Origin of the sequence: Paenibacillus plantarum (genome assembly GCF_013141695.1) — a bacterium.
Lineage (GTDB): Bacteria > Bacillota > Bacilli > Paenibacillales > NBRC-103111 > Paenibacillus_E > Paenibacillus_E plantarum.
Window position 1 is genome coordinate 57,672 of sequence record NZ_WHNY01000090.1, and the last position, 94,151, is coordinate 151,822.

83 protein-coding genes and 1 riboswitch (1 of these 84 only partly in view) are annotated in these 94,151 nt (G+C 47.6%); of the genes, 9 read left to right on the forward strand and 74 right to left on the reverse strand.

Annotated elements, in window-relative coordinates; genetic code table 11:
- The 6 genes from GC096_RS35460 to GC096_RS35485 all read right to left on the reverse strand — a co-directional run.
- Positions 1-2,890: the beginning of an S-layer homology domain-containing protein gene (locus tag GC096_RS35460; RefSeq protein ID WP_171637484.1), read on the reverse strand. The gene continues 2,972 nt to the left of window position 1, outside the view; only the first 2,890 of its 5,862 coding nucleotides appear in the window; its start codon is at positions 2,888-2,890; its stop codon lies beyond the left edge, outside the window.
- A 124-nt stretch (positions 2,891-3,014) separates the two neighbouring features.
- Positions 3,015-4,145 (reverse strand): response regulator, encoded by a 1,131-nt coding sequence (locus GC096_RS35465; RefSeq protein WP_171637485.1) that lies wholly within the window; start codon positions 4,143-4,145, stop codon positions 3,015-3,017.
- The gene (locus tag GC096_RS35470; protein WP_171637487.1) at positions 4,142-7,261 is read right to left on the reverse strand and encodes a hybrid sensor histidine kinase/response regulator; all 3,120 of its coding nucleotides are present in this window, start codon (positions 7,259-7,261) and stop codon (positions 4,142-4,144) included. The genes GC096_RS35465 and GC096_RS35470 overlap by 4 nt, the downstream gene beginning before the upstream one ends.
- A 208-nt stretch (positions 7,262-7,469) precedes the next feature.
- Entirely contained in the window at positions 7,470-8,450 is a 981-nt protein-coding gene (locus tag GC096_RS35475) for a restriction endonuclease (protein ID WP_246303213.1), read from the reverse strand.
- A gap of 228 nt (positions 8,451-8,678) precedes the next feature.
- Entirely contained in the window at positions 8,679-8,963 is a 285-nt protein-coding gene (locus GC096_RS35480) for a hypothetical protein (protein ID WP_171637488.1), read from the reverse strand.
- A 174-nt stretch (positions 8,964-9,137) separates the two neighbouring features.
- A complete protein-coding gene (locus GC096_RS35485) occupies positions 9,138-9,395 on the reverse strand; it encodes a hypothetical protein (protein ID WP_171637489.1) in 258 nt (85 codons plus the stop codon).
- A 273-nt stretch (positions 9,396-9,668) separates the two neighbouring features.
- Between GC096_RS35485 and GC096_RS35490 the strand changes: the two genes are divergently transcribed.
- On the forward strand, positions 9,669-10,016 hold the full coding sequence (locus GC096_RS35490; protein ID WP_171637490.1) for a helix-turn-helix domain-containing protein: 348 nt from the start codon (positions 9,669-9,671) through the stop codon (positions 10,014-10,016).
- A gap of 130 nt (positions 10,017-10,146) precedes the next feature.
- A complete protein-coding gene (locus GC096_RS35495) occupies positions 10,147-10,530 on the forward strand; it encodes a (deoxy)nucleoside triphosphate pyrophosphohydrolase (protein WP_171637492.1) in 384 nt (127 codons plus the stop codon).
- A gap of 7 nt (positions 10,531-10,537) precedes the next feature.
- Here the strand turns inward: GC096_RS35495 and GC096_RS35500 are convergent, their stop codons facing one another.
- The 11 genes from GC096_RS35500 to GC096_RS35550 all read right to left on the reverse strand — a co-directional run bounded on the left by GC096_RS35500 (position 10,538) and on the right by GC096_RS35550 (position 24,438).
- Positions 10,538-13,732, reverse strand: coding sequence for a DUF3427 domain-containing protein (locus tag GC096_RS35500; protein WP_171637494.1), 3,195 nt, complete (start codon positions 13,730-13,732; stop codon positions 10,538-10,540).
- Positions 13,733-14,117: 385 nt separating this feature from the next.
- Positions 14,118-15,032 carry a hypothetical protein gene (locus GC096_RS35505; RefSeq protein WP_171637496.1) on the reverse strand — a complete coding sequence of 305 codons (915 nt, stop codon included), beginning with the start codon at positions 15,030-15,032 and terminating at the stop codon, positions 14,118-14,120.
- Positions 15,033-15,305: 273 nt separating this feature from the next.
- Positions 15,306-15,806: a hypothetical protein gene (locus tag GC096_RS35510; RefSeq protein WP_171637498.1), complete on the reverse strand. Its 501-nt coding sequence runs from the start codon at positions 15,804-15,806 to the stop codon at positions 15,306-15,308.
- A gap of 423 nt (positions 15,807-16,229) precedes the next feature.
- Entirely contained in the window at positions 16,230-17,660 is a 1,431-nt protein-coding gene (rlmD, locus tag GC096_RS35515) for a 23S rRNA (uracil(1939)-C(5))-methyltransferase RlmD (protein ID WP_246303215.1), read from the reverse strand.
- Positions 17,661-17,861: 201 nt separating this feature from the next.
- Entirely contained in the window at positions 17,862-18,791 is a 930-nt protein-coding gene (locus GC096_RS35520; protein WP_246303223.1) for a diacylglycerol kinase, read from the reverse strand.
- Positions 18,792-18,843: 52 nt separating this feature from the next.
- A complete protein-coding gene (locus GC096_RS35525; RefSeq protein ID WP_171637504.1) occupies positions 18,844-19,626 on the reverse strand; it encodes a sirohydrochlorin chelatase in 783 nt (260 codons plus the stop codon).
- Between the two features lie 145 nt (positions 19,627-19,771).
- The gene (locus GC096_RS35530; protein ID WP_171637506.1) at positions 19,772-20,878 is read right to left on the reverse strand and encodes a GerAB/ArcD/ProY family transporter; all 1,107 of its coding nucleotides are present in this window, start codon (positions 20,876-20,878) and stop codon (positions 19,772-19,774) included.
- 62 nt (positions 20,879-20,940) lie between these two features.
- Positions 20,941-21,207: a hypothetical protein gene (locus GC096_RS35535; protein ID WP_171637509.1), complete on the reverse strand. Its 267-nt coding sequence runs from the start codon at positions 21,205-21,207 to the stop codon at positions 20,941-20,943.
- The gene (locus GC096_RS35540; RefSeq protein ID WP_312886417.1) at positions 21,188-22,375 is read right to left on the reverse strand and encodes a Ger(x)C family spore germination protein; all 1,188 of its coding nucleotides are present in this window, start codon (positions 22,373-22,375) and stop codon (positions 21,188-21,190) included. Before GC096_RS35540 ends, GC096_RS35535 begins: the two co-directional genes overlap by 20 nt.
- Positions 22,376-22,384: 9 nt before the next feature.
- Complete coding sequence (locus GC096_RS35545) at positions 22,385-23,935, reverse strand: spore germination protein (RefSeq protein ID WP_171637512.1); 1,551 nt, start codon at positions 23,933-23,935, stop codon at positions 22,385-22,387.
- Positions 23,936-24,147: 212 nt separating this feature from the next.
- The gene (locus GC096_RS35550) at positions 24,148-24,438 is read right to left on the reverse strand and encodes a YerC/YecD family TrpR-related protein (protein ID WP_056612830.1); all 291 of its coding nucleotides are present in this window, start codon (positions 24,436-24,438) and stop codon (positions 24,148-24,150) included.
- A gap of 238 nt (positions 24,439-24,676) precedes the next feature.
- Here GC096_RS35550 and GC096_RS38520 point away from each other — a divergent pair, with 238 nt between their 5' ends.
- Positions 24,677-25,309: an aminotransferase gene (locus GC096_RS38520; RefSeq protein ID WP_216626363.1), complete on the forward strand. Its 633-nt coding sequence runs from the start codon at positions 24,677-24,679 to the stop codon at positions 25,307-25,309.
- Between the two features lie 359 nt (positions 25,310-25,668).
- Here GC096_RS38520 and GC096_RS35565 read toward each other — a convergent pair whose 3' ends face one another.
- The 8 genes from GC096_RS35565 to GC096_RS35605 form a co-directional block, all read right to left on the reverse strand.
- Entirely contained in the window at positions 25,669-26,622 is a 954-nt protein-coding gene (locus GC096_RS35565) for a DUF3048 domain-containing protein (protein WP_171637516.1), read from the reverse strand.
- Between the two features lie 294 nt (positions 26,623-26,916).
- Positions 26,917-32,319, reverse strand: a complete 5,403-nt coding sequence (locus tag GC096_RS35570; RefSeq protein WP_246303217.1) for a fibronectin type III domain-containing protein — start codon at positions 32,317-32,319, stop codon at positions 26,917-26,919.
- A gap of 217 nt (positions 32,320-32,536) precedes the next feature.
- Positions 32,537-33,319, reverse strand: a complete 783-nt coding sequence (locus GC096_RS35580; RefSeq protein ID WP_171637517.1) for a sulfite exporter TauE/SafE family protein — start codon at positions 33,317-33,319, stop codon at positions 32,537-32,539.
- Between the two features lie 26 nt (positions 33,320-33,345).
- Positions 33,346-33,828 (reverse strand): DsrE/DsrF/DrsH-like family protein, encoded by a 483-nt coding sequence (locus tag GC096_RS35585; RefSeq protein ID WP_171637518.1) that lies wholly within the window; start codon positions 33,826-33,828, stop codon positions 33,346-33,348.
- Positions 33,829-33,893: 65 nt separating this feature from the next.
- A complete protein-coding gene (locus tag GC096_RS35590; protein WP_171637520.1) occupies positions 33,894-34,118 on the reverse strand; it encodes a sulfurtransferase TusA family protein in 225 nt (74 codons plus the stop codon).
- A 43-nt stretch (positions 34,119-34,161) separates the two neighbouring features.
- Positions 34,162-34,734: a sulfurtransferase TusA family protein gene (locus tag GC096_RS35595; RefSeq protein ID WP_171637522.1), complete on the reverse strand. Its 573-nt coding sequence runs from the start codon at positions 34,732-34,734 to the stop codon at positions 34,162-34,164.
- Positions 34,735-34,761: 27 nt separating this feature from the next.
- Positions 34,762-35,070, reverse strand: coding sequence for a rhodanese-like domain-containing protein (locus GC096_RS35600; RefSeq protein WP_171637524.1), 309 nt, complete (start codon positions 35,068-35,070; stop codon positions 34,762-34,764).
- A 31-nt stretch (positions 35,071-35,101) separates the two neighbouring features.
- The gene (locus GC096_RS35605) at positions 35,102-36,250 is read right to left on the reverse strand and encodes an MBL fold metallo-hydrolase (RefSeq protein WP_171637527.1); all 1,149 of its coding nucleotides are present in this window, start codon (positions 36,248-36,250) and stop codon (positions 35,102-35,104) included.
- 277 nt (positions 36,251-36,527) lie between these two features.
- On the opposite strand from GC096_RS35605, the gene GC096_RS35610 reads away from it, so the two are divergent.
- On the forward strand, positions 36,528-36,992 hold the full coding sequence (locus GC096_RS35610) for a ferritin family protein (RefSeq protein WP_171637529.1): 465 nt from the start codon (positions 36,528-36,530) through the stop codon (positions 36,990-36,992).
- A gap of 75 nt (positions 36,993-37,067) precedes the next feature.
- Positions 37,068-37,439 carry a DUF2512 family protein gene (locus GC096_RS35615; RefSeq protein ID WP_171637531.1) on the forward strand — a complete coding sequence of 124 codons (372 nt, stop codon included), beginning with the start codon at positions 37,068-37,070 and terminating at the stop codon, positions 37,437-37,439.
- Positions 37,440-37,491: 52 nt separating this feature from the next.
- On the opposite strand, the gene GC096_RS35620 is transcribed toward GC096_RS35615, so the two are convergent.
- Complete coding sequence (locus GC096_RS35620; RefSeq protein WP_171637534.1) at positions 37,492-37,881, reverse strand: rhodanese-like domain-containing protein; 390 nt, start codon at positions 37,879-37,881, stop codon at positions 37,492-37,494.
- Between the two features lie 24 nt (positions 37,882-37,905).
- Positions 37,906-38,166: a metal-sensitive transcriptional regulator gene (locus tag GC096_RS35625; RefSeq protein WP_056612786.1), complete on the reverse strand. Its 261-nt coding sequence runs from the start codon at positions 38,164-38,166 to the stop codon at positions 37,906-37,908.
- A gap of 160 nt (positions 38,167-38,326) precedes the next feature.
- On the opposite strand from GC096_RS35625, the gene GC096_RS35630 reads away from it, so the two are divergent.
- On the forward strand, positions 38,327-38,740 hold the full coding sequence (locus GC096_RS35630; RefSeq protein WP_171637536.1) for a thiol-disulfide oxidoreductase DCC family protein: 414 nt from the start codon (positions 38,327-38,329) through the stop codon (positions 38,738-38,740).
- 72 nt (positions 38,741-38,812) lie between these two features.
- Here the strand turns inward: GC096_RS35630 and GC096_RS35635 are convergent, their stop codons facing one another.
- Positions 38,813-39,610 carry a DODA-type extradiol aromatic ring-opening family dioxygenase gene (locus GC096_RS35635; protein ID WP_171637538.1) on the reverse strand — a complete coding sequence of 266 codons (798 nt, stop codon included), beginning with the start codon at positions 39,608-39,610 and terminating at the stop codon, positions 38,813-38,815.
- A gap of 94 nt (positions 39,611-39,704) precedes the next feature.
- Positions 39,705-40,628, reverse strand: coding sequence for an N-acetylmuramoyl-L-alanine amidase family protein (locus GC096_RS35640; RefSeq protein WP_171637539.1), 924 nt, complete (start codon positions 40,626-40,628; stop codon positions 39,705-39,707).
- A gap of 95 nt (positions 40,629-40,723) precedes the next feature.
- On the opposite strand from GC096_RS35640, the gene GC096_RS39230 reads away from it, so the two are divergent.
- Positions 40,724-40,852, forward strand: coding sequence for a hypothetical protein (locus GC096_RS39230; protein WP_281366867.1), 129 nt, complete (start codon positions 40,724-40,726; stop codon positions 40,850-40,852).
- Between the two features lie 99 nt (positions 40,853-40,951).
- Here GC096_RS39230 and GC096_RS35645 read toward each other — a convergent pair whose 3' ends face one another.
- The 14 genes from GC096_RS35645 to purE all read right to left on the reverse strand — a co-directional run bounded on the left by GC096_RS35645 (position 40,952) and on the right by purE (position 55,644).
- Entirely contained in the window at positions 40,952-41,509 is a 558-nt protein-coding gene (locus tag GC096_RS35645; protein ID WP_171637541.1) for an ATPase, read from the reverse strand.
- 13 nt (positions 41,510-41,522) lie between these two features.
- Positions 41,523-41,711 carry a hypothetical protein gene (locus GC096_RS35650; RefSeq protein WP_171637543.1) on the reverse strand — a complete coding sequence of 63 codons (189 nt, stop codon included), beginning with the start codon at positions 41,709-41,711 and terminating at the stop codon, positions 41,523-41,525.
- A gap of 144 nt (positions 41,712-41,855) precedes the next feature.
- Positions 41,856-43,121: a phosphoribosylamine--glycine ligase gene (gene purD, locus GC096_RS35655; protein ID WP_171637545.1), complete on the reverse strand. Its 1,266-nt coding sequence runs from the start codon at positions 43,119-43,121 to the stop codon at positions 41,856-41,858.
- A gap of 67 nt (positions 43,122-43,188) precedes the next feature.
- Positions 43,189-44,736, reverse strand: a complete 1,548-nt coding sequence (gene purH / locus GC096_RS35660) for a bifunctional phosphoribosylaminoimidazolecarboxamide formyltransferase/IMP cyclohydrolase (RefSeq protein ID WP_171637547.1) — start codon at positions 44,734-44,736, stop codon at positions 43,189-43,191.
- Positions 44,737-45,221: 485 nt separating this feature from the next.
- Positions 45,222-45,833 (reverse strand): phosphoribosylglycinamide formyltransferase, encoded by a 612-nt coding sequence (gene purN, locus GC096_RS35665; RefSeq protein WP_171637549.1) that lies wholly within the window; start codon positions 45,831-45,833, stop codon positions 45,222-45,224.
- On the reverse strand, positions 45,833-46,873 hold the full coding sequence (gene purM, locus GC096_RS35670; RefSeq protein WP_056612773.1) for a phosphoribosylformylglycinamidine cyclo-ligase: 1,041 nt from the start codon (positions 46,871-46,873) through the stop codon (positions 45,833-45,835). The genes purN and purM overlap by 1 nt, the downstream gene beginning before the upstream one ends.
- Before the next feature lie 110 nt (positions 46,874-46,983).
- A complete protein-coding gene (gene purF, locus GC096_RS35675; RefSeq protein WP_171637550.1) occupies positions 46,984-48,516 on the reverse strand; it encodes an amidophosphoribosyltransferase in 1,533 nt (510 codons plus the stop codon).
- Complete coding sequence (gene purL, locus GC096_RS35680; RefSeq protein ID WP_171637552.1) at positions 48,501-50,744, reverse strand: phosphoribosylformylglycinamidine synthase subunit PurL; 2,244 nt, start codon at positions 50,742-50,744, stop codon at positions 48,501-48,503. Before purL ends, purF begins: the two co-directional genes overlap by 16 nt.
- Positions 50,722-51,417 carry a phosphoribosylformylglycinamidine synthase subunit PurQ gene (gene purQ / locus GC096_RS35685; RefSeq protein WP_171637554.1) on the reverse strand — a complete coding sequence of 232 codons (696 nt, stop codon included), beginning with the start codon at positions 51,415-51,417 and terminating at the stop codon, positions 50,722-50,724. The genes purL and purQ overlap by 23 nt, the downstream gene beginning before the upstream one ends.
- A 32-nt stretch (positions 51,418-51,449) precedes the next feature.
- On the reverse strand, positions 51,450-51,689 hold the full coding sequence (gene purS, locus GC096_RS35690; RefSeq protein ID WP_065850552.1) for a phosphoribosylformylglycinamidine synthase subunit PurS: 240 nt from the start codon (positions 51,687-51,689) through the stop codon (positions 51,450-51,452).
- A 25-nt stretch (positions 51,690-51,714) separates the two neighbouring features.
- On the reverse strand, positions 51,715-52,596 hold the full coding sequence (locus tag GC096_RS35695) for a phosphoribosylaminoimidazolesuccinocarboxamide synthase (protein ID WP_171637629.1): 882 nt from the start codon (positions 52,594-52,596) through the stop codon (positions 51,715-51,717).
- A 69-nt stretch (positions 52,597-52,665) separates the two neighbouring features.
- Positions 52,666-53,961 carry an adenylosuccinate lyase gene (gene purB / locus GC096_RS35700; RefSeq protein ID WP_171637556.1) on the reverse strand — a complete coding sequence of 432 codons (1,296 nt, stop codon included), beginning with the start codon at positions 53,959-53,961 and terminating at the stop codon, positions 52,666-52,668.
- A gap of 25 nt (positions 53,962-53,986) precedes the next feature.
- Entirely contained in the window at positions 53,987-55,159 is a 1,173-nt protein-coding gene (gene purK / locus GC096_RS35705) for a 5-(carboxyamino)imidazole ribonucleotide synthase (RefSeq protein WP_171637558.1), read from the reverse strand.
- Positions 55,156-55,644, reverse strand: a complete 489-nt coding sequence (gene purE, locus GC096_RS35710; protein WP_171637560.1) for a 5-(carboxyamino)imidazole ribonucleotide mutase — start codon at positions 55,642-55,644, stop codon at positions 55,156-55,158. The genes purK and purE overlap by 4 nt, the downstream gene beginning before the upstream one ends.
- 114 nt (positions 55,645-55,758) lie before the next feature.
- Positions 55,759-55,860: riboswitch (purine riboswitch) on the reverse strand.
- 325 nt (positions 55,861-56,185) lie between these two features.
- On the opposite strand from purE, the gene GC096_RS35715 reads away from it, so the two are divergent.
- Complete coding sequence (locus GC096_RS35715) at positions 56,186-56,746, forward strand: YdeI/OmpD-associated family protein (protein ID WP_171637562.1); 561 nt, start codon at positions 56,186-56,188, stop codon at positions 56,744-56,746.
- 16 nt (positions 56,747-56,762) lie between these two features.
- Here GC096_RS35715 and GC096_RS35720 read toward each other — a convergent pair whose 3' ends face one another.
- From GC096_RS35720 to GC096_RS35770, 11 genes are all read right to left on the reverse strand, one after another.
- On the reverse strand, positions 56,763-57,035 hold the full coding sequence (locus GC096_RS35720) for a Fur family transcriptional regulator (protein WP_171637564.1): 273 nt from the start codon (positions 57,033-57,035) through the stop codon (positions 56,763-56,765).
- 310 nt (positions 57,036-57,345) lie between these two features.
- A complete protein-coding gene (locus GC096_RS35725; protein ID WP_171637566.1) occupies positions 57,346-58,317 on the reverse strand; it encodes a pectinesterase family protein in 972 nt (323 codons plus the stop codon).
- Positions 58,314-59,852: an ABC transporter substrate-binding protein gene (locus GC096_RS35730; protein ID WP_171637568.1), complete on the reverse strand. Its 1,539-nt coding sequence runs from the start codon at positions 59,850-59,852 to the stop codon at positions 58,314-58,316. The genes GC096_RS35725 and GC096_RS35730 overlap by 4 nt, the downstream gene beginning before the upstream one ends.
- A 97-nt stretch (positions 59,853-59,949) precedes the next feature.
- Positions 59,950-61,578 (reverse strand): extracellular solute-binding protein, encoded by a 1,629-nt coding sequence (locus GC096_RS35735; RefSeq protein ID WP_171637577.1) that lies wholly within the window; start codon positions 61,576-61,578, stop codon positions 59,950-59,952.
- Between the two features lie 55 nt (positions 61,579-61,633).
- On the reverse strand, positions 61,634-62,515 hold the full coding sequence (locus tag GC096_RS35740) for a carbohydrate ABC transporter permease (protein ID WP_171637579.1): 882 nt from the start codon (positions 62,513-62,515) through the stop codon (positions 61,634-61,636).
- A 25-nt stretch (positions 62,516-62,540) separates the two neighbouring features.
- On the reverse strand, positions 62,541-63,458 hold the full coding sequence (locus tag GC096_RS35745) for an ABC transporter permease (RefSeq protein ID WP_246303219.1): 918 nt from the start codon (positions 63,456-63,458) through the stop codon (positions 62,541-62,543).
- 157 nt (positions 63,459-63,615) lie between these two features.
- Positions 63,616-65,367: a sensor histidine kinase gene (locus tag GC096_RS35750; RefSeq protein ID WP_171637581.1), complete on the reverse strand. Its 1,752-nt coding sequence runs from the start codon at positions 65,365-65,367 to the stop codon at positions 63,616-63,618.
- A gap of 1 nt (position 65,368) precedes the next feature.
- Positions 65,369-66,865, reverse strand: a complete 1,497-nt coding sequence (locus GC096_RS35755) for a response regulator transcription factor (RefSeq protein WP_171637582.1) — start codon at positions 66,863-66,865, stop codon at positions 65,369-65,371.
- A gap of 424 nt (positions 66,866-67,289) precedes the next feature.
- Entirely contained in the window at positions 67,290-68,228 is a 939-nt protein-coding gene (locus GC096_RS35760; protein WP_171637584.1) for a polyprenyl synthetase family protein, read from the reverse strand.
- Positions 68,229-68,243: 15 nt separating this feature from the next.
- Positions 68,244-68,876 (reverse strand): response regulator transcription factor, encoded by a 633-nt coding sequence (locus tag GC096_RS35765; RefSeq protein ID WP_171637586.1) that lies wholly within the window; start codon positions 68,874-68,876, stop codon positions 68,244-68,246.
- Complete coding sequence (locus tag GC096_RS35770) at positions 68,873-71,179, reverse strand: ATP-binding protein (protein WP_171637588.1); 2,307 nt, start codon at positions 71,177-71,179, stop codon at positions 68,873-68,875. Before GC096_RS35770 ends, GC096_RS35765 begins: the two co-directional genes overlap by 4 nt.
- A 77-nt stretch (positions 71,180-71,256) precedes the next feature.
- Here GC096_RS35770 and GC096_RS35775 point away from each other — a divergent pair, with 77 nt between their 5' ends.
- Positions 71,257-71,457, forward strand: coding sequence for a hypothetical protein (locus tag GC096_RS35775; protein ID WP_056612737.1), 201 nt, complete (start codon positions 71,257-71,259; stop codon positions 71,455-71,457).
- A gap of 126 nt (positions 71,458-71,583) precedes the next feature.
- Here the strand turns inward: GC096_RS35775 and GC096_RS35780 are convergent, their stop codons facing one another.
- The 20 genes from GC096_RS35780 to chrB form a co-directional block, all read right to left on the reverse strand.
- Positions 71,584-72,561, reverse strand: a complete 978-nt coding sequence (locus GC096_RS35780) for a Rieske 2Fe-2S domain-containing protein (protein ID WP_171637591.1) — start codon at positions 72,559-72,561, stop codon at positions 71,584-71,586.
- 22 nt (positions 72,562-72,583) lie between these two features.
- Entirely contained in the window at positions 72,584-73,711 is a 1,128-nt protein-coding gene (locus GC096_RS35785) for a BMP family ABC transporter substrate-binding protein (RefSeq protein ID WP_171637593.1), read from the reverse strand.
- Positions 73,712-73,718: 7 nt separating this feature from the next.
- Positions 73,719-74,204, reverse strand: coding sequence for a (2Fe-2S)-binding protein (locus tag GC096_RS35790; RefSeq protein WP_312886415.1), 486 nt, complete (start codon positions 74,202-74,204; stop codon positions 73,719-73,721).
- Complete coding sequence (gene pucD, locus GC096_RS35795; RefSeq protein ID WP_171637595.1) at positions 74,197-76,485, reverse strand: xanthine dehydrogenase subunit D; 2,289 nt, start codon at positions 76,483-76,485, stop codon at positions 74,197-74,199. The genes GC096_RS35790 and pucD overlap by 8 nt, the downstream gene beginning before the upstream one ends.
- Positions 76,475-77,464 carry an FAD binding domain-containing protein gene (locus GC096_RS35800; RefSeq protein WP_171637597.1) on the reverse strand — a complete coding sequence of 330 codons (990 nt, stop codon included), beginning with the start codon at positions 77,462-77,464 and terminating at the stop codon, positions 76,475-76,477. The genes pucD and GC096_RS35800 overlap by 11 nt, the downstream gene beginning before the upstream one ends.
- A gap of 131 nt (positions 77,465-77,595) precedes the next feature.
- On the reverse strand, positions 77,596-77,721 hold the full coding sequence (locus GC096_RS39235) for a hypothetical protein (protein ID WP_281366869.1): 126 nt from the start codon (positions 77,719-77,721) through the stop codon (positions 77,596-77,598).
- A 173-nt stretch (positions 77,722-77,894) separates the two neighbouring features.
- Positions 77,895-78,584: a nucleotidyltransferase family protein gene (locus GC096_RS35805; RefSeq protein ID WP_171637599.1), complete on the reverse strand. Its 690-nt coding sequence runs from the start codon at positions 78,582-78,584 to the stop codon at positions 77,895-77,897.
- Between the two features lie 23 nt (positions 78,585-78,607).
- On the reverse strand, positions 78,608-79,624 hold the full coding sequence (locus GC096_RS35810) for an XdhC family protein (RefSeq protein WP_171637601.1): 1,017 nt from the start codon (positions 79,622-79,624) through the stop codon (positions 78,608-78,610).
- A 136-nt stretch (positions 79,625-79,760) separates the two neighbouring features.
- Positions 79,761-81,356, reverse strand: coding sequence for a gamma-glutamyltransferase (ggt, locus tag GC096_RS35815; RefSeq protein WP_171637603.1), 1,596 nt, complete (start codon positions 81,354-81,356; stop codon positions 79,761-79,763).
- A gap of 2 nt (positions 81,357-81,358) precedes the next feature.
- On the reverse strand, positions 81,359-82,594 hold the full coding sequence (locus GC096_RS35820) for a (S)-ureidoglycine--glyoxylate transaminase (RefSeq protein ID WP_171637605.1): 1,236 nt from the start codon (positions 82,592-82,594) through the stop codon (positions 81,359-81,361).
- Positions 82,581-83,873, reverse strand: a complete 1,293-nt coding sequence (locus tag GC096_RS35825; RefSeq protein ID WP_246303220.1) for a Zn-dependent hydrolase — start codon at positions 83,871-83,873, stop codon at positions 82,581-82,583. The genes GC096_RS35820 and GC096_RS35825 overlap by 14 nt, the downstream gene beginning before the upstream one ends.
- Positions 83,866-85,257 carry an allantoinase gene (locus tag GC096_RS35830; RefSeq protein ID WP_171637606.1) on the reverse strand — a complete coding sequence of 464 codons (1,392 nt, stop codon included), beginning with the start codon at positions 85,255-85,257 and terminating at the stop codon, positions 83,866-83,868. The genes GC096_RS35825 and GC096_RS35830 overlap by 8 nt, the downstream gene beginning before the upstream one ends.
- Positions 85,258-85,313: 56 nt before the next feature.
- Positions 85,314-85,670, reverse strand: coding sequence for a hydroxyisourate hydrolase (gene uraH / locus GC096_RS35835; RefSeq protein ID WP_171637615.1), 357 nt, complete (start codon positions 85,668-85,670; stop codon positions 85,314-85,316).
- Positions 85,667-87,136: a factor-independent urate hydroxylase gene (pucL, locus tag GC096_RS35840; protein ID WP_171637617.1), complete on the reverse strand. Its 1,470-nt coding sequence runs from the start codon at positions 87,134-87,136 to the stop codon at positions 85,667-85,669. The genes uraH and pucL overlap by 4 nt, the downstream gene beginning before the upstream one ends.
- A gap of 835 nt (positions 87,137-87,971) precedes the next feature.
- On the reverse strand, positions 87,972-88,457 hold the full coding sequence (locus GC096_RS35845) for a nucleoside deaminase (protein WP_171637619.1): 486 nt from the start codon (positions 88,455-88,457) through the stop codon (positions 87,972-87,974).
- A 91-nt stretch (positions 88,458-88,548) separates the two neighbouring features.
- Entirely contained in the window at positions 88,549-89,478 is a 930-nt protein-coding gene (locus GC096_RS35850) for an ABC transporter permease (RefSeq protein ID WP_171637621.1), read from the reverse strand.
- 105 nt (positions 89,479-89,583) lie between these two features.
- The gene (locus GC096_RS35855) at positions 89,584-90,705 is read right to left on the reverse strand and encodes an ABC transporter permease (protein ID WP_171637623.1); all 1,122 of its coding nucleotides are present in this window, start codon (positions 90,703-90,705) and stop codon (positions 89,584-89,586) included.
- Positions 90,702-92,207 carry an ABC transporter ATP-binding protein gene (locus GC096_RS35860; RefSeq protein ID WP_171637636.1) on the reverse strand — a complete coding sequence of 502 codons (1,506 nt, stop codon included), beginning with the start codon at positions 92,205-92,207 and terminating at the stop codon, positions 90,702-90,704. The genes GC096_RS35855 and GC096_RS35860 overlap by 4 nt, the downstream gene beginning before the upstream one ends.
- Before the next feature lie 264 nt (positions 92,208-92,471).
- On the reverse strand, positions 92,472-93,008 hold the full coding sequence (gene chrA / locus GC096_RS35865; RefSeq protein WP_281366870.1) for a chromate efflux transporter ChrA: 537 nt from the start codon (positions 93,006-93,008) through the stop codon (positions 92,472-92,474).
- Positions 93,005-93,598 (reverse strand): chromate efflux transporter ChrB, encoded by a 594-nt coding sequence (gene chrB / locus GC096_RS35870; RefSeq protein WP_376769551.1) that lies wholly within the window; start codon positions 93,596-93,598, stop codon positions 93,005-93,007. The genes chrA and chrB overlap by 4 nt, the downstream gene beginning before the upstream one ends.
- Between the last annotated feature and the right edge of the window lie 553 nt (positions 93,599-94,151).

Below are 94,151 nucleotides of genomic sequence, written 5' to 3' on the forward strand. Positions count from 1 at the left end.
TTCCTGCGGTCGGCGTCGCCGGGCGGGAAGGCAGGCTCAACGTCTGCGCCGCGCTGTCGGTCGTCGTCGTGCCGTTGCCTTTCTTCACCACGTTCACCGTTAAGCCCAGCCAGCTGCTGTTGATCGCGGCCTTGCCGCTGCCGTCGGTCGTTACCGCTGTTCCGTTAATGGTGTAGGTGCCGTTCGGCACCAGCCCCGTCAGTTGTTCCGCTGCGTAGTCGATCGCCGCCGCGGGCGTTGGTTCCGACGATGCGGTGAACGCCGCAATCGTTACCGTCTGCGCAACAGATGCGAAGGCTGAAGACGTTGCTTTGACCCGCACGGCGTACGTATCCGGCGCCAGCCCCGTGACGGTCGTGCCGCTTATACTTGTCCAGTTGCCGCTTCCCTTTTGGTACTCCATCGCCGATGTCACGTTCGTTAGCGTACCGTTGTTGCCGTTGATGGACGTCTCGTCCGTCTTTCCTGCGGTCGGCGTCGCCGGGCGGGAAGGCAGGCTCAACGTCTGCGCCGCGCTGTCGGTCGTGGTTGTGCCGTTGCCTTTCTTCACGACGTTCACCGTTAAGCCCAGCCAGCTACTGGTGATCGCCGCCTTGCTATTGCCGTCGGCCGTCACCGCCGTGCCGTCAATAGTGTAGGCGCCGTTCGGCACCAGCCCCGTCAGCTGTTCCGCTGCGTAGTCGATCGCCGCCGCGGGCGTTGGTTCCGACGATGCGGTGAACGCCGCGATCGTTACCGTCTGTGCATCAGATACGAAAGCCGAAGACGTTGCTTTGACGCGCACGGAGTACGTATCCGGCGCCAGACCCGTTACGGTCGTGCCGCTTATGCTTGTCCAGTTGCCGCTTCCCTTTTTGTACTCCATCGCCGATGTCACGTTCGTCAGCGTACCGTTGTTGCCGTTGATGGACGTCTCGTCCGTCTTTCCTGCGGTCGGCATCGCCGGGCGGGCCGGCAGGCTCAACGTCTGCGACGCGCTGTCGGTCGTGGTTGTGCTGTTGCCCTTCTTCACCACGTTCACAGCTAACCCCAGCCAGCTGCTGTTGATCGCGGCCTTACCGTTGCCGTCGGCCGTCACCGCCGTTCCGTTAATGGTGTAGGCGCCGTTAAGCACCAGCCCCGTCAACTGTTCCGCTGCGTAGTCGATCTCCGCCGCCGGCGTTGGTTCTGACGATGCGGTGAACGCCGCGATCGTTACCGTCTGTGCAACAGATGCGAAAGCCGAAGACGTTGCTTTGACGCGCACGGCGTACGTATCCGGCGCCAGCCCCGTTACGGTCGTGCCGCTTATGTTTGTCCAGTTGCCACTTCCCTTTTTGTACTCCATCGCCGTCGTCACGTTCGTCAGCGTACCGTTGTTTCCGTTGATGGACGTCTCGTCCGTCTTTCCTGCGGTCGGCGTCGCCGGGCGGGAAGGCAAGCTGACTGTCTGCGACGCGCTGTCGGTCGTGGTTGTGCTGTTGCCCTTCTTCACCACGTTCACAGTTAAGCCCAGCCAGCTGCTGTTGATCGCCGCCTTACCGTTGCCGTCGGCCGTCACCGCCGTTCCGTTAATAGTGTAGGCGCCGTTCGGCACCAGCCCCGTCAACTGTTCCGCTGCGTAGTCGATCGCCGCCGCGGGCGTTGGTTCCGACGATGCGGTGAACGCCGCGATCGTTACCGTCTGCGCAACAGATGTGAAGGCTGAAGATGTTGCTTTGACGCGCACGGCGTACGTATCCGGCGCCAGACCCGTTACGGTCGTGCCGCTTATGCTTGTCCAGTTGCCGCTTCCCTTTTGGTACTCCATCGCCATCGTCACGTTCGTCAGCGTACCGTTGTTGCCGTTGATGGACGTCTCGTCCGTCTTTCCTGCGGTCGGCGTCGCCGGGCGGGAAGGCAAGCTGACTGTCTGCGCCGCGCTGTCGGTCGTCGTCGTGCCGTTGCCTTTCTTCACCACGTTCACAGTTAAGCCCAGCCAGCTGCTGTTGATCGCGGCCTTGCCGCTGCCGTCGGTCGTTACCGCTGTTCCGTTAATGGTGTAGGCGCCGTTCGGCACCAGCCCCGTCAGTTGTTCCGCTGCGTAGTTAATCCCCGCCGTCGGCGTCCCTTCAGGCGACGTCGCTGCGGTGACCGTAACAGAATTGGAAGCTGTGGAACTAGAGCCCGTTATCGAAATATTCATCGCTTTAACCGTGAACGTATAGTCTCCTGCTGGTAAACTTGTGACCGTAATCGGACTGGAAGTGCCCGATGCGGTAATGTTGCCCGGCGAGGAAGTGACGGTGTATCTCGTAATCGCGGCACCGCCGTTACTTGTCGGAGGATCAAAGGATATCCTCGCTTGGTTAACGCCACCTAAAGCGCTAACGTTCAACGGGGCGCTAGGTGCTGTTATGTTGTAGAGGTTGAATTCATATATTCGAAAATATGTATCGTAATTAGATTTAATAACAAGTCTGACATATCTTGCAGAAACTGGGGATGATAAATACTTCACGCCCGAGTCATAGTACTGGGTTGGAGTCATCGTAGCCGAAGCATTAGGATCGTTGATCGGAGAGAAGTTTACCCCATTCGAGCTGATTTGCAATTCGATACCCATAATGTACCAACCACGATAAATTTCCCATGAATTAAAGGTCGTCTGTGTGCCTAAATCGACCGTTAAATAGCCCCCTGTGGTTGTGTTGCTTTGAGACCAGAAAGTACTGTTAATGCCATCTACTGCATTACTTCCCACGTAGCTACTAAAAGTTCCGCTTACCGTCACCGGCTTGTTCAGCGCCAGGTTCGTCGCAGCCGCCGCATGCGCCTTTTGCCAATTCAAAAAGGATAGTACGTTAAAAATCAGTAAAAACGCCAAAGTTGTTGAGATGAATCTTTTGAGCTTAGGATTATCCCGGTTCATTCAAGTGCCTCCCTAGTTGTTTTGATATACGCTATGTGCCATTATAACGGGAGCGATGTTGCAAAAATGTTGCAAAACAAAAAGGAACCCGCTTCGGTTAGCAGGTTCCTTCATCTAATAAGGTTCAATCCGTTAAGGCGCTAAGCAACGCGGTAAGCGTCTCTCCCGGCAAAGTACCCAGCTCGGTGCGGATCATCTCGGCATATGCTTCATAGTAGGCAGCCGCGCGTTGCGGACCGCCGATGCGATGGTGCAGCTTTGACGCCGTTTCCCGCAACGATTCGTCGTATGAATCGTGTTCGACGAGCAGCTCGGCCAGCCGCAGCGCCTTGAGCGGCTCAACCTCGGCTTTTTCGTAATACAAGAGGAGGTTCTTCCCCAGGTGCAGGAAATACTGACGATACTGACTTCGGTATGGCTCGCACCAGACGCTGTCGAATTCTTGCAGGAACGGTCGGCTGCAACGGAGAACGAGTAGCTCCACATAGGCCAGATTATCCGCGATCGGCTCGACGGCATCCAGCACGAACAGTTCTAATTCCGCCGCGTCCACTGACAGCGCTTCATCGGACAAAACCAGCCTGTAGCCGTTTCTGACGGAAGCCAGCGCCATTCCCGAGCGGCAATCTCGTAACGTCTTGTTAATTCTGCTAACCGTGCTTCGAAGGTTGATGCCTGCCTTCTCCTCATTCTGGTTCGGCCAGAGCACCTCGAACAACTCCCACTTGCTGACCTCCTTTTCACAAGGCTGCAGCAGCATATACGCGAACAACTCCGCGCACTTGGCCGTTACCCAGCGAACCGGCTCGTGGGCATCATCCATATGCAGCGCGAACTTGCCGAATAGCGTGGCAACAGCCGTCCGTTGTCCGCTGCCTATGGCTCCTCCGCGATGCTGTCTTCTTTTCGAAATGCGTTCAAGCGTACGCTCCAAATCTTCCTCCATCACCGGCTTTAGCAAATAGTCGAGCGCATTCACCCGAAAAGCGTCGAGCGCATATTGATTGTAGGCGGTAATGAACACAACTTCCATGTCGAGCTTGTCCGCATATACCTGCTCCGCGATTTCCAATCCGCTCAGCTCCGGCATTTCGATATCCAGAAACAGTACATCAGGCTGTAATGCTTTGGCCATTCCAAACGCCTCGTGAGGATTCACGCAGCGACCCAACACCTTTGCGCCGGCATGAACCAACATTCTGTCAACTTGCTCGGCAACGAGCTGTTCATCATCTACGACAATCGCTCTTATCATCCTGCATCGTCCCTCTCTCTGTCAGGTCCGGCCGTTTCCACGCTGGATGGAATCAGGAAAGCGACTGTCGTGCCCTTGCCCTGAACGCTCTCCACCAGCAAGCCTTGCCCGAACTCGTTCATTAGCCGCTTATGTACGTTAATTACACCGATGCTTCCTTCCAACCGCTCCGGCCTTACGATTCGATCCAACTGCTCTTCGGTCATGCCAACCCCATCGTCCAGTACGGCTATACGCAAGCCTTGCGGCTCTAGCTTCGCCCGAATGACCACCGTGCCTCCCGACAGTCGCTTCATGATGCCGTGACGAATCGCATTTTCGACCAATGGCTGCAGGATTAACGCCGGAATCAACGTCGCTGTTCGGACATCAACATCCCATTCCACATTCAGACGTGCACCGAAACGAGCCATCTCCAGCTCGACATAGGATTTGGTCAGAGACAGCTCCCGCTTCAGACTGACCTTGGCATGTCGGGGGTCCAAATCGAAGCTGAGCCGCAAATAGTTGCTGAATTGGCCCAGCAGCTTGCCTGCCCGCTCTCCGTCGCTGTAGCATAACGAGATAATGCCGCTCAAGGCGTTGTATATAAAATGCGGCTTGATCTGCGATTGCAGAAACAGCGTCTCCATGTGAATGGCCTGCTCGACGGCTTCCTTCAATTGAAGCATCGTCTGTACTCGGGCCAGCAGCTCCTTGCCGTTGAATGGCTTCACCAGAAAATCGTTGGCCCCCGCCTCGAAGCCCATCGCGATATCAGCCGGCGAGCTGCGTACCGTCAGCAGCAAAACGGGCAGCTTGTATAGCGGGGTCTCCTCCCGAATTCGCCTGCACACTTCATATCCGGAAAGCTCGGGCATCATCACATCGAGCAGGACAAGCGACACATCGCCACGATGCTTCTGGATCAGCTTGAGCGCATCCGCTCCGTTATACGCTACGAGAATGTGATAGCGACTGGGCGCTAATAACTCCTGCAGCACCTTGATATTGGAGGCATCATCATCCACCAGCAAAATCTTCACCTTGGGAGATCGTTCCATCGCTTGCGGAGACGTCTCTTCAGCCGTCAACGAGCTTGCCTCGGACAGCAGCGGCGGTTCCTCGCCGACAGCGACTTCTGCCCAGGCGGCCTCCGGTTCCCTCTGCATTGCCGACGCCTCCGGCAGCCGCAGCTCAAACACGGAACCTCTTCCCGGCTCCGACCACTCCAGTTCCAGATCGCCGCCCATTTGCATCGCAAGAGCCTTCGATATTTTCAGACCCAGACCGGAAGATTGAAACATCGAGACCGCCGGCTCTCCGTCGCCTTCGTACAGATCGGCTTTGAATAGCCCCTGCCGCCGCTCCCCGTTCATCCCGGCGCCGGTGTCCGCGAACGTCAGGCTCAGCCAACCTTCTCGCGACTCAGCGGCTACCGCCACGCTTCCCCGTTCCGTAAACTTCAACGCATTACCTACCAGATTCACGAGAATTTGCTTCAGTCGGTTCTCGTCGGTGAACAAATAGTAGGTTCCCGGAATCACCTGATTGATCAGTTGTACCTGATCGTTCCTGCGCAGGTATTTCAGCGCTTCGAGCGTAGCCTGCACCGTGCCGCTGACATCGAAGAACCGATTGTGAAACATCAGGCTGCCTTGCTGCAAGCTTTGAAAATCGATAATGTCATTCACCAGCGTAGACAGGCGGTTCGCCTGGGCAATGATGAAGTTCAGATTGTCGCGATGCCGATGCGCCATCTCTTCACCGCTCTGGTCAATGACCACCTGCGCCAGATTAATAATGCCGTGCAGCGGCGTCTTGAATTCGTGGGACGTGTGGATGAGAAACTCGTCTTTTTGGCGATCGTACGCAATGAGCTGTTCGGCCAATCGCTCGTTCCGCTCGAACGCGTCGCGCATCCGGTCCGACATGAGAAACGACTGCGATAGAACGAGTAGCAGCGGCGTGACGATCATATAATATGGGTTGTCGAGCGCCAGCTGATAGCGCGTCTGGGCATACACCCAGCTAATAATAAGGAAAAATAGACCGAGTAAAATATAGTAAACCTGAACCCCGCCATTTCGATTACGAAAAATCCAGCGAATCATAAACGCGAAGGTGATCAATTGCAGGATAATTCCGATCCAAAGAATATCGACCAAGTAGTCGTTCGGCAGAGCAACCAATACGATCAAATAGACATAAGAGACCCGTCTCAGCCACTTATATTCCGTACTCCCCTTAAGGTCCAGGTACAGATAGACGTAGAGCGTATACGAGAAGAGGGATACGTAGGGCAGGATGAACAGCATTTTCTGCAACAACAGGAAGGGTATCTCTGGGAGCAGGGTGACCATGACGATTTCGTTGTCGATGCTGAAGAATAACCCTAATGACAAGCAGAACAAACTGAAACAGACGAGATACGGATCTTTCTTCCATTGCTTGAACGTACCTGCGAAATAAACCCCGAATACCAGCAGCGCGGTTATGACAATCATATCCGCCAGACGGGCATTATCGCGCCTGGCCATTACATCATCAGTTAACCCGAATTCCGGCGCTTGCACCAATCCGCCTTCCAGATAGCGGTAGCTAGCTATCTGAATGATAATGTCAATGGTGTCGGTATCCGCTTTGATTGTACCGAAGAACGGAAGATTGCTAGGTACGAATCTGTCTGCTGACAAATCCGGTTTTCCGGTACCGCCTAGGTCCGATCCGTCCATATAGATACGGCTGGACATACGAATTTTTTTGCCTCTAAGGCTATAAAAGTCAGAATCGCCAACCTCAATTCGCAGACGGTACGTACCCGCACCATACCCGCTGCCCGAGGAAACGACACCCTTCCACCCTCCGGGAACGCGAACGATTCGGCGCTCCGCTTCCAGTGTCTTATTACTTGTGTGGAAATCTTGCGGAGTCAGCAGCTTGTTCTCGTAAAACTCCCACTCTCCCCGCAACGGTACAATTCCTTGCTTCGCAAAATCCCATTGTCTGGCGTCCAGCACCCCATTTCGCGCTTCCGGGTACTGAAACGTAGGATTCAGCCATTCATAAATGAATAGCGATGTAACGACGGTGAATACAACAATCATACCGATTAGTACCGTCAACTGTTTTCTCATTGAGTCCATTTCCCTTTTTCGCCAAATCTTCCTAAGAACTTTGACCTAAATATACTATATCTATGTTGATTTTTCACTTTATTATCGCTATACGGGAAATTATTGATCTTGTCGAGGATGATCAAGAAGATGGGTAGTACAGCGTACACAAAATAAGCCTACTTGAGTCATTGACTGAACTCGAGTAGGCTTTCTTATTTTTATATCATTAAACTGATCTCGTCTGCCTACACTTAGGAAATGTGGAACAGCCCAAGAACGCCTTCCCCTCTCTCCCTTTTCTCGAAACCATAGGAGCGCCACATGTGCATATTGTTTCTGTCGCAGCTGAGACTTGAGCTTGGGATTTCTGTACTTCATTTCGAACTGTATCTTTTACTGGTTGTACCTTTATCTTCTTGTTCGTTGGTTGCCATTTTCCCCATGATTTCAATTTCTGCTCTACAACCGCCCCATGCCAATAATCAACTTTGAACTGCTCAGCTTCTTTTTTTGCAGGTTCCGTTAAATCCGAAGTAGTGATCAGTAACGATAAGATACAATCATGATTCCTTTTAGCTCCTACCAGTTCCCGTACAATTTGTACACCAACAGTGTTATGGTTTGCGTAGCATTTGGCTTGTACAGCAGTCTTCTCACCGCGTTGGTCAATAATGACCAAATCCACGCCCCCATCCTTACCGCCTATACCAACTTCTTTAACCTCATAGCCTTTATCCCGAAAATAAAGCGCAAGCAATCGTTCGAACTCCGCGCCCGATAAGCTTTCCAGCGAGCTACTTAGAATTTCTTGATCCGATCTATTTTGTGTAGAAGAGTGTGGTCGTTGAGCTTTGCTTCTATTAGCTTTTATTTTAGTTTTCTTGACCCTACCTTTTTTCTTACTAGGAAGTAGAGCAACTATAACACCCAGAGCGACAGCGGAGATTAACATTCCTATAATCATACCTGTAACAGTCCAGTCTTTAACAAAAACCTTTATTGCATCATATCTCTCAGCACTTGTAAATAAAATAAAGACGGCTCCAATGAACCAGACTAGTGTCGCAAGCTTTTCGTGTAACCATTTACTTAGGAAACGGTAATAAAGTAATGCTCCTATAAAAGAAAATCCAGCAATGCACATGGCAATAAAATAAAATGGGGCAACAAAACTTTGGGTCGCCAATTGAGATAATTCGCTATTCATAGCTATAAATTCCTTTCCATTCTTATGTAGGGGAGTTGATTTCTGGATAAATTCGACATTATGCTACATAAATCCTTCCATTTTGTAATATAAAAAAAACACCCTGTAGTCGGGTGCTTCCTAGCTCCTGGATAGTCTCATCCAAGAACATATCCCATATAGGCCACTTCGCCAAAAACCTTATTAAATACAAAAAGCGCTGGCACTTCCCTGGCCAACGCTTCATGCTTATTTTCTCCTGTAGAACTTCTCCCAATTTCTAAGCATTCTTTCTTTTGATAATCTTGATTGAAGTCTTGCATTCATTTCCCACTCGAGAATGGCCTTTTCTTTTGTCTGATAAAACCGATAATCACAAATATTCCAGGAACAAAATAACTTTCTGTAAGATCTGCCATTTTCAATAATTCCGTCATGTCGTCTAACAGCTTTAGCTGCTTGACGTTTGGACCATCTGCTTCTTGGAGAAGTGAGATCGGTACATACTGGGGATTTTTTGTAACTTCTGCTCATTGGTCTAACCTCCTTGGGGGAAGTTAGAGGCCGTCCAATTTCTTCATTTACTCACCACTTTCATCTTCTTGTTTTAACTATTTATATATACTGAGATACTGTGAATTATGTTTCTGTATAGATCCCAATAAATTAGGAAAAGCCTCCACCGCTTGTGCGGGGGAGGCTATCATCTTAATCCATTAACCCTTTGAGCTTATTATCCAAAATCCCCTTCTCCATTCTCAAATGGAGCAATTCCGTATCCAGATCTTGACCTATTGTATGAACCGAAGTAATAATGTCCTCTACTGTAAGCATGTGAATAGAATCTGCCTTCTCGGAGATATATCTTAAGATAATATCTATTAGTTCTTTGCACACACTGATTCTATGAATGAGTATCTGCTCCTCATTAATGGCTTCATTATATTTGTCATGGATATCGTTCATTTAGCTCACCTCCAATGATAGGCAATGTTTATCCAGCTTCTTTTCTGTTAATGCTGAGTTTAGTAGTACAACACAATAGCTTTCGCGCAAACTCCTACAATAATGAGGAAATGATCTACCTTTCTGTATCATCCTTTCTAAATTCAGTAAATGAGTACTCTTCGCATAACCACATCATATAGTAACTTATAAGTGTAATTATAAATAATATACACTATTAAAGGTCTGTTTGCTATATTATTTAAAACCTACTCTATTACTGAGGTGGTTATTATGGGTAACTTACGTAAATTAGCTGGCGAACGGATCCGTATGATACGAAAACAAAGAGGGCTTTCCCAAGAAAAACTCGGTGAACTAGCTCAATTGAAGAATTCATATATTGGTGATGTTGAAAGAGGTGCGCGGAATATCTCTCTCGACTCTCTAGATAAAATTATTACTGCTCTTGATACGGATCTTGGAACTTTCTTTAACTTGAATGAAATTGATGTTACATCTACTGATTTTGATAAAACCGCAGTACTTGAGATTCACAAACAATTTCTTGAAGATAGAAGTGTTGATGAAATTAAACTGATACATAAAATATCTAAGGATATTCTTCTTACAAAAAAATAAAATCAAAGAGCGACCTCGAATTGGTATTCGAGGTCGCTCTTTGACTCTTAAATGTATTCTGTTATTTGAACCTCATTAAATTAAAGCTATAATATAAGTACAACTAAATTAGAGTAGGAGATTACAAATCATGAAAAAAGTCGATGTTGTCGGTGCTGTTATTTATAACGAAAAGAACGAAGTGCTATGTGCACTCCGCTCTCAACAGATGTCATTACCTGGCTATTGGGAGTTTCCTGGAGGGAAAATAGAAGCTAATGAGACTCCTCAGGAAAGTCTCGCTCGTGAGATTAAAGAAGAACTAAACTGCACAATTGAAGTAGGCGAACTTGTTGCCGATGCTGCCCACGAGTATCCCAATGTTATCGTAAGGTTAATTACTTATAAAGCTAAAATTATTGATGGCGATGCAGTTGCCAGTGAACACGAAGAATTAGTTTGGTTGCCTTTAGATAAACTCAAAGAACTGGAGTGGGCACCCGCTGACCTACCTACCCTCGCAGTCATTTGCTAATCAACGATTAACGAATAAAATCTATATACATGGCTTCCGGAACAGGATCATGTAATTTCCAATTGATATTCATCGGTTTATCACCATGGCTATTCACATAATCAATTTCCCCTAAGTAAGTAAAGGGTAAGACTTCATTATGCATCTTTTCAAATTTTCTAACGAATAAGTGTATATGAATCTCCTTACTGGTGTGATGAATAAACTCTTGTCCGCGTTGAGACTCATGAGAAGTCGCATTTTGACTTTGCCAATGGAAGTGTTGCTGGTCTACAAAATAGTCATGGTACTGTAAGTGATCAGCGACCTTCTCCCCTTTATTCAAATTAATAAAGAGTAAGTAATGATTCCCTACTCGACTTACCCCTTCTCGCCAAGTACCTTCTTTCGCAGGTGACTCAAACAAGTATATGAGATCATTTCTTGTGTAGTTTTGATACCTCACAACATTCTTCTGACTTTCAAAAAACACATCAGGTCTATAGAACCTTCTAAATTCAGCCAGGCCATATTCTAAGCGATCTTTAATATAATTAAATAATTCCTTATTTGCTTTAATCTGCTGTAATATAGTTGAGCCAGCGAAACTACCGTTATCGTAACTTCCAAATGACCACATATGTTTAGCCAACTTGGTTGCTAGCTTTTCCATGGCTTTATCAATCTTGTTACCTTGTATTTCCTCTGAAACACGTATTCCGAATCTATAGGCTAAATCATCTAATACGTCGCCTCTTATAATACTCCCCTTTTCAAAAGCTATAGAAATAACTGCAAACTCATAGGGCCATTTAAGTGGCAACATATCTTCTAGCCTCTGAACTACCTCCAGCATTGCCTTATCTTCCAATAAATCGATATCGAAAGCATTAACATCCTTCATTTTCTTCTTTGTTTCGACCCACGAACCATACTTGGCAATAAAAAAGTGTAAGCTAGGAGCCCCGTCATAGTATAAAAAGTCATTTAGTTCGGGTGAATAACCTAACTCTCTCTTAAATTGATTATAAAGCTCCATAAGCAACAGATCTCGATCCATACGAATATTCTCAATTTTCTTGAGAATTTCTTTCCTTGAAACCTCTTCTAGATCTACGAAGCAGCCATCTGGTAAATCGGCGAACTCCGTTTCTATAGCGATTCGCAAAGAATCCCGGTCAAACGCTTTATGGTTATGTTGATCAGATAAGGCTAGCGGCACAATAAATGATTTTTGATAATTTCCAATAAAATCAAGTATAGTTACATATTCTTTCCCTGCGATTTTCCGCAATCCTCGACCAAGTTGTTGTATAAAGATAGTTGCCGATTCCGTAGGTCGCAAAAACAAAATTAAATTCACTTTAGGAATATCCACACCTTCATTAAAAATATTTACTGTAAATATGATTTGAAGGGGATCACTATCATTTTCCAGCCTACTAATGATATCTTGCCTTACTTTCGGAAGATCATCACCTATTAGACAAGCTGCCTTGTAACCTCGACTTGTAAATTCATCCGTCATATAACGGGCATGTTCAATTGAAGCGCAGAAACCCAAAGCCGTCATAACATTACCATCATGCCCGAACTTATTAATCATATTAATTACATAATCAACACGTTCATGCGTATTCAGAGCACGCACTAGCTCTTTTTCAACAAATTGACCGTTACTTAGAACTTCAATCTGTGCATAATCAATCGTAGGGTCACTCAAACCAAAATACCTAAAGGGTGTTAAAAGCCCTTCCTTAAGCGCATCTCTTAAGCGTATCTCATATACGACATTATTATCACAAATTGCTAGAACATCCCTGCCGTCCATGCGATCTGGGGTTGCCGTAAGCCCTAATAAAAATTTAGGTTTAAAATAATCAATTACCCTTCTATAGGTAGATGCTTCAGCATGATGAAATTCATCAACGATAATATAATCAAAATAGTCAGGCTCAAATTTCTCTAACACACCATCTCTAGAAAGAGTTTGAACAGTGCTAAATAAATACGGTTTGTCCCAATCCTTCTCAATCCCAGTAAGTTTGCCGCATATATTATTGGCATCATCAAATATCTTTGCAAATGTTTTTCTAGAACTCTCTAATATTTCATCTCTATGCGCAAGAAATAATACCCTATCCGCCCCGAAATTCTTCACGTCAAAAGCAGAAAGATATGTTTTACCAGTTCCAGTCGCAGCTATGACAACGCCCTTATTGTGACCATTTAACCTAGTCTGTTCTAGCGCCTGAAGAGCTACCTCTTGCATTTTGTTTGGTAAAATCTCCTTCTTTGTAGAGCTACTGTCGTCATTCATAACATTAACCAAATCAACATGCTGCGCGGCTAGGTATGGATTGACTAACATAATCTTTTTATTGTTGTATTCTTTTTCGTAAGCTGAAATCAAATCTATACTAAGCTGGATCGCCCTCTGATCATCCCAATACATTTGGAACGTTTTTCTGGCATTCTCATAAATCGAATAGTACGCATCTCCTGGTAACTTCACATTCCACTCATGGCCTGTCTGTAGCGCAGAGTAGGTCAAATTAGAAGATCCAATTATCACCGTATTTAAACTAGATTTGCGCTCGAACATATATGCCTTAGTATGAAAAGATACTCGACCAGAATCAAATACTCTTGTCTCCACATTCGGCAACTCTAACAAGCGGCGAAGTGCTTTAGGCTCTGTAATCTTGAGATAAGTCGATGTTAATATCTTAACTTTCTTCGATGGATCTTCTCTTCTAAGATCATCTAATACCCTGATTAGCAGTTGCAAGCCTGACCACCGCACAAAACTAACCATAAAAAACGCATTATCCGCGGTTAACAATTCATATTTAAGGGCTTTAAATAAATGGATAGGGTCCGTAGCTGAATTTGTTAGTAGAAGTGGATGAGATAGGAATAATTCAGGATATATCGGCAGCGAACTATCATCATTCCTGTAATGAATTGCTTTAAGCGGCATATCCAAGTCATACGATGCTAAATCTGGAATGATTGCTCTCAATTGATTCGTTAATTCTAGTATTTTGGCGTATTCGTTTTGATCTGCTAGATATCTGAAAGATTTACTGATATCTTTCATCACTTGTTGAATTAAGGCATTATTATGATTCTGTGGTAACAGGTTATATGTAATTTGATTAGAGGGATATTCTTTGTTTTTATGTAATATCTCTTCGAAAACTCCCTGATGCTCTCTCACGTTGTTCCTCCTAAAATTGTTAGTTCGTCTTTTGTTAATTATACTGGATAATTTCTTTTAAAAAATTAAAAAAAGCGAAACCTATCAAGGCTCGCTTCTCCTTTCCATTTATGCTACACATCAAACAACATATACCGTATCCGGGAAAATCCGCGAAACGTTCATTTATGCTCTTTTTGTTAGTCTAGGCGGATTTCTCACAAATTTCACACGAGCTCTATCGGCATTTCATCCCTAACTTTTCACCATATATTCTATAGAATATATGCACCTAATTGAATATACTAATAGGCTCAGGTTAAATAGTGAAATTCACATACCATTTAGAAATAAATAGGGTTCATGTACTGAACCAGAAGCTTAACTATCATGAAATAAGTAATATTCAGTATTCAGGTTTAACCTTTTCTTTAATATTATTAAATTGTACATGGAATTCCTTTACGAAATTGACCATCCCAATATCAACTTCTTTAAGCTTACCATGAAATATTAAATTTCTGATTTTATTAATTTCTAACAATTCTTCATACAATCCACCATTAATAAAACCAGAATAAAATAGCCCATCCACCATTTCCTTGAAACTAAAGTTCTCCCTATTGTTATATCTACTTTTAATCACAACATTTTTATTAGAAAGCACATACTCTCTCATGTCAGATTCAAGATCTACAAAAGCATCAAAGAAGTCTGATCTGCTTACTTTTTTTTCATGGTATTTTTCCTGAGTCTCTTCTATTAAAGACTCTAAAGCTTTTTCGTAAGTTTTTGGATTTATTATATAAATCACTAGTAATATAGCAGCAAAAATGGTAACTATATTTGCTACAGCAGTAAATGCCATAAGTTCAAATTTATATGAACTACTGAACAAATTAAGAAGTTTGAAATGAATTGGATACGTGTCGTCAAAATCATTAGCTACTAGTACTGATAAATCCAATACTATCGAAATAAAAGTACTAATGGAAAGATCTCTTAAGCCTATGTAATAATTTAATTTTAATCTTTTATGGATATCTACTAAAGAGTCATCCTTATCTTGTCGTGCATCCAAAAATTGATGTATAAATACATATCCGGCTAATATAAACGCAACAAAAGCACCAATCACTTGTGCAGAAGTACTGTAATAATAATAAATATTGTTTAAGTCTGGTGCTATTTCCGTCTTCCCGAATGTAAAGATGTGAAGAAAACAAAATAATATTAGTGCTCCTAAAATTATAAAAATATGAATTCTTTTTCGCTTCAAACTCTCTAATATTTTCTTGATATTAAAAATAGATATTTTCATGTTAAACTCCTGTAATTATTCTATAGCCCTCAGCGACAATTTCTATTAGTATCTTTTATTAGTTTTTTATAAATTTCTTTGTTGGTCGAGCACGTAATATTCGATCGTAACATAATCACCTTTTACATAAGTTACGAATCAACAACCATTTGGTATTAAACATGTTGATTACAGTAAGCGAAAAAATAAACTTTATAACTTCTTTCTAAAGGAAACTTTAAATATTAACTATTCCAAAGATTTACTTAATCAATATAGCAGTATATAACATTGTTAATGATTCTTTTTCCATATTAAATCTCCAACTGAATTATATATTCCTTCAAAATGACTGATAGGAATTGGACCTTTATGTTTACATTGACCAGAAGATATCGATTTGTATAGCTCTAAATCAAGATCTTTTGTGGCGTTATTTAGGAGCATTACTGCCTCATCTGGATATAAGTTTGCCTTACAAACTTTAACTACTATTAATATCCCTTCCCCAGCAAATTTATTAACAGCCCTTTTAAAATAATATCTGTCTATTATTGTACTTAAATATACGCTTTCTTTATCTGAAGCAACTCCATCATCATACTCTCTTTCTTTCTTTTCGTCTGGGAGTAAACCATACATTAAGATTGAATCTAATAATGTAGAAGATGTGCAATGCCCCAGTATGAATAAATCAGAATTCAAATATTCATCATAAGTTTGTGGACATTTACTCCCTCTACTAAAATAATCTTTAATTAAATCTTCAGGATCTATGCATTTAAAAATTTTCATGGAAGTATCACCTCTAAAAAGAATATTGTTTTCTTAACTTGACCTAATCATTCATGAAACTGTGTAATTACGATGCAGAAACTAATTAGTAATGGGGTCCATAAGTGATCCATAAATGCTCCAGTACCTGTTATTAACGGTGTCTAAGAGCATGTGTCCATATCAAAACTTAGAAAATGTTAATAGTTCCTGTAATATATATTCCACATTAAATTATAACCCCTCCAAAAACAATAAGAATCTCCTGAGAAAATTTCAGGAGATTCTTATTCAATAACTATGTAATAGATCTATCTCGGTTGTTTTTTGATTTTGTGGGCTTTTAGTTTGAAAAATAAGTGGGTGATTTCTGTTGGTTACTCATGCACTCACCCATACAATAAAAGCAAGTTTTATATGTTATAGCAAAAGCTTATTTGCTAATTACACCTTACTTTCAAGCAGTACTACCGATTCAACATGCACCGTCCACGGAAACATATCCACTGGCGTCACCTCCGCGACGCCGTACCCGCCATCAACCAGCACGCGCAGGTCGCGCGCCAGTGTCGATGCGGAGCACGACACATACACCACGCGCCGCGGCCGCAGCTCGAGGATGGTCGCCAGCAGCGCCGGGTCGCAGCCCTTGCGCGGCGGGTCGACCACGATCACGTCAGGCCGAACGCCCTGACGTGTCCACTCCGGCAGGACGACCTCGGCGGGTCCTGCCTCGAAGTGCACGTTCGTCATGCCGTTTAACTCGGCATTCTTACGTGCATCCGAGATCGCCTCTTCGACGATCTCGACGCCGTACACCTGTCCCGCGCGCTGCGCCAGGAACAGGGAGATGGTGCCGATGCCGCAATAGGCATCGACGACCGTTTCGCCGCCTGTCAAAGCGGCGTACTCCAGTGCCTTCCCGTACAAGACTTCCGTCTGGACGGGGTTCACTTGAAAGAAGGATCGCGCGGAAATGGCAAATTTCACTTCGCCGATATAGTCATAGATGACCTCGCTGCCCCACAGGACGCGCGTCTCATCCCCAAAGATAACATTGGTCTGTCTCACATTAATGTTATGACAAATGCTCTTCACCGCAGGCAGAGCCTCGCGAATGCCAGCCACCCATTCCTCGACACGAGGAATCACAACACCATTAGTCACAAGCACAACCATAACCTCGCCCGTGCGGAAGCCGACTTTGACGACGACATGGCGTAGCAGCCCAGATCCCGTCTCTTCACTATAAGCGCGAATCCCTAAGCGCGAGCCGATCTCTTTCACCCGCGCAACGACTTCATCGTTCGCCTCATGCTGGATCAGACAAGCCTCCATATCGATGATGCGATGGCTACCCTGCGCATAGAATCCGCCGATGAGGCCGCCCCGCTCTTCCCCAAAAGGAACCTGAGCCTTGTTCCGATATCTCCACGGGTCGGTCATCCCAAGCGTAGGATGAACAACAATCCCTTGACCTTGCTCTTCGTCTCCATTTTCACCAGTTCGGCCATTCGTCGGCTCACCCGCCACCGCCAACTTCCCAATCCGCACCAAATTATCCACAACCTGCTGCCGCTTCACGCGCAGCTGAGCCTCATAACTCAAATGCTGCAGCTGACAGCCGCCGCACTCATCATAAATCACACAGTCGGGAGACACGCGATCCGGACTCACTGCAAGCAGCTCCACCAAACCAGCATACCCATACTGTTTCTTTAAATGTTCCACGCGTACAAGTGCTCGCTCACCTGGCAGCGCCCCCGCAACAAAAAGGGTAAAGCCGTTCACACGGCCCACCCCTTCGCCATCATGGCTGATCCCAATGATCTCAGCCTCGTATTGCTGTCCGATTTGCACAGGCAAGCCTGCCATCCAAGCTGGCACTTCTTTCTTCCCTTTGCTGTTACTATTCCCTCTGTTTCCTTCGGACCTGCCACTACCTCTATGTTTACCTGGCGCAGAGCCAGATGTACCTTTTGTTTTCATAATAACCTCACTTCATCTTTTAACCTTCCAAGTGGGAGGGTTGGGTACTTTGCACTTTGCACTTGCACTTAGCACTCGCCTTGTCCCCTACTCATGCTCATCATGCCCATTTCCATGCCCCTTCAAATGAAAAGGCGTGGTCAAAGCATCAAGAAACTTCTTTTTATAAATCGACTGGCCCGACTCATCCACAATCACCCGCAAATGGCTCTGCAAATTGGTCATCACGCAAGGCAAGGTCCCGCCAAACTCACCATCAAGGTTCAACTGAACATAATCCGGTGAGTTAATCTCAATATGATTCGTCTGAAAATAGATCAGATTCGGGTCACTCAAATGCTCGCCGCGCAGCGCCAATGAGACGATACGGATGAATTCTGCCAGATTGCATTTTTTCAAAATAATAACGTCGAACATACCATCATTAATGTTGGCTTCCGGTGCTAACTTCTCGAAGCCCCCAACGGAGTTGGTGTTGCCCACGAGGAAGAGCATGACTTCTTCATGCATCTCGCGATCGCCGGCTTTGATATAGAGCTCGATTGGCTTCAGCCTAGGCAGTTTCTCGAGTCCCTTCATATAATAGGCCAACTGGCCGATCATGGTTTTGAGCTTGCTCGGGACTTCATACGTCAGCTCGGTCATCGAGCCGCCCCCAGCGATATTGATGAAGTAGCGGTTGTTGATTTTGCCTACATCGATCGAGGTTGAATACTGCTGAATGATGAGGTCGCAGGCATACTCCAAGTTCTTGGGGATACCGAGCGCACGCGCAAAATCATTCGTCGTCCCGAGCGGCAAAATGCCCAGCGGCGGTCTGCCTTCTCTCTCGGCCATACCGTTGACGACTTCGCAAATCGTCCCATCACCGCCTGCTGCGATGATTAAATCGAACCCGCGACTCACGGCCTCGGCCGCTGCGAGTGTGGCATCTCCTTCACCGATGGTCGCGTGAGCGGAGGTCTCGAACCCGCCGCGCTCTAAGCGCTGGAGGATTTCGGGCAATCGTTTCTTCATTTCTTCCCGGCCTGAAGTCGGATTATAGATCAATCGTGCTCGTTTGACCACTCTATGTCATCCCCTGTTCATCGTATGGGAATACGGAGGCAATCTGCCCCTCAATCCATTTGGAAATTTGCGGACTAGGCAACAAGGCCCGTCCATGATACTTATATGCGAACCCTTCCAATCGGGAAGGAATCACTCCATGTGTAAAATACCCTTCACTTAGAAAAAGCGGTGCAACAATCACCTTATACGCTGGCTTCTCACGCGCCCACCATGCCAGCCTCGAAGCTAGTTGATCCGGCAAAAGCATAGCAATATCCGCCTCGGCGAAGCCGCCTAGCGTTCTAACCCGCTCCGCGAGCTGCGTAAGTCCTTGGCGCCACTTCTGGTGGAAGCCATCTTCTTTACTCCCATGCCCCACCAATAGCAGGATCTCTTCCTGGGGCGACTCGGAAAGCTCTGCGATTTTGCCATAAAGAATAGCTGCAATATCGGGATGATCATCAATCGGCGACGTGAAGTGAATTCGCGCGCGTATATCTAAGAGCTCCATGTCGGTTTCGAGCACTGGCTCGGCAATAACCCCTAATGCGTAGCTGATCTCATCTATATGTGTACTCCCAGAGGACACGAATAGTGGGACAACGATGATGTCGGTCACGCCTTGCGCCTCTAGACTATAAATCCCATCTTGTATCAATTTACCCTCGACGAGCTCCAAATATGACGCATATATGGGCATAGCATCAGGCATTTGAACCGCATTCACGGCATCTTCCACCAGCTGAACCCAACCCTCATCACGGGATCCATGACTAATGACCAGCACACCATACAACCTCATTCCAACTTCCCCCACCCGTACGAACTAAGCCTATCTTCCTATGCTACAGAATGTGTTCTGCGATGTCAATTCACCCTTACACAAATAAAGAAAAACCGTAGGAAAGTTCCTCCTGACGGTCCTTTTTAAGTTCCTTGTGGTGTATTTATTTGGCATTATAGTTCATTCTAGCCTTATGAAGAAATCCTAAAAGTAAAATTAGAAGAGGATACACAAGTCCGATAAGAATGGCATAAGGAGGCCACGTATGTTCATCCCATTGTTGCTGATAGTTCATATTCGGATACACAATGAACGACAAGACAGTGATGATGATGCCAACAGGAAAAATCAGAATTTTGTAGTTAGGCATTTTGAAAATAAAGGAAATACCTTGAATGGTCACATAGAAAAACATAGACATCTTGAAAAAAATAGAAATTAACCAAAGGAAAGCGATAATGACTTCGATCCGCTGAAGAAATTTGCCGATTTCAATTCGTTGCGCTAATTCGTAACTGGGGAATATTTGTTTGGCTGTATTGTCCGGACCCAGCACCAGAATACTCGTAACGATTAACAGCAGCAGCATAACTCCTGCGATCGTCGTTCCAATATAGTAAGCTTTATATGCTTTCTGTATGGGGGAAACTTTATGAACTAACATGCTGAATACCGTAAAAGTTTGTAGGGCGGAATAGGTACAAATGTTGAAACCACTACGAAATAACGGCAAGAACGTTGCTTCGCCAATTGGCAAAATTTTATTCAACTGCATTTGAGGGATGATTAATACCATAAATACTAGAAATAGAAGTACTACCCATGGAAAAAAAATTTCAGACGTTCGTGCAAGCACGACAATACCTAGCTTAGCCCCCATCATGATATAAATAATTAATAGAATATGAATAGCTTCTATTGGTGTTGTCGGCATCATTTGCGTGATGATAAAACTGCCAAAATAATATAGGACTTGCGAGCAAAATAGAAGGACGGAAAATACGATTAGGAGAGTGACAACCTTGCCAATCCATGTACCAAAAACCCTTTCATTAATTTGAAAGAGCGAGCATCCCGGATGTTGCTTGGCTATTTGTTTGTAAAGCCAAACTAACAGAAATCCCATGACGATATTAAGTACCCCTGAGATCCAGGCATCCTGTTTAGCTTCTGAAGCAACTATGGCAGGGACGACCAATAGTCCGGTCCCAACGGAAAAGAGGGTCACGAGTGTCATGAATTGTCGCGGGGTAAGCTGGTCCTTTTCCATCCCATACACATCCCTTCTTTATTTTCCACCTAGTTACCCTAACAACAAGAAGCAAGATAAGCTCACGGTTTCATATAACCAATGTGCATGAGTAATTTGGTTAAAGGCATCAACACGAAAGCAGCCCACTCTCCTGGATTAGGCAGCGGTTTATTCAGTCCTTTTAAAGTTACCATGGCATTGCCAAGCAGCATTAGTGAGCCATAAATCCATACCTCCTTTCTAGAGCCTTGACGCCATAATGGAGGGATTTCTACATAGGCGACTACAACGGAGATGACAAGCACACATAGTCCTACTAGCACCAAATTACCCCTTCTCTTCGCCAACTACGGATTTTCCTATCGTACCGGTATTTCTAATTTGAAATTCAATGTTCAAATGGGGCTCCAGCTGTTTGAACTGACTTTCCCACTTGCCCTTAACTCTACTCCAATAATTCGGGTCCGCACGATGCACCGCTTCTCCGAATCCAAATATATCTGAGCCGAGGCTTTGAGCCTTTCGGATGGATTGCTCCATTGCACCATTTTCAAAGTTAAGAGCCTGTTTAATTACATAGTTAATCGTGTCAAGTTTCGTTAAATCAATCACGCACTCCACGTCAGAGACTTGTCCCACAAACCTCGATTCAATGAATATTTCCGGCTTGTCATTTTTAACTTTGGCATATACCTTCGTATTACCGCGTTCGATATCAAGGCCAATATTACCACCTTCAGGACAACCAACATGCATGGAAGACCGTTTGGAATGATCGGTTATGACCGAATAGGCCCGTGATTCATTTTCATTCAGCCAGCCAACAAGACGATCATTTTTGAATACGCCATTTCCAAAGTAACGCAACCTAACCGGTGGGGTAACATAGTTAACATTACTTTTATTGGTGCCTGTTCCGGAAACGGTGTTACCTACAATTTGTATGCCTGAAAGAACAGCGTTTTTGCCTTCAGCTACGATATCGTCAGACAGTTGATCCAATTTAACGGAAACGGTTGGAGACCACTCTTTACTAGATACCTCGATCGAGTTGAAAATGTAATTGGAAGGTACTTTTTCCAAAGGGGTCATGACACTCAACACTTCTTTGGCCGTGCTGCCTTTGGCGATAACTACATTGAAATCCGATCTGAATTCATTGCTTCTTTGTAGGTAGTCCATTGACTTTGAAACGCCTCTTTGAGCCAATTCCTCCGATAGGACAAGGATGCGAATGTGTGAGAAATAGACTTTTCTCGATATGGATGAAGCCAACCTTTTAACCGCTTCATTCAACGTAACCCCTTTGGCCGCATATACGATGATAGGTAGAGCTTGCTCGCCTTTTGTTTTGGACATACTGTCAGGGTTTACTATCTGTACCGAGAATTCAAATTGATCACCTGAGATATCAATACCGACTCCCTCAGCAATGGCAATATCATTAAGCTCGTTGCGGCTCCAACAACCACTTAGAAGTAGGACACACATCAATAAGGAAAACGTTAATCGCACACGCAAATGTCAACTCCTGACGTTTTTTTTCTTTTTATTGACCACATTGCTTGCATGTACGACACGAGATCTTGAAAATAACATGTGAAAAGGGAACCGAAACAGGGTATCATTCTGCTTGTCTAGCTCTAGTGGGGCAAAAGGACTTAAATACGGTACACCAAACGATTGCAAACTGTTCATATGCATAGCGAGTCCAAGCAAACCCGTAAGAATTCCCAATAATCCAAAAGAAGCAGCCAGCGCCATAAAAGGGAAACGCAGAATGCGAATAGCGTTGGATAAATCGTAGGAAGGAAACACAAAACTGCAAATGGCAGTTATCGAAACCACAATAACCATAGCCGCTGAAACAATCCCCGCCTCAACCGCAGCTTGTCCGATGACAAGTGTACCAACGAACGATAGCGCCGAACCAATACTGCGTGGCATTCGAAGTGCGGCCTCGCGCAAAATCTCGAACGTAAGCTCCATGATTAAGGCTTCTATGAAAGCCGGGAATGGAACCCCTTCTCTTTGGTTGGCAAGGCTTATGAGCAGTTGCGTCGGCAGCATTTCCTGGTGAAACGTCGTAATCGCTACATATAATGAGGGAGCTAACAAGGCAATAAAGAAGCCAGCATACCTAAGCATTCTAACAAGTGTGCTAATGTCAACCCGATGATAATAATCTTCCGACGTTTTCAAAAAAGACTCAAAAAGGGCCGGAGCAATAAGAACGAAGGGGGTCCCATCTACAAGAATGGCAACTTTTCCTTGAATTAACTCTATCGCGATCACATCGGGACGTTCCGAGTTATAAACGGTTGGAAATGGCGTTAATGTCTCATCCTGTATAAGTTCTTCAATATTGTTGCTCTCAAAAATGCCATCAATTTGAATGCGGTTCAATCGGCTGCGTACTTCATCGATTAATGATTCTTTCGCGATTCCTTTCACATACATCATAGCAACATCAGTTTGGGTAACACTCCCCACTAACAAGGATTCGACCCATAAGTTCGGATCTTTGATCTTTCTCCTAATTAAGGCCGTATTCGTTCGGATCGATTCTGTGAAAGCCTCTCGCGGTCCTCTGACGACGGTCTCCACTGACGTCTCTGTAACCCCGCGGTCTTTCCAACCTTTCGTACTTGCAGCTATTCCTAACAGACATCCACCAATTAGAATAACGGAATCACCAGACAAGATATGGTGGAGCATCGTCTTCAAATCGTTTACTTGATTGATTTCACCGATGGTAAGCGCATGAGTTCGCAGCAAATGATAAGGATCTTGCTCAGCATCATCTACCGTAGATCCGGTCATTAACGATCTCATAATGAAATCATTAATGACATTCGGATCAACTAGACCATCTGTATATAGGACGGCAATGGGTTCCACAATCGCATTGGAATTGAATTCTCGTACAATGAGATCGGCACTAAATCCAAGGCATTGCTGCGTGTAAAGGATATTTTCTTGTAATGTAGCAAATAACGGCATAGATGTGGCTGCAGGCTGATTGGTTTCAGGTGGTGGCATGTACGTCTTCGAGCGAAGCCAATTAGCAAACATAAGGGTACACTCCGGGTTTAAGGTAGTAGTCGATACCCCCTTATCATTTCCTGTAATTTCCTCTCGTATGCAAATCGATGTCTGATTGCCAACAAAGTTACAAATACAAATAAGGGGTAAGCTTCGCTCACCCCCTAACCCAAAACATATACATTGTGGTAAAAGAAAACCTGCATTACACGAGGTAATACAGGATTCTGCAAAGCCATTATTTAACGATTTAAACGATCCAACGTCAGTACATAACCGTCGTTCCCGTAGTTCAGGCACCTCTTGACCCGCGAAATGGTTGCTGTAGAAGCTCCTGTTTCCGCTTCGATCTGGTTATACGTACACCCTTTGCGCAGCATACGAGCCACTTCAAGGCGCTGGGACAGCGACTGAATCTCATTCACCGTACACAAGTCATCAAAAAAGACGTAACACTCTTCAATATCCTTCAACGTTAGTACAGCTTCGAAAAGCTGGTCTATGGCTTTATCATTTAATTTTTTTAATTGCATCTGCTGTCAACTCCCGGTCAAAAAGCATGTTGGCTTCATGGTTCTCTAAGCTCCTGTGTATCATTCGACACGTCCTAAGCAATTCCTTCCTTTAGGATTGCAGAACGTTAAAATTTCTATGCGTTAATTGACTAAATAGCAACAAATCCCCAAGACCCGTGACATTCGTCCATACCAAAGGTAGGCAAGTGACATATCCTGTAGGAGACAAATCTGATAAAAAGGATCGTGAATCCTAGTGACCAACCCAAGACAACAAATTATTGGTAATGGCGGAAATCGTCCTGAAGTGGAAACAAGGAGCTTAACCCTTCCAGGTGAAGGCTTCGGTCAATACCCAGGCTTAGGCGGTGGCAATCCCTTCGGTGGTGGCGGCGGCTTTGAAGGCGGAGGTGGCTTCTTCGGCGGCCCTCCAGCAGGTGGTAATGCTGGTGGTGGCTTCTTCGGTGGCGGCGGTGGCGGCAATGCAGGCGGTGGTTTATTCGGCGGTGGCGGCGGCAATACCGGTGGTGGTGGTGGCGGCGGTAACTTCCTGAGCAATCTCCTTGGCGGTGGTGGTGGTGCTGCTGGAGGTTCTTCGAACCCCTTAAGCGGCTTAAATATTAAGCAAATCTCCGGCTTCGTTGAGCGGATGGGTGGTATTGACGGTATCATCGGCACGATGGGCAAGGTTCAGAAGTTCATGTCGACATTTCAGCAAATGGCACCGATGGTGAAAACACTCCTTGGCTCTGTCGGCAAAGGCAAGGTTGCATCTGACGAGGTAACGGAAGTCTTCCGTCCGAAACGCAAACGCCGTAAGAAATCCGGCACGGGTAAAAGACGCAAAGGCGGATCCACATCTGGCACGGCTAAGCGCAAGCGCAGATAGTTGATTGGCGAGGAGCACTCCTGCTTCAGCTCACGCGTACGAATCCCCGCCTCGCAAGGCATAGCAAAACAAATTAGCGGGAAAACCTCCCGCTAATTTAGTCTATTTCCACATGCTGTGCGATATAACTGGAAAATATCCAGCTATTTCGAGGCATTTTCTGCGAAAGGGGCTGAACCGAACATATTAGATGTACATTTTCCATCTAATCGATCCGATCGGCTTAAAAGCCGCAGATTAGCTGCATGATTTCCATTTATTTGTCGTCAAACGCCTAGAGGTAATCAGAGGTTGACTGCCTCAGCCTTCGCTTATGCTCTTCTACACGCCGGCACATGGTTCCTTTGCGCGCCACTCACTTACTCCACCTTCAACTTCGTCCCCTCCGGCACGATCTGCACCCACGTGTTGCCCGGCAGCAGCGGCACTTCCTGGCCATCGTTGGCGTAGGCGCGGAGCATGCCGTTCTTGCGTTCCCACGTGATCGCTTGGGACATGCCCTCTTGGAAGATCATGCCCTTGTTCGGCCCGAATACGTCGACAATTCGGCGCCCCTCTTTGTCAATGATCTGATGCTTGCTCTCTAGGACAAGCAAATTCTTGGTCTGCAGCTGCTTGCCTGTTTCCTTGTCGAGATGCGGCTTCCCTTCCATAGAGCGCTTGTACACGCCGCCCGCAGCATCATAATCATACGAAGCGAAATACCCCATGAGATAGGGAATTTGAATATAATGAACGGCTGCGCCCGTTAGTTTGCCCTGTCCTGCTTTGGCGAACGTGAGCAAAGGCCCATTCCACTCGGTGCGGAACTTACGCGCCTCGGCACCTTTTTTCATTTTATCCACAGAGGTATAGAGATTGTGCGGTGGCTTCCGGTCTGTGGAGCGCCAATAGTAGGCGCCATCGCCATACACTTCATCGAGATGGGCCAGATTGCGGCCTGCCATCATATCCATCGCATCCTGGCTCCAACCAGCATGGACAATAATCGCATCCAACGCATCGCCGATCTCCACAAAATAAGGCCGAATGCTGCGCACAGGACCAATCACGCTAGCTGGCTGGCTCTGGAACACCGAGACGAATCTAGTAATCTCGCCCTCGGCAAGGATTTCATAGACGATGTCCGCCTGATCGAGACCGGTTTGGGGCCGGGCTTGCGGCGCATTTTCGACCATAACCATATAGGGACGGGTCTTCACCTCGTGATCGGCTGGCAAACCAGTTAACGGGAATTTGAATGGGAGCTGCGCTTCAACTGTTGGTGTTGCAGGCTGCTGCGTCGCAGGTGTCGGGCTGACCGTAGTCGTCACGGGGACGGTTTCCGGGGTAGCGCTTGATATAACGGAAGTCTCATCACTACAACCAGCAAGGGTCAGGACAGAGCATCCAAGTATGAGCCATGTGCTCAGAGTTCTTTTATGGATTAACGGCAATGTTATCAAAAGGGCTGCACCTCTTCTTCTCGTGGACTATCGATCTCTCAGAAGTATATGCTAGAAGGTTGGGGAATAGAAGTTAGAAGGGTTACTCGATCGTCTATATGTAAAATTACCCATCCAAACAAAAACTGAACCTACGCCTCAGCGTGGTCCAGTTTTTCATAATCACATTTGGAAACTTACAGCCGGGTTCAACGAGGTGTTCCCTACAATCTCCTTGTACTCACCACCATAGGACATGCCGAACGTATAGACGCCAGGCAGCAATTCTTTATGAATCTCGCCGCCAACCGTACTCCCGAGAGCCCGCCAACTTCCTGCGTAATAACTAACGGCACCGCCATCAAGCGGATTACCTAAACTATCCTTCAACTGCACGTTCACGTTGACCGTCTGGAAGACGACCGTCGGGTCCGTTCCGATATTATGCAGCTTCTCCTTAATCCCTCCCTCATAAGTCATGGAAAAGGTATAAGAGCCCGGCAGCAATTCCTTGTGAATCTCGCCGCCAACCGCATTGCCGAAAGTCCGCCAATTCCCGGCATAATAACTTACGGCACCGCCATTAAGCGGGTTGCCCTGACTATCCTTCAACTGCACATTCACGTTGACCGTCTGGAAGACGACCGTCGGGTCCGTTCCTGTGTTTTGCACTTTCTCCGTATACGTACCTTCGTAGGTCATCGCAAACGTATATGCTTTATCCGGCAAAGACTTGCTTACAGTTCCAGAAGCATTCGTAACGCCGAAATCTTTCCATCCCCCGTCATAGTAGGATACGACGCCACCACTGATGGCATTTCCGCTGCTGTCTTTAAACTGAACGCTTACCTCATCAGCCACTGGGGCCGGATCCTGCAACAAGATTTTACCGTATTGACTTACGTTTTTCGCTCCACCAATACCGCTGGCCCATTCCAAATATCCAAGACGACCGTTGCCATTGTTATTATTAACAAGCAGCGATACAAAGATAGGTTTCGTCGTATCTAGCATATAGGGATATAGTTCTGACCAAGCAAGATGAATCTTGTATATTTTCTTTCCGCTTTGTGAGCTGTCGACGAGCATGCTTCCGTTCGGAACGAATTGGCCAGCAGGTGTCCAGTTGGATGGCAGATCTCCTCCAATATACGGCGCAGTCCCCTTGTAGAGTACAGGACCGTTAGCGGTCAATGCGGCTTGGAATTCCACTTGTGCCCCGACCATACCGACGCCTGATGTATCAAGGCCAAATTGAATACTATCACCGATATAATAATTACCTTTGGAATCGTTTGGTACGAAGCTGGCATCCGATACCTCGATGACGAGATCGAATCCATCCGTCGCCGCCCCCACGGCAGCTCTAGCCGCAAACCCTGCAGGCTGCTCAGAGGTCAAACTTACGAACTCCCAATTGTCGGTTATCCAATGGATATCCGTGCTCAAAGCTCCTGTCGTACGGTCAAACAAGTTGCTCTTACTCCCTGCAGCGATAGGAATATTCGTATTTTGTACGGCTTTCTCATAGTCGGACAATAGGACATCCTGAGTGGAAGTCAGTCCAGCTAGATAAGCGGCATTCACGTTGCTGATGTAATACATTTTGTTCGGTTTCACTTGCAGCGTAGGCGTTGCTGCCTCTGTACCGCCGGTCCAATCCCGAACTACGGTGTTAGTTGTAAAAGCACTGGCAAGTGCTGGAGCAACTGTACCCACATTCGCATCCTCGGACCATACGACTAGAATCGGTGATCCGTCACTTTCGAAATAGACAGCTTTCTGATTTCCGCTTAGCGCATACTCACCTTTGTAGACAATATCATTCCCCAGTGTCTCGATAAATCGATGCATGACCACAGAACCGAGTCTTGGTTCAAGCTGCGGTTTCTTACGAAACAATCCAGAGGATTCCGTAAACCAGCCTTCGGCATGGGCGAATGGGATGGCTTCGATTTCCGTATTATTAACCATGTCAAAATAGGCGATTTGTTCGACCCCATTCTTCATCTGGTACATATAGTCGTACAGCATCTTCCTTGCAATCACGGGTTCTGATTGGATAGATGATGTTTCCGAAGCATTGACGAGCCCCGCATGGCTCTCGGAAGATACCCACGGCTTCGAAGGTACATTGTACATTTGATCATAGGCTTGGTACTCTTTGGGATCAGGTAACTTCCCATGAAGCGCCAACTTATCATAATAGTTCGCTCCGCCAAGACGCAGCAGCTCATTATAGAAAGGCAAGTATCGATGGCCGCCCATGCCTCCAATCCAAATTTCTGAATTCGGCTGTACACTTTTAATCGTCTCATACCCGGTTCGAAGCAATTCCACGAACTTCTCTGGTGTATCATTCCAGAAAATGCTTCCGCCTTTCAAATGAGGTTCATTCCATATTTCCCATGTCGTAATTCGATCTCCATACCGGGCCACAAGCGCCCTCAGGAAATTAGCAAAATCATTCATGTCGGTTGGGGCATAGGCCGCATAACCAGGAACGCCGATATAAACGGTTGTATCTTCCGGGTGCGAGGAGGCCCATAGCGGTGTAAATACAATATTTCCGATGATGTCCATGCCAACGCTTTGCAATTTATTGACATGTTCATCAAGTCCTGCCCAATTAAACACACCACGACTCGTTTCAATTGCCATGCTCGTATCGCCGAATTGTCCTCCCCATGGGATCGTATGAATTCTCGCAAAGTCAAAGCCTACCAAATCTGCGAGTTCTATCGCTCTTAAATCACTAAAACCATTACTAAATCCAAACAGCGGATTACGATCCGCTTTGCTTATAGATTGACTTTCTACGACAGCCACGGAAGTTCGATTGCGGACAAATTCTGCCGCTGTTCTCTTCGGACTAGATAAGATCCGGTACGATTGTTGGAGCGGAAGCGTTCCCGTAACCCCTTGTTTCGTATAGTCAAAAGCGATTTCATAGTAACCTTCGTGACTAGGTGTCCAGCTCCAACCCGTTGATAGTAATGTTGCTCGATCTACCGTTACTTGCCCAACAACCTGACTATCCGTATCATAAATCGTCCCCGTCAAAGTCTGAACAGAAACCGGCAGCTGATCTTGGGTAGCCTTGAACACCACGTTTTGGCCGATCTTCCACCAGTTCGCGAAGGCGTCTGCCTTCAGCGGGAAATATTCAACGGACTGCATGCTGGCGTCGTCGTAATAAAGCGTTCCCGAATTCGAAACGTTCGGTGTTTTCGTAGAAGCTACATTCAACTGGATTTGATTCGTTCCTACCGGAAACTGGCTATTATCTATCGTAAATGAAATATCCGTCCACACCGTGCTGCTCAAAGTTGGCGTGTTCGCCGCAGTAGTACCAAGGAAGGTACCATCCTTGAAGTAGCTGATGAATACCCAAGCGCCATTGCCTGCGTAATCCGCTGATTTCTTGGCTTTTACTGACGTCTTAATGGTTTGCATGCTGTTATCGATAGGGATGATTTTGGAAGAAAACCCTGCGGCTCCGGTACTTGTCGAGTTGATATATACCGCGTTCGTGCCACTATTGATCGTCGCTGTCGTAATGCCCATATCAACGCCGCTTGCCCCGCTCCAGAACGAAGAGCTCCAACTGAGAGGAACAAGTTTCATTCCGCTTGTCTTCGTTTCTTCAAAACCAGGATTCGCTACATCATAATAGCTTGAGGTAAGCACATTAACAGGATTGCTCGCAAGCGACAGATTACCCGATCCATCTCTTGCTTTCACAGTAAACGTATATCCGCTGTAGGCTTCAAGACCCGTTACCGTATACGTCACCCCGGTGACTGTTGCTACTAGCTTCGTACCATCGTTAATCTCGTAGCCAGTTACGCCCCCATTGTCGGTTGACGGATCCCAAGTGAGTGTGACGCTTTTCATCTTAATGGCTGATGCAGCTAAGTTAGTTGGTGCTGTTGGAGCCTGTGTGTCGTTAGTTACATAAGCCTGGCTTGCTGGGGATACATTCCCCGCCGCATCGACGGCTCTCACGGTAAACGTATAACTATTCGTTGCGATCAGGCCACTTGCTGTAAAGGTTAATCCTGTCACAGACCCCACCAACACCGTGTCTTTATAAACATTGTATCCGGTCACCCCGATATTATCGGTCGAGGCATTCCATGCCAAATCAACACTTCCTGCCGTCTGACCTATGGCGTGCAGATTCGTTGGCGTACTTGGCGCCGCCGTATCCGGAATCAATTCGATCGCAGCATCATCATAATACAGCGTTCCTTGCTGGCTAGCACTGCCCCCGCGGAGGGTCGCCAAATTCAACTGCAAGTTATTCGTGCCGGCCGGCAGGTTAGCCGTATTCACAGTGACCGAAATCTCTCTCCATTCACTGCTGCTCAGCGCAACACTTGGCGCAACTACAGTGCCGAGAAAGGAACCATTTTTCGCATAACTGAAGAAAACCCACGCGTCATTGCCGACATAATCAGCCGACTTCTTGACCTTCACCGTCGCTTTGATTTGCATGTTATTGTCAATCGTCATCGTCTTAGAAACCCAACCTGCGGCTCCTGCATCCACTGCGCTAATATATAGGGCATTGGTTCCGCTATTGGCCTCCATCGTCGTGACCCCCGTATCCACCGGTGTCGTTCGCGACCATAAGGCAGAATTCCAATTGACCGGAACAAGCTTGCTTCCACTGGATGTCGTGATCTCAAACCCAGGATTGGCGATGCTCCATACATTTGGCGTGGTCAGACTTACAGCATTACTGGCCACAGACAGATTGCCCGCCGTATCCTTCGCTTTTACAGTAAACGTATAACTAGTACCCGCATTGAGAGCGCTTACGGAATACGTTAATCCTGTCGTAGATCCAATCAGCGTTGTACCGTTGTAAACTTCGTACCCTTGAATGCCAACGTTATCCGTTGAGGCGTTCCATGCAAGAGTAACACTCGTCGCCGTTTGGCCCGTAATGGCAAGATTAGTTGGAGTTGTTGGCGCCTCCGTATCCAGCAGTTCCATCGTTACATCGTCATAATAGAGTGTCCCGGCGTTGCTTCCGCTGCCTGCTTTCGATGTCGCTAAGTTTAACCAGAGCATATTCGTTCCCACTGGAAACTGACTGCTGTTGACGGTTAACGTAATTTCTGTCCACTCTGTGCTGCTTACGGCAGTCATATTGGATGAACTTATCCCCAGGAAACTACCGCTATTCCCATAGCTGATGAACACCCAAGGATTATTGCCAGCATAATCGGCCGACTTCTTCACTTTCACCGTGGTTTTAATCGTTTGGGGACTCGTATCAACCAGAATCGCTTTGGAAGTCCAACCAGCGGCTCCCGCATCCGTTGCACTAATATAAATTGATTTTGCCCCACTGTTGTACACGGCTGTCGTTACGCTCGTATCCACCGGTGTCGTTCTGCTCCATAAGGATGTCGTCCAATTCGTCGGTATCAGTTTCGTTTGACTCACCGTTGTTTCTTCGAACCCAGGATTAACCACATTAAGTAAACTTGCTGCCTGAACACGCGGTGACATCGTTGGTAACATGGCAAGCATCATGGTGCAAAGCAACAGCCATATGACGGTTTTCCTCATAACATAGATTCCCTCCTTGAATTCATTTTGCCTCTCGAATCTCGAATCTCGAATGCGCTTCCCGTTACTCACTTCCCTTTATGGATGGATTACATGGATAAATATAGGACGAATCCGGTGGTCAAAGATAGGAGACGATTTATACATCGTTATCCGATTTTATCTATTTTGACAAAAAAATAGCCGACAACGAGATGATCGCTGCCAGCATGATCCCCTACTTATTCAAAATATCCATCCATATTTTAACCGTTGTTGCCACAATGAGTGCAGCCAGAATCCATTGAAGCAGCTTGGCGTTCAATTTCTTGCTGATTTTAGCCCCAATTGGAGCTGCGATGGTACTTGCAATAACCATAACAATCGACGGGACAAGAAGCATATGTCCTCCCGCTACTTTTCCGGCAGTTGAGCCTATGGAAGAGATAAAAGTAATGGCTAGGGAAGAAGCAATCGCTACACGTGTTGGAATTTTCAGAATGACCAGCATGACAGGTACGGTAATAAACGCTCCAGCCGCTCCAACAATACCCGAAACAACTCCGATAATAGCCGCGAAGATCGCCGCAACCGGTTTATTAAACTTCACCTTGTTAAACTCCATGTCTTCCTGTCCTTTTTTGGGAAGAAACATCATAATCGCTGCGATCAGAGCCAGAACTGCATAGGTGATGTTAATGAAGGAGTCTGATAGAAACTTGGAACCATACCCCCCGATAAAGCTGCCAATAACGATGGTTCCCCCCATGATGAATACAAGGGATTTATTGATATACCCTCCTTTTCGAAAGGCTAACATACCTGAAAGTGTCGCAAAAAAGACTTGAACCGCACTAATTGCCGATACTTCATGTGCCGTAAATGCTGCAAAACCCATGGCTGGCGGAATATACAAGAGCATCGGATACTTGATGATGGAACCTCCAATTCCAACCATACCAGAGATTAGAGATCCAATAAAACCAATACCAAACAATAGAATAATCCACCCATAATCCATAGCTTTCTCCTCCTATCTCCGCGAATTTAAATAAATAAATTCACTTTGGCATCTGCCGCGTCACCTAAATAAGCTGCTACCCCTGCATACTCAATACCATCAAGAAGTTCTTCTTTTTGTAAGCCAAGCAGATCCATTGTCATTGTACAAGCCACTAGCTTAACGCCTTGCTCTTGTGCTAATTCAATGAGCTGCGGCAATGTCAGCGCATTATGCTTTTTCATCACATGCTTAATCATCTTGGGACCTAGCCCTCCGAAATTCATTTTGGATAACCCCAACTTGTTCGCACCACGCGGCATCATTTTACCGAACATGGATTCCAGCCATCCTTTTTTGATGGGAACGGATTCATCCTTACGCAGCGCATTAAGTCCCCAAAAGGTGAAGAACATCGTTACTTCATGGTCATAAGCAGCTGCACCGTTGGCAATAATAAATGCAGCAATAGCCTTGTCCAATTCACCGCTAAAAAGTACAATCGTTGATTTTTCTTTATTATCTATCATTTAAATCATCCCCTTTTCATCCCCATATACCCGTACGGGTATTTAATAAGACAAAAAAAATTTACTTATCCCTTTTTAACAGTAAAGGTAAATATGCCATTGTCTTCTTTGGATTCAAGAAGTTCATGCTTCGTTTGGTTTACCCAAGCTTGAAAGTCCTTCATAGAACCTTTATCGGTTGTTTGAAGCTCCATAATCTGACCAGATTCCAGAGAATCAATCCCTTTTTTCGCCTTAACAATCGGCATCGGACAAGCAAGTCCTTTTGCATCTACAACTAAGTTTGCCATTATCATCATCTCTCCTTATTTATTTAAAATGTAAAACGTATGATTAGTCTTGTTCTTGATCATAGATCCATTCCCTCATGCCAGGCGTTACATTCTTAACATGATGAAACCCCTTGTCGGATAGGATTTGGCAAGCCATGTCACTTCGAGTTCCAGTACGGCATACTATATAATAGGCTTGGCTAGGATCAAGCTCCGTTATTTTTTCTTCCAATTGACCTAGAGGGATTGAGATGGCACCCGGAATGCGCCCAAATGCATATTCAGCGGGTTCTCGAACATCGATAATATGGGCCGCTTCCCCTGAAGAAATCTTGGTTTGAACTTCTTCATTTGTAACGATGTGCGGGTATTTTTTTTCTATTTTCGTATCCGATGACTCGGCTTTGCGAATAAAGTGATGAAACACGCCGTTTTCTTCTTTTAAACCTAGGTACTGATGTCCTGTACGGCCGGACCAACTCTTCAGGTCGGCTACCGAGCCTTTATCTGTTGCACGTATCTCCAATACTTCACCTGCATTCATTTCATCCATCGCCTTTTTGGTGCGAACGACTGGCAGCGGACACGCAAGACCTTCACATTCGATTACTCGATTCACTTGCAGTGTTGACATGAACATTACCTCCAATATCTACAAATTTTATTTACCGTAAGTTATTTGCCCAGTCCATTTCGACATGCCGCCTGGCATATTAAGCACGTTATAACCCATTGAGGAGAGGAAATCACATGCCTGTCCGCTTCGATTACCGCTGCGACAAACAACGATTGTTTCTTGCTGTTGATCCATTTCATTGAGCGCTCTTGCGATTTGCCCTAGCGGAATATGCCTGGCACCTGGAATGTGGCCGGACTCCCACTCATCCTGTTCCCTCACATCAAGAATAACTACATTTTCCTTCCTATTGATCCGACCCAAAACTTCTTCTGGCATTTGCTCCTTATACATCGTCGTTCCCTCCTATCTATGGTGTAGTGGTTTAAGCATCATGAACTGCACAACGATTAGGTCCAATTTCCATCTCTCGTTGTTCCTCGACCGTTGGCGTAATCTTTCCCATATTCGTCTGACGTATTTCTTGGTAAGCATTCGGCTGCGGTGGTAAATTCTCAGTAACAGTACGACGGAAGGCTGTTTCCTCTCCAATATTCAATCCTGGATTTTCCATATATAAATCTCCAAGGCGGGCAGAGACTTGACCTCCTTCTCCCAGCTCCGTAAACTTGCCAAAATGGGCAGGAAGCACGATTAAGTCATGAGGCAATTGCTTATAACGCTCATACAATGTTGTTCTAAGGTCAGTTACCCAATCCTCTGCTTTACCCGCGAGATCAGGACGACCAATTGATTTAACGAATAAAATGTCCCCCGAAAGCAAGAATTGATTGTCAACGATTAACGAGGTGCTTCCGATCGTATGTCCAGGCGAATAAATAGGTTGTATCTGAATTTCGGTATCGCCAACCACAATACGGTTTCGTTCCTCAAGCTTCGCGTAGTTAAACACGACTTCTTCTGCATCTTTTGGCGGCAGCCAATACGTGCCTCCTATTTTTTCAGCTAATTGCCGTCCACCGGAGATGTGATCAGCGTGAAGATGCGTATCAATCGTATGTTTAATGGTTACGTTTCTATCTTGGGCAAAGTTCTCAAAAACTTCTGTCATTCGGACGCCATCAATGATGGCCGCTTCACCGTTCGAGATCACCATGTAGGACAAGCAGCCTTTACCTATGCGGATAAATTGAAATATTTCTCCACCATCTTGCAAATCACCAACTTTTACGGGCTCTAGATGCTCACTCCAAGATTTCATGCCTCCTACCAAGTAAGAAACATGTTGTTTCCCTTGTTCGATCAATTGTTCCCCAACAAATTTCGATGAGCCTTCTTTGGCACATACGACCAAAATTTCCTTATCATCTGGAAGTTGATCTACAACAGTTTCCACCCCATCGATCAAATCAAAATAGGGTTTGTTTAGAATATGAACATGATGACCTTCGATTTTCCAATCCTTAAAGTCGCTTTCGTTACGTACGTCTAAGATGAAAATCGGTTCGTTATTTAATACCTTTTTCGCTAATACAGCGGCGCTCATTCCTTGCAATTGAACTCCATTTACCATTGTTTATTTCCTCCCTAGAATGAGATTGAAATCCAAGCTCACCTTCATATACCCCATGGGGTATTATTTTAAGCAAAAAAAATGACTATTACTCATGTATTAGAATTACTTCATGATACTCACCTAAGATATATACATATACCCGTTGGGGTATGTGTATACTATAATAGAACTTTTCCTTTTCGTCAACCCTTCTATACTAATCCCCAAACTATTGAACCCCTTTAGGCTTTCACACATATGCTGAGCTAAAAGCCTAGTCAATGGAGGAACCTATATGTATTGGACATATCCGTATGATTATCGCAACACCTTTCAACCAGTGTGGAACGTAGGATATCAACAAGCCTTAGAATTAATCAAAGCCGCGGTGCAAGATGAGCGGAACGATGAATTATTCTATGATCAACTGATCAAGCTCGCACCTACACCTGAACAAGCCGCAATCATTACATCCATACGTGATGATGAACGCAGTCATAACGCCATGTTTCGCAGCATGTATCGAGAGATGACCGGTCATGATGTCTATGGGGTTAGCGATGAGCAGTACCAGCCTGTACGCACGTATTCAGAAGGCATTCAAAAGGCCCTTCAAGGCGAATTATCTGCGGTCGAGAAATATCGCAAAATCTGGTTCGGACTCCCATATGGGATCTATAAGGATACAGTCTATGGTATTATCCTCGATGAGCTCAAGCATGCAAGCAAATATAATTATTTGTTTACTTTGAATCGGTAGAACAAGCATAGTTCAAGCATGCAGAAGCCATATTAAGATCAGTACTGCATACCTTGAATGAAAGAAGGCGAGACCATGTTGGCTATGTTAGGGAAGTTGCTCTTAAAACTTTTGATAAATGGCATCATCATAGTTCCCATCTTGATGTACCTTACAGATGCTACATTTATGGGGGCACTTTCTGCTACGTATACGTTTTCCCTCCTTACCTACGTCGTTGTTGATCAACTGTTTTTAAGACTTACGAATAACATGGCTGCTGTATTAGCCGATATGTTATTAACTTATGCCTACTTCTGGCTCGTGGAAAGGCACTTCTACGATTGGTCCTTAACTTTTACGGATATGACGATCGTAGCTGTATTTTATGGTGTAATGGAGTTCTTTCTGCATATTTATTTTCAAAAAGACAAAGGTCGAATCGGGCGGACTAGCTTCCATGATTAGGCTTGACGCACAAAAAAAGTCATTGGCCTTGAGGGCTAATGACTTTTTTTACTTATTGCGTTTGCTTACCATTCCAGGACATGATACCGCCCTTCAAATGAGACAACTCGTTAAAACCATGCTTCCGTAAGAGCTTCGCGGCTTGCTTGCTTCTCATGCCACTTCGGCAGTACAGATAGACTGGTCGATCCTTAGGAATCTCGGCCAATCTTCTCCCCATAGTCGACAAAGGGATATTAACCGCTCCCGGGATATATCCTTGCTTCACTTCACCAGGCTCACGCACATCGATCAGTACATGCTTATGGTTGTCCGTTGTTAAAGCTTCTTGAAATTGTTCAGACGACAGATTGCGCAGCCCTTTGACCCCTGCAAAGCGTGAGTAGAAGAACCAAACAATAAAACCTAACGCCACGAGATTGAAAATCATATTACTATCCATGACCTGCCTCTTTTCTTAAACACATTAACGGCTTTTAACTAACAATTCTACAGCCTGCTTGACCAGCTTACTTGTGTCTCTACCCGCTTCTTTTTCCTCCATAATGCAATTCTCCAAATTAACAGCAACAACGGTAGCAATCGTTTTATCAGCGGCACTGCGAACAGCAGAGATTTGGCTTACGACATCTTTACAATCCTGTTCTTCTTCCATCATCCGTAAAATCCCACGAATCTGACCTTCCATACGCTTTAAACGCTTCTTCACATCATCATCGTATTTCATAGACACCCTTCCTTCCCTATACCTGTATAGGTATATTATTGCCCATGTTACGCATAAAAACAATATGAAATCTTTGAGAAAGAGCCCGTGTTGCTATATAGTGACACCAACGTATAATAGAGATGGTTACATTCAAAATGTGCAGCCAAAAGGAGGCACCATGTCGAATCTCACTCCTCATTCATCTATCATTTTGTTCGACGGGGTTTGCCTGCTCTGCAGCAGCGCGGTGCAATTCATCCTGCGAAACGACCCGAAGGGCGTGTTTCACTTCGCTTCTCTGCAGTCGGAGACGGGGCAACGATTGCTCGCCGAGCACAAGCTGCCGCTAGATCAACTCAGCACGATTGTGCTGATCGAAGGCGGCCACGCTTATACGCGCAGCTCAGCCGCTTTGCGCATTGCACGGCGCTTGCGCGGTGCATGGCCACTCGCTTACGCGGCGATCGTGATCCCAGCTCCGATCCGCAATCTCGGATACAGCTTCATCGCACGCAACCGCTATCGCTGGTTCGGCAAGACCGAGCATTGCATGCTGCCGAAGCCGGAGCATAAGGCGCGGTTTCTGGATTGAGCTGGCCTCATGCCATCAACGATAACGGCAAAAAAACCTGCAGCACTCGCAGGCCTTCGAACAACAACGAACCTATGTCTCCTGCTTACGTATACGTAGACTGCCGAACATCCAACAGCATAGGCTCAGGGTGCCCATCTGGAAGCTATGATGCAACAGCTTCGCGCTCCGCGTAGCATCACCTGCTCCCATCGCGATGAGCAATGGCGCAAAATGCTCCGGCGTCGGCACAGCCTCCCGCGCATGCGGCGCTCGTTCGTCGTAGCGAATCAGCGCCTCCAAATTCCACGTTTCGAGCTGCTCCTCTAGCCACTCATCGAACTCCACGGCCCAAAGCTGCGGCACCGGATTGTTATAATCCAGCTTACGTAGATTGTGAACCGTTCCGCCACTGCCAATAACCAGCACCTGCTCATCCCGCAAAGAGCCTAAGGCGGCGCCAATTCGGTAATGCTCCTCGGGTGTTAATCGCGGGTTAACCGAAAGTGTCACAACAGGAATCTGTGCAAGGGGGTACATAATGGAGAGCGGCGCCCAAGCTCCGTGATCCATGCCTCGCCTGTCATTCAACTCACAGCGTATACCCTCCTGTTGAAATAACTGCTGGATATGGAGGCTTAAAGTCAGATCCCCTTTGGCCGGATAGTTAATGTCATAAAGTTCTTCCGGGAAACCCGAGAAATCGTACATCATCTCCGGCTCGACAGCCGAGCTGATCTTCTGAACCGCGCTTTCCCAATGTGCACTGAACACAACGATGGCTTTCGGCTTAGGAAGCGACATCGCTAGCCTCTGCAGAAACTCTGTATACGCATGCTGCTCAATCGCCAAACTCGGTGAGCCATGCGCAATAAAAAATGCCGGCAGCACAGCAACACCCCCTCCCACAACCAAATCAGTGCCAATTATCTACATTATTCACGAATCTGTGAAAATAAAACCATGTTGCGATCCGTCTCTGCCCTCACTTACCGTTCACAAACTGCTCAATCCCATCCGCAATGCCCGTCGCAAGCTTCTTCTGATACGCCGCATCCGACATGAGCTCGTCCTCTTCCGGATTCGTCATGAACCCGATCTCCACAAGGGCGACGGGTACCTTCGACCAGTTGAAGCCGCTCAGATCGTCTCGCGCCGAAAGGCCACGTCCCTTCTGACCCGTTGCTTGCTGCATGCCAGCTAGGAGAAAAACAGCAGCCTGCTTGCTTTCCGCTGCGATTGGCTTAACAGCTGGTTGCGCAGCTGACGGGTACAGAACCGAAAATCCCTTCGTACTTGCCGAAGCGTCACCATCTGCATGAATCCGTACAACCAGCGCCGCTCCCGCCTCATTCGCCATATCTGCACGCTGCTTGTTGCTAATATCCACGTCATGCGTCTCCCTCGTCATGGCTACTTTGATCCCCCGGCGGGCTAGCTCCGCTTTAAGCAGTACGGATACCTCCAGATTTAGTACGTACTCTGGCTTCTTCGTCTTTACACCTACTGTACCGGAGCTAACTTTGGGCTTCGTTTCCCGCGTATCTGGCCCGACCTGCTCAGGTGCGTTATTACCAACCTTTTGATGTCCAGGGTCGATCATAACAAGCTTATTGCTCTTAGGAACACTAGGCAGCGTGGTTGGAGCAGCCGTCTTCGTTGGAGTTGGCTTCGTTTCTGGCGTTGCGACAGGTGTTGGAGCCGTTGTTGGGACAGGCGTAATGGTAGGTGCTGCCTGTACAACTGGCGGCGCAGCCGTTGTCTGCGCTACTGTGGCCACTGGCGAAGCACTCTGCACAGCCTCCGTCGTAGGCAACGCCACGGGTACTGGCTGCTTATCTCCACAACCAGCCATCACACCAGCAAGCGATATGATCGCGGAGAGTATCAGCATTCTTTTATCAAACATCGGCAATTCCCCTTCTTCTCTATGCTCTGTATAAAAACAGCCGCCATTCGCGAAACTAACCCTACCATGCTTCTCCACATTTGGGAGGTTCCGCTATGCAGTCACTTTGGCATTATTTCACTGATCACTGGCTGTCCATATCATTAATTGTTCTTGCCTTATTGGCGTGTTATTTCGTCTACAAGAACAGAAGTAAATATATTCGCGGCTGGGATAAAAAGTAATCCAAAAAAACTCGCTCCTTCATCGGCTGTTCACCAGTGATGGTACGAGTTTATCACAACGTATGCACTGCACGCCCCCTAGGCCGATGACCGCAAGTTCTACTTGAGGGCATTGAATAACCATGCAGGCCAGTGCTGCGTTTGAGACATAACGATACCATGCTCGAACACTAGTAGCGTCCGCAGGCTCCTGTCGCTATTATCCAATACAACTGCATAATCCGCGAGGGATATTGCCTTTTTGAGATTGGACAGCGAGGTATCATAGCGGCGCAGAATGTCGGAAGTCGCTATGAAATGCCCACCTTCGATAACACGAGTTCGTACCCGGTCGATATGCATTTGAACATCTTGGAGTCCAATGTAATAAAAGATGATCCGATAGCCTTTTTCCCGGGCTTCTTGCATCCGTTTCAGATAGAAATCACTAGATAAGGTTGTTTCAACTGCCAGACTTTTTCGGTTCTCCAGGCAGTCCCGAATGGCTTTCAGGGCTAGTTTGCCAGCAGCGAGATCCGCTTTACGTGGGTTTTCGGGATTGATCACCCTCGCATACAAATCTGGATTGATGAGATTATCGAATGTATCTCCATAATGATCAATTAACGTCGATTTCCCCGCGCCATTGCAACCCGCAAAAACCGTCATTTCAGGCATTCTGGCCACCTCTTTACAGTTTATAATCGGTCAGATTGCCATCAGAGTCTATAACTTGGATATAGCGCTCCCCTGTCGGCTCTTGCCGGATGCGCTTGCCATTTTCAATATAAAAAATAGGAGCACCAGCTTTTCTCGCCTTATCTTGTACGGATTGCTCGATCTTCTTGAAGATTTCATTCAATTCCTTTTCAGTCTTCATGCCGGATCACCACCTAATGATTAATTGCTTTTCTTCCCATTATATCATACTACGTCCTCGCATAATCACGATGGCATGACTAGCGAAAACAAAAAACCACAACCCCTTATTCACATAAAGGGCTGTGGTTTTTACTTTACCAATCTATTTCAACGCCTTCATCGCAATATCCGTACGGTAATGCTTACCTTCGAAATGGATCCGATCCGCATCGGCATAAGCCTTCTGACGAGCTTCAATGATATCTTTGCCAAGGCCTGTGATACCTAGAACACGTCCGCCATTCGTGACGATTTGTCCGTTCTCATCAACTGCTGTACCCGCGTGGAACACGAGGGCATCCTGCACTTGATCTAAGCCAGTGATCGGCAATCCCTTCGGATACGGTCCGGGGTATCCTGGCGAAGCGACGATCACACATACTGCCGCTTGTTCGCTCCACTCGATTGGCTGCTCAGCCAACGTACCGTTGTTGATCGCTAGGAAAATATCCAGCAAATCTGTTTTCAATCGCGGCAAAATCACCTGCGTCTCCGGATCACCGAAGCGCGCGTTGAACTCAATCGTTTTTACACCGTTCGGGGTCAAAATCAGACCCGCATACAGCACGCCTTTGAACGGACGGCCTTCTGCCACCATCGCATCAGCCGTAGGCTGAACGATGTTCACAAGTGCTTCTTGCACGATGGACTCTGGAATATGTGGAAGCGGAGAGTACGTCCCCATTCCACCTGTATTCGGTCCTTTATCGTTATCAAAAACCGGCTTATGATCCTGCGAAGGCACCATCAAACGCACCGTCGAACCATCAACGAAAGCCAGTAAGGACATTTCTTGGCCTGTCAGGAACTCCTCGATCACGACGCTTGCGCCTGCCGATGCTCCAAAAACCTGACCTACCATGATGTCTTTCAACGCAGCTTCCGCTTCTTCCATCGTTTGCGCAACCGTAACGCCTTTACCAGCGGCTAAGCCGTCTGCTTTGATAACGATTGGCGCTGTTTGCGAGCGCAAGTAAGCCAGTGCCGGCTCATACGCGTCGAAAGACTCGTACGCAGCCGTTGGGATGCTGTATTTTTTGAGCAGCTGCTTCATGAACACTTTGCTGCCTTCAATGATCGCTGCGTTGGCACGAGGGCCGAAGGCTGCAATGCCTTTTGACTCCAAATGATCAACCAATCCTGCCGCTAACGGATCATCAGGCGCAACCATAACCAAGTCAATGGCTTGCTCCTTCGCAAATGTGCTGATCTCTTCGAACTGAAGTTCCGTGATCGGCACGCATTCCGCTAATCCGGCAATCCCGCCGTTTCCTGGTGCGCAGAACAGCTTGCTGATTTTTGGGCTTTTGCTTAGTGCCCATACAATGGCATGCTCACGTCCGCCACGTCCAATAACTAATACACGCATCTGTGGAAACCCCTCTCATGGGGAATGCCCACGGTCCACTTACGAATCGTGAGCATTCTCAATTGTTTTAATGTTTAAAGTGACGAACGCCTGTCATCACCATTGCAATGCCGTTTTCGTTAGCAACGCGGATGGACTCTTCGTCTTTGATGGAGCCGCCTGGCTGAATCACCGCAGTGATGCCTGCTTTTGCTGCCATTTCGAGCGTATCGCCCATCGGGAAGAACGCATCGGACGAAAGGACGGAACCTTTGGACTTGTCGCCAGCTTGCTCGATTGCGATTTTCGCTGCGCCAACACGGTTCATTTGACCCGCGCCTACGCCAACTGTCATATCGTCAGCTACAAGTACGATCGCGTTAGATTTAACGTGCTTAACTACTTTCCATGCGAAAAGCAATTGCTTCATCTCTTCCGCTGTCGGTTGACGCTCGGAAACGACTTTCAGGTCGGCTTCTGTCAGTTGGTAAGCGTCGCTAGCTTGTACAAGCATGCCGCCTTCTACTGTTGTAATCACTGGCTGGGACTCACGACCAGCAATAGTATCCAAACCGGCTACTTTCAGTAGGCGGATGTTTTTCTTTTTAGCCAGAATCTCAAGTGCTTCTGGTGTAAAATCTGGCGCGATGACGATCTCCAAGAAGATCTCATGCAGCAATTGCGCTGTCGCTTCGTCGATCGCACGGTTCGCAGCCACGATACCACCGAAGATGGAAGTAGGGTCTGCATTGTACGCTTTCGTGTAAGCTTCAAGTACATTCGTACCGATACCTACGCCGCAAGGGTTCATGTGCTTAACTGCAACTACTGCAGGCTCACTGAACTCTTTTACAATTTGAAGAGCCGTGTTCGCATCATTAATATTGTTGTACGATAATTCTTTACCGTGTAATTGTTCAGCCGTTGTGATGTTGCCAGCAGCCGCATTCGGCGTGCGGTAAAACGCTGCGCTTTGGTGCGGGTTCTCGCCGTAGCGAAGCTCTTGCATTTTTTCATACGTTACTGTGTAACGCTCTGGGTAAGGCTCGCCCTGAAGGCCAGTCAAATAGTCACCAATCAAAGCATCGTAAGCGCCAGTGTGACGGAACACTTTTGCTGCAAGACGTTTGCGCGTCGCCAGCGTTGTATCGCCAGTCTCTTGGACTTCTTCCAACACTTTCGCATAGTCAGTCGTATCTACGATAACGGATACGAAAGCATGGTTTTTCGCTGCGGAACGAAGCATGGTAGGTCCACCGATATCGATGTTCTCGATCGCATCTTCGTAAGTCACGTCAGGCTTTGCAATCGTTTCTGCAAAAGGATACAAATTCACGACAACGAGATCAATATACTCAAGGCCAAGCTCTTTCATGCTTGCTTGGTGCTCTGCGTTGTCACGAACAGCCAAAAGTCCGCCATGCACGTTCGGGTGAAGTGTCTTCACGCGTCCGTCCATGATTTCCGGGAACCCTGTAACCTCGGAAATACCGATAACCGGTACCCCTTTATCCTTTAACAAACTAAGCGTACCACCTGTGGAAATGATCTCAACGCCTAGCTTCGACAGCTCGCTCGCGAATTCTACGATGCCCGTTTTATCGAAAACGGAAATCAGTGCTCTTTTGATTGCCACTATGCTTCCTCCTTAGGGAATGGAATTGTATGTGAATGGGTGAAAGATGTAAAAATGAGTACAAAGTTAAGCACAAAGATTAGTGCAAAAGTTCAATAATGAGTGCGAAAATGAAATCCCTCCGTAAGAGGTTTCAAGTTATTGAGCTACTCCAAGTTCCTCGACGAACAACGTTTATCCTAAGAAGCAACAGTTGCAGGAACGCCCACAAATTAAATCAGTCGGGGATATTCAACATCCCCGAGATCGGTTCAGTCCTTCACGACGCTGTAAGCGTGTTTTTCAACGTTACAGCTCGGTCAACAGCACTGTTCGGCTCGGCACGACGCTGTAAGCGCGTTTTTCACCGTTACAGCTCGAAGAACGGCTCGGTTCAGCTCTTCACGACGCTGTAAGCATGTTTTTCACCGTTACAGCTCGAAGAACAGCTCGATTCAGCCCTTCACGACGCTGTAAGCGTGTTTTTCACCGTTACAGCTCAAAACCTACAGCCGCACGCTAACCCTGCGGCCGTCCAAGCTCACGCGTCCCTCGCGCAGCCACCGCACAACCTGCGGCAGCAGCACGTGCTCAGCCGCGTGGATTCGCTCCGTGAGCGAATCTGCCGTCTCGTGCTCGTGGATTTCCACGGCACGCTGGGCAATGATCGGGCCGGAGTCCAGCCCGCCATCAACAAAATGCACCGTGACGCCTGTCTGCTTCACGCCATACTCAACCGCCTGTTCCACAGCGCGCACGCCGGGGAACGAAGGCAACAAAGATGGATGAATATTAATCATCCGCCCAAAGTAAGGCTCAACCAGCACATTCGTAATAATCCGCATGTACCCTGCCATCACCACCAGATCGACCTGGCGATCCTGCAGCTCTTTCAAGATCAGCGTCTCATACGCCTCACGGCTTTCGTACTCTTTCGGATTAAAAGCAAACACAGGCACTTTCGCTTCCTTGGCGCGCTCAACTACGAATGCTTTTGGGCGGTCACAGACAAGAAGCTCGATGCTAACATCAAGCTTCCCCTTCTGTACCTGATCCACAATAGCCTGGAAGTTCGAACCGCTGCCTGAAGCCATAACCGCGATGCGATAAGGCTGCATTACACGTCAGCTCCTTGGAACGTAACTACACGCTCGCCTTCTGTAACAACACCTAAACGGTAAGCTTTCTCGCCTTGCGCTTCTGCTGCAGCAATCGCTTTCTCTGCATCGTCAGCTGCTACGATGACAACCATCCCGATTCCCATGTTGAACGTACGGAACATATCATTGTTTGTGATGTTACCTACACGCTGCATCAAAGAGAAAATCGGAAGGATCGGCCATGATCCATATTGGATATCCACGTTCACGCCATCAGGCAGAACCCGCGGAATATTTTCGATGAAACCGCCGCCTGTGATATGCGCCATACCTTTGATCGCTACGTCTTCCAACATAGCTAGAACTGGCTTCACATACAGCTTCGTTGGCTCAAGCAACACGTTACCAAGCTTGTCGCCAAGCTCTTCTACATGCCCTTGAAGGGTATATCCGTTATCTTCTAGCAAAAGCTTACGCACAAGCGAGAACCCGTTACTGTGCACACCGCTCGAAGCTAGTCCTAGCACGACATCTCCAGGACGGATCGTTGTTCCGTCGATGATCTTTTTCTTGTCGACGATTCCAACCGTAAAGCCAGCAATGTCATACTCCCCTTGTGCATACATGCCTGGCATTTCCGCCGTTTCACCACCGATTAGTGAGCAACCAGATTGCGCACAACCGTCGGCGATCCCTTTAATAATCGCTTCAATTTTCTCTGGAATGACTTTGTCACAAGCGAGATAGTCTAGGAAGAACAATGGCTCTGCGCCTTGAACGATAATATCATTCACACACATCGCAACTGCGTCGATCCCAATCGTATCATGCTTATCCATGGCAAAAGCGATCTTCAGCTTCGTGCCTACGCCGTCCGTACCCGATACGAGTACAGGCTCCTCATACTTGTCTTTGTTCAAGCTGAACAGCCCGCCGAAGCCACCGAGATCTGTTAACACTTCAGGACGGAATGTCCGTTTAACGTGCTTTTTCATCCGTTCTACTGCTTCGTTCCCCGCCGCGATATCGACGCCAGCCTTTTTATAAGCATCCGACACTGACCAACACTCCTTAGTTTGTCTATATATGGGGGAGGTCGCTAGACCCCCGTTTTCTCTCTTTTACTCTTAGCTGAATCCGTGACGTGAAGCCGTCACAGAATCATCTGTTAGTCACACGCACAGCCAACCTTCGTCACATCAACGATTTCCGTCGGATAGCTGTTATCGAAACAAGCTGTACAATATCCGCTTTCTTTGCCTGCGGAACCTTGACCGATTGAATCCAACAAGCCATCCTTCGTTAGAAAATGAAGTGAATCCGCGTTGATCGCCTTGCGAATCTCTTCGATCGAATTCATCGCCGCGATAAGCTCTTTGCGGTCAGGCGTATCAATCCCGTAGTAACAAGGGTTCATAAAAGGCGGCGAAGAAATCCGCACATGAACCTCCGTTGCTCCTGCTTCACGAAGCAGGTTGACGATGCGTAAGGACGTTGTCCCACGAACGATGGAGTCATCGATCATGACGACACGCTTGCCTTCGACCACTTTGCGAACAGCGCTCAGCTTCATTTTAACACCTTGCTCACGAAGCTCTTGGCTTGGAATGATGAACGTACGGCCTGTGTAGCGGTTCTTGATCAGACCCAGCTCATAAGGAATCCCCGTTTGTTCCGCAAAACCGATCGCAGCTGAAATACTGGAATCCGGCACGCCGGTTACGATATCCGCATCCACGAAAGCTTCCATCGCTAGTCGTTTACCCATCCGTTTACGAGCGGAGTGAATATTGACCGTGTCAATGTCGCTGTCTGGACGAGCAAAGTAGATGTATTCCATCGCACAAATCGCGCGCTTGCTGCCTTCTGCAAAACGTTCCGAACGGAAGCCATCACGATCAATCACGATGATCTCGCCAGGTTGTACATCACGGAAATAGGTTGCCCCAACCGCATCAAATGCACAAGTCTCCGACGCGAACAAGTAGGAATCACCGAGACGACCGATCATGAACGGACGTAAGCCGTTGGGATCAAGGGCAGCAATCAATTTATCTTTGGTGATAATAAGGAAGGCGAATCCGCCGATGACTTGATTCATCGCATCTTTCACTGCATCAACGATATCATCATGCTCCGAGCGAGCAATCAAATGCGCCATAACTTCGGTATCACTTGTTGTTTGGAAAATGGAACCCTTACGCTCCAGCTCACGCTTGATAATGTTGGCATTATCAAGGTTTCCGTTCGTCGCAATCGCTAGATCGCCCTCGCGGTATTTGAACACGAGCGGTTGTGCATTCGCCAGTTTGCTTTCACCTGCTGTTGAATAACGAACATGAGCGATAGCTGTTGAACCCGTAAGTGGATGCAAATTATCATTTGTAAAAACTTCCTTCGCAAGTCCCATCCCACGGTAATAGTTGAATTTGCCTTCATCGACTGTACAAATGCCGGCACTTTCCTGTCCACGATGCTGAAGGGCATGCAGCCCGTAATAACATAGGGAGGAAGCGTCGGGATGACCATACACCCCGAACACCCCGCACTCTTCATTCAGCTTGTCGAACAATCCGCCTTGGCCGCCAATACCTTCGTTGTAATAATCGCCTGTCCAAAGCTCATGCTGCCCATTCTCAAGTTGTTCAAATGGTGCCACAGGAAGCTTTAGGGCCTTGGATTGTTTCACGCCATTAGACATGGAATCGCATCCTTCCAGACTTTCGCCAGCTCGTTGACAGGAGACTGGAGACGCTGTTCGTCATTGATTTTGATTGTCAAATTCGAGCCTGTTACTTTTCCGATTTCTTGATAAGGTACACCTTGGGAAGCGATCCAATGCTTAAGGGCATCGGCTTTTTCTGGTGTAGCGCTAAGTACGATACGGGATTGCGTTTCACTGAACAATGCGAAATCTGGACGAAGATCGGACGCTACATTAACCTCTGCGCCGATATTTCCGCTGATACAGCTTTCTGCTAGCGCTACAGCCAATCCGCCTTCAGACAAGTCATGCGCAGAAGCAACAAGACCTTCTTGAATCGCTTTGAGAACTGCGTTTTGCAGGCGTTTCTCAGTAGCCAAGTCCAACTCAGGAGGACGGCCTTCTGTTACACCATGAATTACATATTGGAACTCACTGCCGCCGAGCTCAGCTTTCGTCTCGCCTAGCAGGATAATGATGTCGCCTTCGTTTTTGAAGTTTTGTGTCGTGATGTGGTCGATGTCATGAACAAGACCAACCATTCCGATAACCGGAGTTGGGTAGATTGCCCCTTTGGAGTTCTCGTTATAAAGCGAGACGTTACCGCCGATAACCGGCGTATCCAAGAAGCGGCAAGCTTCTGCCATACCGTCTGTGGATTTCTCCAACTGCCAGAAGATTTCCGGCTTGTCAGGGGAACCAAAGTTCAGGTTGTCCGTCACAGCAAGAGGCTCAGCGCCGGAACAAACTACGTTACGTGCTGCTTCGGAAACCGCGATACGTCCGCCCACTTCCGGATCCAGGTACACGTAGCGTCCGTTACAATCCGTTGTCATCGCAAGACCTTTGCGCGTGCCGCGGATGGTTACTACTGCTGCGTCTGAACCTGGACGCACAGCTGTTTCTGTACGAACCATGTAGTCATACTGGTTGTAAACCCATTCTTTGCTCGCTACCGTCGGGGACGCGAGTACGGATTTCAGCGCTTCCGTCAACTTCGTTACCTCTGGGTAACGTGTTGTATCGATCGCTGCGCTTGCTTCGTAATAAGCCGGCACTTTGCTTGGCTTATTGTAAACCGGGCACTCGTCAACGAGTGCGCCAACAGGCATGTTCGCCACGACTTCACCGTGGTGAATTAGCTTCAAGAAACCGTCGTCAGTAACCTTACCGACTTTCGCGCAGTGCAAGCCCCAACGTTCGAAGATGCCTTTCGCTTGCGCTTCATCCTTCGGCTCAACAACGAAAAGCATACGCTCTTGGGACTCCGACAACATCATTTCATATGCTGTCATGCCTTCTTCGCGTTGTGGAACTTCATCCAGGTACAGCTCCATGCCGTTACCTGCTTTACTTGCCATCTCAGCGCTGGAACATGTTAGTCCGGCTGCGCCCATATCTTGAATTCCTAGCACGATGCCGGAATCGATTAACTCTAAACAAGCTTCTAGAACTAGCTTTTCCATGAACGGATCGCCAACTTGTACCGCTGGGCGCTTCGCTTCGGATTCAGCTGTCAATTCCTCGGATGCAAAAGTCGCACCGTGGATACCGTCGCGGCCTGTTGCTGGGCCTACGTAGAACACTGGGTTGCCTACACCTTTGGCAACACCGCGTTGAATCATGTCGTGGTCAATCAGACCCACGCACATGGCGTTAACGAGCGGGTTCCCCTCGTAGCTCTCGTCGAACATCACTTCGCCGCCAACTGTCGGGATCCCGATACAGTTACCGTATCCAGCGATACCGGAGACAACGTTCTCGAACAAGTACTTCACGCGATCGTTTTCCAATTTACCGAAACGCAAGGAGTTCAATAACGCCACTGGGCGTGCGCCCATGGAGAAAATATCACGAATAATACCGCCCACGCCTGTCGCCGCGCCTTGGTAAGGCTCGATTGCGGAGGGGTGGTTATGACTTTCAATTTTGAAAACAACCGCTTGGTTGTCCCCGATATCTACAATCCCTGCACCTTCACCAGGTCCCATCAGAACGCGAGGTCCTGTAACTGGGAATTTGCGAAGAACAGGTTTGGAATTTTTGTAAGAACAATGCTCGGACCACATTACGCTGAATACGCCGATTTCTACGTAGTTTGGAGTACGTCCAAGGAAACCGCAAATCTTAGCAAACTCCTCGTCGGTTACACCCATTTGCTTATAAATCTTCTGTTCCGCGATTTGTTCCGGGGATGGTTCCTTAGCGGATAGCTGCTGCGTCATGTTTTTCCCTCCAAGCACTTAGAATTGATGTGAACATTTTCTTACCGTCTGCGGAGCCTAGAATCTCATGAATGGCACGCTCTGGATGGGGCATCATACCCACGACATTCCCTGCTTTGTTGCTGATACCTGCGATATCGTCAAGTGATCCGTTCGGGTTGTTGCCCGCTTCATAACGGAACACGATTTGGTTGTTTTCTTGCAGTTCTTGGAGCGTAGCTTCGTCGCAATAGTAGTTGCCTTCACCGTGTGCGATCGGAATGTTGATTAATTCACCTTCGGCATAATCACGCGTGAACGCCGTTGTGTTGTTCTCAACTTTCAGAACCGCTTGATGACAGCGGAATTTCATGCCGTTATTGCGCAGCAATGCGCCTGGCAGCAAACGAGCTTCCGTCAACACTTGGAATCCGTTACAAATACCTAGAATGTATTTGCCTTCTTCCGCAGCTTTCACGACAGCTTTCATCACGTTCGTAAACTGAGCAATCGCTCCACAACGCAGGTAATCCCCGTAAGAGAATCCTCCTGGTACTAGGATACAATCGTATTTGGACAAGTCGCCGTCCGTATGCCATACATAGTCAACAGGTTGACCAATCGTGTCTTCAATCGCTTTGTACAAGTCGATATCGCAATTCGATCCCGGGAACACAAGAACCGCAAAATTCATGACGTTTTCCTCCTCCGATTAACTTGTGTCTATTACACCAATTCGTAGCGGTAGTCTTCGATAACTGTGTTCGCAAGCAACTTCTCGCACATTGCTTTCACGCGTGTTTCTGCTTCAGCTCTGTCTGTTGTACCAAGTTCAAGCTCCAAGTATTTACCTATGCGCACTTTGCCAACTTCTTCGAAGCCCATGGAGTGAAGTGCTCCTTGTACTGCCGTTCCTTGCACGTCCAATACGTTCTGCTTAATTGTTACATAAACTGTTGCTTTCATCGTGAAATCGCTCCTCAGCGTTATTTTAGTCAACCAAGCGGTGCAAAATTTCTTTATATCGGTTCGAAGTCTCTTCCACAACAGCTGCTGGAAGCTCGTCCGGTTCACTGTTTTTATCCCAACCTGATCCCGCTAAATACGTGCGGACAGGCTCTTTGTCCATGGAATCGATCTCGATATCCAAGGCATATTTCTCTTGTGACCAATAACGGGAAGAATCCGGCGTAAAGATCTCATCAATAATAATAAGTTCACCCGCATAAAAACCGAATTCAAACTTCGTATCGGCCAAAATAATGCCTTTTTGCTCGCACATGCTATGCGCCAGTGTGTACAGCATGATACTGCGCTCTTGCAAGGCATATGTCAGGTCTTCACCAACAAGCTCGATCATTTGTTCAATGGAAATGTCCTCATCGTGACCCACATCATTTTTCGCCGCAGGTGTGAAAATCGGATCGTTCAAACGCTCGTTCTTGCGCAAGCCTTCAGGCAATTTGCGGCCATTGATTTCGCCAGTACTTGCGTACTGTCTCCAGCCATTCCCTGTAATGTAGCCACGTACCACGCACTCGATGGAGATGCGCTCTGCCTTTTTCGCCACGATGATACGCTCTTTCAGAAGCTCTCGATCCGCAGCACTTGGAATAATGGCATGAAGCTTCTCAACATCCGTGTGGATGATGTGATTGTTCATATAACCGCTAGTAATGCCAAACCAGTACTTGCTCAAAGCATTAAGCACATACCCTTTATCTGGAACGCCAGGCTTCAAGATGTAATCAAAAGCCGAAATCCGATCCGTTACCACGATCAAAAAGCTATCGCCAAGATCATACAGCTCACGTACTTTGCCTTTGTGCACGAGAGGTGCATTAATCATTTCCTCAGCTGTATCTACGATCACGCTTGTGTTTGCCACGAATTCCACACCCTTTCCCCTTCACAATCTATCTGTTCATTCACTCACTATCTTCTACTTCAAACCAAGACGATCAAAGATCGTGCTTACATGTTTCAAATGCCAGCTCGGATCGAAGCAATCTGCGATTTCTTCTGGACTTAATACTTCTGTGATTACCGATGCATTCTCAACGATTTCGCGGAAGGAGCGTTGCTCTTCCCATGCTTGCATCGCTCTCGGCTGTACCGTATCGTACGCTTGCTCACGAGCAAAACCTTTGTCGATCAGCTTTGTCATCACGCGGCCGGAGAAAGGAACATCGTACGTGCTGCGCATGTTGCGTTTCATGTTCTCTGGGAACACCGTTAGGTTCTTGATGATGTTGCCAAGACGGTTCAACATGTAGTTCAACAATTGCGTCGCATCTGGCAAAATAATACGTTCAACCGAGGAGTGCGAAATGTCGCGTTCATGCCAAAGCGTTACGTTCTCGTAAGCGGACACCATGTGTCCACGAATCACGCGGGATAGACCGGAAATGCTCTCGCAACCGATTGGGTTACGTTTGTGCGGCATTGCGGAGGAACCTTTTTGACCCTTAGCAAACGGCTCTTCAACTTCGCGGAACTCACTCTTCTGAAGTGCACGAATTTCCGTTGCAAATTTGTCTAGGGATGTTGCTACCAATGCTAATGTCGCCATGTATTCAGCGTGACGGTCACGTTGCAATGTTTGTGTGGAGATTGGAGCTGCTTTCGTACCTAACTTGCCGCAAACATATTCTTCAACGAAAGGATCGATGTTCGCATAGGTACCAACTGCTCCTGAGATTTTACCGAATTGCACGCCATCAGCTGCAAAGCGGAAACGCTCCAGGTTACGCTTCATTTCCTCGTACCATAGTGCCATTTTCAAACCAAACGTCGTTGGCTCTGCGTGAACACCATGCGTTCTGCCCATCATCGCTGTATCTCTGTGTTCGATCGCTTTATTGCGAAGGATTTCGATGAAGTTCTGGATGTCTTTGTCCAAAATTTCGTTCGCTTGGCGCAATAAGTAACCAAGTGCTGTATCCACAACGTCTGTGGACGTTAAGCCGTAGTGAACCCATTTGCGCTCAGGCCCTAATGTCTCGGAAACCGCTCTTGTGAAGGCGATCACGTCATGGCGCGTCTCTTGCTCGATTTCATAAATACGATCGATGTTGAAGCTTGCTTTCTCACGCAATACCTTAACATCTTCTTTAGGAATGACACCTAGTTCTGACCAAGCTTCGCAAGAAAGAATTTCAACTTCCAGCCAAGCGTTAAATTTATTTTCTTCTGTCCAAATGCGTGCCATTTCGGGGCGTGTATAACGTTCAATCATTTTCCGTTCCTCCAATGAGTTTCATTTACTTACTTTCCCAAATGCCTGTCTGTTCTATCCAAGTCAATGCTTTCTCAACATCGTCTGTTAAAAGGTTGATATGACCCATCTTGCGTTTCTCTTTCGCTTCCTTCTTGCCGTACAAATGAAGCTTGGCAGAGACGCCTAGTTGTTCATTCTCCAAGAAGCCTGGCTCAGCAAGATGATCATGAAGGGGAGCTATGTGCTCACCAAGCAAATTGACCATGACCACTGGTGTTATTAGTTCCGTTGAACCAAGAGGCAAGTTGCAAATCGCGCGTACGTGCTGCTCGAACTGTGAGGTCCGGCAAGCTTCCATCGTGTAATGCCCGGAATTATGCGGGCGTGGCGCAAGCTCATTCACATATAGCCCGCCATCCTTCGTTAGGAATAACTCAACCGCAATGAGCCCGATGACACCGAGCGACTCTGCGATGCGAATCGCGAGTTCTTCGGCTGCCTTCTGCACGGGCACAGGAATACGTGCCGGCACGATGGATTCGTGCAGAATATTATGTACATGTATATTTTCAGCAGCAGGAAATGCCTTTACCTCGCCGCGTGGACTTCTAGCTGCAATAACGGATAATTCCTTGTCAAAATGAATGAATTGTTCGAGAACCAGCTCGGTTTTGGCGCGGCTTAACGTTTCATAAGCTTCGGCGACTTCATCTAAAGAGCGAAGCACCCACTGCCCTTTCCCGTCATAACCGCCGGTAGCTGTTTTGAGTACGCATGGCGTACCGAATCGCTCGGCTGCTTCCCGCAGCTCCGCCTCGCTCGTGATCTCCGCATAAGGCGCTACTGGAACGCCTGCTGCTTCAATCGCTCTTTTCTCGCGAAGACGGTGCTGGGTCGTGTATAAAAGATGACTGCCTTGTGGAACATAGGACTCTTCCATCAAGATGTTGGTGACGTGTGCGTCGACGTTTTCGAATTCGTACGTGATCACGTCCGATCGTGCGGCAAGCCTTCTTGCTGCCTCCACGTCGTCGAAATTCGCTTGAATCTGATCCGCGACTTGGCCGCAAGGTGCGTCCTCTGTCGGATCGAGCGTTACGAAGCGATACCCCATGTTGCGTCCGGCTAGCGTAAGCATGCGCCCTAATTGCCCGCCGCCAAGGATCCCGATTGTGCCTCCTGGCTGGATCACCTTACCGCTGGAAGTGTCACTCATAGGTTGTCACTGCTTTCTAGCACCGTTTGCGTGATACGCGCGCGGCGTGCTTTCACTCTCGCTTGGATCTCTGGATCAAAAGCGCCCAGAATCTGCGCAGCGAGCAAGCCTGCATTCGTTGCACCTGCATGGCCGATAGCCACTGTAGCAACTGGAATGCCGCCTGGCATTTGCACAATAGAGAGCAAAGAGTCCATGCCGTTCAACGTGGACGTTTTGACTGGAACACCAATAACCGGAAGCTCAGTTTTGGCTGCTACCATTCCTGGTAAATGCGCCGCACCGCCTGCTCCGGCAATAATGACTTGTAGCCCACGTTCGATAGCCGATGCTGCATATTCGAACATCAGATCTGGCGTTCTATGCGCAGAGACAACCTTCTTCTCATACGCCACACCTAGTTCGTCCAACATATCACAAGCATGCTTCATCGTTTCCCAATCCGACTGGCTTCCCATAATTACACCAACACGTACCGTCGTCATCTTAAACCCACTTTCGTCACCTTTATAATAAAAAATGCCCAGAGCTAGAATTCACGATTCTATACGCTGGACAGCAAAAGAACCGAATGCAAAAAGACCATCATTTCCTATGGTTCCCCTCATTCGCTTCCTCGTAGTCCAAAAATTCATGGTTTTTGGGTAGATACTTCCAGGCCTTATTCCTGATTTTATACGAGTTGATTCGACATTTTCAATTAGTGCGGCTTCATTTCCCGCTTTCCTAGTTTACTACCAACTAACGTGCCATGTCAATTTGAAAAAACGAACGATTTTCTCTTATTTCTTTTAAATAGTTCGCTTTTTAGGCACATTTTCTAGCTTTTACCTGTTCATGAGGAAAGATGCGTTTCTCAACATCGGTATAGGAGATCTCCGTTAATCTCAAATTTCAAAATCACTTATATGATGCGCATACATATTTTTCGACATGGCTTCATTCTTATGTAAAAACAACAAACACACTGACATACAGCTGTCAGTGCGTTTGGTTATAATGATAATCAGAGGTGACTAGAAAATCATGATCATTGATAAAATCGTGAAAGTAAACACAAGACAAGATTGGCGAAATTGGTTAAGTGATCATCACAGCACGGAAGATTATTGTTGGTTAGTTCCTACAGGGCGACATTCCGAAAATTACTTAGATGCTGTTGAAGAAGCCTTATGTTTCGGCTGGATTGATAGTACCATTAAAAAATTAGATGACACACAAACAGCGCACCGATATTCGCCAAGGAAAAAGAAGAGTAACTGGACAGAGCTCAATAAAGAACGCGTCAGAAGATTAGATAAATTAGGCCTCATGACAGAAGCAGGATATCGTGTATTACCAGATATGAACAACGCATCTTTCACCATACATGAAGATATTTTAGCGCAATTACGTCAGGATGAGGTGCTATATCGGCATTTTCAATCCTTGCCAGAGCTATATGTTAGAGTCAAAATCGACAATATTCAGTCTGTACGCCACGATGAAACGTTGTATCAGAATCGATTAACTAAGTTTATTGAACAGACCCGTTTGAATACCTTATATGGACAATGGCATGATAACGGCCGACTTATTGCGTACTAATCCGCAAGGGAATCACTTACGAGCAAATAGCCGCTTCATATCGTAAGGAAGCTCCGCCAATCTTCAACTCATTCACTAATCCCAGCTGTTTAAAAACATGCAGAGAGCTGTTAACTGTCATTGCGTTCAGATGCGGATATTCACCGACCATCGCCTCGCAAATGTCTTTCACCGCCACGTAACTTTCCTGCGCATAAAGATACGTTAGTAACGCTTGCCGCTGCGGGGTTAACGTGATATTCCTTGCCCGCATCCGCTGTAAAGCTTGATTCAGATCATGTTTGACCATTAGGGTAACCTCCTCTTTCATTGGTGGGGACTATGTCTTAATTTAATTATAATTATTATAATATAATATTTATTATAATTTCAATGAGAATGACTGTCAATAACCTTATTTATATGCCATATATCACCAAAATCCACATCCTCGAACTGCCGCTCCTTAACGCAGTCGCCACTGCTACTAGCTACTCCTGCTCTGGGTCGCAATAACTCAGCACCACACCAAAGTTACGGAACGTAGTTCCCTTTCGCAGCACCGTGGCACGCCTACGAAGAAAAACCGCCAGGAGCGATCCTCCTGACGGTCACAAGCTTTATTCACCTATTCGCGATGGATCCCATCCATCGTCACCTGCAAGAACTCGCCGGGCTGTCAGCTCCCCCGCCTCGCTTACCGTCAACTCCCGTGCCCACTCCGCGCGCCCGCTAGTTACGGCTCCAGGGCCTACGCTCCCAAACTCTATGTACCTTACTTCATCTATTGGTTCCTGTTCATTCCATCGATCCCAACCCGCAGCCTTAATATGCGGCCCTACCCAGCAATCTACGAACGCGGTCTTAGCATAATTCCGCCACGGTCTCCCTAAACTAACAGACTGTTCTGGCGCATCTCCGGTTAGCTTACACCTGAGAAATACATACCCATATGGAACCTCCTCTGGGGTAGAGGCAGCTGTGATCCAGCCGCGTCCCAAGGAGACAATCTCACACTCCTGAAACACAGCTGTGGCCGAACCAAAGATAAAATCAACATCCCCCTCCACATAGCAGCGTTCGTAATACTGCCTCACCGGACGTTTCGGTGCATCTTCCCTTGGACCGCCAAAGGTGCCGCGATCTCGCGGTTTAGGTGGCAATGGCCCTGTGAACAGCGTGTCCTGATGCCCGAGGAATCGGCAATCGCGAAAGACAACGCAGTCCCCATCGACATAGGCAGCCAAGGCTTGCCCCACGATGTCCCCGCTTCCCGCTGTATTCTCGAAGGTGATCCCCTCCACCGTCATATGATCTCCGCCTAGGTAAGCCGTGTAAGAATGAAACGTGTGGTACGGTTCTCCGTTTGGAAATACCTTTTTCGCGTGGTCATCATAGGAGATAACGGTCGTTTCCGCCCCTTCGCCAACCAACGTAATCCAAGGCTTATCGATATATAACTTCTCTTTATAAACACCACTTTTAATGTGAATGGTTGTCGGCTCTCTCCTGCCCGCGGGTATATGATTTACTGCCTCTTGTATGCGAAAGAAGTCGCCGCTCCCATCTGCTGCAACGGTAACTGGAATCATGGTCTTTCACCCTTTCTACTAGCGTGGTAAGCATCAAATTGACGTTGAATTTCCGATATCACATGATTCATGCCAGCATCTTTTAATTTGGCTCTGAAGCTAGCCATCGTAGGTGTCCAATCCACTTTCGCATCATATAGAATCGGTAAATACTCCGTAATGATGACATTCAGCTGGGCAATCTCCGATTTAATTGGTGCCAGATCTGGCACAAAGCCGAGCGTCGGGGACACGATCGCTTCCTTATCCCAGTCCCGCAGCTCTTTGCTATAGGCAGGTGAGATATAGGTACTAAACCGAGCAAACCGAATATCATTCCAAGTCCAGCTGATCGGGTTATATTGATGCTCGGGCGCGATACCATCATAAACGATGGCTTCGTCTTTCAGCTTGTAATTCACATCCTTGATCCCATACGTGAAGAGATCGTAGTTCTCCTGGCTGCTTCTCAGCCAATTCAGGAAAGCAACAGACTCATTCACATGCTGACTTGTCGAAAATACCGAAAGAATATTATCAGCCCCGGTATATAAATACTTCGGCTTCTCTGGATGCAAATACACATTCTCCAGCTCTCCCGCTGGAAGCATGGCTTTGAACGCATCAATGCGCTCGGTTTGCTTCATAACAACGCTCCATGTTGCCGCCACTTTACCTGAGTTAAAAGCAAGCTCGGGATCTGGATACTTCGAGGTATCCGACGGCCCATAGGGAATGTAGCCCTTCTCTTGCCACTCATGCATCTTCCCCATGATATGAAGGAAAAAATCAGACTCATAAGTATCTCTGACCTTCAGCTGAGGATCCGCCGGGTCAATATACACAGGAGCATTCAAGTAACCTCCCGCAAAAAAAGCGACATCCCCATATTCTCGAAGCAAGAAACGGCCTGTATCGTAAAAATAGGGCGTAATCGTCGGTTCTTTTTGATGAATCGTCTCCAAGTACGTATCCATATCGGCCACCGTTCTAATCTCCGGTAAACCGTATTTCTTTCTCAGATCGCCTCTAATCTGCACGAAGCTCTGAAACTCAGCAATTGGCATTACGCGAGGAATCCCATAGATATGACCATTAATCGTTACACCTTGAAAAGCGTAATCCGGTGTACTAGCAACTATACTATGACCATAATCGCGAAGAGCATCATCCAAGGGCGCTAGTACTTTCTTCGATACTAAATCTGCGATATTCGAATACGCCGATAAAGCAATATCATAAGGCTCCCCGCTAGCCGCATTCAGCCACAGCTTATTCCAGTACTGATCATACGGAATATACGTAAATTCGAGCTTGATCGGCAAGCCATCCTTGGCTAGCTTGTTCTCAACGGCTTGGATAACTTCATCTTGGGCGGCTGGCTTCTCCAAAGGAAATAAGAGATGTAAGGTGGTTGGCGCTAGGCCTTGCCCCGCTTTGTTCGTGTGTGACGTTGCTGGTGTCAGCCCAGGATCTCCGCCCTTGCCAACTAGTATGAGCACAACAATCGACGTACAAATCACGATGAACAGCAGCATATAGGTGGATCTTTTCATCCTGAAACCGCCTTTTTGGATTCATCGCCGCAAATGGATAAACACAGCAGCCATTTCCGCGGCTGCTGTGTTGGTTACCCGAACGACAAATCGTTATTTATTTCTTACTGGCTGCGAGATAACGGTCATATTGCGCTTGTCTGCCTTTAATGACATCCTCAACGCCCATACTTTTCAACGACTTGATATAGCTATCGAATTTATCCAGGCTTTCTTTGCCGGTAATAAATTTAATATTCATTTCATTCACGTACGTCGTGATATCCGGCATCACCGTATTCTCTTTGTCAGCCTCAGCTTTCAGCGCGTATACGAATGGGAACGGTGCTTTGATATATTTCTCCATCTCTTTATCAATCTTAGCATGCCACGGTGCTACCAGTACATCCGTTGCATCGACGGATTGCTCGATCGGCAAATTCGTTGGATTGATACCGAATTTCTGAATGAAATCATTATCTTTGCCTTTCTCCGTGAATTGTTTCTTACCATCAACCACATCATACGTTTGTCCTTTCAGTCCCCACACATACATCTCTTTGGATTCTTCACTGCTCGCATAATCCAAGAATTTGAACGCCAGCTCAGGATCCTTGGCATTCTTGGAAACGCCGAATATACCTGTAATCGGGTTCCTTCCAATATAGAATTGATCACCATGCGGCCCTTTGAATGGGGCGATCCCTTTAATTAGCGGCTGTGAAGGATCGTAATCCTTGAACAGCTTGCTATACACCATCGAGGTATACCAACTAAAGTTAAATGTAGCACCTGTTATGTTTTGCGAGAATTTCGAAGTAATCTGATCTGCCGTGACACTGGCGAAATCTGATTCTAATAATCCCTCTTTGTACAAACTATTTAAGTAGGTTAAATATTCCTTATAGTTCGGCTCATAGTACGAATAATGCACCTTGCCGTCCTTGTCTGCATAGAAGTTATTGGCTAAATCCAATCCGAATACCGGTCCAAAGGCATTCGCGAGCTGATTAGGCGCTACCGAGAATGGGATTTCATCCTGCTTGCCATTGCCATTCGGATCATTCGCTTTGAACTTACGAAGCATATCCGTGAATTCATCAAGCGTCTTTGGATCCTGTAATCCCAGCTTATCTAACCATCTCTGGTTCACCATAAACGTAGGCATATAGTTCTTCGTCACAGCCAGCTGCGGTAAATAGTAGATCTTCCCGTCTGGCGTCGTTAAGCTGGCTTTTAACGCAGGGAATTTCTCGAACAACTTCTTGATGTTTACGCCATATTTATCGATATAATCGTTCAAAGGTTTGAACAATCCGCCTTGAATATTTTTCATCGTCTGATCCTGATCCAGCTGATAGATCACATCGGGAAGATCGGCCCCCGCAGCAAGTCGCGGGCTAATCGCATCCTGATAGGTCGACGGCGGAAGCAGCTCCCAATTAACCGTAATACCTGCCCGCTTACTCAACTCTTGGACGATCGGAGCTTGGTTCAGATCCACATTGTTCGTCCATGCGTTTGTGGCTAGAATTTTGAGCGATCCCGCTTTATCGGTGATTGGCCCTGTGCCTGTGTAATTGAAGCCCGCTGGCGCAGCAGCAGCACTCGCATCTGGTTTCAGCGTTGCCGCTGCGGAGCTAGCCGTAGGCTCTGAGCTCCCCTCACTTGTACAACCTGCAGCTACCATAGCGAATAAAGCGGTAATCAGAGACAAACTTGCCGTTGTTTTGAGTGTTTTTTTCATATACGAACCCTCCCTTAATATATAAAGCCCACTTATCTATCCAGCAAGAGTATCGCTACCCTTTGACTGCACCTAACGTGATACCACGAACAAAATACTTCTGAATGAACGGATAGATCGTAATAATCGGTAAAATGCTGACAACGATCGAAACATAACGAACCTGCAGCGTTGAAACAGCAAGTGCTTTAGCCGCTGTCTCTCCCCCCATTTTCTGCATAATCTCAGGTGAGGCCATGATAAGCACTCTTCGCAGGAAAATCTGCAGAGGCTGGAGCTCCGACTTCCCGAGATACAGCAGAGCATTGAAGAAATCGTTCCAATGGGCGACGGCATAGTAGAGAGTTAGTACCGCTAACGTCGGTTTTGTAAGCGGTATCGCAATCCGGAACAGTAAGGTGAAATCCTTGGCGCCATCCATATTGGCGCTCTCAAATATCTCATTCGGAATCGCCTCGAAGGCTGATCGCAAGATCATGACGTTAAAGGTGCTTACAAGAACGGGCAGAATCATCGCCCACCTGGTGTTATAGAGACCTAATTCCGTAATCACCATATAAAGAGGAATCAACCCGCCAGAGAAATACATCGTGAAGGCGATGTAGAAATTGAGTTTTCTTCGAAGGAAGAACGACTTTCGCGAAAGCGGATAGGCCGCTAAGCACGTGGCCACTAGATTAAAGATCGTCCCCACAACTGTATACCAAATGGTGTTGTAGTAAGACTTCCACAACTCAGAATAACCGAGCACCATTTTATACCCATCAAAATTCAGATCAACAGGTAAGAACGTAACTAACTTATTGTCTATCGCTTCTACGGAGCTCATAGAGATGCTCACGACATAAATAAAGGGATATAAGGTCACAACAATCGCTAGCGCGACAAGACTGTACACGATGACATAAAAGCTCCGGTCCGTCCATGATTTAACCATGAAGGCCTCCTTTCTTAAGTCGCGGCTACCACAACGACATATCGTTCACACGACGACTTGCTTGGTTGGCCACATATACTAAGATGAAACTGATAATGGAATTGAATAATCCGACTGCTGTAGCAAAGCCAAAGTTCTGTGACTCGATCCCTTGCCTGTATACATAGGTTGAGATCACATCAGCCGTTTCGTATGTGGCACCGTTGTAGAGCAGATACACCTTCTCAAAATTCACACTCATAATGCCGCCGATGGAGAGTAGAAACAGAATCACAATCGTTGGCTTCAAGCTTGGCAGGGTAAGATGCCACACCTCTTGAAATTTGTTAACGCCATCAATCTTCCCTGAATCGTACATTTCTTGATCGATCCCCATAATAGCCGCGATGTAGATAATGGAGCTAAAACCGAAGCTTTGCCAGATACCTGACGCCGTGAAAATAGATCGGAACCATTCGGGCGCCATCATGAAATTAATTTTGGCCATGCCCATCGAAGCCAGGAACGTATTCACAATACCATCTGTCGGAGACAGGAAGTTAATGATCATTCCCGCGATCACAACCGTTGAGATAAAGTGCGGCAGGTAGGTCACCGTTTGGGCAAAACGCTTGAAGAGGCCATTCTTAATTTCAACTACGCATATGGCAAAAAGGATCGGGATCGAGAATCCGATGACTAGCGGATAGAACGCAAGCAGGAAGGTGTTCCTCAGCAGTCGCCAGAAATAACGAGAATGGACGAACTGGTCCAGCCACTTAAGCCCTACCCAATCGCCTCCAAATACACCATGGCCCGGTGTAAAGTTTTTGAATGCAATGAGGATCCCCGGCATCGGCAAGTAACAAAATATGAAATAATACAGAAACACCGGTAAAAACATCAGCAACAGCAGTTTATCTCTGCGTATCAGCTTAATGAGCAGCGGTTTCTTATCCCCCAATAACTCCAACTCCTTTCAATCAATCATCCAATAAGGTAATTTTAGCGCATGACTGACTTTGCAAATATCCAACATTTTTGCGATATGTAACACTTTTTTACGTAAAAAAACACCCATTCAGCCCGGACGTCTTCACGCCGACTTCATAGGTGTTTCCTCATCTAGTACGATCATCTTCCTTGGAATACCCCTCCGCCGTATAGGCAGGAAAGTTCAGAAATACGCTGGTGCCGTGCCCAAGTTCACTATCAATACGCAAGCCATAGCTTTGACCAAAGCGAATCTGGATGCGATCATGCACATTTTTCAACCCGTACCCGACCGAGCTCAATTGAATAACCTCTTCTGCCAGTTCCTTACTCATCCCTGGTCCGTTGTCTGCGATGCAGAACTCCAGATCATCTCCCGACCTGTACCCTCGCAGGGTGATACAGCCGCGTCCACTCCCCTTACGGAGCTTATCAATACCATGCTCTAGCGCATTTTCCAAAATCGGCTGAAAAATAAGATTAATCATGTCATATCGCAATAATGCTTCATCTACTTCACAAATGAAATCAAAGCGATAATTGTGCATGATACTTTGGATATGCATATAATCTTTGGCATTCTCCAATTCATTTCGGACAGGGATGAAATCTCTCCCTTTATTGAGAACCGTTCGATAGAAGCGTGAAACGGTATTCGTGATCTGACTAATTTCCATCGCATCAATCTCTAAAGCCTTCCAATTAATAATTGACAAGGTGTTATATAGAAAATGCGGATTGATCTGTGTCTGCAGCGCCTTGAGTTCCGCCTCTTTCTGCGTGATCTTACTTTGATACACTTCTTCGATCAAGGTGTTAATATTCACAAGCATATTGCCGAACCGATTCGTCAATTGGCCAATTTCATCTCTAGACTGACTTGATACGTCAATCTTCAGGTTCCCGTTTTCGACGATCATCATCTTCTTATTGAGCTTAATAATACGTTTGACGAAGGTGTTGGAGAACATCCAGATGATGAGCAGCAGTCCAGCCAAACAAACCAAGACAATCAAGGCTGTCGCACTGACAATGCTCCTTGCATCCACCGAAATCCCGCTTTTAGGCGTAAAATAAACGAGCTTCCATCCCGGCTCCGCCATATCCGCTGTGATGTACATGTAATCTGTTGCCTGCATCGAAAATGAACCGATTCGCTCCATTAACTGGGAGGAAGGCAGCGAGGCGATTGGCATCTCTGCACTCATCTTCATGTTTTTAGATAGAATTTGATTGCCCTCTTTATCTAAAATCAAAATCCCATAGGCTTTCGTTTGGATATCATCCAAGCCTTGAAACAAACTATCGGCATCGATGCTCAGGAACAACACCGCGGGTGTCTTCCCTACCTGCACGCCCTCTTCACTTACGAACGGTCTTGTAGCGAAGAGCTTACCATTCTTAATGTTCCATTGTGTTTCTTTCGAATGCTTCTGCTGACTCGCCCACTTTAGATCCGATGTTAATTCCAGCGGCAGAATATATTCGCCACGCAGAATAGACTGATTCTCGGTAAACACCGATATTTGTAAGATATCATGATTAAAATCAAGAATATTACTGAAGAACGGATCCACATAATCCCGATACAAAACAGGAAAATCACCGTCATTACTAATAAAGATGCGCTTAAATACAACATTCTGTGTGATCGAATTAATGATCGCTTCATGTTGCTTCGCGCGATAGTTAATCGTCTCGGCGATTTGACTAATCGACCCATCCAAATTCTGTTTCGCTTGTTGAAGCAGGAATGAGCTAGCTTGGTGATAGGAAAACATCCCCAATACGACAACCGGAATAATGGAAACGACCATGTAGGAGATAAAAAGCTTCTGCTTAAATCTTAGGTTTTGGAAATAAGCTAGGAAAGTTCGCATATCAGCTCGTTCCTTCTCGGAATTTGGCCGGACTTTGCCCATGAACTTGTTTAAATGTTTTGCAGAAATACGACGTATTCATATAGCCAACTTGCTGACTAATGTCCGCAATCGTTAGATGCGTTTCCCGCAGCAAAGCCTCCGCCTTATGCATCCGAATGGTTGTTAGATATTTAACAAACGTTTGCCCTACTTCCCGCTTAAACAGGTAGCTCACATAGGTCTGTGTAAGAAACACCTTCTCTGCAATCCATTGCAAGCTGATATCCGATGTGTAGTTATCTTCAATCAGTTTCCGGATGTCCTTGATCACTTTCTTACTGAATTCCGGATTATGAACATCCGTATTGCCGTCCAGCAAACCGAGAACAGTTTGAATTTGCGCTTTCAGCTCGGCTAAGGACTTACACCCGAATATGGCCTCCACAATCGACTTAAAGGCGTGGACGTCCGTTTTGCCAGCCGTTTCCCCTATTTTCTTAGCCAACTCCGTACACATATACTTCACATAAATCGCAGAATGTTGCCCGCTCCCGTCAATCGTCTTAAAGAATAGCTCAACACCTTGGCGTAGGCCGAACTCATCCTTGACTTCTAAATGCCAATAAAGAGTTTCCATCAGCTTAGGGATAGTGCTCGCTATTTCTTCTTGCCCTTGGCTTTCATCCGTATACAGCACTGTGCTTTCATGAAAGAAAAATTTATAGTCCAGCACATTCTCCATAAGCTTAAACTCGGGAGCCAACTCATCTCCCGTATTGATTAGCCTGGAAATGACCATCGTAAAGGTTTCGTTGTAGGCATCCGCAATGCTTGCTTTCAACTTGCTGCCTAACGACTCCTGATCTTCCTTACGCACCGTGTGATCCCATCGCACACAAACTAAGCTCTGACTTTCATTCAAATTCACATAATCGAATGGCGCACGAATGACGGATTGAAGCCTCTCTGGAAGCAAGTCGTGCTCAACATCAAAGACCGATGAACTGTAGTCGATCAGAATCAATTGAATGGACATCTGACTAAAATGAAGCCCGATGAGATCTAACTTGCGAGAGAGCGATGAAGAAGCTTGCGCAGCATGAAGGATCTCTAAGAAGAGTTCTTCCTTCTCTTGTTCCTGATCCTTATGACAGAGGGCAATGACCTCATGAAAGGCTCTTTGGAAATCACTCACATCGATGGGCTTGAGCAGATACGACGAGATTTGATAGTGAATCGCTCTTTGTGCATACTCAAACTCCCCATATGCGCTGAAAATAATAATTTTCAACTCCGGGAATTGCGCCCGTGCCCGCTCACATAACGTAAGGCCATCCATAAATGGCATCTTGATGTCCGTTAATACAATATCGATGGGATGCGAAGCTAGCATCTCCAACGCTTCTTCACCATTCTCAGCTTCCAACACAGCTAGGGGCAGGTTATATTTATGGATTAATCGCTTAATCCCTTCTCTTTCAATATGCTCGTCATCCACGATGAGGATCTGAAACATGCGCTTCCTCCATTCCAAGGCCCGCTCCTATAGTGCGAAACCAACTCCATCTAAATTCTATCAGAAGACCGCTTCCGATTAAAATTCAACATTTTTGCGATCCATATCATATTTTTATGGAGTACTCGAGATCTCGGCGCTCGGGTGTTGTTAGGGGAGTTTGTTGGTTTTGAGAGGCTAGTGCGCCAGAGATTTTCATTAACTGGAAAATGTACAGCTATTTACGAGAAATTTCATCATAAACGGGATTTAGCTGTGAAATATGTAGTTAAAATCACTCATTTTGTTTATATAGGTAAAAACTTGTAAAATTAAATGTATATTTTCCATTTAATCTGCGTTGGACTGATAAATCCAAATATTTAACTACATAAAATCCATTTATTCGCCTGGGGTTCAGGAGATATTAAGAAAAGAGCAGGCGCTATGCCTGCTCCACTTCAACACCCAGCTTTATGAAATTGCCCCACGTCAGTGTCCGAAACTCTTCCTTCCATGGCGACAACGCTGGCAGCTCTGCCCATATCTCCTCCGCTTTCTGCGTGCACACGCTTTGAACGATGCGCGCATACTCCAAGCAGCCGGAGTCCTGAATCAACTGTTTCACGTCATCTTCCTTTTCTGCAAAAAGTTCAGCCGTGATCTCCCCCCTGTAGTAAGCCTTCACGGGTGAGAACTCTTCATCTTCAATAGAGAGTAGATACAGGATGGGCAGCGTCCGCTTCTTCGCCATGAGGTCACTTTTCTCATCATAGCGTACGAGATCCCGCACATCATTCTGAATCTGGTGGAGAAGTCCCACACAATCGGCGATCTGATGCAGCTGCTCTATTGTTCCCTCTGCACAGGCTGTATCGGAATAGCCTAGGAAGCAAGCAAGACGGAATAACGAACCCGATTTCTCTTGCGTCATCCATAAATATTCATCAACGGTGGAAACCGCATTAATCACATCTTTATGCTGGCCATTAATCGATCTAGCAATGATTTTGCTAATTTCAACCAGCATCGTTCCGCTGGCATTGATCCTGCCCAATTCACCTATCATACCGATCAGTAGCGCCAATACAGCATTCAACGCACTCGCCGTGTCCACGCGCATCCAAGGCTTACTTTCGCTGTCCTGATCCTGCAGATCATCGACGATATCCAGGATAAGAACAACTAACTCCGTTAATGCCGCTCGGCGATAGATATCAGGCGAACTCCCACCAAGCATAGCGTGTGTGCACAACGTGACTTTGGACCAAGACAGACTCGAGGTCTCGTTATCTGACATACATGATCTCAGCAGCATTTTCAAATCCTCATCAAACATATAATCATCCATCATCCGTGCCATGTGCTGCTGAATGTCCTGCATGCGAAGCGCCTACTTTCAGGTGTAATATTTACTTTTGATAAACTTCTCCAAAGCCTCAGTCCTTGATTTGGCGCCCCATTTGTCATAAATTTTACGCAAATAATTATCAACCGTACGCTTACTCATGAAAATCCGTTCAGCAATTTGTTCGTGTGTAGCCCCTTTAACCAGCATGTTCATCATGAGCACTTCTTCCTCTTGCAGTTCACATTCTTCGCCTGCATCAGCCTCATTCAATTGCATCTGGTTAAAAACGGACAGTGGAATCATCGTATATCCATCCAAAATACAATACACCATATTCTTGATCGTCCGCTCCGTCGACTCTTTCGACAGGACACCGCTTACTTTCATTTCAATTAATTTATTGTAAATACCTGCCAACTCAATGCCGGTGAAGATGACAATATGGATGTGCGGATATAGTTGTTTAAGCTGTGCCGCAACTTCTGTGCCCGTCTGATCGGGAAGCTGATAGTCTAGGAATATGAGCCCAGGCTGATGCAACTTCACATATTCCAAGCATTCCTTCGCATTACTAACAACGCCAACTACCTCGATACGATCTATCTCATCAAGCAACGTCTTCGTCGCTCTTGCAAATAAGGGATGGTCATCGACCACTAATGTTTTGACGATTTCACTCATGCTGACATCACTTCCTCAGTTGGTATTGTGATTAAAATGTGGGTCCCTTCCCCCTCAGCGGTCTCCAGTTCAAAGCTCCCGCCTACATGCAGCACACGGCTTCTCATATAAGCAAGCCCCATACCGGATGCGGCGATTTCAACGGCGACCTCTTCCTTCACATGGAACCCTACGCCATCATCCCGATAACTTAAATAAAAGAAATGGTCTTCTTCCCACAAGTGAAAGCTGACATTAGCCGCCTGCGAATGTTTCTTCGCGTTGTTAAGTAATTCTTGTACAATCCGGAAGATATGCCGTTTGGCCGATATATCCTTGCCTTCGATTTCGGAAATTTGCTCCGCTCGGAAGGAAATCTCGAACGGCGTCGTATACGATTCCTTCTCAACGAACGTCTTCAAAGTTTGCTTCAATCCTACCTCTTTTAACAGATGAGGATTCAACTCGAAGCAGCTCTGACGCAAGCTGGCATTGATCATTTCCACAAAGTTGTTCATGCTGTTCAGCTGTTCGCGATCCTCTTGTCGCATCGAAGGTTTCTCGGCCAATGAGGTTAATCTTCGCTTGAGGAAAAACAAATCCTGCATCGTCGTATCATGAAGATCCGTGGCAATTCGAACACGTTCCTCCTCCTGCAGCTCGAACATCACCTTCCGTAACCAGAGATGTTCTTCCTGCGGAAGATGGGAAACCATCTGCTGAAGTCTGCCCGTTAACTTACGAATCAGATACACATTTTCCATACTTACTTCCAAGTAGGAAGTGATTAACTGCAGCCACTGCAGCTCCTCCTTCGATATCCGTGTGTTCGTCTTCTTCCGAGTCACGATGAGATAGCTTGTGTATTCCTCATGGCAGTTCATTTCCATGAACGTGTAGTAAGGATGATCGAGCATGGCAGATGAATTCACCAAACGCTGGATTTCTGCCGTATCGACTTCACCTTCGCAGAAAATTTCAATATCATTTTTATGCCGAAAAACAATCGCGCCACCTGTCACTTGCAGCGTACCCACAATATCCACTAGGATGATATCCTTCAGATCACGGAAGCTGGAGATGGTTCCTAGATTTTTGGAAATCTTTTTTAGTGCTGACTTCAGTACATACTTTCTCGGGAACAAATAGGGCTCTAATCTCGTCGTCCAATATTCGGTTGCATACAACATGGCAGAAAGAAGGAAGATCGAGCCTAGGAATACGAATAAAATTTGCTTTCCGTTGGTTTCCCCATGAAAAATGATAGCAAAAGCGCCAGTAAACAAGCTGACGGGTACTACGGCCATTAGACAAGCAAATAATACACGCCGTACGACAAGGCCGATATCATATAACTGATCGGAAGCGATTAAATAAGAGAACGTGATGGGAAATATTAATAATAGCCAACTTGTATAAATTGGATCGAATATCCAATCTCCGATAATGAGCTGCGGGAGGAACGAGAGACAGATAATAGGTAGAAACGAAATGAGCAAGGAGTAGAACACACTTTTGATAATACCAGCGAGCGGCGTCTGTGCTTTCCTAACCTTCACAAACAACGTTGCCAATAGAGAAATATTTAAGGAAATAACAATGATGAAGAATCCCATCGTGACCGATCCGTCATACCGATATACGAACGCCATCGAAGGAAATAAGTATAGACCTCTCATTACAAAAGCTAGGAAAGCAATCCCGTACAAATATTTAAAGTGACCCTTGGGCAGCTCCATGTCTCCCTTTTCTTTGAAGAACACCACAAGAAAATGTAAAAAGACAATGGGCAGCACCATCATCGAACTAGCAATCATCAACTTGCCTATTAAATCTCCCCGCATGGATGCGCCTAAGCTCATGAAGATGAGGGCAGCGCTAAGGAACGAGAACGCGAGCAAGCGTGCCGAAGGCGAACGACTTTCCCTTACTAATAAGAGTACGCACATGAATAGACAGACGAATTCCTCGGCGAGCGAAATGATATCGAACAGGGCTGGTCGGCTTGTCCTCAAATCGATCGATTCAACGACGCCATCTCGCCAAATCACAACCGTATTCGCCTTCTCAACTACATTCCACCGCTTGACGGTTGACCATTCACCTGGTGGTTTACCATCAATCGCAATGACTTTGTCACCGATATGAATCTTATCATTCGTGCTATTCGCCTCAAGTTTACTGACAATCCACTCGTCTGTATGAGCTGTGTCCAAGTAGATACCATTATAGGGAAAATGAAAGGTTACAAACGAACACCAGATTTGCAAGGCAATGAAGAGCACCAGATACATACTCACAGAAATTTTCACTACTATTTTCAATTACCTCTCCCCTAAATTCCATTATTTTGCTATAATCACTCTTGTAACCTATTATTAAAAAAGAGGGAGCTAAAACAATGGCGATTATTCAATTGAACCCAGAATTGCAACGTTCCGTACAAGCAGTGAAGCGCGCAGAACTGCGCAAGCAAGCAGATTCCTTTATGGTGGCTCAACCTCTATCTGCTGAAGAAACAGCTGCACTTATCAAAACATTTACAACTCCTTCAGACACAAGAAAACAAAATGCCAATGAGCCTTCTAACTATTGGTGGTAATCTAGTAGTCTTATTTTACCAAATACAAAAAAGGATTGCATATTAGCCACATGCTAATTATACAATCCTTTTTTTAATTCGTATGCATGTCATTCGCACTACTCTTCCCTAATCCGACAAATCTCGCTAGGCCGTCCCGAAGGTGACACCTAACTCGCGCAGGCGTTTGCGGTAAGCGATGCTCAAACGATCGCACTTCAGATGCAGCTCAGCTTGCAAATCTAGCGGCAGCAGCTCCGGCTTCTGGTTCTCAACCATGATCCGATCCTGCTCAATGAGCCTGTCTTGGAAGTGGATGAACACCTCATCAAGCTCGTCATACGCATAGTTCCTTTGCTTCAGCATGTAAGCGACGCTAGTCTGCTCCGTAACCGGCAACACCATCAGAAACAACCGAAAGATATGATCGGATACGTCATCTCTCTTCGTAAAAGCTACACATAACGGACCGAACACCTCATATACATACCGGCTATTTACCCCGCGCCCTGTTCCATCCGCATCCGGCTGATACACGATGATTTCTTCGGAACGCAGAACGCCGTCCTCTTCCAACACGTGATAATCATTGATTTCAGCGAAATCACTATCGCCCAGCAGTCCCTCATGCACGAACATAAGGTGAGATACATCGAGGAAATTCTCAATAATGCGAGGACCTGCTGCTTGCAGGGTGTAAGGCCCCATGAATACTTCCTTGAAGCCCTCGGGCACATAGGCACTCACTTTAGGCAGAGGTCCTGCAGGTGTCCCTAGGCACACCCAGATTAGTCCATGTGCTTCTACGCAGGAGTAAACGAAAGCCTTGGCCTTCGAAGGAATGGCCTGTTCCTTCGGTAAGGAAGGAATCTTGGTACACGTACCACAGCCATTGTAAGACCAGCCATGGTACGCGCAAACCAACTCATCGCTGCTTACTTTCCCCAATGAGAGCGGCACACCGCGATGAATACATAAGTCTTTGAACGCGTGGACGCCTTGCATGGTGCGGAATACCGCTACTTTTTCACCTAGTACTACAACAGCCTCCGGCTTATCCGTGAGTGCTGACGACAACAACACCGGGTGCCACTCGTGAATTAATGCGATATCTTGTATTGTCATCGCCAGTCACATCCTTCGTCCTTTATTTAGGTATGACACCTTTAATGCCCTTAACAAACCAAGTCGTGCCAAGGATTTCTTCGTCCGTCATCTTCTTCCCGGATTCGAAGCGTGTTTTGCCATCTTGATCCACGATAGGCCCTTGGAATACTTCGAACGTACCGTTCAAAATCTCCGACTTTTTCTTCTCTACTAGCGCTTTAACATCGGCAGGCACATTTTTACCAAGCGGCGCAATGTCTGTGATGCCCTCTTTCATACTGCCGAAGTAAGCCTCTGATTTCCACGTGCCATCCATGACACTTTTCACCGTTTTCACGTAGTAAGGGCCCCAGTTCCATTTCGGGTTCGATATGTACGTATCCGGTGCGAATCTGCCCATATCGGAATCGTTCCCGATGCCCCATACTTTGCGTTCAGCAGCCGCTTGAATGCTTGCCGGTGAATCTTGGTACGCCGCCAACACATCTACACCTTTATCCAACAAGGAAATAGCCGCTTGCTTCTCTGTAGCAGGATCAAACCATGTGTTACTCCACACCACGGAGACATCAATATCGGGATTCACACTTTGCGCACCTAACGTGAACGCATTAATCGTATAAATAACCTCTGGAATCGGGAAGGCTCCAACATAACCCAGATGGTTGTTTTTCGTCATTTTCCCTGCAGCCATACCGACAAGGTAAGCACTTTGATATTCACGTCCCATGTACGTGCCTAGGTTTGGTGCCGTTTTGTAGCCAGTGGCGTGCAGGAATTTCACATTCGGATGCTTCGCCGCTACCGCTACCATGGGGTCCATGTACCCGAAGGAGGTTCCGAAAATAATGTCATTTTTCTGAGCCAACTCTTCGAACACTCGCTCAGCGTCAGGGCCTTCTGGAATATTTTCAACAGTCGTCGCTTTAATCCCTAGTTCTTTCTCCATCATCAGACGACCTTGGTCATGCTCGAACGTCCATCCGCCATCCCCCGGCACACCGATATAGACAAAAGCAACTCTGGGCAGCTTCTTCTCTGTTGTTGTTGCCGTAGAAGCAGCCGTGGTGGAAGCAGGTGCTGTTGTAGAACTTGTTGTCGTGCTCGTGGAGCAGGCACTTAAGATCAGTAGCATAATAGCAGTAATAGACAGCATGGTTTTTCGCATATGGCTTCTACCCCTCTCTTTTTATGGACAATCCGCATTTCTCTACCGCTCTGAAAATCCCCTCATACCCTGTGCACCGGCATATGTTCCCGCACAGTGCTTTCTCAGCCTCAGCCCTCGTAGGAGCAGGGTTCGATTCCCACAACGCGGTTAAGGTTACAACCATGCCGGCCGTACAGTAGCCGCACTGCAATCCCCCCTCCTCTAACATTGCTTGCTGAATCGGATGCAGCTCTTCGCCTGCTGATATCCCCTCAATAGTCGTAAGCTCCTTGCCCGATGCTTGATAGGCCATCAGTAAACAGGCATTCACAGGTTGACCGTCGAGCAGAATCATGCAAGCGCCGCAGCGCCCAATCTCACAAGACACCTTGGTACCGGTCATTAACAGGTCATCCCGTAGAACGGCTGACATCCTTTTGGACGCAGGTACTGGGATCGAAACTGCTTTCCCATTAACGGAGCACTCTAGCACAAAAGATGTATTAATCACTGGCCTCCACCCCTTCTAACCAATCGATGGATTGCACGATGTCTTCTGGTGATATGGGCAACTTATTTACCCAAATGCCTGTCGCTTGCCGTACTGCCGCCGTAATCGCAGGTGCTAACCCGACAGAACCGATTTCTCCAACGCCACGAGGGCCAAATGTATCTCCCTCCGGCAGCTCTTCAATCGCTTCAACTTGAATACGAAGTGGGCTGTCGCTGAATGTGGGAACGAGGTACGTATCGAGATTATGCCTGAGGTAACGACCTTCCTTCATCACTGCATCCTCAGTCAATGTGTAGCCCAATGCCATCACACTGCCGCCCTCAATTTGTCCAAGAAAGCCCATCGGATTAATCACAGGACCTGCGGCGATGACATGATCCGTCTGCAGCACCTTGACCCGTCCGGTCAGCATGTTCACTTCGACTTCTACGATGGCTGCCGCGTAAGAGTACAGGTAGTGCGCCCCGACCCGCCCTTCGGGCGTCGTCGGGTAGTCGAACTCCGTATGCGCGAGGATCGGCGTAGCTGCTGCCGCAGCGGCCTCCGCATACGTGACAACCGGCTCCCCCGATTCATCACCCTTGTGATGAATCCCGCCTGCGCCGGTTGCGAGCTCTGCGGCCGGAACGCCGCAGCGCAGCGAAGCCTGCTCCAGCAGCGCCAGCACGAAGGCTGGCTTCAGCCGCTGGAGCGCGCGCCACATCATCGTGGTGGCGCGTGAGGCCGTGCTCGAACCGCTGCTGGGCACGCGGTCGGTATCGCCGATGACGATGCGGATGTCATCGGCGGCGCAGCCGAAGCAGTCCTGCAGCATCAACGTGAGTGCTGCATAGAGCCCTTGGCCGAACTCCTCGAAGCCGAAGGAGGCCTGGATCTTGCCCTCCGGCGTGAGCTCGATGCGGCCGCCGGAATGATCGGGGATACCGAGGCCGAGCCCGGCACCGTGCATCACCAGCGCAGCGCCGACGCCTCGGCGCAGCCACGGCTCTTGCTCTGGCCCGCGCGCGCTGCTGGCGCGCTTCGCCCAGAGCGGCGACTCCTGCGCCTTCGCCCACACCTGGGCGGCGCCTTCGGTGGCCACGATCTGCTGGCCCATCGGGCCCGGATCGGTTGGCTGGCGCAAGTTGAGCTTGCGCAGCGCCCACGCGTCCATGCCGAGCTTCTCGGCGAGGCGTTCGATTTGGCTCTCCACGGCAAAAATCACCTGATTGCCGCCAAAGCCCCGAAACTCACCGGATACACCGTTATTCGTGTAGACGCTCTTGCCTTCTACGTCAACATGCGGGATTGTGTAGGGACCTATCGCATGCTCGGTTGCAAAATTCAACACTTCACAGCCTAGTGTCGCGTACGCCCCTGTATCTGCAAGGATGCGAACCTGATGTGCGATCAGCTTTCCGTGTGCATCTGTGCCTGTTTTCATCGTGATCCGCATCGGATGACGTTTAATGCCGGAGATCACAGATTCACGGCGGGAATTGTGCATTTTGATCGGCTTGCCTGTCTTTCGTGCCATCAATGCACCGAAAGGCTGCACATTGAGCTCATCTTTCCCGCCAAACGAACCGCCGATTGGGCTGGAAACGACTCTGATTTGATCCTCTGGGATACCAAGGATTCGCGCTAGCTGAAAGCGATCCTTATAGCCATGCTGAGTCGGCGAGTAAACGGTCAGCCTCCCATTATCCTCAGGGATAAAGAGACCGCCTTCCGTTTCCATATACGTGTGCATTTGCCGAGGCGTTAGATAGGTTTCTTCCACGACGTGTGCACATGTTGCGAAAACTGCGTCAATGTTCGTATCCCCATGCTGTAGAGAGGTTTGATGAAGCAAATTCCCTTCGGGATGTAGCATAATCGTCCCTGATTCCAGCGCGGTTTCTGGATCATCTACAAGTGGGAGAGGCTCATACACGACTTCAATGAGGCTTAATGCATATTCCGCTAGTTCCTCCGTATCAGCCGCAACTGATGCCAGCGCATCCCCGATATATCGAACACGATCCTGACAAAACACCGGCTGGTGAGGAAAAGCAATTCCGAATAGGTTCAATCCCGGTACATCGTCAGCCGTTAAGACCACGCGCACGCCAGGTAACTGTTTGGCTTTGCTTGTATCGATGGAAAGAATCCAAGCATGCGGGTATTGACTCCGCAGCACTTTTCCGTGCAGCATGCTAGGCGCGGTTAAATCGGTGAGATACCGGAGCTCCCCTGTTACCTTCTCCTTGCCATCAGGTCTAATGATCCATTTCTTCGCATTCCGATTAAGGAGCATAGGCTCCGCCCCCTTTGCGCCAAGCTTTGAAGCACTCCGAAATGATCAAATTCGCTGCGGTCTGTTTGCGGTAATCTACCCCCGCATAATCATCTGCCACAGCGTTGAAGTCAGCCATAACCCCTTTATGGAGTATCTGTAAATTTGCCTTGGCTAACGGCTTTCCGATCATTCCCGCTTCTAGCGTTGAGAACCTCGCAGGAACCGCGTTGCCTCCGCCTGCCGCTAAGGCAATGTCGGTAACCGTCCCGTCTGCTTGGAGGAAAATCCTGCCCGCGACGGTAACAACCGATGGCGTGAATGCCTCTCTCCGCCCAACCTTGAGGTAGAACTCATGAATAAACTCCTTTTCTTTCGCAGCAGCTAACTGTCCATCCGTCGACTTACCATCTTCAAGGTTCTTGGCGGCGATCTCCGTACTGTCCCTACTTTCCAATCCCGCCGTTGTCTGCACAATAATCCCCGTCATAATCTCGTCAGAGGCCCCTTGTGGAGCAGCCAGCCAATCCTTCAACGCAATCATTCGCTCGTTCTGTCCATCTGTACACATGATCTGTGCATCCATCACAAGCAGTGCGGGAATCAGATCCCCTGTACGTGTCATCACATTGCCTCCGATTGAGGCTAAGTTCCGAATCGACGGGGCTGCAATCTCCGAACAGGCTTGCACGAGAAGTCCGCATTTCTGCTGAACCAGCTCATTTTTCATCAAATCTGCAATGCTTAGGGCAGGGCCTATATGAACTTGACCTTCGGAATTAACCGTTAATCCCGAGAGGACAAGAATTCGTCCAAGACTAATGAAATGCTGCGGCATCGGGGCTAGCCCATTTTCCCAGCGCGTGCGAAGCCAAGTACCTCCAGCAACAAGAACAGCATCTTTGCCCCATTTATGCTTCAATTGAATCGCTTCCTCCACACTTGTTGGCTGCCATACGGAAGGCTGCTGCTCGGGCAGCTGATGCATCGGAACTGACATATTCAACCCTCCTCAGAGATTCTGAATGACCACGTGCTCGTTATGCGTTCTGAGTTTACCGCGAGAAGCCGGCTTGCTGCGTAGTTAGCGTGTTCGTTGCGTTGCGCGCCATCTAACGGAATCTGGTTCCCCTATTTGGGCGAAATCCGCCATTTCCAAAAAGTTGCGGAACGTCGTTCCGTTTCGATGAGCCCACTTCCGGTAGCGCCTACCTTTTTCGTTTCTGCTTCTTCGTCTTTCACTTTACTTCTTCGCATTCCCCAACGTTCTTCCATCTCAATCGTTCTGATAAATTAGATCTACTATAAACAATATTCGAATTTAACGTCAACTAACATAACATCATTTTGTTTTTTTATATAAAAAAATAGCGCATCATTCGTATCAATGCACTCCACGGCTAATTACATGTCATATAATCTAACTTATTTCACGACTTGTAGATCGTTTTTGCCTCTTCATATTGCTGGGGGGTATCAATATCCATAAATGTCAGCGCTGCTGCCTCAACAATCTGCCCGCGAAATGCTGGCAAATGAAACAGTGCCCGCGCGCCAGCATCGCCTTCCAACGAAGCGATAGCTGACCACATTCTGCTCCCCAGAATGACTGGTGGCTTCGGGATCCCCTGATCACCACTAGCAACATAATCGTAGTCCGCATCCGCCTTGTAAGCATCAATCAGCTCATCCAACATAGCTTCCTCAATGAATGGCTGATCAGCCAGCATAACCATCGCACCATCAGCCGCCAGCTCCTCTGCCACTTGAATACCTGTGCGAAGCGAGTGAGCCATACCAAGACCAGCATCCCTGCACACCACCGTGCGGCATCTGCCACTCGCGAGCTGACCACGAGCCTCTTCCGGCAACCATGCCAGCGTATCCCCTTCCTGTACAACGACAATCACCTGCTCTAACTCCGCACAGGCAAGTGCCTTCAACAGCGCTATACCTCCAAGGCTGACGCCCACAGCCAACTCAAGGGACTGCTTCGCAGTCCCCATACGCCGACTACTTCCAGCCGCCAAGTAGACGCCAACGATTTTTTTCTTCCCTAGTTCCACCATATTCTCCGGTTTCGCCTTCTTCCTTAGTTCCACCATCTTCTCTTGTTTCATCAGCTCCACCCTCTCCCCCGACTTCACCACGAGCAGAAGCTTTGAACATCCCGTCCATGAGTTAGAGATGATGACCATACACCCGCTCCATATTTGCTCCGTTTGATCGCAATCAGCTCAGCCGCAATGCTAATCGCGTTCTCGAACGCGCCTTCCGAGCCGATGTTTAAGCCAATTGGCGCATGCAGCCAGTCTGGGCGCTCGAAACCTTCCAGCATTTTCTCCGTACGCTCCTTGGAGCCCATAATGCCCAGATAGTGTAAGTTATAAGCCATAACACCCCTGAAGAAGGCGGTGTCCTTCTCGAACTGATGACTCATGATCACGACGTAGTCTCGCTCATTCAGCGTAAGCTTTTCGACTAACGTTTCTGGAAAAGCAACCATCGTCTCTACCCCTGGGAACCGCTCTGCGTTGCAGAACGATTCACGCCAATCCGCGACCACCACGCGAAAGCCGCTGCTTGCTGCCATTTGTACGAGCGGAACCGCATCAGGATTTGCACCGAACACAATGACTCTTGGCTTTGGCATAAACAGCGTACGCGTCGCTAAGCGAAACGGCTCTCTAACAGCTGAAGCTGCAGAACCCCACTCTTCCTCAACACCTGATCCTCGCAACGCGTAACTAATATCCGAATACCCATCGGTATAGGTGCGAATGAGCTCCACGGCCTCACCGTGATCCAATCTGTCTTTTACGACTAACAGGTTAACCAACAGCTCTCCAGCTAGTGGCTCAAGCAAAATACGGATTAACCCGCCGCACCCAATCGTCTCCCCCCAACCAAAGTCATCGGCTGGCCTCATGTCGTATTCGACCATTTGCGGTTTATGCGATTCCCACACGCCTGGCACGTAAGCAGCGAGATCACCTTCCAAACACCCTGGAGAAATACTCCCTAACGTGCTTCCATCTGCCATTAACAGCATGAGGGCACCTTGCTTGCGATAAGCGTGACCTTCCACATGAATCACTGTTGCTAATACACGAGCTCCCGCATTATTTTCCACAGCTTGCAAAATGTCATAGGCCTCCATCGCTCATCGCTCCTTCTTTTTTATGTTACGCATGAGTTATGCAGTTGAAAATAAATGCTAGATGATGAACCCCTGCCCCATACAAAGCGGCGTTGCGCTCATAAACAACCCATATAATGCCTCAGAGGAAGCTCTGCTACCAGCCAATCGCCAACCCATCACCACGCGGATCAGCCGCCCCACTCATGAAGCCTTGTTCATCAATGACAATGCCCTGCGCCTGCCCCATAATGCCGTCCCACGACTTCACGGGCTCCACGCGATGTCCCCATTGCTTCAGTTTTGTATATACCTCAGGTTCAAGCCGATGCTCCAACTTCAGCGCATCCCCGTCTTCCCCCCAAGTACGTCCATATACCCACCGTGGCAGTGAAATGGCTTCCTGAATCGATAAACCGTAATCCAATACCCCCGTGAGTATCGAAAGCTGCGTCTGCGGCTGCCCTTCTCCTCCTTGCGTGCCGAACAGCATATAAGGCTTCCCGGCCTTACTTACCATCGCGGGCATCAACGTATGGAACGATCTTTTGCGTGGTTCCAACACGTTCGCACAGGCAGGATCAAGTGAGAAGAAGGATCCCCGATTTTGCATAATAATGCCTGTATCGCCAGGAACGTAAGCTGCCCCGAAATCGAAATAGAGACTTTGGATAAAAGAAACCGAATTCCCCTCTTCATCTACAACAGCCGCATAAGCAGTGTCCTGACCGATCGCTGGCGAGAGATGCTCACTTACCTTCAATGGATTCGCCTGAATCTCATTCCAGAGCTCCTGCGCATACGATTTCGACAACAATCTTTCAAGCGGTATTTCTCTAAAATGTGGATCCGTTAAATAGCGATCGCGGTCTTTGAACGCCTTCTTGATCACTTCCGACATCAGATGGTAAAAGTTTGCCGATGCTCTAGGCACAGCTGCCATATCGATATGTTCTAACATATTCATCATCATGAGCGCTGTGAACCCTTGCGAGTTCGGCGGCATCTGATAAATGTCGTATCCACGATACGTCGTTGATAGGGGCTCCACCCATTCGCCAGCGAAGCTGCGGAAATCTTCTTCCTCCAGCAGCCCGCCATCCTGCTTCACGTTATCCACAATGGTCTGCATGAGCGAGCCTGTGTAGAACGCATCTCTTCCTTCTTGTTGAAGCAGTCGTAGCGTCCTCGCCATCTCCGGCTGAATCAACCGATCGCCTTCCTTCAGAAGCTCGCCATCTCGCATATACAAAGCACTAAGCTGCACAGAAGCCCGAATGAATGGCTCATCCTTGCGCATCCAGAACAGTAAGTTCCGCGAGATCGGGAACCCTTTTTCCGCATAACCAATGGCTGCATCCAATAGTTTCGCCCAAGGGAGCTTTCCGTGCTTTTCCCACACCTGCCACCAAGCATCCACCATACCCGGAACTGTTATTGCGCTTAAAATGCCGCGCTGTGGAATCTGATTCATCCCTTGCTCTCTATAAAAATCAGGCGTCACCTTCGCAGCGGACTTCCCGCTTCCATTAAACCCGGTATAAGCACCTGTTGCCGCCTCATGCATGAGGAAAAAAGCATCTCCCCCGAGCCCCGTCATATGCGGATATACGACACCTAGGGTCGCGCTAATGGCAATTGCTGCATCGAAGGCATTGCCGCCTTGCTGTAAAATCGCACTCCCCACGGAACTAGCCAAATAATGTGGCGTAGCAATCATGGCTCGCTCTGCTCGTGGCATGATGTTTAACATGATTATTCCTCCTGTTCAAGAGCATATACCGCTAGTGCAGCTTGCAGCGCCTTCCCTACAGATATATCCACACCATACCAGTGAAGTGTTGCTTCTAGCGCCCCGAGGACATGAAGCACATTTTTCTGATTACAGCTAAAACCCATCGTACCAATGCGCCATATTTGTCCCTTCAATGGACCGAAGGAAGAGGCAATTTCAATACCGAAGCTGTTCAGCAGCATCGATCGAACAGCTTCCCCATCAACCCCACTGGGAATACGTATACAGGTTACTACTGGCAGCTTACACACGGGATACCCGTATAACGTCAATCCCATCGCCTGCAAGCCGGCAACCAAAGCCGCTTCATGACGCTTATGGCGCAAGAATCGCTCTTCCAGTCCCTCCTGCAGCACAATGCGTAAACCCTCGCGCAGCGCATACAACATCGTCGTAGCCTCAGTATGGTGATTTAACCGCTTTGGACTCCAGTAATCCTGCAGCATGCCGAGATCGAAATAATTACTCGCCACAGCTTTTATCGAGGAAATAGGAGATCCTTTCTCCCGCAGTCCTCGTTCAATCGTTTTACGGCGCATAACCTTCGCTTCAACTCGATCGTTATACGTAATCGGTGACATGCCTGATGGAACGGATAAACATTTTTGCGTGCCGCCAATCACCGCATCCAGCAGCCATTCGTCGGTTTTCACGGGAACTCCACCAATGGTGGCTACAGCATCTACGACTAGAAGAGCATCCACTTCTCGGCAAGCTGCCCCTATCCCATCAAACTTTTGAATACAGCCTGTCGACGTCTCACCGTGAACCATCGCCACGATCGTCGGCTTCTCCCGCTCGATAGCTGTAATGATATCAATGGGATCGAATACTGCTCCCCATTCCTGCTCAATAATTGCCACTTCAGCCCCACATCGCTCGGCAATTTCTACCAGTAAATTCCCAAATCGTCCGTAGATCGGAACGAGCACTTTATCTCCAGGCTCAATGATGCTGACCAGCACGGCCTCTATACCTGAACGGGACGTCCCATCAATCGGAAACGCCCATTGATTATTCGTTTGAAATACGTCTCGAAGCATCTCCATCGTTTCATTCATAAGCTCGGTAAACTCAGGATCGAACTGCCCCAGAATGGGATACGACATCGCGCGCAGCACCCTAGGGTCAACCTCGACTGGACCTGGGGTCATGATCGTTCGAAGGGATGGTGATAAGTCTTTATAGGTTTTCATCTGCTTTTCCCCCGTAGCCGTATTGATATAACACATGAACGAGTGTCTGAAAACCGACAATAAGATCATCCGGCTTCGTGAACTCGTTGGGATTATGACTGATGCCTGCCCGGCTTGGAACAAAAATCATGGCCGACGGACAGATCGGTCCGAATAACTGAGCATCATGTCCCGCCCCGCTTGGCATCTGAATATGCTCGTAGCCATAGAAGTCGCAGGCAGCCTCAATTTCTGCCGATATCCCGCTATCCATGGCCACTGGTAAGGCATTTAGATGTTCCACTGTATCTATATAAAGTTCTCTTCGCACGGCGATTTCCACAAACCGCGATATCAGTTCCGCACGAAAATCCTCAATCTTTCGCTTGTCAGTATGCCTAATATCTAACGTAAATTCGACCTCACCGGGCACCACGTTCGATGTTCCACGCTTCACTTCTAAGCGCCCTACGGTGGCTACCAAAGGTTCACCCTCCGCAAGTGCCATCTTCTCTGTCAGCGCGACCATTTCGGCGGCGGCAGCCAGCGCATCTTTGCGCATTGTCATTGGCGTCGTTCCCGCATGATTGGGTATCCCTGTAACGACGACAGTCATTCGAATTTGGCCAACAATAGCTGTAACCACACCAATTTGCTTCTCTTTAAACTCAAGGACTGCGCCTTGCTCGATATGAATTTCAATATATCCGCCTATATCATTACGTTTTGCTGGATGGAGTTGTCCCTGATCAATATCAAAGCCCGCTCGCTCCATCGCTTCGAGTAACGTCACACCCTCTGGATCAGCAAGGCCTGCGCCTTCAGCTAAGGAAAGTACCCCTGTCACATGACCGGAGCCCCAATATGCTAATGGAAACCGACTCCCCTCTTCCTCGCAAAAGGAAACCATCTCCAAGGTCCGTTTCGGTGCTCCGTACACGGCCTTCAAATAGCCAAGCGCCATCATCGATGCGATGACGCCGTAGGCTCCATCGTATTTCCCACCGTTTTTGACCGTATCAATATGTGAACCTGTCAGCATCGGTTTTAACGATGGGTCCGAGCCTTGCAATTTGCCGTACACATTGCCGATTTCATCGAAGTCTGCCTTAAGCCCCATGCTTTGCATATTGTCTATCAGTGCTAATTGCGCCTTAAGCCAAGGCTCCGCATACAAAAGTCGAGTCACGCCGCCTTCCGGATCGGCGCCGAAGGTCGCCAACCACTCCAAAGCTAGCAGCATACGCTCCCCGTATTGAGCTAGCAATTCTTCCTGTGGGTGCCCTTTCATTTTAGCCATCTAGCCCGCCTCCGATCGATGCACTGTGACGCAACCAAGTTCCCTCTAACGATGCTCCAACACCCACGCCTCTTTCGTACACCTTTACACCCCTCAGGAAAGTCGCCTTCACGCTGCAGTTGAACGTTTTGCCCACATATGGACTTTGCTTATGACGATAGAGCAAGTCGCTCTCTTGCAGCGTATAGCTCCCTGCCAAATCCACCAAAGCTAGATCCGCGTCGGCCCCTATGGCGATTTCCCCCTTGCGAGGATATAAGCCAAAGCGCTTAGCCGGCTCTAGCGCTAGCATACGAGCGAGCTCCGGAAGAGGAACGCCTCTGCGGAGATGGCCCTCGTGCAACATGAGCTCAAGCGAGCTTTGCGCCCCTGAAATGCCGCCCCACGCTTCGAAGAAGTCCCCTTGCTTCATGTGCTTCGGTGAAGGGGAGTGATCCGAGGCGATGATGTCGAACCGACCTGCTTTCAGCTCCGCCCACAAACGAGCTTGATCTTCCGCCGTGCGGATCGGTGGCGCACATTTGGCAAGGGGTCCGAGGCGCTCAACCTCCACGTCCGTTAGCGCCAAATAGTGCGGGCACGTTTCCACGGTAACATCCAAACCTTCTACCTTCGCCTCTGTGATTATCTGTACGGCTTCGGCAGAGGAGATATGTACGAAATGCAGCTTACAGCCTGTCTGCTTCGCATAGCCCAATGCACGGTTCACAGCTTCCACTTCAGCGGCAATCGGCCTTGTCGCGATGAAATCCAATGCGCTGCGCTTGCCTGCTCGGGCAGCCTCCGCAGCGAGCTTGGAGACGATTTCCTCGCTCTCAGCATGAAGAGCGAGCACCAAGCCTAAGCGTGCAATTTCCTTCATGCCGTTAACTAACGTCTCATCATCCACTTCCGTGAAAATATCTTCTCCTTCTCCACCCGGGCAGGACATGAAGGCTTTGAAACCTATTACGCCAGCTTGTGCCAGCCCTTCAAGCTCGTTGATATTGCCGGGAACAAGACCGCCCCAGAGGGCATAATCAACATGGGATTGCCCTTCAGCTGCGTCCAACTTCAGCTCTAAGGCACTAAGCCGAACGGTAGGCGGAACACCATTGAGCGGCATATCAATGTACGTTGTGCATCCGCCAGCAGCTAGCGATGCAGAACCTGTGACGAACCCCTCCCAATGACCAAGAGAGGGTTCATTGAAATGAACATGCGCATCAATCATACCCGGCAGGATCGTTAAGCCTTCTGCGTCATAAACAGGTGTTTGCTCCGAGACAACGAGGTTTTCGCCTAATGCTGCAATTTTGCCATTCCGTATACCGATATCTAGCTGTCGACACTCATCTTGCAGGACCACAGTCCCTTTGCGAATGATAAGATCCAATCGATTCATCCTACGAAACCCTCCCTCGAAGCTCTCTCTATTCAATTAACGCTGACTTCTTTGCATTAACTCCCGCGATACGTGTTATACCCCCACGGTGCAATTAATAAGGGGACGTGATAGTGGGAAGCGTTATTGGCAACACCGAAACGAATCGGTACTTGATCTAGAAATGCAGGCTCTGGAAGCTCCACGCCCTTCCCTCTGAAGTAGTCACCTACATGGAAGAGAAGTTCATACGTCCCTATTGTAAAATCATCCCCACTTAGCATCGGCCCTGGCAGTCTGCCATCTGTATTCGTAGCATCCGAACGCAGCAGTTCTGCCACGCCTCCTTCAAGACGATACAAGTCGATCCTCACACCGACAGCCGGTCGGCCGCTGCTTACATCCAGTATGTGCGAAGTGATTCCTACACTCATAGGCCCTCCAGATCACGCTTTGTCATCGAAAAGCCTTGGAAACCATAAGGTGGTCTAGGCTCTGTAAACACTTTGCCTTCCCCAACAGAAACTTCCTCTAGAATCGTTTCCCATGTCCGATTGTTAGACTCGAAGCGAATTTCTTTCAACTGCGGGAAGCGCAGGAACGAACGTTGTCCGATACGGTAGATGAGGTTTTGGATCGATGGCGAATGCTGCTCATGGAATACGGTATGCGCAATATCATAAATTTGCTCTGCGGCAACGTAGCGTCCTAGATCGGCATCGAAAGCGTCTTCCGCTGATTCATAGCTCCATGCGATGTCTAGGAATATAAACAGAGGGCGATCCGACGACTCAGGCAGTGTTGTGTACTCATCACGAACGAAACCGGCGAACGAGCTTCCCTTGACTTTGACTAGTTTAAGATCGGCTATGCCAGCAGAGTGATCTGCGAGGACGATATCGTCTGCAACCCGAACGAGTTCCACAAATGCGGTTGGGTGTTCATTTTGTGAATAGCGATACACCAAATTTCCTACTTCGAAGCCATTTGAACCTGGTACCGGCAACGTTTCAAATGCCACCTGATCGGCACTCATTTTAATCCCCGTCATCCATGGATACTTCTCTAGGAAGAGGCGGCTAACGAAAGCTAGAAACCCTTCTGCCGTAGACCCTTCATACTCGCCTGCTTTACGCAGGATGAAGTTCTTCATCGAATCTGTCGCCACAACGTTGGTGTTATCCCCCTCGCTGAACGATGTGAACAGCTTCTCGCCGCTCACCGATACCTTGATATTCATACCGAACAACACATTATCTCGCCCTGTGAAACCCGATTCCGGAATCAGTGTGATATTCGTGAGCGGCTTGGCATAGGAACGATAGACCCAAACATCACCTTTCCCGTAGTACATGATTCTCTCTGCGCCTTTTGCTTGTTCCATCGCTTTCTCCTCCGTTTCATTCATCACGATATCTGCCAGGCGAAATCGCCCAATCTTACAAACCTCTTGTAGTGCCATAAGCAGCTCCACTTCTGGAGTTCCTTGTATACGATGACTTAACGCCTCGCGTATCGTATCCTTGGTCTGACCCTTCACCGCCATGATAAAAGGGAACTCGAATCGGTCCGTGTACTGTTTATTCAAAGAAAGAAACTGTTCGTATTCTTCAGGGGTTATCTGGTTGAGACCCACACCTGACTGCTCCTGAACCGAGTGCTCGGTCATCCGGACACGTGTACCCAGATCGGGATGAGCCCGAAGCAGCGCCAGCTGCTCTTCACGACTCGCTCGCTCTACCTCTTGTTCAAGGGCACTCATCATCTCCTGGATTTCAGCGAATGGCCGAGATCCTTCAGCCCGTTCTGCCACCCAAGGCGAGTGTTCAAACAGCGGACCAAACGCTGCAAGGAATGCTTCTTGACTCATGTCATTGACTTGCTTCCGTGTGATCTTCATAACCCCGACACCTCGATTTCTGCCTTAAATGCCATGCATTCTCTTCCAAGATTTGTTTCATTGTAATTGCGCTATCCCTATGGGTCAATTTATATGAAAGAAGTTTGTAATCTTTCATAACATCGTTAACTTTTTTTGTATTTTTGCTAAAATAGGCGGGCGGCGGGGCATCTCTGCCCATCGGACGTATCCATGTGCTTCTTCAGGCAATCTCATTACGCCATCTTCACGATCTCTATATCTAAACCTCACCACTCCACATTACCTCCCCCCAACAACTCTCCTTCACTTCATTCACTTCAACTCACACGTCACTCCATTCCACTATTACGCCACATCAACAGCTCAACAACTCAGCAGCCCCCATCACATCAACCCTTCATCAATTCCATCACTTCATCTCTCCACCCCTCCACATTTCCTCCCCTCCAACTCTCTATCCCCCACATCTCCACACCACCACAACTCCCCCCCACAAATCCCGTCCCGCCTACCTATAACGCTATCAAACAAGCATCGAGGTACCTGTCAAAGTCTTTAACTGTATAAACTACAGTTATTTTCAGAGAATTTGATGATTTTTCCAGAATAGCTGTAAAAACTGCAGGTAATTTCATTGGATTTTGAAGAAACGGACTAATTGGTTAAATTTAACTGTAGAAAATACATTTAATCCATCCTATTCGTGATATTGAGCTAAATTAGATGGAGAAAATCCAGTTATATCAGAAACCCGAGGCGTTTCCTGAGACTTGGCGAGCTTGAAGCCAACCCAAACTCCAACCCACGCAAAAAAAGCCACCAGGACAACAAACATCCTGATGGCTTCCCTATTTCAATCCCAGTACCCGTCATGCGCAGCGACTGCCGCTTCCACAACCTCAGGAACAGGACCGATCACCTGGATCGGCTTGTTCCCTCTAGCAAAAACCTCACGACAAGGCAGCATCAACGTCGGATTCTGCTCATTGTCCCCCGTCAGCCCCGCAAGCATCGCTTCCGACATGCCGAAGATGACGCGTCCCACGTTGCCCCAATAAATCGCTCCCGCGCACATAGCGCACGGCTCTGTTGAGGTGTACAGCGTACACGCCCACAGCTCTTCCTTGCTATATCGCTTGGAAGCTACCTCCATGAGCATCGTTTCCGCGTGCCCCGTGCAATTCGATTCAGTAATTTCAACATTGCCATGTTCCAGCAAAATCTCGCCATCTGGCCCAACGAGCAATGAACCAAATGGCGTATTGCCAGCTTCTCTAGCCTGCACAGAAAGCTCTACACATCTTTTTAAATATGGAATATGAACCTCAAATTCACTCATCTTTTGCCCTCCTAGTTTTTCTCACTATTCCTCCTGATTTCCTCCTGTTTTCCCCCTGCTCCCCAATCTCATCCCATCTACTTCCCATAAACTAAAATCTCTGCTCCCGTATATAAGGCACACCCAGCGCCTCAGGCGCACCAGATGGCTTATTTTTATTCCGCCAACCGAGGAACATCAGCACCAGAATGGTGACGACGTACGGAATCATTTTCAGAAAATAAGAAGGAATATGGCTGCCGATCAGCTGCACACGGAACCCCAGACTATCCAACACGCCGAAGAAATACGCGCACACGAGGGCACGAATCGGATTCCATCTCGCAAAAATAATGAGAGCCACCGCAATCCAACCGCGTCCCGAGGTCATCCCCTCGTTCCATGTCGGTGTATATACGAGCAGCAAATCTGCCCCACCCATCCCGATCAGCATCGAACCCACGACAATACAGCCGTAGCGAATCGCGATCACAGGAATCCCCATGACATCCGCCGTAGCTGGATTATCTCCAACTGCGCGAAGATGAAGCCCCCATGACGTGCGATGGATGAACAAGTGCATAGCCAGCACGAGCACGAAACTTAACCATGTAAACAAATCCATATGGGCAAAAATTTTGCCAATCACCGGCACAGGCTCCAACCACGGCATATCGAGTTTCGGCACCGCACCAACAAGTGGCTTACCACTCACAGGCTTACCTAAATACGCGCTTAGCCCCGCACCGAATATCGTCATCGCCAAACCGCAAACAACCTGATTCGCATGTAGCGTTACGCATAAGAAACCATGAAGCACTCCAAGTACCCCACTCACCGCGAGCACGCACAGAATGGCCAGTACTAAACTTCCAGTATGTATGAAAACGAGGCACGAAGTCACCGCACCCATTAACATCAAGCCTTCAGCGCCAAGCTGAATGATGCCGGATCTTTCGATCAAGATGCCGCCCAATACGGCCAAAAGCAGCGGTGTACCCGAAGAGATCGCCGAAACAATGATTTGTGTGATCGTATCCATCTCTTACACCCCTTTATCTCCCCGTTCATTAACACCATTAACTAAAATTACTTTTCCCCGACTCCCCAGCACTTCTCCTGTCGATCCTTATCCTCCTTAGCGCCATCAGCTGTTCCGACGAATACGGAATTTTCCCGCCATCCCCCCAGCAATGAGAAAAAACAGAATCGCCCCTTGAATCATCGACGAAATCGAGGACGGAAGTCCGATCGTTTGCACACTATATCCGCCGACAATAAGCCCACCGAAGAGCACCGAAGCAACTACAAGCCCTATCGGATTCAGCTTCGCCAGCCAAGCCACGATAATCGCCGTGTACCCATACCCGGGAGAAATCCCATACATGAGTCGGTGCGCTACACCAGAGACCTCTCCCATGCCAGCAAGCCCCGCCAACCCGCCGCTAATCACCATCACCAGAAGGACATGTCTGGAAATACGAATGCCAGCATTTTTAGCCGCCTCACTATTAGCACCGATCAACCGCAGCTCATAGCCCCACCGCGTATAGCGAACAACGAAGGCATAGATCAGCACGGCGATAATGGCAAAAATCAGTCCCAAATGCAGCCGCGTCGTACCAAAAGTAGGTAAAGACTGCGCAACTGTGAACATCGGAGATCCTGGGAAGTTAAAGCCTTTGGGATCTTTCCACGGTCCGAAAACCACATAGTTCAGCGCCAGCAACGCCACATAGTTTAGCATCAACGAGGTGATGAGCTCGTTTACCTGAAAATAGTTCCGTGGTATCGCCGTCAGCAATCCCCAGAAGCCGCCGGCCACGATGCCCGCGACCATCATAGCTGGAATCGAGAGGTACATCGGCAGATGTGGAAAATACACCGTAATCGCCGTCGCCGCCATCGCTCCTGCCACAAACTGACCTTCCGCCCCAATGTTCCACACGGAGATGCGGTAGGCAATTGACACACCCAGCCCGCAAAGCAGCAAAGGAATCGCCTTCACTAACGTTTCCGTCAATCCAAAGGTGGAGCCGAAGGCTCCCTTCACCATTTTCCCGTAGACCATGAACGGATTCATCCCATTCAACGCGATAAAAATCCCACAAGCCACCAAAGCCAATGCGATGGCGATAATCGTGACCCACCAAGGGCTATTCGCCCCTGCGGGATCGATTTCCAAACGATACGGCAAACGGAACCCCGCCCCGCGCTTCGGCACTTTACTTTCAATCGGAATGCTGCCTGCTGTTCGTTGTTCACTCATCCTGCATCCTCCTCCGATCCCGCCATCAGCATACCGATGTGCTCGCGGCTCGCCGCTTCCCTCGGCATATTCCCGACAATGCGCCCATCGTACATGACCAGAATACGGTCAGCTAGCTGCAGCACCTCATCCAAATCCTCCGAAATCAGCAGAACAGAGCGCCCCTTACTTCGCAAATCCTCCAGCAGTTGATACACACCTTCCGACGCACCCACATCAAGTCCCTGAGTCGGATGTACCGCAATCATAAGCTTGGGACCTTGATCAATCTCCCTGGCAAAAAGCAGCTTCTGCTGATTCCCACCCGACATGAATTGAACTGGCGAGTCGATTCCCGACGTTTTCACATCGAACATCTCAACCAACCGCTGAGACCAACTCCGATTGCTCCCTGTTCGCAGCAAACCAAACCGCGACCGTTCCGATGAACGGTACGTTTTGAACAACAGATTATCTACCGAGTCCAAACTTCCAGCCAGACCACTGCGCATCCGATTTTCTGGCACATGCCCGATCCCAAACTCAATCGCTCCCCGAACCGACCCGTTCCGCAGCGCTTTTCCATCAAAATGAACTTCCCCATGCTTCCACGTGCGCAGCCCAGTTAGCACTTCCGCCAGCTCCTTCTGCCCGTTTCCGGAAACGCCTGCAATACCGACAATCTCCCCTTCATTTATCTCAAAATGAAGCCCATCCAGCGCCTTGCGTCCATGGTCCGCATAGACATCAAGCCCCTTGACCGTGAGCATCGACTTCTCCTTTGCTCGCGTTCTTTGTTGCGCGCGGCTCGCTAATCCCATCTCGCCAACCATCAACTGCGCAAGCTCGCGTTCGCTCGTTTCTGATTTCGCCATCGTCGCAATCATCTTGCCCTTGCGCATGACCGAGATAAGATCCGCCGCGAACATCACCTCTTTGAGCTTATGCGTCGTCATAATGACCGTTTTGCCTTCCTTCTTCATTCGGTCCAGCGTCTCAAAAAGCTGATCAACCTCTCCCGGCGTCAACACCGATGTTGGCTCGTCTAGAATAATAAAATCCGCTCCCCGATAGAGCGTCTTCACAATTTCCACTCGCTGCTGCTCGCCAACAGATAGCTGCCAGATGGGCCGATCTACGGGGAACAGCAGCCCAAAATGCTTCGAAATCGCCTCAATCTCCTCCGATTTCTTCGATAACCAGCCAGGGCCACGCCAGAAAGAGCCAGCTTCCCCAAGCACAATGTTCTCCGCAGCCGTCAGAGTCTGCACGAGGCGGAAGTTCTGGAACACCATGCCGATCCCCAGCTTCATCGCATCCTTCGGTGAGCGAATGCGCACCTTCTCGCCATGTATGTAAATTTCTCCGCTCGTAGGGCGGTACACGCCAGACAGCATGCACATCATGGTGCTTTTGCCCGCACCATTTTCGCCTAGCAGCGCATGAATCTCCCCTGACCTCGCTCTGAAATCCACCTCATCATTCGCCAGCACGGAACCGAACTGCTTAACGATTTGGACCATCTCGACAGCATCCTTCTCTTGTGTACGCACAGGTCCCCGACCTCCTTATTCCGTTAGACAAACCCTGATATAACAAAACAGCATCTCCCACTAGGGATTTGCTGTTTCAGGACTCCGAGATCATCGATCAGTTTACGTCTATCCCTCTCACATCACTATACGGTCCGCCCATCGCGAGCGTCAATAAACATGACACCAAGTTTGGTGTCGTAACGAAAAGAGGCGCAAGCTTTGTGCTTAGCGCCAAATAAATGTGAGATTATTTTACTTGGATAGGAAAATCCCACCATATACGAACCCAGCAAGTATCACAAAAGCAGGATGTATCTTACGCATTTGGATCAAATAAAACGCCACCGCGGCGATTCCGACAAACTGTAGATATCCGATCGCTTTCGTAGATTCCACCAAGCTGCTCCAGGTGACCAGCACCATCATAATCGCAATAACAGGCTGTACCAGCAGTGTCATGCCTTTTATCACAGGGGATTGCTTGTATTTCTGCAGCATATTCAGCAAAATGATTAGTGCAATAATCGACGGAACCACCGTTGCCGCCACCGCAATCAGTACACCGATCCAGCCTCCGATTTGATAGCCAACGTATGCAGCGATCTTCGTCGCAATCGGCCCTGGCAGAGCATTCCCCAGCGCCAACATATTGGAAAACTCACTGCTGTTCATCCAATTGTGATTCGTCACGATCTCTTGGAACATCAGCGGGATTGACGAAGGACCGCCGCCATAGCCAAACACATTGGCAAGAAAGAAACTAACGAGCAAATGCCACCAATCCATCATACGCCATCACCTTTGCCAAGCGTCTTCTTACTCTTCATCCACTTGTCCTTTAGCTTGTGATGGAAAGCTCCATATAGGAGGAACATGAATATCACGATAGCGGGGTGCACCGATAGAGGTTGTAGTAACAAGAATGCTATGATGAAAAAAGTAACCCCCGCCGGCCAGCCTAACCCTTTGATCGCCTTCTCGCCAAACTCATACGCCATCACGCCTAGCATGACCGCGACAATCGGCACCACCGCCGCTATCATTCCCTTGATTACATGCGACGTGCTGAAAAAAGTAATAAACGAATACAGACCCACCATCGCTACGCAAGTAGGCAAAATATGAGCCAAAAGCCCAACCAGCGCCCCCATGCTTCCTTTGAGCCGATAACCTAGGTACCCTGCCAGCTTCGTCGCAATCGGCCCTGGCAGCGTATTCGCAATCGCGAGTACTTCCATGAACTCCTCATCCTTCATCCACTTAAAACGCGTCACCGCTTCATACCGAATTAATGGCACGATCGACGGCCCTCCGCCATACCCCAAAATCCCCGTCCGAAACATCGCCGTACCTATCTGAACATAGGCATTCTCCACTATGTATCACTCCCATTCCATCGTTGCTCCAACCTAAGAAGTTAGCTAAGCTTTATTGTATTATAAAATCAAGCCATTATTAGGATTCTCCTTATATTTTTGTGAAAATAACAAAATTTCGTTGAAATCTTGGGACTTGGCTTGACGTATCGTCCTGCCCCTTGACTAGCTCTCAGCTACTCTACTCTCCCACCAGCATTCCATTAGCTCACCAACTAACTCGACCTACTCTACTCTACTCCACTCCCCGCCTCACTCCGTCCCCCCAAACGTCTCTCTCCACTCCTCAAACTTAAATGTATTTTGTACAGTTAATTTCGCTACATTTGCCACAATCATCGAAATAGATGGATTTTGTGCATCTAATTTCGGCTTAAATGTTTAAGTGGCGAAATCCGTTGTTATTAGATGTAGGTTTTCCATCTAAAGCAATTTTTTAAGGCAAATCAATAAAATTAGCTGTAGTTAATACAGTTAATGGTTACGTAGAAAGGCAAACCATAGGCTGAATGCGAAAAAAAGCCTTACCTGGATTCCTCCAAATAAGGCTCTTTTA

Excerpts from the sequence above, each read along its gene's own strand:
- GC096_RS35465 (WP_171637485.1), bottom strand. The coding sequence starts at position 4,145 with ATGATAAGAGCGATTGTCGTAGATGATGAACAGCTCGTTGCCGAGCAA.
- GC096_RS35470 (WP_171637487.1), bottom strand. The coding sequence starts at position 7,261 with ATGAGAAAACAGTTGACGGTACTAATCGGTATGATTGTTGTATTCACC.
- GC096_RS35475 (WP_246303213.1), bottom strand. The coding sequence starts at position 8,450 with ATGAATAGCGAATTATCTCAATTGGCGACCCAAAGTTTTGTTGCCCCA.
- GC096_RS35480 (WP_171637488.1), bottom strand. The coding sequence starts at position 8,963 with ATGAGCAGAAGTTACAAAAAATCCCCAGTATGTACCGATCTCACTTCT.
- GC096_RS35485 (WP_171637489.1), bottom strand. The coding sequence starts at position 9,395 with ATGAACGATATCCATGACAAATATAATGAAGCCATTAATGAGGAGCAG.
- GC096_RS35490 (WP_171637490.1), top strand. The coding sequence starts at position 9,669 with ATGGGTAACTTACGTAAATTAGCTGGCGAACGGATCCGTATGATACGA.
- GC096_RS35495 (WP_171637492.1), top strand. The coding sequence starts at position 10,147 with ATGAAAAAAGTCGATGTTGTCGGTGCTGTTATTTATAACGAAAAGAAC.
- GC096_RS35505 (WP_171637496.1), bottom strand. The coding sequence starts at position 15,032 with ATGAAAATATCTATTTTTAATATCAAGAAAATATTAGAGAGTTTGAAG.
- GC096_RS35510 (WP_171637498.1), bottom strand. The coding sequence starts at position 15,806 with ATGAAAATTTTTAAATGCATAGATCCTGAAGATTTAATTAAAGATTAT.
- rlmD (WP_246303215.1), bottom strand. The coding sequence starts at position 17,660 with ATGGCAGGCTTGCCTGTGCAAATCGGACAGCAATACGAGGCTGAGATC.
- GC096_RS35520 (WP_246303223.1), bottom strand. The coding sequence starts at position 18,791 with ATGAAGAAACGATTGCCCGAAATCCTCCAGCGCTTAGAGCGCGGCGGG.
- GC096_RS35525 (WP_171637504.1), bottom strand. The coding sequence starts at position 19,626 with ATGAGGTTGTATGGTGTGCTGGTCATTAGTCATGGATCCCGTGATGAG.
- GC096_RS35530 (WP_171637506.1), bottom strand. The coding sequence starts at position 20,878 with ATGGAAAAGGACCAGCTTACCCCGCGACAATTCATGACACTCGTGACC.
- GC096_RS35545 (WP_171637512.1), bottom strand. The coding sequence starts at position 23,935 with ATGTTTGCTAATTGGCTTCGCTCGAAGACGTACATGCCACCACCTGAA.
- GC096_RS35550 (WP_056612830.1), bottom strand. The coding sequence starts at position 24,438 with ATGCAATTAAAAAAATTAAATGATAAAGCCATAGACCAGCTTTTCGAA.
- GC096_RS35570 (WP_246303217.1), bottom strand. The coding sequence starts at position 32,319 with ATGAGGAAAACCGTCATATGGCTGTTGCTTTGCACCATGATGCTTGCC.
- GC096_RS35580 (WP_171637517.1), bottom strand. The coding sequence starts at position 33,319 with ATGGATTATGGGTGGATTATTCTATTGTTTGGTATTGGTTTTATTGGA.
- GC096_RS35585 (WP_171637518.1), bottom strand. The coding sequence starts at position 33,828 with ATGATAGATAATAAAGAAAAATCAACGATTGTACTTTTTAGCGGTGAA.
- GC096_RS35590 (WP_171637520.1), bottom strand. The coding sequence starts at position 34,118 with ATGGCAAACTTAGTTGTAGATGCAAAAGGACTTGCTTGTCCGATGCCG.
- GC096_RS35595 (WP_171637522.1), bottom strand. The coding sequence starts at position 34,734 with ATGTCAACACTGCAAGTGAATCGAGTAATCGAATGTGAAGGTCTTGCG.
- GC096_RS35600 (WP_171637524.1), bottom strand. The coding sequence starts at position 35,070 with ATGTATAAGGAGCAAATGCCAGAAGAAGTTTTGGGTCGGATCAATAGG.
- GC096_RS35605 (WP_171637527.1), bottom strand. The coding sequence starts at position 36,250 with ATGGTAAATGGAGTTCAATTGCAAGGAATGAGCGCCGCTGTATTAGCG.
- GC096_RS35610 (WP_171637529.1), top strand. The coding sequence starts at position 36,528 with ATGTATTGGACATATCCGTATGATTATCGCAACACCTTTCAACCAGTG.
- GC096_RS35615 (WP_171637531.1), top strand. The coding sequence starts at position 37,068 with ATGTTGGCTATGTTAGGGAAGTTGCTCTTAAAACTTTTGATAAATGGC.
- GC096_RS35620 (WP_171637534.1), bottom strand. The coding sequence starts at position 37,881 with ATGGATAGTAATATGATTTTCAATCTCGTGGCGTTAGGTTTTATTGTT.
- GC096_RS35625 (WP_056612786.1), bottom strand. The coding sequence starts at position 38,166 with ATGAAATACGATGATGATGTGAAGAAGCGTTTAAAGCGTATGGAAGGT.
- GC096_RS35630 (WP_171637536.1), top strand. The coding sequence starts at position 38,327 with ATGTCGAATCTCACTCCTCATTCATCTATCATTTTGTTCGACGGGGTT.
- GC096_RS35640 (WP_171637539.1), bottom strand. The coding sequence starts at position 40,628 with ATGTTTGATAAAAGAATGCTGATACTCTCCGCGATCATATCGCTTGCT.
- GC096_RS39230 (WP_281366867.1), top strand. The coding sequence starts at position 40,724 with ATGCAGTCACTTTGGCATTATTTCACTGATCACTGGCTGTCCATATCA.
- GC096_RS35645 (WP_171637541.1), bottom strand. The coding sequence starts at position 41,509 with ATGCCTGAAATGACGGTTTTTGCGGGTTGCAATGGCGCGGGGAAATCG.
- GC096_RS35650 (WP_171637543.1), bottom strand. The coding sequence starts at position 41,711 with ATGAAGACTGAAAAGGAATTGAATGAAATCTTCAAGAAGATCGAGCAA.
- purD (WP_171637545.1), bottom strand. The coding sequence starts at position 43,121 with ATGCGTGTATTAGTTATTGGACGTGGCGGACGTGAGCATGCCATTGTA.
- purN (WP_171637549.1), bottom strand. The coding sequence starts at position 45,833 with ATGCAGCCTTATCGCATCGCGGTTATGGCTTCAGGCAGCGGTTCGAAC.
- purF (WP_171637550.1), bottom strand. The coding sequence starts at position 48,516 with ATGTCTAATGGCGTGAAACAATCCAAGGCCCTAAAGCTTCCTGTGGCA.
- purL (WP_171637552.1), bottom strand. The coding sequence starts at position 50,744 with ATGACGCAGCAGCTATCCGCTAAGGAACCATCCCCGGAACAAATCGCG.
- purQ (WP_171637554.1), bottom strand. The coding sequence starts at position 51,417 with ATGAATTTTGCGGTTCTTGTGTTCCCGGGATCGAATTGCGATATCGAC.
- purS (WP_065850552.1), bottom strand. The coding sequence starts at position 51,689 with ATGAAAGCAACAGTTTATGTAACAATTAAGCAGAACGTATTGGACGTG.
- purB (WP_171637556.1), bottom strand. The coding sequence starts at position 53,961 with ATGATTGAACGTTATACACGCCCCGAAATGGCACGCATTTGGACAGAA.
- purK (WP_171637558.1), bottom strand. The coding sequence starts at position 55,159 with ATGAGTGACACTTCCAGCGGTAAGGTGATCCAGCCAGGAGGCACAATC.
- purE (WP_171637560.1), bottom strand. The coding sequence starts at position 55,644 with ATGACGACGGTACGTGTTGGTGTAATTATGGGAAGCCAGTCGGATTGG.
- GC096_RS35715 (WP_171637562.1), top strand. The coding sequence starts at position 56,186 with ATGATCATTGATAAAATCGTGAAAGTAAACACAAGACAAGATTGGCGA.
- GC096_RS35720 (WP_171637564.1), bottom strand. The coding sequence starts at position 57,035 with ATGGTCAAACATGATCTGAATCAAGCTTTACAGCGGATGCGGGCAAGG.
- GC096_RS35725 (WP_171637566.1), bottom strand. The coding sequence starts at position 58,317 with ATGATTCCAGTTACCGTTGCAGCAGATGGGAGCGGCGACTTCTTTCGC.
- GC096_RS35730 (WP_171637568.1), bottom strand. The coding sequence starts at position 59,852 with ATGAAAAGATCCACCTATATGCTGCTGTTCATCGTGATTTGTACGTCG.
- GC096_RS35735 (WP_171637577.1), bottom strand. The coding sequence starts at position 61,578 with ATGAAAAAAACACTCAAAACAACGGCAAGTTTGTCTCTGATTACCGCT.
- GC096_RS35740 (WP_171637579.1), bottom strand. The coding sequence starts at position 62,515 with ATGGTTAAATCATGGACGGACCGGAGCTTTTATGTCATCGTGTACAGT.
- GC096_RS35750 (WP_171637581.1), bottom strand. The coding sequence starts at position 65,367 with ATGCGAACTTTCCTAGCTTATTTCCAAAACCTAAGATTTAAGCAGAAG.
- GC096_RS35755 (WP_171637582.1), bottom strand. The coding sequence starts at position 66,865 with ATGTTTCAGATCCTCATCGTGGATGACGAGCATATTGAAAGAGAAGGG.
- GC096_RS35760 (WP_171637584.1), bottom strand. The coding sequence starts at position 68,228 with ATGCAGGACATTCAGCAGCACATGGCACGGATGATGGATGATTATATG.
- GC096_RS35765 (WP_171637586.1), bottom strand. The coding sequence starts at position 68,876 with ATGAGTGAAATCGTCAAAACATTAGTGGTCGATGACCATCCCTTATTT.
- GC096_RS35775 (WP_056612737.1), top strand. The coding sequence starts at position 71,257 with ATGGCGATTATTCAATTGAACCCAGAATTGCAACGTTCCGTACAAGCA.
- GC096_RS35780 (WP_171637591.1), bottom strand. The coding sequence starts at position 72,561 with ATGACAATACAAGATATCGCATTAATTCACGAGTGGCACCCGGTGTTG.
- GC096_RS35785 (WP_171637593.1), bottom strand. The coding sequence starts at position 73,711 with ATGCGAAAAACCATGCTGTCTATTACTGCTATTATGCTACTGATCTTA.
- pucD (WP_171637595.1), bottom strand. The coding sequence starts at position 76,485 with ATGCTCCTTAATCGGAATGCGAAGAAATGGATCATTAGACCTGATGGC.
- GC096_RS35800 (WP_171637597.1), bottom strand. The coding sequence starts at position 77,464 with ATGTCAGTTCCGATGCATCAGCTGCCCGAGCAGCAGCCTTCCGTATGG.
- GC096_RS39235 (WP_281366869.1), bottom strand. The coding sequence starts at position 77,721 with ATGCGAAGAAGTAAAGTGAAAGACGAAGAAGCAGAAACGAAAAAGGTA.
- GC096_RS35805 (WP_171637599.1), bottom strand. The coding sequence starts at position 78,584 with ATGAAACAAGAGAAGATGGTGGAACTAAGGAAGAAGGCGAAACCGGAG.
- GC096_RS35810 (WP_171637601.1), bottom strand. The coding sequence starts at position 79,624 with ATGGAGGCCTATGACATTTTGCAAGCTGTGGAAAATAATGCGGGAGCT.
- ggt (WP_171637603.1), bottom strand. The coding sequence starts at position 81,356 with ATGTTAAACATCATGCCACGAGCAGAGCGAGCCATGATTGCTACGCCA.
- GC096_RS35820 (WP_171637605.1), bottom strand. The coding sequence starts at position 82,594 with ATGAAAACCTATAAAGACTTATCACCATCCCTTCGAACGATCATGACC.
- GC096_RS35825 (WP_246303220.1), bottom strand. The coding sequence starts at position 83,873 with ATGGCTAAAATGAAAGGGCACCCACAGGAAGAATTGCTAGCTCAATAC.
- GC096_RS35830 (WP_171637606.1), bottom strand. The coding sequence starts at position 85,257 with ATGAATCGATTGGATCTTATCATTCGCAAAGGGACTGTGGTCCTGCAA.
- uraH (WP_171637615.1), bottom strand. The coding sequence starts at position 85,670 with ATGAGTGTAGGAATCACTTCGCACATACTGGATGTAAGCAGCGGCCGA.
- pucL (WP_171637617.1), bottom strand. The coding sequence starts at position 87,136 with ATGAAGATCACACGGAAGCAAGTCAATGACATGAGTCAAGAAGCATTC.
- GC096_RS35845 (WP_171637619.1), bottom strand. The coding sequence starts at position 88,457 with ATGAGTGAATTTGAGGTTCATATTCCATATTTAAAAAGATGTGTAGAG.
- GC096_RS35850 (WP_171637621.1), bottom strand. The coding sequence starts at position 89,478 with ATGGATACGATCACACAAATCATTGTTTCGGCGATCTCTTCGGGTACA.
- GC096_RS35855 (WP_171637623.1), bottom strand. The coding sequence starts at position 90,705 with ATGAGTGAACAACGAACAGCAGGCAGCATTCCGATTGAAAGTAAAGTG.
- GC096_RS35860 (WP_171637636.1), bottom strand. The coding sequence starts at position 92,207 with ATGGTCCAAATCGTTAAGCAGTTCGGTTCCGTGCTGGCGAATGATGAG.
- chrA (WP_281366870.1), bottom strand. The coding sequence starts at position 93,008 with ATGATGGATTGGTGGCATTTGCTCGTTAGTTTCTTTCTTGCCAATGTG.